The following is a 113006-nucleotide window of genomic DNA, read 5'->3' on the forward strand; positions in this document are numbered from 1 at the left end:
CTCGACTAGTCGGCGGCAGCGGCCGAGGTGAATAAGAGACAGCAGTAGGGGAGTAGGGGAGTAGGGGAGTATCAGGCCACTATCCACATTCACATTTCCATCCCCATTCGCTATTCACTGCCCACTGTCCCGTACTCCCCTATTTCCTTACTCCCCTACTCCCCTACTCCCCTAGGACGGCCATGATGCAACTCAGTCTCGACCAGGCAAAAGGACTGTGCCGGATGGCGGCACTTGGCGCCGGCGCCAATGAGGAAGCGGCGCAATCGCTCACTGCTTCGATCATATCAGCCGAGGCCGAAGGGCTTTCCTCGGTCGGTCTGTCGCATTTCATCGACTATCTCGAGGCGCTGGAAGCCGGACGCATCGACGGCAATGCCGACCCGGTGATCACCCGGCCGGCGCTGGCAGTCTATCTCTCCGATGCACGCGGCGGGCTGGCGCATACCGGCTTCGACCGCACCATCGACGACCTCGCCAAGGCGGCAAAGCTGTTCGGTGTCGCCATCTTCTCGCAGAAGAACGCCTATACATGCGGCGCGCTCGGCTATTTCACCGGAAGGCTGGCAGCACAAGGACTGGTGTCGTTTGCAGCCACCAACGGCCCGGCCGTGCTTGCCGGCTCGGGCTCGGTCAAGCCGGTCTACTGCACCAACCCGATGTCGTTTGCCGCGCCTGCCGCCGACGGGGCGCCGCTGGTCATCGACCAGTCGTCGAGCGCCACCGCTTTCGTCAACATCCGCAAAGCGGCCGAGGACGGCAAGACAATCCCGGAAGGCTGGGCGCTGGACGCCAGCGGCAACCCGACCACCGATCCCGCCGCCGCCATGAAGGGCGCAATGCTCGCCTTCGGCGGTCAGCGCGGCGCCAACATCGCGCTGATGGTCGAGGTGCTGGCGGCAGGCCTGTCGGGCGCCAACTGGTCGCTCGACGCGCCATGGTTCAGCGGCGGGCCGGACAGCCCCGGCACGGGACTGTTCGTGCTTGCTATCGAACCCAAGCTGCTCGATCCAGATTTCGAGCAACGAATGAAGGACCAGCTTGACCGGCTGCGGCGGCGCTTCGGCGTGCATGTGCCCGGTCGTGCCCGCGCAGAGGCCGCCGAGAAGGCGCAAGCGCGCGGCATTACCGCATCGAAGGCCGTGGTGCAGCGCATTTCCGAATTCGCTGCACGCTATTCTTCCTGAATATCTATTAAATATCAATTAGTTATCTGGAATTCGCCCGCCGCAGGCGCGGCGCAGTGCGATTTTCTTTGCGCGCCGCTGAACCTTTTCGCGCCTTGCTGCGACCCAGCTTTGTCCAGGGCAAGGCGAGCTTGCCCGATCCACACCGAGGGAAGCAGCAAACCGAAATCGAAAGCCTGCATCACGCGAAGGCCGGTCCTTCGCGCCTCGGAAAACTCAACCCAAATCAAAGGAAATTGCCATGACCAACACCAAGATCACCATGCTGACCGCCGTCCTTCTGCTCGGCTCGTTCATGGGCGCCACACAGGCAGCCACCCTGAAGGCCGCACCGGTCAAGCCGTCCAGCCCGGGTGTCATCGCTGCCCCGAGCGGCGGGGCCACCGAAGACCACTACTGCAAGAACGGCCATGCAAAATTCGCCAATTGCAGCGCTGATTTCGTCGCCGCCTGCAAGAAGGTTGGTGGCACCATGTCGGATGTTCAGGGCTGGGGTGGGCGTACTTGCTTCACGCCCTCCTGATACCGTCTCAGGTCAGGCCGCGCCGTCGGCCCCTGGCTTCGCATGGATGTCACCCGGAAAACCCCGCTTCGGCGGGGTTTTCTGCGTTTTGATCGCACGATGGTAAAACATTCTCGTTTTGGTCAACTTTTGTTTATTTGACTTCGACCAACCTGATCGGCCGTTTGCGCTGATTGAGCAAAACAGAGGAGCTACAATGTCGGCAAGCACGGACAATCCCCGCAACGCCCTTGTCATCCCGGTCCTTGGCAGGTTTTACGCGGCCCTGCACGATGGTGCCGAAACCGTTCTTCGCGTCGTCGCCGGCGGGTTTCTCGCCATCCACGGTTCGCAGAAGATCACCAATCCTTTCGGCGCTGCCGAGATGGTCGAGGGTCTCGGCTTCTATCCGGGCGCGTTGTGGTCGTTGCTTCTGGCCTGCACTGAATTCTTCGGCGGCATCTTCATCGCCATCGGGTTTTTGACGCGGCCGGCCGCCTTTGCCGGCCTGTTCGTGCTGCTGGTCACGGTCTGGTTCCACTGGGTCACCATGGGCCAAGGCTATTCGGGTGCGGAAAAGTCGCTGCTGTGGGCAGCGATCCTGCTCTTCTTCGTCATTCGCGGCGGCAACCGCCATTCGGTCGACGCCCGTATCGGCAAAGCGTTCTGACAGGCTGATAGCGACGACGCGTCGCCCTTTGCCTTTGGCACGAAACGGATTATGAAACGGCTTCAGCCAAGCCTGCGAGCGCCGGAGCCAGCCATGACCGAAATCCTGCAGACCCCAAAGCTCGTCGTCGTCTTTGGCGGGTCAGGCTTTGTCGGCCGCCATGTCGTGCGCGCGTTGGCCAAGCGCGGCTATCGCATCCGGGTCGCCTGCCGGCGGCCCGATCTCGCCGGCCATTTGCAGCCGCTCGGCAATGTCGGCCAGATCCAGCCGGTCCAGGCCAATGTGCGCGTGCGCTGGTCGGTAGACCGCGCCGTGCAAGGCGCCGACCATGTCGTCAATCTGGTCGCCATCCTGCATGAGAGCGGCCGGCAGAAATTCTCCGCCGTGCACGAGTTCGGCGCCCGCGCAGTGGCCGAGGCCGCGCGCTCGGTCGGCGCCGGCCTGACCCACATTTCTGCGCTTGGCGCCGATCTGGACTCCGAATCAGACTACGCGCGCACCAAGGCGCTTGGCGAAAAGGCTGTGCTGGAGACGATCAAGGACGCCGTGATCTTCCGGCCGTCGATCAATTTCGGACCCGAAGACGGCTTCTTCAACCGCTTCGCCAACATGGCGCGCTATTCGCCGGTGCTGCCGCTGATCGGCGGCGGCCAGACCAAGTTTCAGCCGGTCTATGTCGGCGACGTGGCCGAAGCGGTGGCGCGCTCGGTCGACGGCAAGGTGGATGGCGGCCAGATCTATGAACTCGGCGGACCGAAGGTGCTCACCTTCAAGCAGTGTATGGAAGAGCTGCTCGACGTGATCGAGCGCAAGCGGCTGCTGGTGCCGGTTCCGTGGTGGGTGGCCAACATCCAGGCCTCGATCCTCGGTCTCCTGCCCAACCCGCTGCTGACCAAGGACCAGGTGATGCAGCTGCGCGAGCACAACATCGTTTCGGACGCCGCCAACCAGACCAACAGGACGCTTGCGGGGCTAGGCATCCAGCCGCAGTCGATCGCGACGATCCTGCCCAGCTATCTCTGGCGCTACCGCGCCGCCGGCCAGTTCCAGCAACGCAAGCCCGCGGCCTAATTCGGCGCAACTGCCTGAAGGTGTCACGCCTAACGCGGCGTGACCTGCATCGGTAGACCGCCTTGCGGCTGCGTGGTCAGTTTCTGTACCGGCCAGGGTTTCGTTTCGGCGGTGGTGTCGAAGCGGAAGCGCGACAGCATGATCGCCAGCGCGATGATCGCCTCCTGCATGGCGAAGCTGGCGCCGATGCAGACGCGTGGGCCGGCGCCAAACGGCAGATACTGGAAGCGGTCGATCTTTTCGCGATTTCCCGGGTGGAAGCGCTCCGGCAGGAAGGCATCCGGCCGGTCCCACAGTTTCCTGTGGCGATGCACGACCCAAGGCATCACCAGCACCGCGGCGTGCTTGGGGATATGAAGATCCTTCCACATTTCCGGTTCGATCGGCTCGCGGTTGATCGACGGCGCCGGCGGATACAGCCTGAGCGCTTCGTCGAAAGCCGCGCGCGTGAACGGCATGGCATCGAGCCATTTCGTCGGATCGGGCTCGCGCGCCAGCACCTGGTCGATCTCCTGCTCGACCCGGTTGCGCTCCCACGGTGATTCAGCCAGGCAATAGAGCGTCCAGCCGAGCGCACGCGCCGTCGTCTCATGGCCGGCGCCGATGAAGGTGATGATATTGTCCTCGACCTCGGCCCGCGTCAGTCCGTCGGGTCCCTCGGCCTTGAGCAGCAGTGTCAGGAAATCCTGCGGCACGGCATCGGGATCGCGCTTGAATTTCGCTTCGCGCATCTTGACCGTGTCGGTGACGATCTTGCGGAAATAGGCCATGGTCTTGCGGCCACGGATGCGGGTCAGCCTCGGCAGCCAGTCGGGCGCACGCAACAGGTCGAGCGGATCGACGCGACCCATGGTCTCGAACAGGCGGTCGATCTCGTTGGCGAAACTGCCGGGCTCGCCTGATATCTCGCCGGAAAACAGCGTCTCGGCCAGGATGTCATAAGTGAGCAGCGTCATGTCATGGGCGATGTCAGACGTGCCGCCGTCTTCGTAACGGGTGACGAAGTCCTGCGTGCGCCTCAGCATCGGCTGGGCGAAGCCGAAGATGTGGCGCGGCGTGAACACCGGCGCCATCGCCTTGCGCGACCGCTTCCAGACCTCGCCCTCGGCGGTGAGCAGGCCGTCGCGCAGGATCGGCCGCAGGATCTTCTGGCGCACCGTCGCCATCTTGTAGTTCCTGGCGTTGTCGACCAGCACATGCCGGATCAGGGCGGGATCATTGGCGACGATCAGATGTCCGCCAACGCCGTTCGCCGAGATCCACGGCTCGTTGTAGGTATGCTCACCCCACAATTCGAGCGGGTTGCGGTAGACGATGCGGATCATCTCCAACGTCGAGGGCGGCGTCGTGCGCGGCTTCGGCGCCGGGGGAATGAAGGGGGCGGGCTGGATGTCCATGCTGTGCTCCGCTGATGACCCAATGTAGTGGGCCGCAAAGCAGGCGTCCATGTGACCGAACGGCAAGGCCCTACTCTCCGGAATGTGACCGGTTACCGCGAGGTGCCTTCTTGTTGCCCCGAGCGGCATGCCCTAGGTGGCAGTCACCAATGGATACCGCCACCGCAGGAGCCCAGCTTGAAGCACCAGTTGAACATCATCATCGGCAGCACGCGGCCAGGCCGCGCCGGACCGACTTTTGCCGAGTGGCTGGAGAGGTTCGCGCGCGAGCACGGGAAATTCGAGCCTGTACTGACCGACATCGATGCGTTCAAGCTTCCGGTGCTGGACGAACCGCACCATCCAAGGCTTGGCAACTACCAGAACGATCATACCAAAGCCTGGTCCAAGGCGATCGATGCCGCCGATGCCTTCGTCTTCGTGGCGCCGGAATACAATTATTTCGTGGCGCCGGCGATCGTCAACGCGATCGACTATCTCTCGCGCGAATGGAAGTACAAGGCAGCCGCCATTTTCAGCTATGGCGGCGTCTCCGGCGGCCTGCGCGCGGCGCAAGCGCTGAAGCCGCTGCTGACCTCGGTAGGCGTCATGCCGATCCCGGAAGGCGTCGCGCTGCCGATGTACCAGAAACTGCTCGACGAAAATGGCGCTTTCAACGCCAGCGAACAGGTGCAGGGCGGAGCCAAAACCATGCTCGACGAGCTGCTGCGCTGGAGCGAGGCTTTGAAGCCGATGCGGGCAGGCTGAAAACGCTGGTCTTCCGCAAAAAACCCCGGTTTGCTGCCATAGAGAGGTGGTCGTGCACAGGAACGAGCTGGGGGGCAGTTCGATTTGCGCTTGCTGTTTGCCTTGCTGCCTATGCTCACCACCGCCACCGCAGTGGTGGCGCCTGGCCCTGGTCATCGCCAACGACGACCACCGCCTGATCCGGCCGCCCGCCCGACATGACGCCGGGGCGCGACCGCAGCAGGCGGCTGGCGCCGAGATACAAGTTCATGATCAAGGTTTCTCAAGGACCGCTGGCCGAAGTGAAATGGGGGCCGGCGGAGGCCCGCCATTGGCAGCCGGCCATTCCCAGTGAAATGCCTGCAAACCTTGGAAAAACCGCCTTTTGCGCCTATATCTAGTCGATATCAGAGGCGCGATTCGGCGCGGATTTTTCGCGCTGTGCAGGCGGCATCCAGACAACAGGTTTTCATGAGCGATCAGATCGACAACAACAACGGCGCTGAAGCCGAATACGGCGCCGATTCCATCAAGGTTTTGAAGGGGTTGGACGCTGTCCGCAAACGCCCCGGAATGTATATCGGTGATACAGACGACGGCTCGGGCCTGCATCACATGGTCTATGAAGTGGTCGACAACGCCATCGACGAGGCGCTGGCCGGTCACGCCGACCTCGTCACCGTGACGCTCAACCCCGATGGTTCGGTCACTGTGATCGACAATGGCCGCGGAATTCCGACCGATATCCACACCGGAGAAGGCATTTCGGCGGCCGAAGTGATCATGACGCAGCTGCATGCCGGCGGCAAGTTCGACCAGAATTCCTACAAGGTCTCGGGCGGCCTGCATGGCGTCGGCGTCTCGGTGGTCAACGCGCTGTCGGCGTGGCTAAAGCTGAAGATCCGCCGCAACGGCCAGATCTTCGAGATGAGTTTCACGCATGGCAATGCCGACGCACCTCTGAAGGCGACCGGCACCTATGAGCAGGACAAGCAGCCGGGCACCTATGAGGGCCGCAGCGGCAGCCAGATCACCTTCTTCCCGTCGGCCGAGACCTTCACCATGGTCGAGTTCGACTTCGGCACGCTGGAACACCGGCTGCGCGAGCTTGCCTTCCTCAATTCCGGCGTGCGCATCATTTTGACCGATGCCCGTCACGCCGATGTCGTGCGCCATGAACTGCACTACGATGGAGGCCTCGAAGAATTCGTCAAATATCTCGATCGCGTCAAGAAACCGCTGATCGACAAGCCGATCGCCATCCGGGCGGAGCGCGACGGGATCACCGTCGAAGTGGCGATGTGGTGGAACGACAGCTACCACGAGAACGTGCTGGCCTTCACCAACAACATCCCGCAGCGCGATGGCGGCACGCATCTGGCCGGCTTCCGCGGCGCGCTGACGCGTCAGATCACCGGCTATGGCGAATCCTCTGGGCTGACCAAGAAGGAAAAGGTCTCGCTGATCGGCGACGATTGCCGCGAAGGTCTGACGGCGGTGCTGTCGGTCAAGGTTCCCGACCCGAAATTCTCCTCGCAGACCAAGGACAAGCTGGTCTCGTCGGAAGTCCGTCCTGTCGTCGAAGGCCTGGTCAACGAAGCGCTCGGCACCTGGCTGGAAGAGCATCCAAGCGAAGGCAAGGTGGTCGTCGACAAGGTGATCCAGGCGGCTGCGGCGCGCGAAGCGGCGCGCAAGGCGCGCGATATCACCCGCAAGAGTTCGCTCGGCGTCACTTCCCTGCCCGGCAAACTGGCCGACTGCCAGGAACGCGACCCGGCGAAATCCGAAATCTTCATCGTCGAGGGTGATTCCGCCGGCGGCTCCGCCAAGGGTGGGCGTTCGCGCCAGAACCAGGCGATCCTGCCGTTGCGCGGCAAGATCCTCAATGTCGAGCGGGCGCGCTTCGACCGCATGCTCGGCTCCGACATGATCGGCACGTTGATCACGGCGCTCGGCACCTCGATCGGCAAGGACGAGTTCAACGCCGACAAATTGCGCTACCACAAGATCATCCTGATGACCGACGCCGACGTCGACGGCGCCCATATCAGAACCTTGCTGCTTACCTTCTTCTTCCGGCAGATGCCGGAGTTGATCGAGCGCGGCCATCTCTACATCGCCCAGCCGCCGCTCTACAAGGTGACGCGCGGCAAGAGCTCGCAATACATCAAGGACGAGAGCGCGTTCGAGGAGTTCCTGATCGGCTCGGGACTGGAGGAAGCATCGCTTACGCTCGGCTCGGGCGAGGTTCGCATCGGGCAGGACCTGCGTGGCGCCATCGATGACGCGCTGGCGGTGCGCCAGCTGATCAACGGCCTGCACACGCGCTACAACAGAGGCGTCGTCGAGCAGGCGGCGATCGCCGGTGGGCTCAACCCGGACGTGTTCGCCGATCTCGGCCGCGCCAACGACATGGCGGAGCGGATTGCAAAACGCCTCGACATCATCGCCGAGGACACCGAGCGCGGCTGGACCGGCCGCATGTCGACCTCGAATGAAGGCGTTGGCGGCTATGTGTTCGAGCGCACGGTGCGCAGCGTCAAGGAATACGCGCATCTCGACCTGGCGCTGATCAATTCGGCCGACGCACGCCAGCTCGACCGTTACGCACAGCGCCTCAGCGAGGTCTACGGGTCGCCGCCGATGCTGCGCCGCAAGGATGTCTCCGAAACCATCTCGGGGCCGCTGGCGATGCTCAATGCGGTCTTTGCGACAGGCCGCAAGGGCCTGACGATGCAGCGCTACAAGGGTCTCGGCGAGATGAACGCCGAACAGCTGTGGGAAACCACGCTCGATCCGAACGTGCGCTCGCTGCTGCAGGTCAAGGTCAATGACGCGACCGATGCGGATTCGCTGTTTTCGCGGCTGATGGGCGACGAGGTCGAGCCCAGGCGCGAGTTCATCCAGGACAACGCGCTGTCGGTCGCCAATCTGGATATCTGATCTGGACGTTAAATCTGAATTGGCGCGCTGCGGCGCGCCAATTGTTCCACCGGCGGCAACAAAATCAATTTGCAACGCGCCGGAACGGAAGTCCCTGCGAGACATTGTGACAATATCGATCACAATTTCTAACAGGAGGCTTCCATGGGACGCGGCATTTTGCTCTGGTTGCTCGGCATACCGATCCCGATCATCATTCTGATCATGCTGTTCGTACGATAGGGGGCACTTATGCAGTCCACCCTATCGGCTGTCGACGTTTCCACTTCAACAGAATCCTCCTCCACCGCCGTCAGTTGGGGACCGATCATCGCCGGTGCCTTCGCGGCCTCGACGCTGACCTTCATCCTCATGCTGCTGGGCTCCGGGCTTGGATTGAGCATGGTGTCGCCCTGGTCGGGATCCGGCGCATCTGTCACCACTTTCGCGGCATCCACCGCCGTCTGGCTGATCATCGTGCAATGGCTGTCCTCGGGTGTCGGCGGCTACCTTGCCGGACGCCTGCGCACCAAATGGGTCGGCATCCACACGGACGAGGTGTATTTCCGTGATACCGCCCATGGCTTTCTTGCCTGGGCGTTGGCCACACTGCTCGTCGTCGGCGTGCTTGGCTCCGCGCTTTCCGCTGCCATAGGCTCGGGCGTGCAGGCGGTGTCCACCATCGCGTCTGGTGCGGCCATGGGCGCATCGGCGGGGGCTTCGGCCAATGCCGGCAGCGCGTCGGCCGACAATGCGACATCCTACCTGGTGGATTCACTGTTCCGTCCGGCCGATCCGGGCAAGCTCGCGGCCGCCAATCCGGACAGCGATGCGGCCGCGGTTGGGCAGGCTTCGCGCATCCTGATCGCCGGCGCCGCGGCAGGCGAGGTTTCCGCAGACGACAAAACCTATCTGTCGCAGCTGGTCGCCGTTCGCACGGGGCTTTCGGAAGCAGATGCCAGGACCCGGGTGGATGCCGTCCTCGCCAAGGCCCAGGACGCCAAGGTCAAGGCGCAGCAGGCCGCCGACACAGCCAGGAAGGCCAGCGCGACGTTTGCCTTGCTTGGTGCGCTCTCGCTGGCGATCGGCGCCTTTATCGCCAGTGCTGCCGCGGCCCTTGGCGGCAGGCAGCGCGACGATGAGGAAGCGGTTTTTATCACCAACCGTTGAACTGCACTTGCAACAAAGCCACTCTGGCCCGCCCGGAGCGGCTTTGCTTTGAAGTCGTCGAGCGGCGCTGCCTTGGCCCCGTTCGCTGAAATCCGTTCTTATTTTCGGGGAGGAATCGCCGGCACTTCGGCTTGGCTCGGCTCCAGTTTGCGACCGAGGTCGACAGCGTCGCGCAGCACGGCGAGATGCGAGCGCGGCTGATCGCCGGCGGCAACCTCGATACCGGTCGCCGCCAACGACCAGTACAGCGTGTGGGTGAAGACACGGCCGAGGGAACCGCGCAGCTCGACCTGGATGTTTTCTATGCCCGGGCCGAAATTCTCCGCCATCGGCCCGGAGATCGGGTCGCCCGTCAGCCAACCGTTGCCGCGGTCGAAGATATTGGTCCAGCGCGTCGCAGCAAACACCGCGCCATGATGCACCGCCCGCTGCGGCTTGCCGGAAGAACGGTTGCGCCCTTCCTGATAAAGCACGGTGCCACCGGCCGCCGCTCCCTCGGCAATCGGCGGACATGCCGAGAACAGGCGTTCGGCGATGCCGCGCCTGAATTCGGCGAGATTGTGCGTCACCAGAAATTCGCTGTGGGTCAGCGGGCTACCAAGCGTGACGAAATCGCTGATCTTCCAAGGCCGATGGTTGTCGTCCCTGGTGCGCAGTTGGCGACAGAGCTCCCACTGATCGCGCCGGAACCCGGCAAGGTCGTCAAGGCTGCCGGGCCATGCCGAGCCGTCGGCAACAAGCGTCGCCTTGTCGATGGCGTGGATAGCTTTCAGTTTCGCCTTGTCGCGGATGGCCTCGAGTTTTCGGGGCCTGAAATCGGACCACAAGATCTGCAACAGGTCATAGGCGATCATCGAGCCGAGGCTGTGCGAGACCAGCACGATGCGATCGTAGGTATCGTCCATCATCAGACGCTTCAGCAGCTTCAGGCCGCGGTCGCGGATCAGCGCCCGCTTCTCTACCGTGGCCGCTTCAGCGCGCACATAGGCCGCGACATCGCCGAAATAGGGAAGGCCAAAACGGTCCACCGACCAGATGACGAACGAGGCCAGGATGGTGACGAGGACGCCGACGGTCCACGAAATCTGCTGCTGCCAAACCGACGTCGCAAGCGCGAGCGTCGCGACCAGGACGATGATGACGGCAACCAGAGTGACCAGATAGAGCTTTCGGGCGTCCGGCGGTATGTCGGCGGGCTTGCGCCACAGCAGATTTGTCACCCAGGCGGCAAGCCGGCCTCGCGTCGTGCCCTGCGTGATGTCGGCCCAGTAAAGCTCGTAGAAGTCGGTGCGGCGGCCATCGACATCGTAGGGCGTGGTGATGCGGCGAAGTTCGTACGAATTGGTCCGGCTGTCGGGAGTGATCCAGCTCTGGTTGATCTTCGCGCCGGCGGGGTCGGCCGGATCGGCGACATGGGCATAAAACGGCGCGCGGTTGGGGTCATGGCTCCAGACAGCCTGGACAAAGCCTCGCAGCGTATCCATCGGCCGCTGTTCGCCCATGCCATGCACGATCACCACCGCCTGGCCAGGCTTGCGCGGCGCTTTCCCGGCGGGCGGCGATGCGATCGGGTCAGGCACCAACGTCTCCGTCGACGACAATCCCGCCGTCGAGGCGGGAATTCGTCATCGTAGCGCCGAAATCGCCGTCAAGCCAAGAAAGCCTGCCAAGAAAAAGCCCGGCGCGAAGCCGGGCTCTTCTTGGCGTGTCCCGGCGCTTATCCCGGATCAGTGATCCATGGCCTTGACGATCTCTTCGGTCATCTTCTTGGCGTCGCCGAGCAGCATCATGGTGCCGTCCTTGTAGAACAGCGTGTTGTCGATACCGGCATAGCCGGAACCGAGCGAGCGCTTGACGAACAGGCAGGTGCGCGCCTTGTCGACGTCGAGGATCGGCATGCCGTAGATGGGTGAGGACTTGTCGTCGCGCGCGGACGGGTTGGTGACGTCGTTGGCGCCGATGACATAGGCAACGTCGGCTTGCGCGAACTCCGAGTTGATGTCCTCAAGCTCGAACACCTCGTCGTAGGGCACATTGGCTTCGGCGAGCAGCACGTTCATGTGGCCGGGCATGCGGCCGGCGACCGGGTGGATGGCGTACTTCACGTCGACGCCATTGGCCTTGAGCTTGTCGGCCATTTCACGCAGCGCATGCTGCGCCTGGGCGACCGCCATGCCGTAGCCCGGCACGATGATGACTTTCTGGGCGTTCATCATGAGGTAGGCGGCATCGTCGGCAGAACCCTGCTTGACCGTGCGTTCGATGCCGTCATCGGCGGCCGCTGCCGTCTCCCCACCGAAGCCGCCGAGAATGACCGAGATGAAGCTTCGGTTCATGCCCTTGCACATGATGTAGGACAGGATCGCGCCGGATGAGCCGACCAGCGCGCCGGTGATGATCAGCGCCAGATTGCCGAGCGTGAAGCCCAGCGCCGCCGCCGCCCAGCCGGAATAGGAATTCAGCATCGAGACGACGACCGGCATGTCGGCGCCGCCGATCGGGATGATCAGCAGGATACCGAGCACCAGCGAGGCGGCAACGATCAGCCAGAAGACCAGCTTGGACTCGGTGGTGACCAGCAACACGATCAGCACGACGAGCGCGATGGCAAGTGCGGCGTTGATGAAGTGGCGTGCGCCGATCATGATCGGCTTGCCGGACATGCGGCCATCGAGCTTGAGGAAAGCGATGACCGAGCCGGTGAAGGTGATGGCGCCGATGGTGACGCCAAGGCTCATCTCGATCAGGGCCTGGGCATGAATGTCGCCATCCGTGCCGATGCCGAAGCTTTCCGGGGCATAGATCGCGGCAGCCGCCACCATGACGGCGGCGAGGCCGACCAGCGAGTGGAAGGCAGCGACCAGCTGCGGCATCGAGGTCATGGCGATGCGGCGCGCGGTAACGGCGCCGACGCCGCCGCCAATGGCAAGGCCGAGCACGATCAGGCCGAAGCGACCGGCGGACGGGGTCGCCAGAGCCAGTGTGGTGGCGATGGCAATACCCATGCCGATCATGCCGTAGAGATTGCCCTGCCGGCTGGTGGTCGGATGCGACAGGCCGCGCAGCGCCATGATGAACAGGACACCGGAGACGAGGTAGAGGAAGGACGCGAAGTTGGCGTTCATGGCGCTCTACTTGTCCTTCTTCTTGTACATGGCCAGCATGCGCTGGGTGACGAGGAAGCCGCCGAAGATGTTGACCGAAACCAGCATCAGCGCGACGAAGCCGAAGCCCGCGGCAATGCCGGAGGCGGCGATGCCGACGGCAAGCAGCGCGCCGACGACGATGACCGAGGAGATGGCATTGGTGACGGCCATCAGCGGCGTATGCAGTGCGGGGGTCACCGACCAGACGACGTAGTAGCCGACGAAGATCGCCAGGACGAAGATGGCGAAGCGGAAGACGAAGGGATCGATGGCGCCGCCGGAGAGCGCATGCGCGGCATCACCGGCCGCGTCAGTGCCGCCGGGCGCGGTCGCCAGATTGTGCACCGCCAGCCGGACGGCGGCGGAGGCCTGGTCGAGCTGGTCGAGGGCTTTCTGCAGGGTCTGGTCCATCACGCGATCCCTTTCGGCTTCGACGAGGGCGACTTGGGTGCGGCCGCCTTCTTGGGCGCGGCTTTCTTGGGCGAAGCATCGGCGACCATGGTCTTGGCCGGGATCGCGGCCGGCTCGACATATTGGCCCTTTGCCGGCTGCTGGTCGGCTTTCACGAAAGCCGGATGAACCACCTTGCCGCCATCGGTCAGCATCGTTGCCTTGACCAGATCGTCGTCGCGATTGATGGCAAGCGTCTTGGTCGTCTTGTCGACCAGCGTCTCGAGAAAGGCGAACAGGTTCCTGGCATAAAGCAGCGAGGCCGACGCCGCGATGCGGCCAGGCACATTGAGATGGCCGACAATCTTGACGTTGTTGGCGGTGGTGACCACCTTGCCGGCTTCGGCGCCCTCGACATTGCCGCCGCGCTCGACCGCGAGGTCGACGATCACCGAGCCCGGCTTCATCGAAGCGACCATCGCCGCCGAGACCAGCTTGGGCGCCGGCCGGCCGGGAATGAGCGCCGTGGTGATGACGATATCCTGCTTGGCGATGTGCTCTGATGTGAGTGCCGCCTGCTTGGCCTGATATTCCTTCGACATTTCCTTGGCGTAGCCGCCGGCCGTTTCGGCCGCCTTGAATTCCTCGTCCTCGACCGCGAGGAACTTGGCGCCGAGCGAGGCGACCTGTTCCTTGGCGGCGGGGCGAACGTCGGTGGCGGTGACAACCGCACCAAGCCGGCGCGCGGTGGCGATCGCCTGCAGGCCGGCGACGCCAACGCCCATGATGAAGACCTTCGCCGCCGGCACCGTGCCGGCCGCCGTCATCATCATCGGCAAGGCGCGGTCATATTCCGAAGCCCCGTCGATCACCGCCTGATAGCCGGCCAAATTGGCCTGCGAGGACAAAACGTCCATCGACTGCGCGCGGGTGATCCGGGGCATGAATTCCATCGAGAAAGCGGTGACGCCGGCCTTGGCAAGAGCTGCCACGGCGGCATCGTTGCCGTAGGGGTCCATGATGGCGATCACAGCCGCGCCGGGCTTGTAGCTCTTCAGCTCGGCATCACCAGGCCGGCGCACCTTCAGCACCACATCGGCCTTGGCGACATCGGAAGCCTTGCCGATAGCAGCGCCGGCACTCGCATAGTCGGCATCGATGATGCGCGATTTCAGACCGGCACCGGCCTCGACGACGACGTCGAAGCCCAACGCCGCCAGCCGTTTCACCGTATCGGGCGAAGCCGCGACGCGCGGCTCGTTGGCATCGAGCTCACGAGGGATGAAAACCGTCTGTCCCACCGCATGATCCTTTCGGCCGGAAGCTATTTCCCGCAAGACGCCGGCCGGCCTCGCGGCGGCGCCGTGGACAAGATGTCGGAAAAATCTATCGGAGGATAAAGGCGCCGACAGCCAGAATCAGCACGAACAGAATGGTCGCCGAGAAGAAGCCGCCCGCGAAGAAGCCGAAGGCCATCGCCAGGAGCAGGGCGCCACAAAACAGCGAGCCGTACTTGGCCAGCGCGAGGAAGCCCGCATAGGTGCGGTCATGCTCGGCATAGTCCATCTTCGCGCCCAGTTCGACAGGACCAGTCGGCGAGTGATCAGCCATAGGAATACCCCTTCGAAGACATCTTTCAGGCACATAGCGAAAAGCCGCGCCGAGAGCAATGGCGCTATTGCCGCACAACAACCGACAACTGCCTCAAAGAAAGATTGAAGCCAGCAGTCGACGCCGCGACGGAGTCCGATCGCTGGATTCTGATGCTTGATGCGGAACTCCGAAGGGCGGACGCTTGCGTGGCCTAAGCCGGCGCCTCAGCCGGCTAGATGCGGAAATAGCCCGAGCAACCCGACGACGATCAGATAGAGCGCGACGATGTAGTTCAACAGCCTTGGCATGGCCAGGATCAGCACGCCGGCGATCAGCGAGATGAGCGGGGTTAGCGCAAGTGTGGAAATGGTCATGGCGGGTTCCCTCAAAAACCTCAGATCGACCCGGAGCGCTGCTCGTGGCCTCACCCAGAACGCCGAAGTCGCCAAAAGGCTCCTGTCGGCCCTGCAAAATCGTGTGGATCCCTGCCGTATCAGGCGGCTTCGTGATAGTATTTTGCCGTCGGCAGGATGGTCAGCGGCGCGAGTTCCCCGACATGCGGCGTATCGAACAGCATGCGCTGCTCCATTGGCGTCGAGCGGAAGAACGGGAACCGTGAGAAGGACCGCTCGCGGATTGCGTTGACGTCGGCGCGGTAGAGCACGACCTTGTTGAAAACGCCCGGATAGGCGCGCGACTCGCTGATTTTCTCCGAGTAGTAGATGCGCTTGTAGAAGCCGGCGTGATCCTCGCGAATGGTCGACAGGCAGTAGGGCGCGTTGAAATGGAAGCACGCCATGCCGGCCAGCCGCAGCGTCAGGTAGGGAATCTGCGGGTAGACGCGCGACCATTCGGGATCGGACGCAAACCGGCTGGGACAGATGAAGCTCAGCCCGTCACGAAGCATCGGCATGACGATGTCGCCAAAGGCCTTGGTGGAAGGCGACATCGGCGTCGCCAAGGTGACGTGATGGATACGCAGCGTGCTGACGAGTTCCTGGTCGATATAGACCCCGAAGCGGTACACATTCGGTGCCTCGTCGAGCTCATCGTGAATGGTATGGTTTTCGTTGTCGGGCACCATATCGTTCGAGCGATATGACTTGTAGCGCAGGCGGTAGATGTCCTCGAGATCTTCGCCCTTGTCGCAGCGGCGGTACTCTGTCCGCTCAAGCATCGCCGAAACGTTGCGGGCGAAGCTGGACATGGTGTCGGCGGCGTCCTTGCCGTCCTCGCCCGTCACCGGACGAAGCGAACTCAACTGCACAATCATCAACTCAATCCCCGTACATTGCCGCCGCGATCCGACACTACGACAGGGTCTTGGGATGTAAAAGATGAAAACAGGAAGCAGCCCGTTTACCAGTCGTTAAGGTTAACGATTGCTAAAATAAAACTAAAATTGGTGGTTTTCTTCGTTTTCTGCGTCGCGACGGGGAAAGAGCGTGTCTCGAACATGACGGGAAGCGGCTGAAATTCTGGCATGGCCCGCGATGTGCAAAGAAACCTCGAATGCAGTGAATGCCTAAAGCCTGGGCGCCTGTTCAATCCTGATGGAAACAGGGATGGGCTCTCAGTGCCTGGGCACCATGCGCCAGGCGCCGCAAATCAGCGGCGTACCGCCTTTTTGGCGGTCCTGATATCCTTGGCGAAGGGCCATACCGTGTTCGACATCGTCTCGATGCCGGAAGCGCTGAGCGCCGAACCGAACAGGAACCCCTGGACAAGATCAGGCTTGACCTGCAGCGCCAGGATCTTGAGCTGCTCGAAGGTCTCGACCCCTTCGACGGTCACTGAAAGCCCCAGCGGCCGCGACAGGTTGACGATACCCTTGAGCAGCTCGAGCGAACGGGGATTCTGGGTGACGTCCATCAGGAAAGAGCGGTCGATCTTGATCTTGTCGAGCGGCAGCTTGTGCAGGTAGCTCAGGCTCGAATAGCCGGTGCCGAAATCGTCGAGCGCGATGCGCACGCCAAGCTGCTTCAGCTCCTCAATATACTGGCGCGTCAGCGACTTGTCGTCGAGCAGCGCCGTTTCGGTGACCTCGATCTCGAGCCTACTGGCGGCGAGGCCGGTGCCGGCCAACGCATCGCGAACCTTCTGGATGACATCGCGGCTGCGGAAATCCTTGGCCGAGAGATTGACCGAAACGCTGGTCTGGTCGGGCCATTTGGCGCATTCGGCGCAGGCTGCCTGCAGCACGAAGGTGCTGATCTCGGAAATGATGCCCATTTCCTCGGCAAGCGGAATGAAGATGCTGGGCGAGATTGGCCCGAGATCTGGATGATCCCACCGGCACAGCGCCTCGCAACTGGCGATACGCATGGTGCTCATCGCCACGATCGGCTGATAGACCACCCGCAGGCTCTTGCCCTCTACCGCGGTGCGCAGATCCGCCTTCATCAGCTGACGGTTGCGGAAGGCGGCATCCATCGAAGCTTCGAACAATCGCCAGCTGTTCTTGCCGAGTTCCTTGGCCTTGTAGAGCGCCAGGTCCGCCTTCACGATCATGGCGTCGACATCGGTATCCTTGACCCGTGACAGCACCGCGCCGCCGCTGGCCTGAATGCGCAGCCCGTGACCGGCGACGTCGACTTCCCCTTGCAGGCCGGCGAAAATCTCGTCGAGCTGGCTGGTCAGATGGCTCTCATCCTCGACGCGGTCGAAGAAGATCATGAACTCGTCGCCACCGAAACGGCTGACCGTGATATCTTGCTTGGCAATGGCGCCAAGCCGCTCGGCAACGGCATAGATCAAGCCGTCGCCGATCGGATGGCCAAGCGTGTCGTTGACGCTCTTGAAATCGTCGAGATCGAGCACCGCAAGGCCGCAGAGACGGTCGCGATCGCCGGACGCCATGGCCTCGCCCACCAATTCATGGAAATAGGCCCGGTTGGGCAGGCCGGTGAGATTGTCGTAGCGTGCCATGAAGCGGATCTTGTCTTCCGCCTCGACACGGGCGGTGACGTCCTCGAAGGTTATGACGCCCAGTTCCTGGCTGCCTTCGCGAGCCGAGAACTCGTAATGCTGGCCGTTGGCGAGGGAAACCAGCACCTTGCGGTCGCGACCCTCACGCAGCGCACGCGTCAGCTGCGCCTCGATGTAGCGGCAATCCTTGGGCGCCAGCATGCCGCCGGCGACACCGCGCATCAACAGACCGTGGATCGACCGTCCGAGCAGCGCGTCGGGCGACTTGAGCGACATCAGATGCGCGGCCTCGGCATTGGCCACCGCGACGCGGCCGTCCGGACCGAGCATGACAAGGCCGTGCGACATGGTGTTGAGCGCCCGGTTGAAGCGCTGGGCAATGCGGTTGGCCTTCTTCTCTTCCGAGACGGCCGCAAAAAGCACATCGCGTACGGTGTTGGCGAATTTCCGGATGGCGAACAGGAACGGCGCCGACAGGAGCCCGAGGAGGACATGGTAGATGTCGCCGCGCAGCAGGAAGCCAAGCGAGATCGGCCAGGTCAAGGCAATGGTCAGGATGGTGACCATGCGCGGCGAGCCGTAGTTGCGGCCGGCGATGGAGGTCGCCGTCGCGAGCGTCAGGCAAACGGAGGCGATTTCGGCGAAACCATCGCGCGCGAAATAGATGCCGAGCAGGCAGAAAGCGCCAAGCGTCAAGCCATGCAGGGAGCCATAGAGAATGTAGTCATTCTCACGCTTGTGCGCCTCTTCCCAGGTCGTCGGCGACGGCATGCTGTTGTATTTTCGAAAGTTTCTCATGCGGAACACACCGACGAGAACCATCGAGATCGCGACCAGCAAATACCGCGGATCGCCGCTCTTCCACCAGACCAGGCCGATCAGGAAAGTCTGCGCGAGAATGCCGATCGAAAGCGTCAGCCCGTCGCGAAACAGGGTTTCCACGAACGGAATATAGACGTCGACCGGGATCTCGTTCTTTTTTCGCAGATTCAACGCCTGAATCCCAACCCTGGGGAGCCAAGCAGTGCCACATCCGCCTTAAGAAAGATTTAGAGAGACCCTCGCGCTCCTGCCGTCAAGCCGGGTGACGCAGCGGAAAGCAAGGAAACTGTCGTTCAGGTAAACAAGGCGTATCGATCATTCGGCGGCCTGAAGTTCGGGCCGCGCCGGCGTACTCGACAGGCGTTCGAGCAGCCTTTGGCGCTCGCCGGCGGCCTTTTGCGCGCTGGCTTGACGGACGTGGCCATAGCCGCGGATGAGGGCAGGCACCGAGGCCAGCGCAACCGCCGCATCGACCCTGGCTGGGGCCAACGATCCGGCGATGAGCTCCAGATCCGCCTCGTACCGCGCCAGCAGCTGCCGCTCCATGCGCCGTTCGGCGGTGTAGCCGAACAGGTCGAAGGCAGTGCCGCGCAGGCCCTTCATCGCCGCCAGCACGCGAAAACCCTTCATCATCCACGGGCCGAAGCTCGATTTCCGCGGGCTTCCGTCATTGCCGCGACGGCCCATGATCGGCGGAGCGAGGTGGAATTCGAGCCTTTCGTAGCTCTGGAACTGCTTGCCCAGTTCGGCGGCGAAAGAGCCGTCCGTGTAAAGACGCGCCACCTCGTATTCGTCCTTGATCGCCATCAGCTTGAACAGGTTCCTGGCGGCAGCCTGCGACACCGCGGTCGAACCAGGCACGGCCTTCGCTTCGGCGGCGCGCAACGCGGCCAGTTTTCCGGCATAACGCCTGCCATAGGCGGCGTTCTGATAGGCGGTCAGGAAGGCGACGCGGCGGGCAATGATGTCGTCCAGCGTCTCGGCGGTATCCGTGGCCTGGCCTGCCTTTCCAGCCGCGGTCGGACCCGGCTGGGCAACCAGCCCGCGCACGAAATCCGGCTGATGGGCAGCGCGACGGCCCCAGCGGAAGGCGGCGATGTTCATCGCCACGGCTTCGCCATTGAGCTCGATCGCCTTCTCGACCGCCTCGGCCGACAGCGGCAGGCCGCTGTGCTGGAAGGCAAAGCCAAGCATGAACATGTTGGCGCCGAGCGAATTGCCGAAAAGTGCCGTGGCAGTGCGGGTGGCATCGAAGAAATGTGCCTTGTCGTCGCCCGCAGCCGCGCGGATCGCCTTTTTCAGCCGCTCTATCGGCAACGAAAAATCGGCCGAGCGGGCGAATTCGCCGGGCATGATCTCGGCGGTGTTGGCGACGAAGATGGTGTGGCCCTCGCGCACCGCGGTCAGCACCTTCTTGGCGCCCGACACGACGAGATCGCAGCCAAGCACGAGATCGGCCTTCCCCGCCGAAACGCGGATCGCATGGATGTCGTCGGGGGTACGAGCGATGCGGACATGGGTGAACACCGAGCCGCCCTTCTGGGCGAGGCCGGCCATGTCGATCATGCCGCAGCCCTTGTCCTCAAGATGCGCCGCCATGCCTAGCACCGCACCGACGGTGACGACGCCGGTGCCGCCGACACCGTCGATGATCGCCGCCCAGCCCTGCTCGCCAAGCGGGAATTGCGCCGGCACGGGCACGCCTTCCAGCGGATCGGCCTTGCCGGCCAGGCCCTCGGCCTTGCGGATCTTGGCGCCGTGCACGGTGACGAAGGAGGGGCAGAAGCCGTTGACGCAGGAGAAATCCTTGTTGCAGCTCGACTGGTCGATCTTGCGCTTGCGGCCGAATTCGGTCTCGACCGGCTGGATCGAGACGCAGTTCGACTGTACGCCGCAATCGCCGCAGCCTTCGCAGACCAGTTCGTTGATGAAGACGCGCTTGTCGGGATCGGGGAATGTGCCGCGCTTGCGGCGGCGGCGTTTTTCGGCGGCGCAGGTCTGGTCGTAGAGCAAGACCGAAACGCCCTTGACGTCGCGCAGCTCGCGCTGGACGAGATCGAGGTCGTCGCGGTGATGGATAGTGGCGCCGGCCGGGAATTCGGCTTTGCCAGCATATTTGTCCGGCTCATCCGTGACGATGGCAATGCGGTCGACACCCTCGGCCCGCACCTGCCTGGCAATCATATCGACGGTCAGGCCGCCTTCGTGCGGCTGGCCGCCGGTCATGGCGACCGCGTCGTTGTAGAGGATCTTGTAGGTGATGTTGGCATTGCTCGACAGCGCGAAGCGGATCGCCAGCGTACCGGAATGGTTGTAGGTGCCGTCGCCAAGATTCTGGAAGATGTGCTCGCGCTTGGAGAACGGCGCCTGGCCGACCCATTGCGCGCCCTCGCCGCCCATGGCCGTGAAGCCGACTGTGTTGCGGTCCATCCACAGCGCCATGAAGTGGCAGCCGATGCCGGCCGCGGCGATCGAGCCGTCCGGCACCTTGGTGGACGAATTGTGCGGGCAACCGGAACAGAAGAACGGCGTGCGCGAGCCGATGTCGGTGGCCTCGGTGAGCATTGCCTGGAACTGGCGCAGTTTTGCCACCCGCGCCGAAATCTCTTCGGACGGGCCGATGGTCCTGACGATCCTCTCGCCAAGCGCGATGGCGATCTCGTTGGGATCGAGCGCGCCTTTGGCCGGAAACAGCCAGTCGCCGCGCTCGTCCTTCTTGCCGATAATGACCGGTTGGGTGGCAGTGCCATAAAGGCTTTCGCGCAACTGTACCTCGATCAGCGAGCGCTTCTCCTCGACGACGACGACGGTGTCGAGGCCGCGGGCGAAACCGGCGATGTGATGCAGGTCGAGCGGCCAGGGGCAGCCGACCTTGAACAGCCGCACCCCGATGCGGTTGGCGGCCGCTTCGTCGATGCCGATATCCTCCAGCGCCTGGCGAACGTCGAGATAGCTCTTGCCGAGCGTGATGATGCCGATCTTCGGATTGCGGCCGCCCGAATAGACGATGCGGTTCAGCCCATTGGCAAGGATGAAGGCGGAGGCCGCGGCGCGCTTGTGTTCATGCAGCCGCTCCTCCTGGCCGAGCATGTCGATCTCGTGGCGGATGTTGAGACCGCCAGGCGGCATGTCGAACTCCGGCACGACGATGTTCAGCCGCTCGAGCGCGGCATCGACCGAGGCGGTCGATTCGATGTTGTCCTTGACGCATTTGATCGCCGCCCACGTGCCGGCAAAGCGCGACATGGCGAAGCCGTAGAGCCCGTAGTCGATGATCTCCTGGACACCGGCCGGGTTGAGGATCGGCACCATCGTGTCGACGAACAGGAATTCGGTGGCGTGCGCATTGGTCGAGGATTCGGCCATATGGTCGTCGCCCATCAGCGCAAGCACGCCGCCATGCTTCGACGATCCGGCGAGGTTGGCGTGGCGGAACACATCGCCTGAGCGGTCGACGCCCGGTCCCTTGCCGTACCAGACCGAAAAGACGCCGTCATGAGTGCCCTCGCCCAGCAGCTCCGTCTGCTGCGCCCCCCAACAGGCGGTGGCGGCAAGCTCCTCGTTGAGACCCGGCTGGAAGACGATGTCAGCCTGGGCGAGCTGTTTCTTCGCCTTCCACAGCTGCATGTCGAGGCCGCCGAGCGGCGAACCGCGATAGCCGGAGACGAAGCCGGCCGTGTTCAAGCCGGCGCGACGGTCGCGCTCGCGCTGCATCAAGAGCATGCGAATGACCGCCTGCGCGCCGGACAGGAAGATGCGCTCCTTTGCGAGATCGAACTTGTCGTCGAGCGCGACGTCGTGCAGCGTCATCAGGCATTTCCTCTGCGGAGGCCACGCGGGGCAGGCAGCCAACGTCGGGGTCGGATGACGCATCCTTTCTCCCCTTGCAAGGCAGGTCAAACAAAATCGCAGATGCCAGGCAACGCGCAACGAACAGTCCGCGGCCATCCTGAATCGGGTATGAAACCGATCCGCGGACATTGCCCGGCGCATGAACATTACAGCTGGGCGCGGGCGGCCGCGACGCGTCAGCCGCCTTTCGAGCAATCTGGCTTCGGCTCGCCCGGCAGCTTGCCGTCGGGATGGCCGACGAGATCGGGATTGGCGGTGTAGAGCTGGTCGATGACCAGCGGCCGGTCGGGCAGGATCGACTGGTCTTCCGTCGACATCAGCGTGGTGTCGATCTTCTGCAGGACCGCGCCGTCGGCGCCCTTGATGCTGATGGCAATCGCATAGGGCTTGTTCTTGACGACGCAGGTCAGTGCCGGGCTCTCCAGCGTCACCTTGTCGAGCTTCGGCCAGACCTTCTGCTCGACCACCAGAGGTGCGCCGCCAGCGGGATCCTGGAAGCTGGCGACCGCCACCTGGCCCTCTCCCATCGGCTTCAGCGGCCGCAGGGTCACCACATAAGTCGCCCTGGCGAGGCGGTAGTTGAAAACGAATATCTTGCCGGAAATCTCGAACAGCTTGCCTTCGGCGTCGCCGGTGTCGCGGCAGGCGCCGAGCGCAACGGCCACGATGAGCGCCGCGCCAACAAGGATCGGACGGGAAAGGCCGCTACGCATTCTTGACCTCATTTTCCGCCATGCGACGACGGCGATAGTGACGGCTTGCCTTCTGACGGTTGCCGCACACCGCCATGTCGCACCATAGGCGGCTGGAATTGCGGCTTCTGTCCACGAACAGCCAGGTGCAGTTGGGACAGATCCTGAGCCTTGCGACGGTATCGTCGCGCAGAAGCGATAGCGCCGAAACCGCCAGCGCCGCCTCGAAGGCGATCGGCGTCAGGGGATCACCGAACGGCCTTCCCGGCGCACCGATCTCGGTCCGGCTGCCGGCAAGACCCTCGGCGCAGGCGCTCAGGAATCCGGGCAGATCAGCGGTGGCGACCGCACCCTTCGATACCGCTCCACGAAACAGCCGGTCCGTCGCCTCGCGGATCGACAGCACGACGGGTGCGATCGCCACCGCTGAGGCTACCGCCAGCGGCCTTTCGCCAAGCTCGGCGGCGCGAAAGCGGCTCGCCGCGTCGGCGAAGCGGGCAATCTCGGCCGGATCTTCGAAGCGGTCGAACGTCCGCCCCGGATCGCCGCGCAGCACGACGGTGTTCGCCGTGTCGAGCGCAAGCAGGCCGCCGGTGAAGCGGTGCGGGGTCCATGATACCGTCATGGCGGAAATCTAACCGATAAATCGTATTTGACAAGTTAGATTCAGCGATGCAACCTCACTCCGGGATGCGGTGGTCTCCGCAGCCTTTTGAGCATGCTGTTGGCCAGGACCGCTTCGCACTTTTGGGCGGCATGCTTCGAGGTTTTGCATGCTCTATTTCTTCCAGCAGGTGCTGAACGGGCTGCATTCGGGCGCGCTGTATGCGTTGCTCGCCTTTGGCTATGTGCTGACCAACGGCATCCTGCACCGCACCAATCTCGCCTATGGCGCGTTGTTCGCCTTTTGCGGCCAGACCATGATCCTGACCGCGGCCTTCGGCTATCAGGTGCTGTGGCTGACGCTGCTGGCGGCGGTGGCGCTCGGCGTCGTCGCTGCGTTCCTCTATGCCGCGCTGATCAGCCACGTGCTGTCGCGCAGTGTCTTCGAACCGTTGGCCGACCGCACGCCCAATGCAATCGTGGTGACGACGCTCGGCATCCTGCTGCTGCTGTCCGAAGCGAGCCGCATCGCCGCCGACACGCATGATCTGTGGCTGCCGCCGATGCTGGCGGAGCCCATCGTTTTCGCGCAGGGCGCGACCTTCAAGGCAACGCTGACGCTCATCCAGCTTATCGACTGCGCCGTGGTGGTGGCGGCAATCGCGCTGGCAAGCTGGGCATTTGCCCGATCGAGCTTCGGACGGCGCTGGCGCGCCGTCTCCGACGACCCCAAGGCTGCCGCGATGTGCGGCGTCGACGTACGCGCGGTGTTCCGGCACGCGGTGCTGTTCGGCGGCTTCTGCGCCGCGCTGGCCGGTGTCATGGCCGGGCTCTATTACGGCAATGTCAGCTTCGGCTCGGGCCTCGTCTACGGACTGAAGATCCTGTTCGTGACGGCGGTCGGCGGCTATCTCTCACCACCGCGCGCGGCACTCGGCGCGGCGGCCTTCGGCATGGCCGAATCGCTGTGGGCCGGCTATTTCCCGGTCGAGTGGCGCGACGCGTGGATGTACCTGTTCCTGGTCACGACGCTGATCCTGATCGGCGCCGGCCGCGACACCGGCAAAATCGCCTGAAAACGTCAGACTTTGGTTGCATGACGCGAGGGCAGATCGCCGGTATTGGGCACTGTCTGCCATGCGATGATATTCGGTGCCTCTATCCTTGTTGACCCGTCAGTCCACGCGCGGCATACCGTTGGACCACGTGGCGTGACGGACAAAAAGGGGGAAGCCGGCACGCCTCCGGTACAAGGGAGGAATGCATGGCAGGGCTTCTCGCTCTATCCAGGACTATTGATCGCGCCAACGAGTTCATCGGCAAATGGATATCGTGGCTGATCCTGCTGGCGATCCTGGTGAGCGCTGCCAACGCCATTATCCGCAAGGTGTTCGACATATCCTCGAACGCTTGGCTCGAGCTGCAATGGTATCTGTTCGGCGCCGCCTTCATGCTGGCCGCCGCCTATACGCTGAAGCAGAACGAACATATCCGCATCGACGTCGTCTACGGCCTGTTTCCACGCCGCGTGCAGCACTGGATCGACCTTTTCGGGCATGTCTTTTTTCTGATGCCGTTCGTGACGCTGATGGTGATCTATTTCGTTCCTTATGTGTCGCTGTCGTTTCGCAGCGGCGAGATGTCCAACAATTCCGGCGGCCTGATCATCTGGCCCGCCAAGGCCATCCTGCTCGTCGGGTTTTTCCTGCTGGCGCTGCAGGGCATCTCCGAGATCATCAAGAAGATCGCCATCATGCGCGGAGACATGGACGACCCCAATCCCTTCATATCGGTGCATGAGCAGGCCGAACTCGAAGCCAAGGCGCTGGCCGACGAGGTGCGTTCGTGATGGAGTTCATCGCGCAGAACATGGCGCCGATCATGTTCGCTTCGCTGATCATCTTCCTGCTGATCGGCTACCCCGTCGCTTTTTCCTTGGCCGCCAACGGCTTGATGTTCTTCTTCATCGGCGTGCTGCTGTCTCCCTATTCCGGAGGATCGATCAACCTCGCCTGGCCGCTCCTGCACGCATTGCCGGATAATTTCTACGGCAGCCGGGTGATGTCGAACGACACGCTGCTGGCCATCCCGTTCTTCACCTTCATGGGCATCGTGCTCGAGCGATCGGGCATGGCCGAAGACCTGCTCGACACGATCGGCCAACTGTTCGGGCCAATCCGCGGCGGCCTCGCCTATGCGGTGATCTTCGTCGGCGCGCTTTTGGCGGCGACCACCGGCGTGGTGGCGGCTTCCGTCATCGCCATGGGCCTGATCTCGCTGCCGATCATGCTGCGCTATGGCTATGACCGCCGGCTCGCATCCGGTGTCATTGCCGCCTCCGGCACGCTTGCCCAGATCATCCCGCCGTCGCTGGTGCTGATCGTGCTTGCCGACCAGCTCGGCCGCTCGGTCGGCGATATGTACGCGGGCGCGTTGATCCCGGGCCTCGTGCTCACCGGCCTCTATATGTCCTATATCCTGATCATGTCGATCATCCGGCCGAACTCGATGCCGGCGCTGCCGCTCGAGGCCCGTACACTTGGCCATGGCGTGATGTCGCTGCTGGTGGCTTTGCTGGTCACATCGGCGGTTTCCTACGCGGCGTATCGTTATCTGGCGCCGGCGCATGGCGACAATGCCGACATTCTTGGCGCGACTGCCGGGGTGCTGTTCATCTACATCGTCGCCATTGCCGACAAGCGCCTGAACTTCAACATGATGTCCAGGCTCGCGCAGCAGGTGATCATCGTGCTGATCCCGCCACTGGCGCTGATCTTCCTGGTGCTGGGCACCATCTTCCTGGGCATCGCCACGCCGACCGAAGGCGGCGCCATGGGCTCGGTCGGCGCCTTGTTCATGGCGGCGGCCAAGGGGCGCTTGTCGCTTGACGTCGTTAAGCAGGCACTGGCCTCGACGACAAGGCTGTCGTCCTTCGTGCTGTTCATCCTGATCGGCGCACGGGTGTTCTCGCTGACCTTCTACGGCGTCAACGGCCACATCTGGGTCGAGCACCTTTTGACGTCGCTGCCGGGCGGCGAGGTCGGCTTCCTGATCGGCGTCAACATGCTCGTCTTCTTCCTCGCCTTCTTCCTCGACTTCTTCGAACTGGCGTTCATCATCGTACCGCTGCTGGCGCCCGCCGCCGACAAGCTCGGCATCGACCTGATCTGGTTCGGCGTGCTCCTGGGCGTCAACATGCAGACCAGCTTCATGCACCCGCCCTTCGGCTTCGCGCTGTTCTACCTGCGTTCGGTGGCCGCGCGCGTGCCCTATCTCGATCGTCTCACCGGCAAACAAATCGCGCCGGTGACCACCGGCCAGATCTATTGGGGCGCGGTGCCCTTTGTCTGCATCCAGGTGATCATGATCGGGCTGACCATCGCCTTCCCGCAAATGGTGATGCACTACAAGGGAACGACCGTCGATCCGGGCACCATCGACTACAAGGTACCGGAGGTGCCCGGCCTGTCGCCGCTGGGCACGCCGCCGGCGGATGGAGCGGCGCCCGCTGGTGGCGCCACGGCGCCGGCCGCCCCTGACCTTTCGCAACCGCCCAGTTTCGGCGATCCGACACCGGCAAAGCCGGCAGCGCCGCAGCCTGACCTGTCGCAACCGCCAAGCTTCAACTGAACCGGCATGGTCAAGACCATGAAAGCGGTGCGGCTGGAAGCAGTGGGCGACATCACGCTGCGCGACGTCGACATGCCTGACATCGGTGCGGATGAGCTACTGGTGCGCATCGAAGCCTGCGGCGTCTGCGGCACGGACCGGCATCTGTTTCACGGTGAATTTCCTTGCACGCCACCGGTGACGCCCGGCCATGAGTTTTCCGGCATCGTCGAGGCGATCGGAAAATCGGTCTCGGGTTTTGCCATCGGCGATCGTGTTACCGGCGACCCCAACATAGCCTGTGGGCGCTGCGCGCACTGTCACGCGGGACAAGTCAATCTCTGCACCAATCTGTGCGCGATCGGCATTCATCGCGACGGCGGCTTTGCCGACTATCTTGCCTTGCCGCAGAAACAGGCTTTCGTCCTGCCTGTAGGCCTGAACCCCCTGCACGGTGCCTTCTGCGAGCCGCTCGGCTGTTGCCTGCATGGCGTCGACCTGGCCGGTATCAAACCGGGCAGCTCGGTGGTCGTGCTTGGCGGCGGCGTGATCGGCCTGCTCACCGTGCAGCTGGCAAGACTGGCGGGAGCCACGACCATCATCCTGTCGACCAGGCAGGCTTCGCGGCGCGCCCTCGCCGAGGACCTCGGCGCGACAGCGACGATCGATCCGACAGCCACCGATGTCATCGATGCGATCGCCGGACCGGCTGGTCTGGCGCCAGGTGGCGTCGACGTCGTCTTCGAATGCGCCGGCGTGCGAGAGACCGTCGAGCAGTCCATGCGCCTGGCCCGAGCCGGCGGCACGGTCGTCATTGTCGGCGTGACGCCGCAAGGCATGAAAGCGGAATTCGAGCCGTTCGACCTGTTGTTCCGGGAACTGAAGGTGCTCGGTTCCTTCCTCAATCCCTACACCCATCGCCGCGCCGCCGAACTCATCGCTTCCGGTGCGGTCGAGATCGACAGGCTGATCTCCAGGCAGGTGTCGCTTGAAGAAGCGCCAGCGGTGATCGCCAATCCGCCGGCGCCCGGCGAGGTCAAGGTTCTGGTGGTGCCGCGCCGCGGCTGAACCGCCGGCTTCGCCTCCCGGCATATACAGAAAAGCTCCCTGAGCGGGGGTCCGCCCAGAGAGCTTTTGAGCAGAAGTCCGGCCGGCTACAGCTTGCCGTTGCGCTGCTGGACCATCATGAAGGTGTCGTAATTGTATTCGGCCACCTGTGCCCAGAGATAATGCTCCTTGCGGAAGCCCTTGATCGATTCCCAGATCTTCTTGAACGGGGCGTTGGAAGCTTCCATTTCGGTATAGACCTCGTTGGCCTTTTCGAAGCAGGCGGCCATGATCTCCTGGCTGAACGGGCGCAGTTTCGCGCCGCCGGCCACCAGCCGCTTCACCGCCGCAGGGTTCAGATAATCGTATTTCTGCAGCATGTTGGCGTCGGCCGCCTGCGCGGCAGTGTGCAGCAGCGACTTGTACGTTGGCGAAAGCTCTTCGTACTTCGCCTTGTTGAACATCAGGTGGACGGTCGGGCCGCCCTCCCACCAGCCGGGATAGTAATAATAGGGCGCCACCTTGTAGAAGCCGAGCTTCTCGTCGTCATAGGGACCGACCCATTCGGCCGCGTCGATGGTGCCTTTTTCCAACGCCGGATAGATGTCGCCACCGGCGATCTGCTGCGGCACGACGCCGAGTTTCTGCACCACCTTGCCGGCAAAACCGCCGATTCGCATCTTGAGGCCGGAAAGGTCGGCCACCGTGTTGATTTCCTTTCGGAACCAGCCACCCATCTGCACGCCGGTGTTGCCGCCCGGCAGGCCGAAAAGGCCCTGCGTGGCGAGAAACTCGTTGAACAGGTCGATGCCGCCGCCATGGTAATGCCAGGCATTCATGCCGCGTGCGTTGAGCGAAAAGGGAACCGCCGCACCGAGCGCCCATGTCGGGTCCTTGCCCCAGTAATAATATGCCACCGTATGGCAGGCCTCGACCGTGCCGGCCGTGGTGGCGTCGGCGGCCTGCAGGCCAGGCACCAGCTCACCGGCAGCAAAAACCTGGATCTGGAAATTGCCGTCGGTGGCTTCCGACAGCATCTTCGAGAACACCTCGGCGCCGCCATAGATGGTGTCGAGCGACTTCGGGAAGGACGACGCCAGCCGCCATGTCACCTTGGGATTGGACTGGGCGATTGCAGGCGCCGCCAGCGTGGCCGCCGCCGCCGCGGCACCGACGCCGGTGACTCCGGCCTTGCGAATGAATGAACGACGATCCATGAAGTTCCTCCCTTTTGGATCAACAGGCCGACGTCAGAAAATCCTCGGTTTCCGTGTCGGTTCGTTCGAGACAATACACAGGCAAGAAGTCGAGTCCAGCAGGCCGGCCCGATTTGACGGCGAAGCCCGGCTGCACTGCAACTATAGTCTAACAGGCCGTTTCGTGGCCCATGCGACACGCCGAAACTTGGCATGGAAAAATAACGTGGGATCGCCTATTTTGAAGGCAGGTATCCCTTGCCCCGATGGAACATAGAGCCAAAATGCATCAGCCGCTCGTCGCCATATCGACCGACGTCCGTCAGTTCGACAACTACACCTGGCACGCCGCCCCACAACAATATCTGGAAGCGGCGATCACCGGCGCCGGCGTGTTCCCGGTGCTGGTGCCATCGTTCGGCGACCGGCTCGATTTCGACGAACTCCTGTCGTCGGTCGACGGCGTCATGGTCACCGGCTCGAAATCCAATGTGCATCCCTCGCTCTATGGCGGCGACGCCAGTGAAGCCAATGGCCCCTATGATCCGGCGCGCGACGCCACGACGCTGCCGCTGATCCGCCGGGCGATCGAACGCGGCGTGCCGCTGCTCGCCATCTGCCGCGGCATCCAGGAACTGAACGTGGCGTTGGGCGGCACGCTCGGCACCGAGATCCAGGAGCGCGAGGGCTCGCTCGATCACCGCGCGCCGGTGAGCGACAAGCAGGACGAACGCTTCGCCATCCACCAGACCATTTCGATCAAACCTGACAGTTGCCTGGCCGGTGTGTTCGGTGCCGGCGACATCAAGGTCAATTCGTTGCACCGCCAGGCGATCGACCGGCTCGGCTCGAAGCTGCAGGTCGAGGCCGTCGCCACCGACGGTACGGTCGAGGCGGTTTCGGTGCGGGACGCCCGCGCCTTCGCCGTCGGCGTGCAATGGCACCCGGAATACTGGGTCAAGTCGGACAGCAATTCGGTGAAAATATTCCGTGCCTTCGGCGATGCGGTTCGGCTGCACGCCGCAACGAAGGCGGGCGCGCGGGCCGCAGCGGAATAATCAGTCGCCGGATTTTTTATCACGGGTGGCCGCCAGCGACAGCAGCGGCAGCGCCGGGGCATAGGATTCGTAGCCGTCGCCATCGGCAGCCGCGAAGGTGACGATTGGATCGGTGCCATTGGCGCTGAAGGCAACGGTGCCATCGTTTTGCTCGCGCCAGAACTTCGCCTGTTCTATGCCCGGCAAGAGCCGACGGCATTTGGGAGCAACGGTGAGCAACGACAAACCGTCCGAAATTTCGGCTCCGCGGCTGACTGCACAGACCGCCTCATCGCCATTGGCGACCAGCCTGTAGCTGTTGGACGGGGCGGCCTCGTTGGCTACGCTTTCCCGGCTGCCGCCATGAAACAGCTGAATGCCACCAAACAGCGCTGCGGCAGCGATCAATGCGGAAAGTGCTTTCATCATTCTTCATCCACGTACACGGACAGGTTGAACAATGATTCCAAAGGGTTAAGCTGACGTTAATAAATGTGGCAGCCACCGATCAGTTTCTAGCCTTCACATGCGCCGTCTCGGGCACCGGCGTCAGCGGCTGGCGCTCGGTGAACCAGGACACCAGATTGTCGACGCATAGATCCGCCATGGCGCGGCGTGTATGGTCCGAGGCCGAGCCGACATGCGGCAGCAGCGAGGTGTTGGGCGCGTCGAGCAGCGCCTTGGGCACGTTCGGTTCGTCGGCAAAGACATCGAGGCCGGCAGCGGCGATGGTGCCGTTGGCAAGGGCTGCCGCAAGCGCTGCCTCATCGACCGTGCTGCCACGGCCGATGTTGACGAAGACGCCGTTGGCGCCAAGCGCCGACAGTATCTCGGCATTGACCGCCTTCTCCGTCGAGGCGCCGCCCGGCGCGACCGAAATCAGCGTATCCACGGCTTCGGCAAGCCCTTTCAGGGTCGCATGATAGTGGTAGGAAAGACCTTCGACATGGCGCCGGTTGTGGTAGGCGACCGGCAAGCCAAAGGCCTCCAGACGCCGGGCAATGGCCTGCCCGATGCGGCCCATGCCGAAAATACCCACACTGCGCCCGCGCAAGGTCAGCCGGCTCAGCGGATAGTTGCCCTTGCGCACCCAGCTGCCGTCGCGCAGCCAGGTCTCGGCGCGCGGCAGGTCGCGGATGGTGTTGATCAACAGCCCGATCGTGGTGTCGGCGACCTCCTCGGTCAACACGTCGGGCGTGTTGGTGACCATGATGTTTTTCGCCGCCGCATGACCGACATCGACCGAATCATAGCCGACGCCGAAGGAAGCGATGAGTTCGAGGTTGGGCAATGCATCCATCATCGCCGCGTTGATGCCGGCGAACGAAGCGATGCCGCGCACATCACTGCGCATCTCGTCGGTGACGAGCGCGGGATCGGCGCGTTCAATCCTGACACGCCTGAAAGTATGATCTATGCGATCGACCGCATGATCATTGAAATCACCCGGCACCAGGATGGCGACGGTCTGCAACTGTTCGGACTTGGTCATGCACGCTCCACCGGCTTGCCGGTCGACTGACGCACATGCAGTTCCGGCTTGATCAATTCCTGCGAGGGTCGCACCGTCTGCCCGTTGAGCTTGTCGAGCAGCGCGCTGGCGGCGCGGCGGCCAACCTCGCGCTGGCCGTTCCAGACTGTGGTCAGCGCCGGCGTCGCGATCGCCGCCTCTTCGAGGTCGTCATAGCCGGTGACCGAGATGTCGACGCCCGGCACCAGGCCGGCGCGGGCAATGCCGTTCATCAGGCCGATGGCGACGAGGTCGTTCCAGCAGCAGGCTGCCGTCGGTCTGTCCTTCAGCGCCAGGAACTGCCCGGCGGCCTCGAAGCCGGCCTGCTTGGTGCGCGGCCCGGCGATGCGCCAGGACGGCCTGACTTCCAGCCCGGCCGCCTCCATCGCGTTGACATAGCCTTGGTAGCGGTCACGGCCGGTCGAGGTCTGGTCGGTGCCGCCGATCATGGCGATGCGCTTGTGGCCGAGCGAGATCAGGTGGTTGGTGGCGAGGCCTGTTCCATAAGAGTCGTCGCCGCGAAAGACCGGCACGTCGGCACCCTCGACGGTGCGCGCGATCAGCACAGCCGGCAGGCCGTTCTCCTCGGCCATCACGATGTCGGAAGCCGGCGTGCCGATCGCCGGCGACATGATGACGCCGTCGGCGCCGAGCTGCAAAAGCGTATCGATGAAGGTGCGCTGCTTTTCGAGCTGATCATAGTGGTTGGACAGGATGAAGGTTTGCCGGCTGCGGTCGAGCTCGCTTTCGATCGAGCGCAGGATCTCGGCGAAGAACGGGTTCATGATGTCGTGCACGACGACGCCGACAATGCCGGAACGCGAGGTGCGCAGGCTGGCGGCGCGTCGGTTGTAGATATAGCCGATGGCGCGGGCATGTTCCTTGATGCGGTCACGGGTGGTCCCGGCAACAAGAGGGCTGTCGCGCAGCGCCAGCGAGACCGTGGCCGTGGACACGCCGAGCGCATCCGCGATCGTCGAAAGCTTGATTTTTTGTGCCAGCGACGTGTGCTCCCCGGACCTGACTTTCCAGACCTAAACTGTTTAAAGGCGGCGTTATGCCACCGATCGGGGGCAAATCAAAGTTTTTTTGCCAACGCCTCGGCCTCGACGTCCGAGGCCGCGCGGCTCCGCAGCCGAAGCCTATGCTCGCGATGGACGATGTAGAGGCCGCTGGCGACGATGATGGCGGCGCCGACCAGCGTCCAGCGGTCGGGAAACTGCTTGAAGACGATCCATCCGGAAATGATCATCCACACCATCTGCGAATAGGGATAGGGCGCCAAAGCCGTGGTCGTCGCCAGCCGGTAGGCCTGGACGAGCAGCCAGTGACCGACGCCGCCGAACACGCCGAGCATCAGCAGCACGAACCAGTGCCAGCCGTCATGCGGCAGGGAAAACGAAAACGGCAGCAGGGGCAACAGCAGCAGCGCCGGCGCCAGCGCCGAAAACAGGATGAGGCTCTCCGATGTCTCGGTCGCCGACATGCGGCGCGTCATGATGACGTAGAAGCAGTTCGACAGCATCGAGCCGAGCGCGAAGAGATGTCCGATGCCGAACACGCCGACGCCCGGTCGGGTGATGATGAGGACGCCGGCAAAGGCCGCCAGGATGGCCAGCCAGCGCCGCCAGCCCGCCCACTCGCCAAGCAGCGGACCGGCCAGCGCCGTGATCACCATCGGCCCAAAGAAATAGATCGAGGTTGTCTCGGCCAGTTGCAGGGATTTGAGCGCCAGGACATTGAATATGGTCGATCCGAACAGGAAAGCCCCGCGCAGGATATGCGCAGGCAGGTTGACCGGGCGAAACCGCATGGGTTGGCGCCAGCCGCGCAACAGGGTGCCGACCAGGATGACATGCACGGCAAAGCGCACCCAGGCAACGACCAGCACGGAAATGCCGGCGAGGACGAGGTATTTGCTTGATGTGTCGAGGAAGGTGAAGCAGACGTAAGTGGAAAGCATGCACAGGATCGCCACCGGGGGCGTCGCGCTTTCTACATGTCTTTGGGGAGCACTCACTTGCAGGCCGGGTGGGAGCTGGGCTGGACCCACCTTTGCGGGAATTGCCGGCTCCCGGCAAGCCAATTGTCGGCTGTCGCCACGCCAAAGCCGGCTGGCACAACAAGTGTCGGCGGCAGGCTTAGTCGATGCCTCTGAAGCTACGGGTGCATACGGGCGCCCTTGGTGATCTTGTCGACCAGCTTCTTGTCGGCGCGAAGCGCGATCCCGACCGCCTTGGCGTCTTCAGGCGCAAATTCGGCGAAGACGGTGCGGTTGGCCGCGTCAAAGCCGGTCGAAAACATCTCCTCGACATAGAGCGAGGTGGTCACGCCGCGCTCCAATGTGCGCCGGTGGATCGTGCCCAGCGTGGCCTGGTCGGCGGACAAAACGATGACCGGCTGGATCGACAGCGGGTTATAGAGATTGCCGGCGCGGTCGCGATAGGGTTCACCGATGATATCGGAAAACTGCGCGACGATGCCGCTGGTCAGGAAGGCGGTGACGTTGAGTTTCTGCCAGACCGCCAGATCTTCCCTGAGCACGATTGCAAATTTCGTATCGAACATGAGACATTGGCCATTCGGTTTGTGCCCCAATGCGAGGCTTACGGAGACGATGTCGCACGATCTAGACAGCCAGGCCTTCGAGGGTCTTGGACGTTTGTGCATCGATGCGGCGGAAAACCGTATTATCTCCGGTCCCGATCCCGCAGGCATGGAGCGGATCGAGGCACGCTTCCATGGCAGCGCGTTCGACCTGCATCGCCACGACACCTATGCGATCGGGGTAACGCTGCACGGTGTGCAGACGTTTCGCTATCTTGGTGCTGCGCGTCACAGCCTTCCAGGCCAGATCATCGTGCTACACCCCGACGAACTGCATGACGGCGGCGCCGGCACCGAGGACGACCTGCGCTACCGAATGCTCTATTTGGAGCCGTCGCTGATGCTCGACTGCCTTGGCGGCGTTTCGCTGCCTTTTGTGAGGGATGGCGTGGTGACGGACGCGGCCTTTTGCGCAACGCTGCTTTCGGCGCTGGGGCCGCTGGAGCAGGAACTCGACGACCTGTTCGTCGACGACTTCCTGGTCCAACTGATGCAAAGCCTGACCCGGCATGGCGGCCAGCCGGCAAAGCCGATGACACGGACGGCGTGGCGGGCGGCTGCACTGGCGCGCGACTATCTCACGGAAAACCTGACCCGGCCGGTGCGCTCCGGCGAACTGGAAGCGATAACCGGGCTCGACCGCTATGCCTTGTCACGGCATTTCCGCGCGGCGTTCTCGACCAGTCCGCATCGCTTCCTGGTGATGCGCCGGCTTCAGCGTGCGCGGCGGATGATCGCCGCCGGCGAACCGTTGGCGCAGATCGCGGTCGAAGCCGGCTTCAGCGACCAGAGCCATTTCATCAGGCAGTTCAAGAAGGCGTTCGGCATGACACCGGGACGCTGGTCATCGCTGATCCAGGGCTCTGCCGCGGCGGCTTGATCGCCTGCCGCGACAATCCGCCGGTCAGTCGTCCGACTCGGCGTCGTCGTCGATGAGCACCAGTTCCTCGTTCGAGAGGTTGGCCTCGATGCGGGCAAGCAGTTTGAACAGCGACTTCTGGTCCTTCTTGTCGAGGCCCTTCAGCGCCTGCTTTTCGGTCTTCTTCACCGATTTCTCGATGGCGTGGATGATGTCGCGGCCTGTATCGGTGAGAAAGATGTGGGCCTGGCGGGCATCGGCTTCAGAAGCGCGCTTCTCCAGGAAACCCTGGGCCTGCAGCCGGTTGATGGTCTTGGTGATCGTCGGCGGGCGCACGCCGAGACGTCCGGCAAGATTGCCCGGCGTCTGGCCGTCCTCACGGTCGAGCGCCAGCATGATCTGGTCCTGGCCGGCATAGAACCCGTGCGCCAGAAGCCGGGCAGCCAGCGCCGTCCTTGCCAGCCTTGCCGCGGAATGCAGCCGGCTCATTGTCGCAGTCTTGTCCGCCTTGGCCATGGTCTTCCCTCTTCGGCCGTACCGGTGCGGGCAGCATAGAGGCAGCCGGCCGGTTGGCAATCGACGATCAAAAAGATTCCGGCGCTTCAAACAGCTTTGCCGGCAAGCATTGTGGTGTCCGCCGTGGCTAATGCCAGATGTTTATTTCAGTTAGATGACAAACGAATTCCCAGCCGGAGTTTTCGTCGCGAGCAGGGTGGTGGTGGTGGAGTGACCGCCGCTCAGCCGGACTTCACCGCCACGATCATCAGCGCCTGATAGGCATCCTCCAACTCGCGCAGCGCAGCCTGCGATTGCGATCCGGCCCGCCTGGCGATGCCGTCATCGGCATTTGAAGTGTCGCGCTTGCCGGGCCGGTCATTGTAGGGCGCGGCAGAGGTGAAGATCTGCTCGCTGAGGCTGTCGGGGAAAAACAACTGGCCGGTCATCACCGACCTGTCGTCAGGGAAGACCTTGAAATGGATGTGGGTGGTGCGGCCGCGATACCAGCCAGGATAGATCGTGGCGAAGGAGACGATGCCGCTTGCATCGGTTTTCTGCCAACCACGCAGGAAGGTCTGGCCCGATGTGTCGACGTCGCGGCCGTCACCCTGTCCGGGATAGCCGGAATAGGCGCCCTGCGCGTCGCAATGCCAGATATCGACGCGGGCGCCGGCAAGTGGGCGGCAGTCCACGTCGACAACCTGCAGCCGGACGTCAAGGGCAATACCTTTCTTGCCTTCGGTGACATCGGCACGTTCGAGTTTCGGGTCGAAATAGAACGGTCCCTCGGTCACTTCAGGCGTAATGGTGCAGACACCGGCGCCGTTTTCGAACAAGGCCAGTCCGGCATAGGGTGAAGCCTGGGCAGCCGAAGATTGAGCGGCCATTGCCGAGGCCGGCAGGAAGGCACCACCTCCGGCGGTGACCGCGATCAACCCGAGCGCCTGGCGCCGGCTCAATGAGAAGGAGGATGGCTTGCCGGACATATCTTGCCTCTCAAATTGATCTTCCGCATCCCGAGCTAGGCAATCACAGCGGCTTTCGCCAGCCAAAATCCGGTATTGTAGCAAGCCGGTTTGGCCCATCGGTTTGCCCCGTGCAAAAGCCCGGCACACATCCTATATGGAACCGACAATCCCTTTTGAGGGCCGGATCTTTCGCGGCCCAGCACTTTCGAGGCAAGCCATGAGCGACGCACAGACGCAAATCCCCGTAACCGTTCTCACCGGCTATCTCGGCGCCGGCAAGACGACGCTGCTCAACCGCATCCTGTCGGAAAACCACGGCAAGCGCTACGCCGTCATCGTCAACGAGTTCGGTGAAATCGGCATCGACAACGATCTGATCGTGGAATCCGACGAGGAAATCTACGAGATGAACAATGGCTGCATCTGCTGCACGGTGCGCGGCGACCTGATCCGTGTCGTCGAGGGCCTGATGCGCCGCCCCGGCCGCTTCGACGCCATCGTCGTCGAGACCACCGGGCTCGCCGATCCGGTGCCGGTGGCGCAGACCTTCTTCATGGACGACGATGTGCGCTCCAAGACCAGGCTTGACGCGGTGGTGGCGCTGGTCGACGCCAAGCACCTGCCGTTGCGGCTCAAGGATTCCAGGGAAGCCGAGGACCAGATCGCCTTCGCCGACGTCGTCGTGCTCAACAAGACCGACCTCGTCACGTCAGAAGAACTCGCCAAGGTCGAGGCAACGATCCGCGCCATCAATCCGGCGGCAAAGATCCATCGTGCTACCCGCGCCGGCGTCGACCTGACCGAAGTACTCGACCGCGGCGCTTTCGACCTGTCCCGGGCACTGGAAAACGATCCGCACTTCCTCGAGGCACATGACGATGACGATCACGATCATCATGACCATGACCATGACCACGACCACGACCACCACCACCATGATCATGACGGGCACCACCATCATGCGCATGCTTCGGACATTCATGACGTGACGGTGCAATCGGTGTCGCTGCGCGGCGGCGAGATGGATCCGAAGAAATTCTTCCCCTGGATCGAGAAGATCACCCAGATGGAAGGCCCCAACATCCTGCGGCTGAAAGGCATCATCGCGCTCAAGGGCGACGACGAGCGCTATGTCATCCAGGGCGTGCACATGATCATCGAAGGCGACCACCAGCGCGCCTGGAAAGTCGGCGAAAAGCACGAGAGCCGGCTGGTGTTCATCGGCAGGGAACTCGACGCCGAGCGGCTGAAGAAGAGTTTTGACGCCTGCCAGGCGGCTTGATTTCCAAGCCTTATGACGCTAGCGCTGCCCCTTCTGTCCTTCTCCCCTTGTGGGAGAAGGTGGCCGTGCGAAGCTCGGTCGGATGAGGGGTGCTTCAGCTGGGCACCGACGGCGATCCGTCCAACACCCCTCAACCGTCTCGGCGCTGCGCGCCGATCCACCTTCTCCCACAAGGGGAGAAGGTTGGCGCCACACCTGGCCGCGCTGGCGACTTCCCGGGGATGGCAACAAACTTCATTGGAATGGTTCCCTGATGCCCACAGTCGCCCCCCTAGACCTCGAAGGCCATTGCATCGCCGCCGTCTTTCTCGGCGACGTGCCGCATTTCGCGATGGCCGACGGCGCCATCCATCGGCTCGACCATGGCCACAAGACGGTTCAGGCCAATGACGGGCTGCTCGCCGCCTTCCATGATGCGGCCAATGACCGGCTGATCACCGGCGGCGAGGACGGCAAGGTGTTTGCCGTGAAAACGGGCGGCGAGGCCACGGAATTGGCAAGCGCGGCCAGGAAGTGGATCACCAGCGTTGCCGCCGGGCCGCAAGGCGCCATCGCCTATGCCTCAGGCAAGACTGCCTTCGTGCGCTTCGCCGACGGCAAGACCAGGGAATTCGTCCATCCGCGTTCGGTGGAGGGGCTGGCCTTCTCGCCCAAGGGCATGCGCTTCGGCGTCGCCCGCTACAATGGCGCGACGCTGCATTTCCCGGCCGCCGAGGGCAAGCCGGTGGAACTCGAATGGGCCGGCGCCCATACCGGTATCACCTTCTCGCCGGATGGCGCCTTCCTCGTCACCACCATGCAAGAAAACGCATTGCACGGGTGGAAGCTCGCCGACGGCAAGCACATGCGCATGACCGGCTATCCCGGCAAGGTCAAAAGCCTGTCGTGGAGCGTGAAGGGCAAGTGGCTGGCGAGTTCCGGCGCGCCGGCGGCGATCGTCTGGCCGTTTTCCGGCAAGGACGGGCCGATGGGCAAGGCACCGCTGGAACTCGGCACGCGCGGCAACGCCATGGTGACGGCTGTCGCCTGTCACCCGAGCCAGGATGTCGTCGCCGTCGGCTATGATGACGGCATGGTGATGGCGGTGCGTTTTGCCGACGCCAAGGAAGTGCTGTTGCGGCGACCGGGCAAGGGCGCCATCACCTCGATGATGTGGGACAAGGAAGAACGCCGCGTCGCCTTTGGCAGCGCGGCAGGCGACTGCGGCGTCATCGACATCACGGCCTGACCCCGCTCACTCCGCTCCGCACGACACTTTGCCGCTGATTTCAACCGGTTTGCCGTCCTGGTCCGTATCCGCCGCGGCGTCGTAGATGGAGAGCGTATAGCTCCCGTCGTAGACGCCTTCGTCGCTGGTCCTGGTCAGGATCGTCAGTTCGACCGAGTTGATCTTTTGCGCGGCCTCGTGCTCACGATAGATGTTCAGCCGCAATTCCTTGCCGTCGAGCCAGTACTGCGTCAGGTTGGAATCCTCAAACACGGTCTTGCGCAGGCTGTCGCTGGCAGGCCGGCTCAGAATTTCGAGGTTGCCGCGAAAATTGAAGGTCGGCCCGCCCATGCCTCTGGTGACGCCGGCCTCGACCTCGAATGTCGCCGCCGCGTCGTCGGTGGAGCACCAGATGCCGCCCGAGGCGAAGGCCGCGCTCGCCGACGACAGGTGCATCGCCACACAGATGACCGTCCTCATTACCCCTCCCCCCTCAATTCCCGCTCATATTGGCGCCGACTTCGGCAGCACGGTCAAGCGCCGCCGCCAAAGGCTGAGCCAACGCAGGACAGATGCGCGGCCAATTGCGGATGCAGACACGGATTGGCTAAGAGGAATCGACCAGAGGGGTTTTCATGCACAGCGATATGTCCAAGACGTCCATCGGCGGCATCGGCCGCGACCGCATTGCCGATCTGCGCGAGACCGAGGGGGCAGCCTTCCGCAAGGCGCGGCCGCAATCTCAGGCGAAGGTCGGCAACGGCCTGCCCGGCTTCTTCGGCGGCGTGCCGATGCACTGGATGAACGACTGGCCGACGCCGTTCCCGATCCTGGTCGACAGCGCCAAGGGCGCCACGATCACCGACATCGACGGAAACAAGCTCGACGATTTCTGCCTTGGCGACACCGGCTCGATGTTCGGCCATTCGCCGCCGCCGGTGGCGCGCGCCATCCGCCGCCAGGCCGGACGTGGCCTGACCTATATGCTGCCTTCGGAAGATGCGCTGGCCATCGGGCCGCTGCTGCAGCAGCGCTTCGGCCTGCCATTCTGGCAGATCGCGACGACGGCAACCGACGCAAACCGTTTTGCATTGCGCGTCGCCCGCGCCGTCACCGGCCGGGAGAAGATCCTTGTCTTCAACGGCTGCTACCATGGCTCGGTCGACGAGACGATGGTGCGGCTGATCGACGGCAAGCCCGTCAACCGGCCGGGATTGGCGGGCGAGTTCCGCGACCTGACCCGTACGGCCAAGGTCATCGAGTTCAACGATATCTCAGCACTCGAAGCCGCGCTTGGGGATAAGGACGTCGCCTGCGTCATCGCCGAACCGGTGCTGACCAACTCCTGCATGGTGCTTGCCGATCCGGGCTACCATGACGCCCTGCGCAAACTGACACGCCAAGCCGGCACACTGCTTCTGATCGACGAGACGCACACGATCTCGACCGGCCCCGGCGGCTACACGAGGAAATATGGTCTAGACCCGGACTTCTTCGTCCTGGGCAAGCCGATCGCCGGCGGCGTGCCGGCCAGTGTCTGGGGCATGAGCGACGACGTCGCCTCGCGCTACGCGGACTACAACAGGACCAAGGAGCCGGGCTATTCCGGCATGGGCACGACGCTCTCGGCCAACCCGCTGCAGTTCGCAGCGATGCGCGCCGCGCTTGAAGAGGTGATGACGCCGGAAAATTATGACCGCATGGATCACCTGGCGCGGCGGCTCGATGCCGGGTTGACCGGCGTGATCGATCGCTATCGCCTGCCCTGGCATGTTTCCCGTGTCGGCGCCCGCGTCGAGTTCATCTGCGCGCCCGGTCCGCTGCGCAATGGCGCCGAGGCGGAAGTGGCGCATGCGCCGGAACTGGAGGCCGCCATCCATGTCGCGCTGGTCAATCGCGGCGTGCTGATCGCACCCTTCCACAACATGATGCTGATCTCGCCGGCGACCACTGCGACCCAGGTCAACCGGCTGATCACCGCCTTCGGCGCGGTTGCGGCAAAGCTTGCGGCATGAGACAAGCGGCGATGGACCATCCCAATGCCATAATGACCTCACCTTCGGGCTCGACATCCGCCGAGGCGCAAGCCTTTCTCGACGCCCATCCCGAGATCGAAGCCTTCGATATCGTGCTGACCGACGCCAATGGCGTCGGCCGCGGCAAGATCGTGCGCCGGCATGAGCTGAAGAGCATCTTCGAGGGCGGCCGCCATATGCCGATCTCGATCCTGGGCCTCGACATCACCGGCGAGGATGTGCACGAGACCGGGTTGATTTGGACGACCGGCGACGGCGATCTCAGGGCATGGCCGATCCCCGGTACGCTGGTGCCGCTCTACGGCACGAGCCCGCCGCGTGGCCAGCTGCTGATGGCGATGTACATGCTCGACGGCCGGCCGATGTCGTCGGATCCGCGGCTGGCGTTGGCTCGGCAAGTCGACATCCTGGCGGCCAAGGGCCTCTATCCGGCCGGCGCCTTCGAACTTGAATTCTTCCTGCTGGCCAATGAGCGCGATGCCGACGGCAAGGTGCAGCCGGCGCGCGCCGTGCTCGACGGCCGCGTCTCGGGCAAGACGGAAGTCTATTCCGTCGACCATCTGCACGGCATGGAGCCGCTGTTCTCCGACATCTATGCCGCAGCCAAGGCGCAAGGCATTCCGGCCGAGACGGTCATTTCCGAATATGCGCCCGGCCAGTACGAATTGACGCTGAACTACCGTAAGGATGTGATGCGGGCGGCCGACGACCTGGTCATGCTTAAGCGGCTGGTGCGGGCGCAGGCGCGCCGCCACGGCGTCACCGCCTGCTTCATGGCCAAGCCGATCGAGAAATACGCCGGCTCGGGCATGCATTTCCATGTTTCGCTGCAGGACAGAGCCGGCCGAAACGTCTTTGCCGAAGCCGGCGGCGAGAGCTGGTCGCTGCCGCTGCTGCAAGGGCTCGGCGGCCTCATCCAGACCATGGCGGAATCGATGCTGGTGTTTGCGCCGCACGCCAATTCCTGGCGGCGCTTCGTCTCGCAATCCTATGCGCCGGTGGCGCCGACATGGGGCGTCAACAACCGATCGGTGGCGCTGCGTGTGCCGGCCGGCGACGCCAAGAACCGGCGCATCGAGCACCGGCCGTCGGGCGTCGACGCCAACCCCTATCTGATCGCCGCAACCGTGCTCGCCGGCATCATCAAGGGCATGGATGAAGGGCTCGATCCGGGGCCCGAAACGACCGGCAACGGCTATGAGGCAGCGGTCACGCGCACAACCATGCCTGTCGACTGGCGCGCCGCGATCGAATCGGCCCGGGCGTCCAGCTTCCTGAAGAACGCGCTCGGCGAGGACCTGCACCGGACCTTCGTGGCGATCAAACAGTCCGAATACCTGCGCGTGGCACGCACGGTCAGCGAACTGGATTACCACCTCTATCTGCACGAAGTCTGAGGGCCGGGCGGGCGATCACTTTTTCGCCGTTTCCATCAAATGAGGTGGCATAAGGGCGGATAAGAACATATCATGAACGGATGAGCGCACTCACCGTCCGTGAAAAACTGGCTGTCCTCTCCGATGCCGCCAAATACGATGCGTCCTGCGCCTCATCGGGTGCGGCGAAAAAGGACTCGCTGGAATCAGGCGGCATCGGCTCCACCGAGGGCATGGGCATCTGCCATTCCTACGCGCCGGACGGCCGCTGCATTTCGCTGCTGAAAATCCTGCTGACCAATTTCTGCATCTATGATTGCAGCTACTGCATCAACCGTTCGTCTTCCAACGTGCGGCGAGCCCGCTTTGGCATCGACGAGGTGGTGAAGCTGACCATGGATTTCTACCGGCGCAACTACATAGAAGGCCTGTTCCTGTCCTCGGGTGTCGTTCGCTCGCCGGACGAGACCATGGGGGAGATGGTCGAGGTGGCGCGCCGGCTACGCCTGGAGGAGAAATTCTCCGGTTACATCCATTTGAAGACCATCCCGGAAAGCTCGGCCGAACTGGTCGAGCAGGCCGGTCTCTATGCCGACCGGCTGTCGATCAATGTCGAACTGCCGACCGACGAGGGTGTGAAGCGGCTGGCGCCCGAGAAGAAGCCGGAGACAATCCGGCTTTCCATGGCCAGGCTGCGCCAGAAGATGGAGGAGAAGGCCGAGCCGACTTTGAAGACCAAAAAGCGCGAACGCTTTGCGCCGGGCGGCCAGTCGACGCAGATGATCATCGGCGCCGACAAGACATCCGACGACGGCATATTGCACACGAGCGCCCGGCTCTATGGCAGCTACCATCTGCGGCGGATCTATTACTCGGCCTTCAGTCCGATTCCGGATTCGTCGTCGTCGCTGCCCCTGCAGAAGCCGCCGCTGATGCGTGAGCACCGGCTTTATCAGGCCGACTGGCTGATGCGGTTTTACGGCTTTTCGCAACCGGAAATCCTCGCCGGCAGCAGCGACGGCATGCTCGATCTCGCCATCGACCCGAAGCTGGGCTGGGCACTGCGCAACCGGGGGCAGTTTCCCGTCGACATCAATCGCGCCGACCGCGAAGCGCTGCTGCGGGTGCCGGGTCTCGGCACCAAGGTGGTGGCGAAGATTTTGGAGACGCGCCGGCACCGGCGCATGCGGCTCGAGGATGTCGGACGGATCTGCCAGTCGATCGCCAAGCTCAGGCCCTTCATCATCGCCGAAGGCTGGTCACCTGGCGCGCTGACCGACAAGGCCGGCCTGCGCGAAAAGATTGCCTCCTCCTGCGAACAGTTGTCGTTGTTCTGATCATGCGGCCGGCGGAACTCGATCTCGCCAGATACAGAATTCGGCTCGACAGCGAGACGGATTTTGCGGGCTGGCGTGACGCGGCACGGCGGCTGGCCTTGAATGAGGTCAGGCCCGAGGACGTCGACTGGCATGTCGCGCCGGGCTCTGATCAGGCACAATTGCCTGAAGTGCCTGCGGGCGCGCAACTCGTCGTGCCGCGCGACTTCCTCGGGCATGCCGAAACGGCGTTCTGCCATTCCGATCCCGGCCGGTTTGCCTTTCTCTACCGAATGCTGTGGCGATTGCGCGACGAGGCTAAACTGCTGGAAATCGCGTCGGATTCCGACACCAGGCGGCTCGAGGCCATGGAGAAGGCGGTGCGGCGCGACAGCCACAAGATGCACGCCTTCGTACGTTTCCGGAAAATCGGCGACGGTGCCGATGAGCGCTATGTCGCCTGGTTCGAGCCGGATCATTTCATCGTCGAGCGCAACGCCGATTTCTTCGTCAGACGTTTCACCGGCATGCGCTGGACGATCCTGACCCCTTATGCCTCTGCCGACTGGGATGGCGAAAGGCTGGCGATCGGGCCGGGCGCGGCCAAGGGCGATGCGCCTGATCAGGACGATACCGAGGCGCTCTGGCGCACCTATTTCGAGAACATCTTCAACCCGGCGCGATTGAAGGTGAAAGCCATGCAGAAGGAGATGCCGAAGAAATATTGGCGGAACCTTCCCGAGGCCTCGCTCATTCCAGACATGATCGCAGGAGCGGACAAGGCCGCCAAGGACATGATTGCGAAGATGCCGACAACACCCGCGCCGCACCACGCAAAGGTGCAGGCACGGCATTGGCCGAAGCAGCCCGTCGAAGCACCGGAAGATGATGCAAGCACGATTCCGGAATTGCGCGAGGCAGCGAAAGGCTGCCGCCGCTGCCCGCTGTGGCGCGACGCGACGCAGACCGTCTTCGGTGAAGGCCCTGACAATGCCAAGGTGATCTTCGTCGGCGAACAGCCGGGGGATCAGGAGGACCTCGCCGGCAAACCTTTCGTGGGTCCGGCCGGCAAGGTGTTCGATGCGATCCTGGACGATGCCGGTGTCGACCGGCAAAAGGTCTATGTCACCAACGCGGTCAAGCACTTCAAGTTCGAGCCGCGCGGCAAGCGCCGCATCCACTCCAAACCGAATTCCGGTGAGATTCAGGCCTGCCGCTGGTGGATCGACCAAGAATTCGAGCTGGTCAAGCCGAACCTCGCCGTGGCACTCGGCGCGACAGCGGCGATGTCGCTGCTCGGCAAGGCGATTCCGGTGACAAAGATGCGCGGACAAGTGATCGAGCGCGAGGACGGATTGCGCGTGTTCATCACCATCCATCCCTCCTTCATCCTGCGCATCCGCGAACCCGCGGACAAGGAGGCTGAACGCGAACGGTTCCTGCAGGACATGAAGCTGGTGAAGCGGCTGATGGCCGCCTGATTGTCTGTTTTGCGCGATTCCGGACGGAAAACCGCTTCACGGTTTTCCTGGAATTGCTGCGGCTATCTGATCAGAATTGCCCTGAGATCGTTGACATTCGTACCGGTCGGGCCGGGTACGAAGAGATCGTCAACCGCGTTGAAGGCCGTCCAGGCATTGTTGCCGGCAAGCATAGCCTTGGCGTCCACCCCGGCAGCGCGCATGCGCGACACGGTCGAAGCATCGGCAAAGGCACCGGCATTGTCTTCCGAACCGTCGATGCCGTCAGTATCGGCGGCCAGCGCATTGATACCGTCGACGCCATTGATGCCGATGGCGAAGGCGAGCAGGAATTCCGAATTGCGGCCGCCCTTGCCTTTTGCGCGCAGCGTCACGGTTGTCTCGCCGCCCGACAGGATCAGCACCGGCTTCGAGAAAGGCCTGTTGCGCGTCGCCACTTCACGCGCGATCGCGGCGTGGACACCGCCAACCTCGCGCGCTTCGCCTTCGATGGCATCGGAGAGGATAACCGCCTCGACGCCTTGCCGTTTCGCTTCCGCAGCGGCGGCTTCCAGCGATACCCCGGCCGAAGCGATCAGATGCACCTCGTTGCGCAAAAAGCGCTCGTCATCCGGGCTTGGCGCATCGGCGGCCGGCGAATTGATATGCGCCATCACCGAGGCCGGCAGTTTCATGCCATAGGCCGATATCGAGGCCAGCGCGTCGGCGCGGCTGCCTGTATCCGGTACGGTTGGGCCGGAGGCGACCATTGCCGGATTATCGCCGGGAATATCGGAGACGATCAGCGACACCACCCTGGCCGGCCATGCGGCCGCCGCCAGCCTGCCGCCCTTGATGGTGGAAAGTTGCTTGCGGATAGTGTTCATCGCCGCGATCGGCGCACCCGAGGCGAGCAGCGCCTCATTGACGGCGATCTCGTCGGGCAGCGTCAAGCTGCCGGCCGGCGACGGCAACAGCGCCGAGCCGCCGCCGGAAATCAGCGCCACCACCAGATCGTCCGCCGTCAGCCCTTGCACCTTCGCCAGCAGCCGGCGCGAGGCTTCAAGGCCGGCAGCGTCCGGCACCGGGTGCGCCGCCTCGATGATCTCGATGCGCTCGCAGGTCGCGCCATAGCCATAGCGGGTGACGACCAGCCCTTCGATGGGGGCGTCCCACACTTTCTCGAAGGCTGCCGCCATTTGCGCCGAGCCTTTGCCCGCGCCGATGACGATGGTACGGCCCTTGGGCTTGGCCGGCAGATGATCCCTGATGGTTCGTTCCGGATCGGCGGCGGCGACGGCGGCGTTGAAGATGGAGACGAGGAACAATTTGGGGTCGAGCACGGTCATTCGGCTTCCCGAGGCAATGCCAAGCCGCGCTTGTCGACGCCCAAATGATCGCACAGCGCATCGACGACGACGCCGTGATCCTCGCGCTCCGGCAGTCCGGAAACGGCGATGACGCCAATGACGCCGGTGCCCTTGGCGGCCACCGGAAAGCCACCGCCGGCCAGCACGTAGTCGGCAATATCCAGCCCTTCACCAATCTTGAAGGTGCGGTCGGGGCGCTGCTGTTCCAACACCATGCGATAGGTGCTTCTCAGGAACCGTTTGACCACATTGATCTTGCGCCGCGCCCAGTCGGGATTGGAAGCGTTCGAGCCCGGCAGCGCGGCGTAGAACAGCGGCCGGTCCCACAGCCTGATGTCGACTATGATGGGTAGATCTTCGGCGATTGCACGATCGCGAATGGCGGAGCCGATTTTGAAAGCGACGGCCTCGTCGAAGGTCGCGAAGACAAGGGTCTCTTCCTGTCTCTTGATCAGAGCGATGTCGTCAGCAACGGCCATTTTCTTTCTCCGAAATCGTCACACGTCGTGTGTACGACAAGCTCCGCTCGGTCAAGCTTCCGTGGCGTGGCCACCTTCTCCCGAGGGGAGAAGAGACGAGCACGGGCCTCGGCTTCCTCCTCTCCCCTCGGGGAGAGGCCGGATTGCCCCGAATTGCCTTCGCAATTCGGTTGGCAATCCGGGTGAGGGGGTCTTACCCCGCGCTCATGTCAGCCTTGGCTGGCCGCCCCGCCACATAAACTTCGCGGACGGAGCGGTCGTCGCCCAGCGTCTGCAGGAGAAACAGTTCCTGCGCCAGCGTCTCGACCGTCTCCATCCTGAGCCGCATTCCCGGCGTTGCCCTGGCGTCCAGCACGACGATGTCGGCGTCGCTGCCTTCGTCCAGCGTGCCTATCTTTTCCACCACCGACAGCGCCTCGGCATTGCCGCGCGTCGTCTGCCAGAAGGACTGGAACGGGTTGAGCTTTTCGCCATTCAGCGCGATCACCTTGTAGCCTTCGTCCATGGTGCGCAGCATGGAGTAGTTGGTGCCGCCGCCGACATCGGTGGCGGCGGCGATGCGGATCGGCTTGTCGCGTCGGCGAAAGCGCTGATAATCGAAGAGGCCGGAGCCGAGGAAAAGGTTCGAGGTCGGGCAGAACACCGCCACCGAGCCCGAGTCCGAAAGCGCATCCGCTTCGCGCTCCGTCAAATGGATGCAGTGGCCGAACAGGCTCTTTTTGCCTAACAGCCCGTAATGCTCGTAGACGTCGGTGTAGTCGCGCGCCCACGGGTAGAGTTCCTGCGTGAAAGCGATCTCGGCGTGGTTTTCCGACAGATGCGTCTGCATGTGCAGGCCGGGATGTTCGCGGCACAACACGCCCGCCATCTCCATCTGCTCCGGCGACGAGGTGATGGCGAAGCGCGGCGTGATGGCGTAGTGCTGGCGGCCCTTGCCGTGCCACTCCTTGATCAGCGCCTTTGTGTCGTCATAGCCGGATTGCGGGGTGTCGAGCACGCCGTCGGGCGCATTGCGATCCATCATCACCTTGCCGGCGATGTTGAGCATGTTGCGGTCATGCGATTCTGCGAAGAAGGCTTCGGCCGAGGCCTTGTGCACCGAGCAGTAGGCGGCGACCGTCGTGGTGCCGTGGCGCACCATTTCGTCGAGGAACAGCCGCGCGATGCGGCGGCCGTGCTGGGCGTTGGCGAACTTCGTTTCTTCCGGAAAAGTGTAGGTGTTGAGCCAGTCGAGCAGTTCGGCGCCGTAGGAGGCGATGATCTGCATCTGCGGAAAATGCGCATGGGCATCTATGAAGCCGGGCAGCAGCAGATGCGGCCGGTGGTCAATCCTTTTCACCGTTTCGTCGGCTTGCTTTTCAACATCGGCATAACTACCCGCGGCGACGATCCTGCCGTCACGGATCAGCAGTCCGCCATCCTCCTCGTAGCGCCAGGCGGAATGGTCTTCGAGAGTTTGCGGCCAGCGCACAAAGGACAGCGTGCGGCCGCGCAGAAGTGTCGAATTCATGCTATTTCCCTGCGCCTTCGAACCAGGCCACCAGCAGCGCCCGTTCCTTGTCGGTGATCTGAGAGACGTTGGCGGGCGGCATGGCGTGGCTGCGGCCGGCCTGCAGATAGATTTCGCGGGCGTGGTTGGCGATATCCGCATCGGTGTCGAGCATCACGCCCTTGGGCGCATGATAGATGCCCTCATAGACCGGCTCCGCCGCGTGGCACATTGAACAGCGGCCGAGCACGGTGTCGCGCACCGCCGGGAAATGCGCTGAAGCGACATAGATTTGCGCCGACGCGGATTCCTTGGGTTCGCCGGTCAGCACCTTCGGCGCGGTCGACAGCCAAATGATGACGATGAACAGGACGAGTGCCGCCATCCAGGTCCAGGTCGGATTGCCCTTGCGCGCATGGACCGAGTTGAAATAGTGCCGGATCAGCACGCCGATGATGAACACCAGCGAGGCGATGACCCAGTTGAACTCAGTGCCGAACGCCAGCGGATAGTGGTTCGACAGCATCAGGAACAGGACCGGCAGCGTCAGGTAATTGTTATGGAGCGAGCGCTGCTTGGCGATCTTGCCGTATTTCGGGTCGGGCTTGCGGCCGGCTATGAGGTCGGCGACGACGATCTTCTGGTTGGGGATGATGACCATGAAGACATTGGCCGACATGATCGTGGCGGTGATGGCGCCCAGATGCAGGAAGGCGGCACGGCCGGTGAATAGGTGGGTCAGTCCCCAGGCGATGAACACCAGCACGCAATAGAGCACCAGCATCAGGCCGGTGTCGCTTTTGCCCAGCGGCGAGCGGCACAGCAGATCGTAGACCACCCAGCCGACGCCGATCGTTGCCAGCGACAGCAGGATACCGACCGGCACCGACATCGGCAGCACGTTCGGATCGATCAGGAACAGATCGGCCCCGGCATAATAGACGACGCACAGCATGGCGAAGCCGGACAGCCAGGTGGCGTAGGATTCCCATTTGAACCAGGTCAAGTGTTCCGGCATTTCGGCCGGCGCCACCAGATATTTCTGGATGTGATAAAAGCCGCCGCCATGCACCTGCCATTCCTCGCCGAAGGCGCCGACGGGCATGCCGGGACGCTGGCGCAGGCCGAGATCAAGCGCGACGAAATAGAACGACGAGCCGATCCAGGCGATGCCGGTGACGACATGCAGCCAGCGCACGGCAAAACTCAGCCAATCCCAGAAAATCGCGAAATCCATCATTGAAATCGTCCCTGCCGATTGGGTGACTTTACGGGCTGGAGCGCAAACGGAAAGAGGCGAGGCGCACGAGGACTTTCAAAAAAAAATGGAAAATACTAGGTTGATCCTGCAAACCGGCGAAGGTGCTCCGCATGGCCTATCTCGACAACATCGCCGTCTTCGTTCGCGTCGTTGAACTCGGCAATCTGTCGGCGGCCGGGCGCGACATGCGCATTTCGCCGGCGGTCGCTTCCAACCGCATCAAGGAACTGGAGAAGCACCTTGGCGTGCGGCTGTTCAACCGCACCACACGGCAATTGATGCCGACCGAGCATGGCACGGTTTTTTACGGGGGCGCCAAGCAGGTGCTGGAGGCAATCACCGAGGCGGAAGCGGCGGTCTCTGCCCTTTCCGGCCAGCCGCGCGGCACCATCCGCGTCACGGCACCGCTCGGCCTCGGCCGCCGGCTGGTCGCTTCGGGCATCCCCGATTTCCACGACAAATACCCTGATATCGAGGTGCGGCTCAGGCTCTCGGACCACAATGTCGACATCATGAAGGAAGGCATCGACGTCGCCTTCCGGCTCGGCATCATCGAGGATTCCAGCCTCAGGATGCGCGGCATCATGGAATGCGAGCGCGTGCTGGTGGCGGCGCCGAAATATCTCGAAGCGCGCGGCGAACCGATTGAGCCGCAGGAACTGATCGGCAAGAAGCACGACTGCCTGATGCTGCGTTATTCGGGCGCGCGCGAATATGTGTGGACGCTGCAGACCCCCACCGGCCCGCAGAAATTCGAGGTACACGGGCCCTACGACACCGACGATGGCGACGTGCTCACCGGCTGGGCGCTTTCAGGCCGCGGCATCATCAACAAGCCGCGCTTCGAGGTCGAGCCATTCATCCGCGACCGGCGGCTGAAGGTGATCCTGCCCAGCACGCCACCGACACCGGTGCAGTTCGCCGCCGTCTATCCGCACAAGAAGCTGCAGGACCCAAAAGTGCGGCTGCTGCTCGACTTCATGGCCGAGCGCTGCCAGCGGCTGATCAACGATCTTCTTGCTGGCAAGTAAAGGCTGGCCGGCAAATAGGGACTGGCCGGTAGGTGAGCGGCGGTTTGGCCCAGCGCCGGCGGTTGCCATCCCAGGATGTGGCGAACATAGTTCGGGTGGCATTTCATCTCATAGGGAACCCTCGATGGACAACGGCGCCACAATGCATCTTGCCGTTTCGCTCGCCGATCCATCACTCGAGACTGGGTTGGAATTCAGCCGCCTGGCTGGTTTCGTGCAAAAGGCTGAAGCAGCCGGGCTGGACATGGTGCTGCTTGCCGATGCCGCGCCAGCGTCCGAAAGCGAAGCCGCGAACAAACGGATGCCCTTCGAAGCGACGACCTTGCTGGCCGCTCTGGCGACTGTCACAAGCAGGATCGGCTTGGTTGCCGCTGCCTCGACAATTGCCCACCAACCCTACAATCTGGCACGCCGTTTCGCTTCGCTCGACGTTATCAGCCACGGCCGCAGTGGCTGGAACGCAACCATGACGCAAGCGCCACGGGAAGCAGCCAATTTCAGCCGGCCCGAAGGATTTTCGCCTAACGATTTCCGCCGTCGCAGTGAGGAATATATCGGCATCGTGCAAGGTCTGTGGCAGGGCTGGGATGCGGACGCGCTGCTGTTCGACCAGCGCGGCGGCCGCTTCCACGACCCCGAAAAGATGCACCTGCTGGAGCACAAGGGCGAATTCTTTTCCGTGCGCGGACCGCTGAACGTCGCCCGGTCGCCGCAGGATACGCCAGTGCTCGTCTTGTCGGGCCTGCAGGAATCCGACTTCGATATTGCCACTCGCACCGCCGATGTCATCCTGCTGGACGGCGGACTGGTGGAGGGCGCGACCGAACGCTATGACGATATCAGGCGCCGTGTCACGGCGTGCGGACGCGATCCGGATGCTGTGAAAGTGCTGACGAACGTCGCGCTTATCGCCGATAGTAAGCCGGCTGCCGTCGCCGAGAGGCTGGAAAAGGAATTCCGGGCGAGAGGCTGCGACGGGTTCAACATCCTGATGCCGGCACAGCTTTCTGCGCTCGACGATTTCGTCGATCTGGTCTTGCCGGCGCTGCGGCGGCGTGGCTTGTTTCGAGAGAACTATCGCGGCACGATGTTGCGCTCGCATCTCGGGCTTGCCGGCGGAGGTGACCGATGACCGCTCGCCAGATGAAGCTCGGCGCCTTTCTGTGGGCGACAGGTCATCACATCGCCGCCTGGCGCCACCCCAAGGCGCACGTCACCGCCGGCATAGACATCGATCATTACATCCAGCTGGCGCGCACGGCGGAGGCGGCGAAGTTCGACATGGTGTTCTGCGAGGACGCCGCCGGCCTGCGTGAAGCCAATATCGGCATTGCCAGCCAGACGTCGCGCTCGATCGGTTTCGAGCCGATCAGCCTGCTCTCGGCGCTCGCCGTCCAGACCAGCCGCATCGGCCTCGTCTCGACAGCGTCGACAAGCTACAACGAGCCCTATGGGCTGGCACGAACCTTCCTGTCGATCGACCATCTGAGCGGCGGCCGGGCCGGCTGGAATCTGGTCACCTCGGCCAGCCCCATCGAAGCAGCCAATTTCGGCGCGACGGGCCTCAAGCCCCATGCCGACCGCTACGAACGGGCGCGCGAGTTCGCTGAGGTGGTGACCGGCCTGTGGCACGGCAAGGCTTCCGGCCATAACGGCCAGAGCTTTTCGGTTCGCGATCCGCTCGACCTGCCGCGCTCGCCGCAGGGCGCGCCGGTGATGGTTCAGGCCGGCGCCTCGGATGTCGGCCGCGACCTTGCCGCCCGCACCGCCGATGTGGTGTTCACGGCGGCGCAGACCTTCGAGGAAGCCAAGGCCTTCTATGACGATCTCAAAGGACGTCTGCCGGCCTACGGGCGCGAGCCGGACGACATCAAGATCATGCCGGGCGTCGCACCGGTGGTGGCGGAGACCGAAGCGGAGGCCCGTGAAAAATACGAGGAATTGCAGGAGCTGATCCCCGACGATGTCGGCGTGGCGCTGCTGTCCAGCTATCTCAGCATCTCCGATCTGTGGCGCTATCCGATCGATGGGCCACTGCCGGAACTGCCGGAGAGCGAGGGGATGAAGAGCAGGCAAGCGCTGGTGATCGAGCAATCGCGCCGCGACGGCCTCTCCATCCGCCAGCTCGCCCGGCATTTTGCCGGCGCGCGGGGCCATTGGCGCATCGTCGGCACAGCGGCCCAAGTCGCCGACGAACTGCAGACGCGGTTCGAGGGTGGCGCGGCCGACGGTTTCAACGTCATGCCCTCATATTTCCCCGGGGAACTCGATGCCTTTGCCACGCTCGTCGTGCCGGAGTTGCAGCGGCGCGGACTGTTCCGGACGGAATACCAGGGCCGCACGCTGCGCGACCATCTGGGTTTGAAACGGCCGGTTTAGCTGCGGCGCAGCTTAGCCTGCCATCACCCTGCCATGCGGAATTTGATGGTCGGCATTAAAGGCTGCGTTGTGATTGACCAGCGCCGTCATGATCTCGGCCGCAGCCAGCGCCGCGATGACCTGAGGGCGCTTGTCCTTGACGGTGTCGCCGCCAATTGGCGAGACGAGGCGGGCAAACTCGGCTTGGCTGCCGTCCGCCGATTTCAGGAACCAAGTCCTAAACGTCGCTTTCTTGGTCTTCGAGCCGATCATGCCGACATAGGCGGTGTCACCGCGTTTCAGCGCTTCCGCGACGATCAGGAAATCCAGCGCATGATCGTGGGTAAGGATGGCGAAGGCGGCGCCGGCGGGGGCATTCCGCACCATCGCTTCCGGCATAGCTGTCAGCCGTGTCTCGATGGTTTCGGGCATGCCTTCCAGTGCTTCGGCCCGCGTCTCGATGACGATGCCGTGCACGGGAAGAAGTGCGATCGCCGATGCCAGCGCCTGGCCGACATGGCCGCCACCGAAGATGTAGACGTACGGCAGGTGCGCCTCCTCGGCTTCCGCGGCCGCAACCAGGTCGCCGGCAAGCGCAGCATCGACGAGCCGGATCAAGACTTCGACGCGCCCGCCGCAGCATTGGCCGATCTCGGGACCCAGCGGGACGTCTAGGATAGCGCAGACTTCGTCAACCTCGATGCGGACTTCTTTGCCCAACATCTGCCTGGCCTTGTCGATTGCCATATATTCGAGCTGACCGCCGCCGATGGTGCCAAAGATCGCCGTCTGCGAGACGAGCATGAAGGCGCCCTTCTCGCGTGGCGTCGAGCCTTTTGTTCCGGCCACTTCGACCAGGGCAACCCGACCGGCGCTGGCGAGAAAGGCTTTCAGGCTTTGCACTTTCGAGTTCATGGTTCACGTTCCCGAATGGGAAATATAGGTTTTTTCGGCCCGGATTGCACGCATTGCCGACCCTGGGGCCGGATTCAGGCGCCGGCCTCCTTCTTCAGCCGCTCGATCACCATCAGAACCCGCTCCGGGGTCGCCGGAGCATCGAGGCGCGGGCAGATCCTGTTGTCGGCGACACTGGCCACCGCGTCCGATAGCGCATGCAGCACCGACATGCCGAGCGGGAACGGCGGCTCGCCGACCGCCTTGGAGCGGTGGATGGTCGGCTCGCCGGCTTCCGGCCAGTCGGCCAAGGTGACGTTGAAGATCTTCGGCCGGTCGGAGGCGAGCGGGATCTTGTAGGTCGACGGTGCATGCGTGCGCAGCCGGCCCTTGGCGTCCCACCACAGTTCTTCCGTCGTCAGCCAGCCCATGCCCTGGATGAAGCCGCCTTCGATCTGGCCGATATCGATCGCCCGGTTCAGCGAGCGGCCACAGTCATGGAGAATATCGGTACGCTCGACCATGTATTCGCCGGTCAGCGTGTCGACCGAGACTTCCGAGCACGAGGCGCCATAGGCGAAATAATAGAAGGGGCGGCCCTCGCCCTTGTCGCGGTTCCAGTGGATTTTCGGCGTCTTGTAGAAACCAGCCGCCGACAGCTGGATGCGGGCCATATAGGCCTGCTTGACGAGGTCGGCGAAGGCGATTTCCTGGTTGCCGATACGCACACGGTTGGGCAGGAACAGCACCTGATCACGCGGCACCTGATATTTTTCGGCGGCGAAATCGGTCAGCCGATCCTTGATCTGGCGCGCGCCATTCTGCGCCGCCATGCCGTTGAGGTCGGAGCCGGACGACGCTGCCGTAGCCGAAGTGTTCGGCACCTTGCCGGTCGTTGTCGCGGTGATCTTCACCTGGTCGAGATCGATCTGGAACTCTTCCGCCACCACCTGCGCCACCTTGACGTAGAGGCCCTGCCCCATCTCGGTTCCGCCATGGTTCAGATGCACCGAACCGTCGGTGTAGACATGCACCAGCGCGCCGGCTTGATTGTAATGCGTGGCGGTGAACGAGATGCCGAATTTGACCGGCGTCAGAGCGAGGCCCCGCTTGATGAAACGGCTGTTGGCATTGAAGGCCGATATTTCACGCCGCCGCCGCGCATAGCTCGCGCTTTGCTCCAGCTCGGCGACGATGCGCTGGATGATGTTATCCTCGACCGTCTGGTGGTAGGGCGTGATGTTGCGGCCCTCCTCGCTACTGGTGCCGTAGAAATTCTTCTTGCGGATTTCGAGCGGATCCTTGCCAACTGCAAAGGCCACCTCGTCGATGACGCGCTCGGCGCCGACCATGCCTTGCGGGCCGCCGAACCCCCGAAAGGCGGTGTTCGACACGGTGTTGGTGTAGAGCGGCGCCGACTGCGCATGCACCGCCGGCCAGAAATAAGTGTTGTCGCAGTGGAACAGCGCGCGATCGGTTACCGGGCCGGAAAGGTCCGACGAAAAACCGCAGCGCGCCGCGAAAATGAAATCGACGCCGAGGATGTTGCCCTCGTCATCGAAGCCGACCTCATAATCGACGAGGAAATCATGACGCTTGCCGGTGGCGATCATGTCGTCGTCGCGGTCGGGCCGGATCTTCACGGCGCGATGGTGTTTCTTCGCGGCGATCGCGGCCAATGCGGCAAACTGATTTCCCTGCGTTTCCTTGCCGCCGAAGCCGCCTCCCATGCGGCGGATTTCCACCGTGACGGCATTGCTCGGCACGCCGAGCGCATGGCTGACCATGTGCTGGACTTCGCTTGGATGCTGGGTCGAGGAATAGATGGTGACGTCCTGATCCTCGCCAGGAACGGCCATGGCGATATGGCCTTCGAGGTAGAAGTGTTCCTGGCCGCCAATGCGCATTTTTCCCTTTAGCCGGCGCGGCGCCTGACGGATCGCCGTAGCGGCATCGCCGCGCTTCAGGGTGAGAGGCGGCGTGACGAGCTTGTCCTTCTTCGGATCGAGCGCGCCGATGTCGGTGACGAAAGGCAATTCCTTGTATTCGACCTTTGCCAATCTTGTGGCGCGGCGCGCCTGCTCGCGAGTTTGCGCAATAACGCAGAAGATAGGCTGGCCGTAGAATTGCACCTTGCCGTCGGCAAGCACCGGCTCGTCGTGGCGGCCGGTCGGCGAAATGTCGTTTTCGCCCGGCACGTCACTGGCCGTCAGCACGTCGACAACGCCGGGCGCCGTGCGTACCGCCGAGAGATCCATGCTGGTAATCGTGGCATGCGTGGCACTGGAAAGCCCTAGGCAGCCATGCAGCGTGCCTGATGGTTCCGGCATGTCGTCGATGTAGACGGCGGTGCCGCTGACATGTTTGTGCGCGGAATCGTGGCGCTGATCGGTGGCGACGCCGCCAGCGATCTTTTCAGCCTTGAGGTTGGGGGCAGCGTGCTTGTTCATCATGCCGCCTCGTGCCTTGAAACCTGGACCGGCTCTCTGGTGCCGCTGCTCTCGGCAAAAAAGCGCAGCAGCAGGTTTTTCGCTGCCAGGGCGCGATATTCGGCCGAGGCCCGCATGTCGGTCAGCGGGGTGAAATCCCTGGCATATTCGGCCATCGCCGCTTCAACCGTCTGTTCGGTCCATGGCTTGCCGAACAGCGCTTTTTCGACGGAAGACGCCCGCTTCGGCGTCGCCGCCATGCCGCCATAGGCGATGCGCACCTCCGCCACCGTGCCGTCCTTGGCCAGATTCAGGAAAAACGCGCCAAGGGCCGCGGTAATGTCCTCGTCGCGACGCTTGGTGATCTTGTAGACGGCAAACTTCGTTTCCTTGGCCGGCACCGGCACATGCACGGCCTCGACGAATTCACCCGGCTGCCGATCCTGTTTGCCGTAGGCGATGAAGAAGGTTTCCAACGGGATCGTCCGCTGCTTCTTGCCCTTGCGCAAGGTGAGACTTGCGCCAAGCGCGATCAATGGCGGTGGCGTATCTCCGATCGGCGAGCCGTTGGCGATGTTGCCGCCGATGGTGCCCATGTTGCGCACCTGTTCGCCGCCGATGCGATCGAACAATGGCCCCAACGCCGGGATGCGCTTCGCCAATGTCGCGAAGGCGTCAGTGTAGGTGACGCCGGCGCCGATCGAAATGACGCCCTTGTCTTCCGAGATGGTGCAAAGCCCGTCGAGATCGCCGATGAAAATGGCCGGTGAAATATCGCGCATGTGCTTGGTCACCCACAGGCCGACATCGGTCGAGCCGGCCACGATGGTAGCGCCGGGTTCCTTGTCCAGCACGGCGGCGAAATCGTCGACATCGGCCGGCACGACCAGCCGCGCCTTGCCGGTTCCGATCTCGACCCGGGCGCCGTCACGCATGGCCTCGAGCCTCGCGGTGATCGCCTTGCGTTCCGTGGCCAGCGGGTCCTTTGCCGCCTTGCCGTAGCTGGAGATGGCCTGCGCGGCGCGCATGATCGCCTCGTAGCCGGTGCAGCGGCAGAGATTGCCTTGCAAAGCCTTTTCGACATCCGCGTTCGAGGGATCAGGCGACTTCATCCACAAGCCATAGAGCGACATGACGAAGCCGGGCGTGCAGAAGCCGCATTGCGAGCCGTGGAAATCGACCATCGCCTGCTGCACCGGATGCAACTGGCCGGGTGAACCGCGCAGATGCTCGACCGTCACGACATGGGTGCCGTCGAGCGAGCCGAGGAAGCGGATGCAGGCATTGACGCTTTCATAGACCAAGCCGCCCTCCGACAGCTTGCCGACCAGCACGGTGCAGGCACCGCAGTCTCCCTCGGCACACCCTTCCTTGGTGCCGCGCAGCGAACGGTCGAGCCGCAGCCAGTCGAGCAAGGTCGCGTCGGGTGCCACCGACGAAAGCGCCACATCCCTGCCATTGAGAATGAAGCGGATTTCGTTGCGGATGCTAATTTTGGTCATACCTCAGCTCCCCCTGTAGGTCGAGTAACCGTAGGGCGAGACCAGCAGTGGCACATGATAATGCACAGGCTCGGCCATGCCGAAGCGGATCGGTATCACATCGAGAAAGGCCGGTTTCGGCAGGCTCAACCCCTGCTGGCGCAAATAGTCGCCGGCGGCGAAGACCAGTTCGTATTCGCCGGTGCGGAATTCCGCGCCGGCGAGCAGCGGCTTGTCGCAACGGCCGTCGGCATTGGTGAGAACGGTCTTCAGATGTGTCCGCGCCTTGCCCTCGAGATGATAGAGCGCGATCGACAGTCCCGCCGCCGGCTTGCCGGTCGCCGTGTCGAGGACATGGGTCGTCAGACGCCCGCCGTCGGCTTTCGACGTTTCTGCCATTGGCCGCCTCCCATTTCCGGTACGAGCGAATTGGCCCGGTACGGTCAAGTATCAACAGTGAATTGTGCGCCAATTAAAGGCGATGCATAAGTCCCGGTCGAGCGGAGTGCGACAAAAACACTTTCAAAAATTTTCGGGGGAATGCGAGAAGCACCCTTTCGATATTCTGATCATACTTCGGGCCGTGCCCGGCGGGAGGGACGATGCGTTACAGCAGAGACATGCGTGGCTACGGAGCCAATCCGCCGGACCCGAAATGGCCTGGCGGTGCACATGTCGCCGTGCAGTTCGTCGTCAATTACGAGGAAGGTGGCGAAAACTGCGTGTTGCATGGCGACAAGGCGTCCGAAGCCTTCCTGTCGGAAATCGTCGGCGCGGCACCCTGGGTGGGTCAACGCCACTGGAACATGGAATCCATCTACGAATACGGAGCCCGCGCCGGCTTCTGGCGGCTGCTCCGGCTGTTCACCGAGTCGCAAGTGCCGATCACCTGCTACGGCGTCGCCACAGCGCTCGCCCGTTCGCCGGATCAGGTAGCGGCCATGCAGGACGCCGGCTGGGAGATCGCTTCGCACGGCTTAAGATGGATCGACTACCGCGACCACAGCGCCGAGGATGAGCGCCGCGACCTCAAGGCGGCGATCAAGCTGCACTACGAAGTGACCGGCGCGCGCCCGACCGGCTGGTATACGGGTCGCACATCGATCAACACGGTGCGGATTGTGGCGGAAGAAGGCGGCTTCGACTATGTGTCGGACACCTATGACGACGAGCTGCCGTACTGGTTCGAGCATGAGGGCGGCGCGCAGCTCATCATCCCCTATACGCTCGACGCCAACGACATGCGGTTCGCCACGCCGCAAGGTTTTAACTCGGGCGACCAGTTCTTTGCCTATTTGAAGGACAGCTTCGATACGCTCTATGCCGAGGGCAAGGCCGGCCGGCCACGCATGATGAACATCGGCCTGCACTGCCGCCTCGTCGGGCGGCCGGGCCGGGTGGCGGCGCTGAAGCGCTTCGTCGACTATGTGAAGTCGCACGACAAGGTCTGGCTGGCGAGGCGCATCGACATCGCCAAGCACTGGCAAGAGGTCAATCCTTATCAACCGGCGGCACTCCGTCCATCGAAGATGGAATTCGAGACCTTCGTCCACACTTTCGGCGGCGTGTTCGAGCATTCGCCCTGGATCGCCGAACGCGCCTACGAACTGGAACTAGGCCCGGCGCATGACACTTCGGGCGGCCTGCACAATGCGCTTTGCCGTATCTTCCGCTCCGCCAGCGAAACCGAACGGCTTTCGGTGCTCAACGCCCATCCCGACCTTGCCGGCAAGCTGGCCAAGGCCAAACGGCTGACGGCGGAATCGACCAGGGAACAGGCCTCGGCCGGCCTCGACGCGCTGACCGACAAGGAGCGCGAACTGTTTTCCAAGCTCAACGCCGCCTACGTCACCACCTTCGGCTTCCCTTTCATCATCGCGGTGAAGGGCAAGACGAAGGAGGAAATCCTGGCGGAGTTCGAGGCGCGCATCGGCAACAGCCGCGGCGTCGAATTCGAGACCGCCTGCAAACAGGTCGAGCGCATCGCGCTGCTCCGCCTCAAGGACATGCTTCCGCAATAGGTTTGAAACCATGGATACGATCAGGATGCCCGAGCGAACCTATTACGCGCCACATGGCGGCCATTCCGGCCAGAACGAGCTTCTGACCGGCCGCGCCGTCTTCACCGAGGCCTATGCCGTCATTCCCCGGGGTGTGATGCAGGACATCGTGACCAGTGCGTTGCCGTTCTGGGACGAAACCCGCGTCTGGATCTTGTCGCGACCGCTATCGGGTTTTGCCGAGACGTTCTCGCAATACATTGTCGAGGTCGCGCCCGGCGGCGGCAGCGATCGGCCGGAACCCGATGCCGGCGCCGAAGGCGCTCTGTTCGTGGTCGAAGGCGAACTGACGGTTCTGCTTGCCGGCAAGACGCATGTGTTGCGGCCCGGCGGCTTTGCTTTCCTGCCGCCGGCCAGCGGCTGGACGGTTCGCAACGAAAGCAGGGCCGCCGTGCGCTTCCACTGGATTCGCAAGGCTTACGAGGTGGTCGACGGTCTCGATGTGCCGGAAGCCTTCTTCACCAATGAGCAGGAGATCGCGCCAACGCCGATGCCCGGCACCGAAGGCCGCTGGGCGACGACGCGGTTCGTCGATCCGGCAGATTTGCGCCACGACATGCACATGACCATTGTCACGCTGGAACCCGGCGCGGTCATTCCCTTCGCCGAGACCCATGTCATGGAGCACGGTCTCTATGTGCTGGAGGGTAAGGCCGTCTACCGCCTCAACCAGGACTGGGTCGAGGTCGAGGCCGGCGACTATATGTGGCTGCGCGCCTTCTGCCCGCAGGCCTGCTATGCCGGTGGCCCGGGTAAATTCCGCTATCTGCTCTACAAGGACGTCAACCGGCACGCCAAGCTCGGCGGCGCCGGCATCGCAAGGCGCGCGCTGTGACCCGTATCGTCGCGCGGCCGCTGACCCGCGAGGGCTTTGCCCCCTTCGGCGATGTCATCGACATGGGCGGCGACAACCACTACCCGATCAATGGCGGCAGGGCCGAGCGCTATCATGATCTGGCTACCGCCGAAGCAACCGGTCCGAACGCCCGCGTGCTGATCTCGATGGTGCGCGGCACGCCCTACGAATTGCCCCTGAAATTGAGCATGGTCGAGCGCCATCCCTTCGGCAGCCAGGCCTTCATCCCGCTCTCGCCGCGCCCCTTCCTGGTCGTCGTCTGCCATGACGGGGAGCAGGGGCCGGGCGAGCCGCATGCCTTCATCACCGCACCCGGACAAGGCATCAATTACCGGCGCAATCTCTGGCATGGCGTGCTGACGCCGCTCGGCGAGGCTCAGGACTTCCTGATCGTCGACCGTGGCGGCGATGGCTCCAATCTCGAAGAGTTCCATTTCTCGCACGCCTACGAGATCCACTTGCCCAACGAGAGCCTCCTGTGACCGATATTTCACTGATCGACCGCCTGCTCGATGTGATCGAGCACGACATCGTGCCGAAGACGGCCGAGGGCGTTACCTATGGCAACAAGCTGTTCGGCGCGGCGATCCTGCGCAAGGACGACCGTTCGCTGGTGCTGGCTGAAACCAACAACGAGATGGAAAACCCGCTCTGGCATGGCGAGGTACACTGCCTGAAGCGTTTCTACGAAATGCCCAGGGCTGAGCGCGTCGATACGAAAGACGCCATCTTCATCGCCACGCACGAACCCTGCTCGCTGTGCCTGTCGGCGATCACCTGGACCGGCTTCGATAATTTCTACTATCTGTTCAGCCACGAGGATTCGCGCGACAGCTTCGCCATCCCGCACGACCTGAAGATCCTGAAAGAGGTCTTCACCCTCGATCCCGGCGGCTACAATGCCGAGAATGCCTACTGGAAGAGCTTTTCTATCCGCAGGCTGGTGCGAGCGTTGCCCGAGGCAGAGCGGCGACGGCTGGAGACCCGTATCGGCGCGATTTCGGCGCGCTACGATAAATTGTCCAACATCTATCAGGCGAACAAGGACGATAACGATATCCCGCTGAACTGACGCGGATTGACCAGCCGAATTCGTTGGCTGGCCCACGACGCGGCACGGCAGGTTCCATCATCTGGCGATCCTGGAGCATGCCATGAAAACCGTCACCGAATTTGCCCGCAAAATCGTCGAATTCCCGGATATGGGCATCGTCATGCCGGATGGCTGCCGCCTGTCGGCGCGGGTGTGGATGCCGGAGGATGCGGGCGACGATCCGGTGCCTGTCATCCTAGAGCATCTGCCCTACCGCAAGCGCGACGGCACCATCTTTCGCGATCAGCTGACGCATCCTTATTTCGCCGGCCACGGCTATGCTTCGATCCGCGTCGACATGCGCGGCAATGGCGATTCCGAAGGGCTGATGGACGACGAATATTCCGAGCAGGAATTGCAGGACGCCTGCGACGTCATCGCCTGGGCGGCAAGCCAGCCCTGGTGCAACGGCAATGTCGGCATGATGGGCATTTCCTGGGGCGGCTTCAACTGCCTGCAGGTGGCGGCCAAGCGGCCGCCGGCGCTGAAAGCGGTGATCAGCCTGTGCTCGACCGTCGACCGCTATGCCGACGACATCCACTACAAGGGCGGCTGCCTGCTGATCGAGAATTTCGGCTGGGCCTCGACCATGCTGTCCTACTCGTCGCGGCCGCCGGATCCGCTTTTGGCCGGCGACAACCGGTGGCGCGATCTGTGGCTGACCCGGCTGGAGAACCAATCCTTCCTGGCGCCGCTGTGGCTGAAACACCAGCACCGTGATGCCTACTGGAAGCGCGGCTCGATCTGCGAGGATTTTTCCGCCGTCAAAGCCGCCGTGCTGTCGATCGGCGGCTGGCATGACGGCTACCGCAACACCGTCTCGCATCTGGCGACCAACATCCAAGCCCCGGTCAAGGGCATCGTCGGGCCATGGATCCACAAATACCCGCACTACGCCGGGCCCAAGCCTGCCATCGGCTTCCTGCAGGAGGCCTTGCGCTGGTGGGACCGCTGGCTGAAGGGTGTCGACACCGGCGTCGAGGCGGACCCGGCCTACCGCGCCTATGTCATGGACAGCGTGCGTCCGGCGCGCTGGCACCCCGAGCGTCCCGGCCGTTGGGTGGCGGAGCAGGAATGGCCCTCGCCAACCATCAAGATGCAAACGGTTGATCTGATCCCCTCAACGGAAAAACCCGCCATCATCGCCTCTCCGCAAAGCTGCGGCCTGGCCGGCGGCGAGTATTTTCCCTTCACCTTCGGTCCCGAACTGCCCGGCGACCAGCGCCCCGACGATGCGCTGTCGGTGTGTCTCGACCAGCCGGAACTCAGCGAGCCGATCGACATCGTCGGAGCGCCGGAGGTCGAGCTGCGGCTGTCCTCTGATCGTCCGCAGGCCAACATCGCGGTCCGGCTTTGCGATGTGCATCCCGACGGCGCCTCGGAGTTGATCTCCTATGGCGTGCTCAATCTGACGCACCGCAATTCGCATGAATTCCCCGAGGCGCTGGTGCCGGGCGAAACCGTCTCGGTGCGCGTCGTGCTCGATCAATGCGCCTATCGTGTGCCGGCCGGCCGCCGGCTGCGTGTTGCCGTTTCGAACGCCTATTGGCCTGCCATCTGGCCGTCGCCGGAGCCGGTCCAGCTCACCTTGTCGACGGCGACGCTCAATTTGCCGCTGCGGCCGCTGGCGACAGGCGACGAAGTAACGTTCGCCGAGCCGGAAGGTGCCACCCCCTGGGCAACAGAGACGATCCGTGCCGCCAATTCAGAGCGCCATGTCGATCGTGATGAGAAGACCGGAATGGTGACGCTTTCCATTGTTGACGATTTCGGCGAGGTGCGTGATCTCGCCCATGGCCTCGCCAATGGCAGCATCGCCCGCGAGACCTGGACCATCCATCCCGACGATCCGCTGTCGGCCTCGGGGAAGACGCACTGGACGCAGACCCTGTCGCGAAACGGATGGTCAGTACGCACCGAAACGACAGCCGAAATGCGATCGGATGCGCAAAACTTCATCGTCAGCGCCAGAATCGAGGCCTATGAGGACGAAACCCTGGTCTTCGAGCGCAATTTCGAGGAGAAGGTGCCGCGCGCGCTTCTTTGAATGCCGATTTCATTGGTCCAATTGCGACGTACGATTTACGCCACGGCATGTCGCATTCGGTCTTGCTTACCGCTTTCCCTTGCGGTCATTATTCTCCTCACAAGAAACAAGAAAAACGACCGCAGAGTCGAACCAACAGAGTGAGGAACTCAAAATGTCGAACGAACTGGAATTTCTTAGCCGGCGTGTCGCGTCGGGCAAACTGAGCCGTCGTGATTTTCTCGGCCGGGCGGCGGCGCTCGGTATCTCCGCGCCCTTCGCCAACTCGCTGCTTTCAAGCGCTGCACGCGCGGCAGGCCCGGTCAAGGGCGGCACACTGAAGGCCGGACTTGTCGGCGGCGAATCCACCAACAGCCTTGATCCGGCACTGTTCATGACTCAGGTGCCGTTCGCCTTCGGCAAGATGTGGGGCGAATTGATTGTCGAGCTTTCGCCGGAAGGCAAGCTCGAGAACCGCATCGCCGAGGAGATCGGCTCGTCGGACGACGCCAAGGTGTGGACGCTGAAGATCCGCGACGGCGTCGAATTCCACAACGGCAAGACAGTGACCGCCGAGGACGTGGCCGCCACACTTGAGCGCCATTCCGACGAGAAGTCGAAATCCGGCGCGCTCGGCTACATGAAAGGTATCGAGACCATCAAGGCCAGCGGCAAGGAAGTCGTGCTGACGCTGAAGGAGGCCAATGCCGATCTGCCCTATTTGCTCAGCGACTATCACCTGATCGTCCAACCAAATGGCGGCAAGGACAAGGCTGACGCAGGCATCTCGGCCGGTCCTTACAAGGTCACGACCAATGAGCCCGGTGTGCGCCATGGCGGCGAGCGTTTCGCCAATTACTGGCAGGGCGACAAGATGGGCCATGCCGACCAGATCGAGATCATCGTCATCAACGATGCGACAGCGCGCACGGCCGCCCTGCAGGGCGGCCAGGTCAACGTGATCAACCGCGTCGAGCCGAAGATCGTCGACCTGATCAAGCGCCTGCCGGGCGTCACCATCCGCAACCACGCGGGTCCTGGCCACTACGTGTTCATCATGCATTGCAACACGGCGCCGTTCGACAACGCCGATTTGCGCATGGCACTGAAGCTGGCCATCGACCGCGAGGAAATGCTGGACAAGATCCTGCGCGGCTACGGTTCGCTCGGCAACGACTTCCCGATCAATGCGTCCTATCCGCTGTTTACCGAGATCGAGCAGCGCAAGTACGATCCCGACAAGGCCAAGTTCCACTTCAAGAAGTCCGGCCACGACGGCGCGGTCCTGCTGCGGACCTCGGACGTCGCTTTCCCGGGCGCCGTCGATGCATCGCAGTTGTTCCAGCAGAGCGCGGCCAAGGCCGGCATTCAGATCGAGCTGAAGCGTGAGCCCGGCGACGGCTATTGGAACGAGGTCTGGAACAAGCAGCCCTTCTGCGCGTCCTACTGGGGCGGCCGCTCGACCCAGGACCAGATGTACTCCACCGCTTATCTGTCGACCGCCGACTGGAACGACACGCGTTTCAAGCGTCCTGACTTCGATAAGATGGTGCTGGCGGCGCGCGCCGAGCTCGACGAGACCAAGCGCAAGCAGATGTATCATGACATGGCTGTCCTGGTACGAGACGAGGGCGGCCTGATCCTGCCGATGTTCAACCAGTTCATCGACGCTACCGGCGCCAAGGTCGGCGGCTGGGTCGACGATCCGCATCAGGAGCTGATGAACGGCTACGCGCTGGCGAAGTGCTGGCTCGAAGCCTGAGCTTGGCCTTGCGGATATGTCCTCACCCATCTTGAAACTGGTGGCCCAGCGCGTTGCGCTGGGCATTCTGCTCTTGTTGGCCGTTTCGGTCCTGATCTTCGCCGGCACCCAGATCCTGCCCGGCGACGTCGCGCAAGCCATTCTCGGACAGTCGGCGACGCCGGAGTCGCTTGCCAATCTGCGCGAGCAGCTCGGACTCAACCAGCCAGCCTATCTCAGGTATTTTCATTGGCTGGGCGGCGTGCTGACCGGCGATCTCGGCACGGCCATGTCGAGCGGGCAGGACATCGCCACGTCGATCAAGGGACGGCTGTGGAACACGCTGTTCCTCGCCTTCTGGGCGGCGATCGTCGCCGTGCCGCTGGCGATCATCCTCGGCCTGATCGCGGTGCGCTACCGCAATGGCTGGGTCGACAAGCTGATCTCCGGGCTGGCGCTGGCCTCGACCTCGTTTCCCGAATTCTTCATCGGCTATGTGCTGGTCTATTTCTTCGCCGTGAAATGGCAGATATTCCCCGGCATTTCGACCGTCTATGACGGCATGCCTTTTGGCGAACGGATGCAGGCGATCGCCTTGCCGGCGACGGCGCTGACGCTGGTCGTGCTCGCCCACATGATGCGCATGACACGCGCGGCGATCCTCAATGTCATGCAGTCGGCCTATGTCGAGACGGCGGAATTGAAGGGCCTGTCGGCCTTCAACGTCATCCGCAAGCACGCCTTCCCCAACGCCATCGCGCCGATCATCAATGTCGTCATGCTCAACCTCGCCTACTTGATCGTTGGCGTCGTCGTGGTCGAGGTGATCTTCGTCTATCCGGGCATGGGACAGTATCTGGTCGACCACGTCACCAAGCGAGACGTGCCGGTGGTGCAGGCGGTAGGCCTGATCTTCGCCGCCGTCTATATCAGCCTGAACATCATTGCGGACATAGCGGCGATCGTCGCCAATCCGCGTCTCAGACATCCGAAATAGGGGGCGGATATGCTCGATATCAAACGCATCCCCATCCCCGCGCTGATCGGCATCGTGCTGACGGCACTGTTCGTGCTTGCGGCGGTCTTCGCCCCCTGGATCGCGCCGCACGGCAATGGCGAAATCGTCGGCGATGTCTGGGAACCGATGTCGGCTGCCCATTTGCTGGGCACCGACAATCTCGGCCGAGACCTGCTGTCGCGCATGATCTACGGCGCCCGCATCACTTTGTTCATCGCGGTGCTGGCCACCGCGCTGTCGTTCTCGCTCGGCGCCATTCTCGGCTTCTCGGCGGCCGTCTTCGGCGGCTGGTTTGACACGCTGCTGTCCCGCCTCGTCGATCTCTTGATGTCGATCCCGACGCTGATCATGGGTCTCGTCGTGCTGTCGGTGCTGCCGACCAATCTGGTGACGCTGATCCTGGTGATGGGCATTCTGGATTCGACCCGCGTCTATCGCCTGTCGCGCGCGGTCGCCGTCGACATCAACGTCATGGACTATGTCGAAGCGGCGAAACTGCGCGGTGAAGGCAGCGGCTGGATCATCTTCCGCGAGATCCTCCCCAACGCATTGTCGCCGCTGGTTTCCGAACTCGGTCTGCGCTTCATCTACGCGGTGCTGTTCCTGTCGACGCTGTCGTTCCTCGGCCTTGGCGTGCAGCCACCGGACGCCGACTGGGGCGGCATGGTCAAGGAAAACAAAGACGGCATCGTGTTCGGCATCGCGGCCGCACTCATCCCAGCGGGGGCGATCGCGCTGCTGGCGATTTCCGTCAACCTGGTTGCCGACTGGGTGCTCAACCGGACGACAAGCCTCAAGGGAGGACGCGGGTGATGGCCGACACCAAAGCGAAGCTCGGGCAACCGAAGTCAGGCCTGCTGCTCGACATCCGCAATCTGCGCATCGAGGCTACCGTCTTCCCGCCCGGCGAACCGCCGAAGGACATCGTGCTGGTGCACGATGTCTCACTGACGCTCGAGAAGGGCAAGGTGCTCGGCCTGATCGGCGAATCCGGCGCCGGCAAGTCGACTATCGGCCTGTCGTCTATGGGCTACGGCCGCGGCGGCGTGCGCATCACAGGCGGCGAGGTGATCCTGAACGGCCGCGACATCCTCAAGGGCGGCAAGGACGGCTTCCGCAAATTACGCGGCCGCGAGGTCTGCTATGTCGCGCAGTCGGCGGCCGCGGCCTTCAACCCGGCGCACAGACTGATGGACCAGGTGGTGGAAGCCACCCTGCTGCACGGCACCGCGACACGCGCCGAGGCCGAGAAGCGCGCGGTTGCGCTGTTCAAGAAGCTCAGCCTGCCGAACCCTGAAACCATCGGCGAGCGTTTTCCGCACCAGGTTTCGGGCGGCCAGTTGCAGCGTGTGATGACGGCGATGGCCCTGTGCTCCGAGCCGGACCTGATCGTCTTTGACGAGCCGACAACGGCGCTCGACGTGACGACGCAGATCGACGTGCTGGCGGCGATCAAGGACGCCATCCGCGACACCCATGTCGCTGCGCTCTACATCACGCACGACCTTGCCGTCGTCGCCCAGGTCTCCGACGAGATCATGGTGCTGCGCCATGGAAGGCTGGTCGAATGGGGCGGCACAAGGCAGATCATCAAGGAGCCGCGCCAGGAATACACCAACGCGCTGGTCTCGGTGCATGAGATCGAACACCAGGAGCAGAAGCCCGGCACGTCGCCGTTCCTGTCGGTGAAGAACGTCACCGCCGCCTATGGCCGCAGCCATATCAAGGTGCTGAAGGACGTATCCGTCGACATCTATCCGGGCCAGACGCTGGCCGTGGTCGGCGAGTCCGGCTCCGGCAAGTCGACGCTGGCGCGCGCCATCACGGGACTTTTGCCACCCGAACAGGGCACCGTCACCTTCGACGGACGCCCGCTGGCCAACAGGCTGGCCGACCGGCCGAAGGAGGATCTGCGCCAGTTGCAGATGATCTACCAGATGGCCGATGTGGCGATGAACCCGCGTCAGACCGTCGGCACCATCATCGGCCGGCCGCTGGAGTTTTATTTCGGCATGCGCGGCCGTGAGCGCGACAGACGCGTTGCCGAACTGCTCGACAAGATCGAGATGGGCAAGGGATTTTCCGACCGCTACCCGGCCGAGCTTTCCGGCGGCCAGAAACAGCGTGTCTGCATCGCCCGGTCGCTTGCCGCCAAGCCGAAGCTGATCATCTGCGACGAGGTGACCTCGGCGCTCGATCCGCTGGTGGCACACGGCATCCTCGAGCTGCTGCTGGAGCTGCAGAAGGAAGAGAACGTCGCCTATCTGTTCATCACGCATGACCTTGCCACGGTGAAGTCGATCGCCGATTCAATCGCGGTTATGTATCGCGGCGAGGTGGTGCGTTACGGCCCCAAGGGCAAGGTGCTGAGCCCGCCCTTCGACGCCTACACCGACCTGCTGCTCTCCTCGGTTCCAGAGATGGAAATCGGCTGGCTGGAAAAGGCAATCAAGGGACGGCGCATGGCCAGCGCGGGGAACTAAAGCAATTCCGGGAAAACTGGGAACCAATACTGCCGGAAGAAAAAGGCAGGCGCTTCCCCTGGAAATTGTGTCAGACCAAGCTGCCACATAGGGGCGTCAGCGACCGTCATCCGGATGCAACACTAGAGCGCCACACGTCCTTCGGGACGAGCGCCGCTCGCACGACTTTTAAACAGGGGTAGGACATGAAAACTGAACTCGATTATCTCGCCGAAATCGCCGGTCACGGCCGGATATCGCGCCGTGCCTTTCTTGGGCGCGCCGCCGCGCTCGGCGTATCGGCGGCCATGATGCCGGCGCTGGCCGGCAAGGCATTTGCCCAGACGGCGGTGAAGGGCGGTATCATCAAGGCTGGCCTGCAGGGCGGGGAATCCACCAATAGCCTCGATCCGGCGCTGAATCTCAGCCAGGTAACCTTCAGCTTCGGCAAGCTTTGGGGCGAGTATCTTGTGCGCCTCACACCGGACAACAAGCTGGTCAACCTGATTGCCGAAGAGATTGGCGCCTCAGCCGACGCCAAGACATGGACGATCAAGATCCGCGATGGCATCGAGTTCCACAATGGCAAGACGGTCGGCGCGGAGGACGTTGCCGCCACCATCGAGCGCCATGCGGACGAGAAGTCCAAGTCCGGAGCACTCGGCATCCTCAAGAACATCAAGGGCGTCAAGGCGAGCGGCAAGGAAGTCATCGTCACGCTCGGCGACGCCGATGCCGACTTCCCTTATCTGATGGCCGACTACCATCTCGTCATCCAGCCGAATGGCGGCAAGGACGATCCGAATGCCGGCATCAGCGCCGGACCCTACAAGGTTAGCGTCAACCAGCCAGGCGTGCGCCATGGCGGCGAGCGTTTCGCCAATTACTGGCTTGGCGACAAGGCCGGCCACGCCGACCAGGTCGAGATCATCGTCATCAATGATGCGACCGCACGGCTTGCAGCCTTGCAAGGCGGCCAGGTGCACATGATCAACCGCGTCGAACCCAAGGTCGTCGATCTGGTCAAGCGCATCGCGGGCGTTTCCATCGAGAATGTCTCGGGCAAGGGCTACTATCCGTTCAACATGTTCTGCGACACCGCACCTTTCGACAGCAATGATCTGCGCATGGCGCTGAAGCTAGCCATGGACCGCGACGAGATGCTGGAAAAGATCCTGCGCGGCTATGGCTCGGTGGGTAACGACTTCCCGATCAACGAGGCCTATCCGCTGTTTTCCGCCGATATCGAACAGCGCAAGTTCGATCCGGACAAGGCGGCGGCAGCCTACAAGAAATCAGGCCACAGCGGCTCGATCGTGCTGCGCACCTCGGACGTCGCCTTCCCGGGCGCCGTCGATGCCGCACAGCTCTATCAGCAGTCCTGCGCCAAAGCCGGCATCAAGATCGAGATCAAGCGCGAACCCGGCGACGGCTACTGGTCGGAGGTCTGGAACAAGCAGCCCTTCTCGCTCTCCTACTGGGGCGGACGCGCCACGCAGGACCAGATGTATTCCACCGGCTATGTCTCGACCGCCGACTGGAACGACACGCGCTTCAAGCGGCCGGAATTCGACAAGATGCTGTTTACCGCGCGCGGCGAGCTCGACCAGGCCAAGCGCCAGGCGATCTACCACGATATGGCAGTGATGATGCGTGACGAAGGTGGGCTGATCGTGCCCTTCTTCAATCAGTTCATCGACGCGGCCGCCACCAACAAGATCGGCGGCTATGCCAAGAGCCCTATCGGCGAAATGATGGACGGCTACGCGCTTGCCGAGTGCTGGCTCAACGCTTGAGCAGACTCTGATCGTCCGATTTCATCTATCAGAACGCCGTGTGCCCGGGACGGCACACGGCGTTCCCGTTTCAACCGCCAACCGCATGGAGCAGCCCGTGGCGCTCAAATCCAAGCTTCTGCTGATCATCCTCGATGGCGTGCCTTACCGGAACTGGCGCCGGCTGATGGGCAATCTCGAAGGCTGGGTGCAATCGGGCGAGGCGCGCGTCTGGAAGATGCGCTCGGTGCTGCCGTCGACCTCGGCCTGCTGCTATGCCTCGATCCACACCGGGGTTTCGCCGCAGGTGCACGGGATTCTCTCCAATGAGAACCGTTTCCGCGTCGAGCAGCCCGATATCTTCTCCGAGGTCAGCAAGGCAGGCGGCAAGACGGGGGCGGTGACCCATTCCTACTGGTCGGAATTCTTCCGCGCCTACCCGTTCGACCTGGTCGAGGGCATGGAATTCGACGAGCCAGGCGGGCCGATCACGCATGGCCGCTTCCACACCATGACCGGTTACAATCTCCGCAACCAGATGACGCCGAGCGATGTCGACCTGTTCGCGACGCTGACCATGCTGACGAAACGCCATGGCATTGACTACGGCATCCTGCACACCTGCACGCTGGATTCGATGGGACACCGCTTCGGCCACGACTGCCACGAGATGGACCATGCCGTCTATGCGATGGACGGCATGCTGGCCGCCTTCCTGCCGCGCTGGATCGAAGCCGGCTATGAGGTGATCGTGACCGCCGATCACGGCCAGACCGATCGTGGCCATCACGGCGGCCATGACGACGAGATGCAGGATTTCGCGCTGTATTATTTTGGACAAGGCAAAGGGCCGGATGAGGACACACTACTCGACCAGCTGCAGCTGGCGCCGACGGTGCTGAGCCGACTGGGTGTTCCCGTGCCCGCGACGATGAAGGCGAAGTCTTTCTTGGAGTGAGAAGCGGTCCGCGAAGCTCTTCCCTTCTGCCCTTGTGGGAGAAGGAAGAGGCGCACCTCTGGCAACCTCCGCGCTCTTCGGTTAGCCTCCGCAAAATTCCTTGGCGGAGGATGAACCTTTTTGGGCCGATCAGCGACAGAGCAGACAGGAGCCAGGCGGCTCGACCGGCCATGACGGCAGCGACGGAGACCGATCGCGCGCTCGTCGACCGGGTCGCGAAGGGCGACCGAGCCGCCGTGCGGCTCCTGTTCATGCGTCACCACGCGCGGGTCTACCGCTTCGTGGCGCGCCAGACGGGATCGGAAATGATGGCCGACGATATCGCCAACGAAGTCTTCCTCGAGTTGTGGCGCCAGGCGCCCGGCTTCGAAGGGCGTTCCGAAGTCTCGACATGGCTGCTCGGCATTGCCCGTTTCAAGGCGCTGTCCTTTCTGCGCAAGAAGAAGGAAGACTGGATCGACGACGAGGCCGCCGCCGCGGTGCCCGACGGCGCCGACACGCCGGAAGTCGTCACCATGAAGGAAGACAAGGCGGCCGCCCTGCGGCGCTTCGTCGACGCCTTGCCGGAAGAGCATCGCGTCGTCATCGATCTTGCCTATTATCACGGGCAGTCGGTGAGCGAGATCAGCGAGGTGCTCGACATTCCGGTCGCCACCGTCAAGACCCGGATGTTCTACGCCCGCAAGAAACTCGGCGAGGCTCTCAAGGCCGCCGGTTACGACAGGGGGTGGCCATGAGCGCCGCTGAAAAGATGTCGCGCCGCGACGAAATGGAAACGCTGCTGCCGTTCTACCTGAACGGCTCGCTGGAAGGTTCCGACCTGGAAGCGGTCGAGGAATGGCTGGCCAGCGATCCGGCCGCACTTGCCGCCCTTGGCGAAGCTGAAGCCGAATTCTCCGGCGCCACGGCCGCCAACGAAGCAATCCGGCCGCCGGCCGATGCGCTCAGCCGCTTTGCCAAGGCACTCGACGCCGAGGCCGGGCCTGCGCGCAAGCCGGCAGGATCGTCCTGGCTGGCGCAGGCCTGGGGCCGCTTCATGGCGGTGCCGGTCGGCGTCGCCTGGGCGGCAGCCGCGGTTCTGCTGGCGCTGGTCATGGTGCAGTCGTTTGTCGAACCCGGCGGAAAGGGCAATGATTTCGAGATTGCCGGCGCGCAAGACGATCTGGCGAAAATGCCGTACGCCCTGGTCAAGTTCAAGCCGGATGCGAAGATGTCGGACATTTCCGCCTTCCTCGGCAGCAACGGGCTGAAGATCGTCGGCGGACCGACCGCCGACGGCGTGTTCCGGCTTGGCATCCCGGCTGCCAACGCAGCCGACTACACCAGGCAAATCGGCCTTGTTGCCGCCCAGGCTTTCACGGAGACTGTGATCGAGGGAAGGAAACCGGTTGATGGCGGCTGAGGCGGTCATTCGATTTGCGGCAATGCTTGCGGCGGCGATGACAATCGTCGCCGTGCCCGCGTCGGCGCAGACCAACGATCCCAATCCCGACCAGACGAAAATCGACTGCCGCGACGGGACCAATGCGGCAGGCGCCGACTGCGCCAAGGATGGCAGCGACACAGAGGGCGGATCGGATGCGGCGCAATCCGGCGCGGTGTTCCTGCCGGCCCTGATCGTCGACCTGTTTCCCAACCCGGCGGCGCCCCCGACCCCTGTGCCGACGCCACGGCCCGAACCGGCGACGCCGCCGGCCGATACTCAAGCCGGCCCCCCGCCCGGTGGCCCGATCGTCTCGCCGACCGATCTCATTGCCGTTCAGCCGCCGCGCGCGGTGGTTGGCGATTTCGTGCCCGACGAGGTGCTGGTGACCGTCGACGGCGATGCCGGCGCTGTCCAGCAGATCGCCGCCTCCTTCGGCCTGCAGGTGCGCTCGCAGCGCCAGTCGCGCCTGCTTGGCACCACACTGGTGCGCTTCGGCATTCCCGACGGCCGGCCCGTCGGCGTCGTGCTGGCGCAACTGGCCGCCGACGGCCGCACCCAGCGGCGCGAGCCCAATCACGTCTATTCGCTGCAGCAGGCCGCCGGCATCGTCAACTATGCGTTCGACCGCATTGCACTCGATTCCAAGCAGGCCAGCGGAGAAAACGTCCGCATCGCGGTGATCGACACCGGCATCGACGACACCAACCCGGCGCTCTCGGGCGTCATTGCCGGGCAGTTCGACGCCATGCCCGACGTGCCGATCGAAAAGCGCGATCACGGCACGTCGATCGACGGGCTGATCGCCGGCGTCGGCGCGCTGGAAGGCATGGCACCGGGCGCAAAAATCTATCACGCCCGCGCCTTCGAGGGCGGCAAGTCGACCATGGACGTCATCCTGTCGGCGCTCGACTGGGCGGCGGAACAGGACGTGCGCATCATCAATATGAGCTTTGTCGGGCCGAAGAACGATTTGCTCGGCGTCGCCTGCCGCAATGCCCGCGCGCTCGGCATGGTGCTGGTCGCCGCAGCCGGTAACAACGGGCCGAAGGCGCCCTATGGCTATCCGGCCGCCTTCGATGGTGTCATCGCGGTGACCGCCACCGATGCCAAGGACGGGCTGATGCCGCAGGCCAATCGCGGCGCCTATGTCTTCATCTCGGCACCCGGCGTCGAGATGGTGGCGCCGAGCGGCGCCGGCTCGGATGTGGTCACAGGCACCTCGTTTGCCGCGGCGATCGTGAGCGGCGCCATCGCCAATCTCATCCATGCCGCGCCCGATCGCTCGGCCGACGACATCGAAAAGGCGCTCGCGGCAACGGCCAGGGATCTCGGCCCCAAGGGACGCGACAATGATTTCGGCTACGGCCTGCTGGACATCAAGGCGGCGGCGGCAAAGGACTAGTCTGCGACAGTCCAAGCCGCGGCTTGCGGAGGACGCACCAGAAAATAGAACGCGACGATGTGCGTGATCATCAGCAGCGGCACGTAGATGATCGGGATCGCGTAGGTGGCGCCCAGTTCGCCCGCACGCTGGGGGAGGCCGACCTGGATGGCGTGGTAATAGTCTACGATCAGATCAACCGCCCCGACCAGATTGAAGGCGACGACGAGCGCCCAGAAGAGCCGAGGTATCCTTGCCGTGAGCAGCGCCAGCATGGCCAGCACTCCTGTTGCAAGGTCGCCGTAGGCAGCAAACACGGCAAAGCCGGCAGGCAAATCGGGGCTGACGACACCCGGAACGAGGAAGACCAGCCCGAAGAAGCGGAAGCTGTGCAGAGTGGCAACAGCGCGCTGCGCCGCGACCCGGTCCATCGACCTGAGCCACGGCAAACCGTATAAACCGAAGCAAAGCAGCCACGCGACATAGCCCAGAACAAGATGGATTTGGAACACGATCTCGGTTGACATCTGGCCTCCCTCGGCAACTGGTTCATGCGGCCTCGAACACTGCGGTCAGGATACCGAGCCGACCTTGCATAAGATTTCGTCCGAGGTTGGCCGCAAGCTCAGCGAAGTCCGGTCCCATCACCACGCCGAGATTGGGCGAAGGCGGCGGCCCCGACGCGCGCAACTGTGCGAACCACGCCTTGGCGGCGTCGGTGTCGTCTTGCCATGCCAGCATGCGGAAGCTGGCCGGTTCGATCGCCTCGCGCGTCGCACCGGCTGTTAGGAGAAAGCTCGTCGCCGGCGTTCTCGCCCAGGGAAGCGGATAGTGCGGCTCGCCTCCAGACAACACGACGTCGTATGTGGCAAACCTGCCGCCTGGCTTCAGCACGCGCCGAATCTCGCTGTAGAGCAGCGTCCGGTCAGAGATGTTCATCGCCACGTGCTGCAACAGCACCGCGTCGAAACGGCCATCGTCGAATGGGAGCTCCAATGCGCTGGCGGTCTGGAACGACAGCTGCCCGCTCTGTCCCGTGCGCTCGGTCAGATAGCGCGCGGCATCCACGAAAGGCTCGCTGAGATCCACGCCAGTAACCCGGCAGCCATAGGTCGCAGCCAGAAAGCGCGCCGGCCCACCGACGCCCGAGCCGACGTCCAGTATCGACATGCCGGCAGCGATCCCCGCCAATTGGGCAAGCTCGGCGGTGGCAGCTAGCCCACGGGTGTGAAACTGGTCGAGAACGCCCAATTGTTGGGGCGTGAGGAGCTGGTCCTCCGGGCCGAGGGCAGCCAACACCGTCTTCAGCCGCTCGGTCAGGCCCGTCGCGCGATAATGGTCGCGTACCCCTTCAAGTTCATCGGTCATCGCATGATGTCTCCTAGGTTCAGCTCATACCTAGGCCCACTTCCATAATTCGACTACCCGGCGTAATAACAACAACCTATGAAGCAGAACTACACAGTCCGACATGGTGCGCTGGAGGGCATCGAGGCGTTCCTGGCTGTCGCCAGGCACCGCAACTTCCGCCGCGCCGCAGCGCAACTCGGCGTGACACCGTCCGCCGTGAGCCAGGCGGTGCGCGCGCTGGAGGCACGCATGGGTGCGGCGCTGTTCGTCCGCACGACACGGAGCGTCGGCTTGACCGAGCCTGGCCAGCGGTTCCTCGATCGTGCGGGCCCTGCTTTCGAAGAACTCGTCGCGGCCGGCGAGGCCGTGCGTGACATCGGCCAACGGCCGACCGGTCTGCTGCGCCTGTCCGTGCCCCGCGCTGTCGTGCCGTTGATCCTGGAGCCGATGATCGCGTCGTTCTGCCGGGCTTACCCCGAGATCGAACTGGAGATCGCCGCGAGCGACGAGATGGTCGATCTCGCGGCCGGCGGGTTCGATGCCGGCATCCGTCTCGGCCAGTTCATTGCGGTCGACATGGTCGCGGTGCGGCTAACCCCATCGTTTTCGTTCGTGGTCGTCGGCAGCCCTGACTATCTCAAACGCCACGGCCGCCCCGAACGCGTCGACGATCTGCGCAACCACGCCTGCCTGCGCTTGCGCCGTTCGAATGGCGCCATAGCGCCCTGGGCTTTCGTCGACGGCAACGAGGCGATCGAGGCGATGCTCTCAGGCCCGCTGATAGCGCACGATTATCCGACATTGCTCGGGGCCGCGATGCGGGGCGTCGGGCTGGCGCAGACGCCTCGACCAATCGCTGAAGCTCCGATAGCCGAAGGTAAACTGGAACCGGTGCTGGACGGCATCGCCGCCACGACGCCGGGCGTCTTCCTGTATCATCCCGGCAAGCGCCAAGTCCTGCCGAAGCTGCGCGCCTTCATCGACCACCTCAAATCCGCGGCGTGAGATATCGGAATCCGGCCCCCTTGCGGTGGTCTCCCTACTGCCGGCGTCGGGCGAGATTGATGCGGCGTGAGTGTCGCGTCTCAACTCGATCCCGCAGAGCACATGGATTTGATCTCCAGCTACGCCGGCGCACCGGCGACTGACCCTCTCACCACCAGGTCGACCGGCCAGACCTCGCCTCGCGCGCCCTCCTCCAGTCCTGAAATCCGTGCCGCCAGCCGCTCGGCGACACGGGCGCCGGCGAGACGGATCGATGAACGCGTCGTCGACAGCGGCACCGAGAAATTCTCCGGTCTCAGCCAGGGGAAGACATCGTCATGGGCGATCAGCGAGACGTCGCCCGGAATGCTCAAGCCGAGGTCGCGCACCGCACGCACGACGCCCAGCGCCATGATCAGGCTGGAGCAGGCGATCGCCGTCGGCGCATCGTCCCCTTCCAGCAAACGCCTGGTGGCGCGATAGCCGTTCTCCTCGGTCATATCGACCGAGCAGACATGGCGTTCGCTCAATGTCAGTCCGCTCGCGGCGAGTGCCCGGCGCACGCCGCGTTCGCGATGGATGGCGAAGGTCTCGCGGTCGTCACCGTTGATCAGCGCCAGCCGCCGATGACCGAGCTGGATCAGCAGCCTGGCCGCTTCGTGGAAGGCGCCCTCATTGTCGATGTCGGTGAAGGCATAGTCGAAATCGAAGCCCTCACTGCGGCCATGGACGATGAAGGGAATGCCGAGCGTGTTGACCAGCGCCACGCGCCGGTCAGCGGGCCTTGGAGAGGAGATATAAACAGCGTCGACCTGCCGGTTGGCGACGATGCGCCGGTAGGTCGTCTCCTGGTCGTCGGCGTCGGCCGGCGACAGCACAAGGTCGAGCTCGTGCGAGCGAGCATAGTCGCCAAGGCCGGACAGGAACTCGACGAAATGCGGATCGATGTCGACGGACGCACCGGTCGGCAGGACATAGCCGATCATGCCGGTCTTGCCGGTCGCCAGCCGGCGCGCGCTCGGGTTGGGCCGATAGCCATGGCGCTTGGCGGCATCCATGACACGCCTGCGCGTCTCCTCGTTGACCTCGGGATAGCCGTTCAGCGCGCGGCTTACCGTGGTTTGCGAAAGTGCCAGCATGTGGGCGAGCTGCTTGAGGTTCACGAAAGTCTCCATTCCCTCAAAGCGCTTTTAAATTGAATCGACCCAAGTGCCATCGGGGCCGAGCCATACGAAGCCCAACCATAGACGCGGTTTGGGCATGTTTGAAACAAAAATTGCTGCTGCACTGCCATAATAGCGTGCTGCGACGCACTTTTAGGGCGCAAATGCGCGAACCTAAATCGATTGATTCGCCAGCCTCTTGACTTCCCCGCGATTCAATGGCGTGATCGAAAAAGCCAAAGCGCTTTGGAAGACTCTTCGAAAGGTTGCGGTTCCTTTCCGACTGAGTCACAGTCCTGCGGCGTCGGCGGGCGGAATGGAGGTTCCGTCCGGTGTGTGAGACCCACTGGGAGGAATACCGATGAAGAAAATGCTTTTGCTGGGTGCTGCGTTTGCCACGTTCGCCCTGAACGCGCCCGCGCAGGCCGAACTGAAGTTCAAGCCCGGCGAAGACAAGCGCTTCAACTGGGCGAACTACGAAGAGCTCAAGAAAGTCGACCTCAAGGGTGAGACGCTGTCGATCTTCGGACCGTGGCGCGGCGAGGACGAAGGCCTGGTGCGCGGCGTTCTCGACTATTTCTCGGAAGCCACCGGCGTCGAGATCAAATACTCCTCCTCGGAGAATTACGAGCAGCAGATCGTCATCGACACGCAGGCCGGCAGCCCGCCCAACATCGCCGTGCTGCCGCAGCCGGGCCTCATCCAGGACCTGGCGTCGAAGGGCCTTTTGACGCCGCTCGGTGACGACACCGCCAAATGGGTCAAGGACAATTACGGCGCCGGCCAGTCATGGGTCGATCTCGGCACCTTCAAGGACAAGGACGGCAAGCCGGGCTTCTTCGCCTTCCCTTACAAGGCCGACGTGAAGTCGCTGGTCTGGTACTCGCCGGATAATTTCGAGGAAGCCGGCTACAAGGTGCCGAAGACCCAGGAAGAACTCGCCGATCTCGAAAAGAAGATCATCGCCGATGGCGGCAAGCCGTGGTGCATCGGCCTCGGCTCCGGCGGTGCCACCGGCTGGCCGGCAACCGACTGGGTCGAAGACCTGATGCTGCGCACCCAGCCTCCGGAGGTCTACGACAAATGGGTGAAGAACGAGATCCCGTTCAACGATCCGGCGGTGGTCAGTGCCATCGACATTTTCGGCAAGATCGCGACCGACGACAAGATGGTCGACGGCGGCGCCAAGGCGGTTGCGGCGACCGACTTCCGCGACAGCCCGAAGGGCCTCTTTTCGGTGCCGCCGAAATGCTACCTGCACCACCAGGCATCGTTCATTCCGACCTTCTTCCCGGAAGGCACCAAGGTCGGCCAGGACGCGGACTTCTTCTACTTCCCGCCCTATGCCGCCAAGCCTGAACTGGGCACGCCCGTGCTCGGCGCCGGTACGCTGGCGATGATCACCAAGGACAGCAAGAGTGCGCGCGCGTTCATCGAATTCCTGAAGATGCCGCTCGCCCACGAGATCTGGATGGCCGAGGGCGGCTTCGTGACGCCGCTCAAGTCGGTCAACAAGGATGCCTATGCCAGCGACGCGCTGAAGAAGCAGGGCGAAATCCTCGCCAATGCCTCGACTTTCCGCTTCGACGGTTCCGACCTGATGCCGGGCAAGATCGGCGCCGGCGCCTTCTGGACCGGCATGATCGACCTGGTCGGCGGCAAGTCGGCGCAGGACGTCGCCACCGACATCCAGAAGAGCTGGGACGCCATCAAGTAGACGGCTGGCACGTAGACGACCAACCATTCTCGCACTGGATCCGGACCGTACCGGCCCGGATCCGACGGCGGCCCGTGCCGCAGCCTTTCGTCATGAGCGCATTGACATGAAGCGCGATCGGCAATGTGCGCAAGCCGCCGATGACGCGCTCCAAACAACTGAATCGGCGCCTGGTCCCCGTCACCAAGGTCATTCCTTGTCGGGTCATGCGCAGGGGGAGAGGGACCCATGGCGGCTCAGATTTTCTCGGCCATATTCGTCATCATCGTCGGCGTCGGCGGTTGCGTCGCCTATTTCTGGGGCGCCAACAAACTGGTCGACCTGATATTCCCATCACGCGGCGTCGCCGGTGCCGCGGCCATCGACAATCTACGCCGGCAAGGGTTGGTCCGCCCATGGCTGTTCGTCGGCCCGGCGATGATCATCCTCACCATCTACCTGATCTATCCGGTGGTCGAGACGCTGCGGCTGTCGTTCCTCGATCGCGGCGGCATCAATTTCGTCGGCCTGGCGAACTATGAATGGGCGTTCGGCGACCGCGAGTTCCGCAACTCGATCCTCAACAACATCGTCTGGCTGGCGGTGGTGCCGGCCGCCTGCACCTTCCTCGGGCTGATCATCGCCGTGCTTACGGACAAGATCTGGTGGGGCACGATCGCCAAGAGCCTGATCTTCCTGCCGCTGGCGATCTCCTTCGTCGGCGCCAGCGTGATCTGGAAATTCATCTACGAGTATCGCGGCGAGGGCCAGACGCAGATCGGCATCCTCAACGCCATCATCCAGCATTTCGGCGGCCAGCCGCAGGTCTGGATATCACTGCCGTTCTGGAACAATTTCTTCCTGATGATCATCCTGATCTGGATCCAGACCGGCTTTGCCATGGTCATCCTGTCTTCCGCCCTGCGCGGCATCCCCGAGGAAACGCTGGAAGCCGCCGTCATCGACGGCGCCAATCCGTTCCAGATCTTCTGGAAGATCATGGTGCCGCAGATCTGGGGCACCATCGCCGTGGTCTGGACCACGATCACCATTCTGGTGCTCAAAGTATTCGACATCGTGCTGACCATGACCAACGGCCAGTGGAACAGCCAGGTGCTGGCCAATCTGATGTTCGACTGGATGTTCCGCGGCGGCGGCGATTTCGGCCGCGGCGCCACCATCGCCATCATCATCATGATTGCGGTCATTCCGATCATGGTCTGGAACATCCGCCAGGCGAACAAAGAGACGGGAGGACATTGAGATGGCAGTCGCGACCGGAAATTCCTTCGCCAGCCGCTTTGGCGTCCACATCGCCGTGCTCATCTTCGTCGCCATCTGGACCATACCGACCCTCGGCATCCTGGTTTCATCGCTGCGCGACAAGAACCAGATCATCGCCTCGGGCTGGTGGAACTCGTTCGCCAGTTCCACCCAGACCGAAGCCGGCCGGCTGCCGCCCGCCTCGGCGCAAGTCGAGAAGGACGGCAAGTTCGTGCTCGAGGGCAATATCTTCGGCGACGGCGCCAAGCGCGACATCAGCGCCTTCGGGGTCAAATCGGCGGCACCGACGCAGTATCCCGCCGGCACCACAGCCGATCTCGGCGACGGCGTGACCTTGCAGCTCAATGCCGACGGCAGCTTCGTCATGCAGTCCCCGAAAGCGTTCGAAGGCGATCGCGGCCAGCGCGTCTATTATGCTTCGTCGGCGCCGCCGAAATTCACCACCGATAATTACAAAACCGTGCTGTTCTCCGAAGGCATCGGACGGTCTTTCATGAATTCCCTGACCGTCACCATTCCGGCGACCGTCATCCCGATCCTGATCGCCGCCTTTGCCGCTTATGCGCTGGCCTGGATGCGGTTTCCCGGCCGGGCGCTGCTGATCGCGGTCATCATCGGCTTGCTGGTGGTGCCGTTGCAGATGTCGCTGATCCCGCTGTTGAAACTCTACAACGGCGTCGGCGCTTTCTTCGGCATGCCGTCGAAGACCTATCTCGGCATCTGGCTGGCGCATACCGGCTTCGGCCTGCCCTTCGCCATCTACCTGCTGCGCAGCTACATTGCCGGCCTGCCGCGCGAAATCATGGAATCGGCGCGCATCGACGGCGCCAGCGATTTCGAGATCTTCGTCAAGATCGTCTTGCCGCTGTCGTTTCCGGTGCTGGCTTCGTTTGCCATCTTCCAGTTCCTGTGGGTATGGAACGATCTGCTGGTGGCGATGGTTTTCCTCGGCACAGAGGCAGACCAGATCGTGCTGACCGCCAAGCTCAACGCGCTGTTGGGCTCACGCGGCGGCGACTGGGAGATTCTGACGACATCGGCTTTCGTGACCATCATCGTGCCGCTGATCGTGTTCTTCTCGCTGCAGCGCTATTTTGTCCGCGGGCTGCTTGCCGGCTCGGTGAAAGGAGGCTGAGACGATGCAATCCGCTTTGAAGGCCAGCTCGAAGCCTGACCTCGCCATCGATCGCGACTGGTGGCGGGGCGCGGTGATCTACCAGATTTATCCGCGCAGCTACCAGGACTCGAACGGCGACGGCATCGGTGACCTTAAGGGCATCATCGGGCGGCTACCCTACATCGCGGCACTCGGTGCGGACGCCATCTGGATTTCGCCATTCTTCAAGTCGCCGATGAAGGATTTCGGCTATGACGTGTCGGATTACTGCGACGTCGATCCGATGTTCGGCACGCTGGCCGACTTCGACGCGCTGACCGCCGAGGCACACAGGCTGGGCTTGAAGGTGATGATCGACGAGGTGCTGTCGCACACCGCCGACAACCACCCGTGGTTCAAGGAAAGCCGGTCGAGCCGCAGCAACCCGAAGGCCGACTGGTACGTCTGGGCAGACGCCAGGCCGGACGGCACGCCGCCCAACAACTGGCTGTCGATCTTCGGCGGCTCGGCCTGGCAATGGGACACCAGCCGCCAGCAATATTACATGCACAATTTTCTGGCCGAGCAGCCCGACCTCAACTTCCACAACCACGAAGTCCAGGACGCGTTGCTCGACGTCACCCGCTTCTGGCTGGAGCGCGGCGTCGATGGTTTCCGGCTCGACACCATCAATTTCTACTTCCACAGCCAGGGCTTGGAAAACAACCCGCCGCTGCCGCCGGAAGAGCGCAACGACCAGACCGCGCCGGCGGTCAACCCCTACAACTACCAGGACCATCTCTACGACAAGAGCCGGCCCGAGAACCTCGGCTTCCTCGAACGGTTCCGTGCCCTGCTCGATGAATATCCGGCAACGGCAGCGGTCGGCGAGGTCGGCGATTCGCAGCGTGGGCTTGAAGTGGTGGCCGCCTACACCGCCGGCGGCAAGCGCGTGCACATGTGCTACTCCTTCGATTTCCTGGCGCCGGAAAAGATCAGCGCGGGCAAGGTCCGCTCGGTGCTGGAATCCTTCGGCAAGGTCGCCAGCGATGGCTGGTCGTGCTGGGCCTTCTCCAACCACGATGTAATGCGCCCGGCCTCGCGCTGGGCCGCCAATGAGCCCGACCCGACCGCCTACCTCAAGGTCATCTCGGCGCTGCTGATGTCCTTGCGCGGTTCGGTCTGCATCTATCAGGGTGAGGAACTTGGGCTCGGCGAGGCCGACCTTCGGTTCGAGGATTTGCAGGATCCCTACGGCATCCGCTTCTGGCCTGAATTCAAGGGCCGCGACGGCTGCCGCACACCGATGGTGTGGGACGGCGGCGCCAAGAATGGCGGCTTCTCCCAGGCAAAACCCTGGCTGCCGGTGCCGGCCAAGCATTTGGCGCAAGCGGTCAATGTCCAGCAGGGCGACGAGGCTTCGCTGCTCGAGCACTACCGGCGCTTTCTCAGCTTCCGGCGTGCCCATCCGGCGCTGGCCAAGGGCGACATCACCTTCATCGAAAGTGAGGGAGATACCGTGGCCTTCACGCGCCGCGCAGGCAACGAGCAGATCGTCTGCGTCTTCAATCTGGGAGCCGGGCGGGCCAAGGTTGACCTTGGCGGCCGATCGCTGCAACCTCTGCCCGGGCACGGATTTTCGGGGCAGGCGAGCAGCGGTTCCATCGAGCTTGGCGGCTACGGCGCCTGGTTCGGGCGTCTCGACTGAATTTCCAATCACTGGAGGAAACCAATGGCCGATGTCACGCTAAGACAAGTGAAGAAGTCCTACGGCAATCTGAACATTCTCCACGGCATCGACCTCGATATTAAGTCGGGCGAGTTCATCGTCTTCGTCGGCCCGTCGGGCTGCGGCAAGTCGACATTGCTGAGGTCGATCGCCGGGCTCGAGGAAATCACCTCCGGCGAACTCAGAATAGCCGGCGAAGTGGTGAACGACGTGCCGCCGTCGAAGCGGGGCATCGCCATGGTGTTCCAGTCCTACGCGCTGTACCCGCACATGACCGTCTACGACAACATGGCGTTCTCGATGAAGATCGGCAAAGAGAACAAGGCCGAGATCGACCGCCGCGTGCGCCAGGCCGCCGAGATCCTGCAGCTGACCAAATATCTCGACCGCCTGCCCAAGGCGATGTCGGGTGGCCAGCGCCAGCGCGTCGCCATCGGCCGCGCCATCGTGCGCAATCCGAAGGTGTTCCTGTTCGACGAGCCGCTTTCGAACCTCGACGCCGCGCTGCGCGTCGCCACCCGCATCGAGATCGCCAAGCTCAAGGAATCGATGCCCAACACGACCATGATCTACGTTACCCACGACCAGGTCGAGGCGATGACGCTGGCCGACCGCATCGTGGTGCTCAAGGACGGCCATATCGAGCAGGTCGGCACGCCGATGGACCTCTACAAGAAGCCCGGCAATCTGTTCGTTGCCCAGTTCATCGGCTCGCCGGCCATGAACATCCTGCCGGCGACCATCGAAAAGACCGGAAACCCGACCGTCGTCAGCCATGTCGGCGGACGCAAGGCGACCGTGCCGATTGCGACGCCGGCTTCGGCAAAGGGCGCCGCGGTGAGCTTTGGCGTGCGGCCGGAGGACCTGATCATCGCCAGCGGCGCGGACTATCTGTTCGAGGGGACGGTCGACTATGTCGAGCAACTCGGCGAGGTGCAGCTTGTCTATGTCGACATCGGCCGCGCCGATCTGCCGCTGGTGACCAAGCTGCCCGGCAATGTCGAGGTCAAGCGCGGCTCGACATTGCGGCTGAGCGCCAATGGCGAGGACCTGCATATCTTCGACGCGGATGGACGTTCTTTCGCGTTGCATGAAGTGGAAGCAAAGGCGGCTTAACCGCAATTACCGTGTCAGGCACAAAAAAGAGCGGCGGGCCGGGCCCGCCGCTCTTTGACTTGGAGATCGACTTCGGTTGTTAGTTGTTGCCGAAGAGGTTGCGGTCGGCACCTTGCGGAGCAGACTTCTGGGTGGTGTCACCCGACGAGTTCAGCAGCTTGTAGACCGGCGAGCCGGTGTTGCGTACCGAAGAGGTGCGCGTGCTGTCGACCGAAGTCGTGGCGGCAGGCTGATTGGCACCATTGGAGCCAAAGTTGTCGCTGCCGGCGAAGGCACTGCCGTTGATGGCCAGAACGGCGGCGGCAGCAATAAGGATCTTGTTCATTTTAGTCTCCTGAATTCTGGATTTCGCCAGGACGGCAGACACAGCTGCCGTCGGTTGCGAAATTGGTTGTTAGCGACCGAAGAGGTTACGGTCGCTGCCCTGAGCGGGCGTCTGGGCAGCCGGTTCCGAGGTCTTGGTGGAAGCCGTGTACGACTGGTCCACAGCGGCGGCAGGCTGGTTCGGGCCGTTCGAACCGTAGTTGTCGCTGCCCGCGAAAGCGCTGCCGGTGATGGCCAGAACGGCGGCGGCAGCAATGAGGATCTTGTTCATCTTGAATACTCCTGAATGTCTGAATTTCGCCAGGGCGGCGGGCGAGCCCGCCGTCGACCGGGAAACTGGGAATCGGCTGTTAGTTGTTGCCGAAGAGGTTGCGGTCAGCACCCTGGGCAGGCGCCTGAGCAGCCGGTTCCGACTTCTTGGTCGAAGCGGTGTACGAGCTGTCGACAGCAGTGGCTGCCGCGGCGTTGGAACCGTAGTGGTCGCTACCAGCGAAGGCGCTGCCGGAAATGGCCAGAAGGGCTGCGGCAGTGAGAATGATCTTTTTCATTTTTGGTACTCCAGTATCGTCTTTTTTCCGTCCGTCTAGCGGCGTGTCTTGGAAATGAAATCGCGTCGTTCGGACAGCCCCGATGTGGGAGGGCAAGGTCGTCTTTTCCAATCACGAAGTTGTTCCGTGTGGACCATGAATCCACACCTTGAAATTGTGCCAATGGAATCTAAGGATGCATTTTTCTTCTTCATATCAGTGCGTTAGCTGTAGCCACCTGATGGATCACCGACTGTTTCAGAGGCCCAGCGTTCACACCGTCCTGCACGCACCGTCAACAGAAACGAACCGTTCGGTTCGATTTTAGGGCGAGCTAATAGTCACTTTTCGAAACCATTAACCTTTTTTGACCCCCGCGAAGGGTCGGATTCGGGAAGATCGCAGCCGGCAAATGGCCGCCCGGGAGGTGGGATCTCGGCCCGCGACGATCTGCAGTAGCGTTTCGCATGCCGTGTCGCGCCGCATGGATACGATGTCGTTTTCATGCCGACGGCGCGCCCGCGATCGTGGTTAGATCATACCATCTCAGGTGCCGCTTCGTGACGACGAGGCGGAGAATTGGGAAGCCGGTCAGAATCCGGCGCTGCCCCCGCAACGGTGGTGGAGTTCAAGTCGCAACGGGAGACCACTGGGCAACCGCCTGGGAAGGTGTCGCGATGGTCCGCAAGGACAACTCCAGAGCCCGGAAACCAGCCCGAGATTTTTAGACTCGACTGATCGCGGTGGGCGGTCAAGAGGTGGATAGCGCATGTCCGGCACACAGCCGGCCTGCGTTTCAATCCTTCCTCCGTCACCACCAGTTCAGTCCTTAGGAACGAGGACAGGACATGGATATCCGCAACGACATGCTGAGGCTCCTGAAGGGGCGCCGGCAAGGCTTTTCGCTGGAGCAGCCCTTCTACACCGATCCGGACTACTTCAAGCTCGACATGGAGCTGATCTGGTATCGCGACTGGCTGTTCATCGGCCATGATTGCGAACTGCCGAAGCCGGGCAGCTACATCACCGTGCAGGTCGGCGATTATCCGGTCGTCCTTGTCCGCGACCAGCACGGCAAGATCAACGCCTTCCACAATTCCTGCCGCCATCGCGGCAGCCGCGTGTGCAACACGGAGAAGGGTACCGCGGCAAAGCTCGTCTGCCCGTATCATCAGTGGACCTACGAGCTGGACGGCCGCCTGCTGTTTGCCCGCCAGATGGCCGACGGTTTCGACAAGAGTGATTTCGGCCTGAAGCCGGTCGCCTGCGAGAGCGTCGGCGGCTACATCTTCATCTGCCTGGCCAAGGAACCGGCAGATTTCGCGCCGATGCGGGCGATGATCGAACCCTATCTTTTGCCGCACCGGCTGCGTGAAGCAAAGATCGCCTTCGAGAGCACGATCGTCGAGAAGGGCAACTGGAAGCTGGTCTGGGAAAACAACCGCGAGTGCTACCACTGCGCCGCCAATCATCCCGAGTTGTGCAAGACCTTCCCCGAGGCTCCAACCATAACCGGCGTCCATGGCGCCGACAGCGACCCTGAAATGGTCGCACACTGGGCCAGATGCGAGGCATCAGGCTTGCCGAGCAAATTCCGCATCGATCCGGCAGGGCAGTACCGCGCCACCCGCGCGCCGCTGCTGCGCGATGCCGTCAGCTACACCATGACGGGAAAACGGGCGGTCCAGAAGAACCTGTCCGACAGCGTTTCAACCGACCGCATCGGCTCCTTGCTGCTCTATCACTATCCGACGACCTGGAACCATATCCTCGGCGACCACGCCGTTACCTTCCGCGTGCTGCCGATCAGTGCCACGGAAACCGCGGTGACAACGAAATGGCTCGTCCACAAGGATGCGGTCGAAGGCGTCGACTACGACCTCGCTGAACTCACCCATGTCTGGACCGAGACCAACGACCAGGACCGCCGCATCGTCGAGGAAAACGCCTTCGGGATCCTGTCGCCGGCCTATGAACCAGGCCCCTATTCGGAGCTGCATGAGGGCGGCGTGATCCAGTTCGTCGAGTGGTACGCGTCGTTCATCGGGCCGCGCCTTGCCGAAGGCGGCCGGCCGGCCCTGCGCAGCGTCGCCTAGCCCAGGGGACAAGAGGATGAATGCGATGACGGACCTTGGCCTCTATCGCCATCTCGACCAGATGACGCCCTGGAACGACAGGCTGCAGGTGCTGGAAGTGATCGGCGTCAGCGACGAAGCGCCTGACGTGAAGACCTTCACCTTCCGCTCCGACAACCAGACCTGGTTCCGCTACAAACCGGGGCAGTTCGTGACTCTGGAACTGCCGACATCGGACGGGCCGCTGATGCGCACCTACACGCTGTCGTCCTCGCCGTCGCGGCCGTTCTCGATCGCGGTGACGGTCAAGGCGCAGGCGGGCAGCACCGGTACGCGCTGGATGTTCGACCATCTGACGCCCGGTTCGCACGTCAAGGCCTATGGGCCGACCGGCGACTTCTCGCTGCACAGCCACCCGGCCGCCAAATATCTGTTCATTTCGGCCGGTTCCGGCGTGACGCCGATGATGTCGATGCTGCGCTGGCTGAACGACTGCGCGCCATGGACCGATGTCGGCTTCGTCAACTGCGCGCGCCGCCCGGAAGAGATCATTTTCCGCAAGGAGCTCGAACTGCTCGGCAGCCGCATGCCTGGGCTGTCGCTCGGCTTCATGATCGAGGAGCGGTCGAGCCGCGAGGGCTGGTTCGGCCATATGGGCCGCATCGACGCGATCCGGCTGCCATTGCTGGCGCCCGATTTCCGCGAGCGCGAGATTTTCTGCTGCGGCCCCGATCCTTTTATGCGCGCCGTGCGCGGCATGCTGGACGCCGCCGGCTTCGACATGGCGAAATACCATCAGGAAAGCTTTGCCGCGCCTGCCGTGGAGGAGATCCCGGCGCCGTTCTCGCCGCCGGCGGAAGACGGCGCCGCTGCCACCGTGGAGGCCGTGACACCGATCCGGTTCTCGCATTCCGATGTCGATGCCGAATGCGTCGCCGGCCAGACCGTGCTGCAGACGGCACGCGCCTCGGGGGTGCGGATTCCCGCCGCCTGCGAGTTCGGCCTGTGCGGCACCTGCAAGGTGAGGAAGGTCGCGGGCGACGTCGAGATGAGCCACAATGGCGGCATCCTCGATCACGAAATCGAGGACGGCTTTATCCTCGCCTGTTGCTCGAAGCCGCTTTCGGCGCTTGAAATCGAGGCGTGACCGGCAGGCACGGTCAGAGACTGTCCATGCCCGCGCGGCCTGCAGCTGCGCTCGCCCGGGCCTACGCCATCTTGCCAAAAACCCTGCAAATGGTTAGACGCCTGCAACGGTGGGGTTGACCGTAGGGCCCGAAGATCATCTCCGCGGCCTGCTTCGGCGGGGAGCAAACATGCGACAATCCGGCGTATATGCCATTGCCAGCAAGGATATCGTCTTTGAATCCTTCGATGGCGAAGCCGTCGTTCTCGACCTGACCACCGGTAAATATTTCGGCTTCTCTGATTCAGGCAGCAGGCTTTGGGATGCACTGTCGTCCGGCGTGCCTGCCTCCGAACTGGTCGGCGCCGCGACCGGAATTGGCGCCCTCGATGCCGCCGCGATTGACGGCTTTGTTTCACAATTGCTCGAATTCGGTTTGCTGGCGGCCGTAATCGATGGCGTGGCAAGACCGGTTCCCAGTGAATTGCTGGCTCAGCTCGCCGCTGCCGGCGAGCCCCTCAAGGTCGACATCCATGACGACCTTGCCGACCTCATTGTCGTCGATCCCATCCACGAGGTCGAGGAGCCCCTCGGCTGGCCCGCGGTGAAGCAGGCCAACTGAGGCGCGCCAGGCTCTCGTTGCCGGACGGCTCCGGAACAGGCAGACCATGCCGAACGTCACTCTCGAAAACCTGACTGACTACGCACGTCATGTCCTGGCGCAAGCGCAGAGCAGCGCCGCGCATTATCCACTGACCTGCAAGGTGGGCCTGCCGCATCTGGAGTTGACCGCTCATGTGAGTGCCGGCGCGTTGGCCGATGCCTTCGCTCATGGCTTTGTCACGGCTCCGGACAACCGAGCGCCTGCCGACATCTGCCGCATCTTCGTCGCACATCCCGGCATTGACGGCATCGCGGCACCGGCCAGATGGGGCCAAGGACCCTTCACGCAGCATGGCTTCGCCACCAGGCTGGCGGAAGCCGGATTGCGCGGCAACCATTTCCACGACCTGGATTTCTGGCAGTTCTATGATCCGCAACGTCGCGTTGGCGTGCAATTGATGGCCTCGGCCGATGCCTTTCCACCCTGGGAGCCGGGAGCGCCGCTGCGCCCCTTCCTCCATTGGGAATATGCGGCACGTGGCATGCGGCTGGCCCATGCAGGGACGCTCGGCACCAAGGGCAGGGGCGTACTGCTGGCCGGCGCGGGCGGCGCCGGGAAATCCGGGACCGTCGCCGCCGGCCTCCTCCACGGGCTGGACAGCGTCGGCGACGATTATGTGCTGGTCGACCTCTCCAACGGCGTGACTGCCCGCCCGTTGTTTTCAACACTCAAGCAGGATCCCCAGGGATTCGCGCGACTTGGGCTGAAGCACCGGCTGAAGGCGCACGGTCCGCTCAACTGGCAAGGCAAGCATGCTTTTCACATTGACGACATCGCGCCTCGGCCGGTGCCCGAAACTCTGGACATCGTTGCGCTGGTGGTGCCACATATCGGCGGAGGCGGGGCAAGTTCGATCGTGCCGGTGTCGCGCAGGGATGCCATGATTGCCTTGGCGCCGTCCGGCATAGCGCAGATGCCAGGCGAGCGGGAGAGCGGCTTTCGCTTCTTCAGCGACCTGACCCGCCTGCTGCCGTGCTATCGTCTGTCGCTGGGGACGCAGCCACAGGAGATAGCCGGCACGATTGCGGACTTTCTTGTGCGGGGCGCTTCGTGAAACTGAGCGTGATAATGCCCGTCTACAACCGTGAGCGCTATGTCGTTTCGGCATTGCGCTCGCTGGTGCGGCAGCGGGACGCCGCCGATCTCGACATCATCATCATCGACGACGGTTCGACCGACGGCTCTGCTGAGGCCGTACGCTCGATGATGCGCGAAAACCCCTGCATCCGACTCTTCCAGCAATCGAACATGGGCGTGGCCAGGGCGCGCAACGCCGGGCTGCGGCAACTGCCGCCGGATGCGGAGTTCGTGTCATTCCTGGATTCTGACGACATCTCGCTGGCCGGACGGTTCAAGGCCGATCTCGCCCGCTTCGAGGCTACCTCCGGGCTTGAGCTAACCTATTCGCTGATGACGCTGGTCGACCGGATCGACGACGAGAAGCTCGAGCCGGAGGCGGACTGCTGTACCATGACGCTTCGCGGAATTTCGCTGAGCACCGCTCTCTTCAGTCGAACGCTTGTCGATCGCATCGGCCATTTCGACGAGGACTTTGAGCAGTCCGAGGACACGGATTATCTGTTGCGAGTCTTCGAAACCGGTCCGCGCTACGAATTGCCGAACACCGTCGCGATCTACTACCGACGCCACGCCGGAAATGTCACCAAGGAACATAGCGGCAGGGTCCGCAACCACTTGCGTGCAATCCACAAGTCGATGCGGCGGCGCAAGGCCGATCCGTCACGGCGAGAGGTCCAGGGTATCTTCGAATTGAAGAGTCCCGCCGATTGGCGGATGCCATGATGCTCGACACAATCGGCTCGGATCAGCCAAGCCCGCAACGCTGCTGGAGACGCCGATGAGGCTGAGCGTCATCATGCCGGTCTACAATCGCGAACAATTCGTTGGCCTGGCGCTGCGCTCGTTGCTCAGGCAGCGCGAAGACATCGATCTCGACATCATCGTCATCGACGACGGGTCGACCGATGGCTCGGCAGCCGTCATACGGTCGTTGATCGACGAGGCCCCGTGCATTCGTCTTTTCCAGCAGATCAATGGCGGGGTCACCAAGGCGCGCAATGCCGGGCTGAAGCAGCTGCTGCCGCAGACGCGTCTGGTGTCGTTTCTCGATTCGGACGACATCTCCCCGATAGGCCGCTTCAAGGCGGATCTCGCCTGCTTCGAAGAGGATCCTGGCCTCGACCTAACCTATTCGCGCATGACGCTGATAGACAAGATAGATGGCGAGACACTGGAACCGGCCGCCGACAGCCACTCCATCACCGTGCGAGGGATCCACCTGTCCGCCGGGATCTTCGCGCGAGACCTCATCGAGCGCACCGGTGGTTTCGACGAAGATTTCAAACAGGCCGAGGACACCGACTATCTGTTGCGTATCTTTGAGAGCCAGGCAAAATACGTTATGCCCGATACGGTGGCTCTCTATTACAGGCGTCATCCCGGCAACATGACCAAGGAAGCCGATGTGCCCTTTCGCGAGTTCATGCGCGCCATTCACAAGTCGATGAAGCGTCGCCGGGCCGACCCCAGCTTGCGCCGGGTGGAGGGGATTTTCGACTTCAAGGATCTCGCGCAGTGGCGGTTCCTTTGATGGCAGGCTACGGCGTCGTCATTCCGGCTTTCAACGCGGCCGCCACCATAGGCGCTGCCCTGAACTCCGTTCTGGCCCAGGCGGCAAAAGCGGAGGCCATCGTCGTGGTCGATGACGGTTCGACCGACGATACGGCCGCGGTGATCGATGCGATGAACCTGCCGGTGACGGTGCTGCGACAAGACAATGCCGGACCCGGCAGCGCAACGACCCGTGGCATTGCGGTACTCTCGACGCCGCTCATCGCGACGCTCGATGCCGACGATTTGTGGCTGCCGGACAAGATCGAACAGCAACTGGCCTATCTCGGCCGTCATCCCGGGACAGCGGGCGTCTTTACGCACTGGCGGACGTTTCGCGGCGACAGCCCCGATTTGCCCGATGCGGCCAGTGGAGCCGGCTGGTCGCGCACGACGATGATGATCCGCCAGGAGGTGGTGCAGAGCGTCGGTCCCATCATCGACCCACCAGGCGGTCGCGGCGAGATGATCGACTGGATCGCCCGGGTTCGTGAGGCAGGCTTTTTACTTGCCATGCTCGACGACGTGCTTGCATTGCGCCGCATCCGTCCGGGCAGCCTTTCCTACGGCCGCGATCCGGCACGCGACCGGGGCTATATCCAGGTCGCAAGGCTCGCCATGCAGCGGCGGGCCCAGAACAAGGCGGGCTCCAGTTGAACGCCAGGCCTGTTCGCCGCATCAGCCGCCGCTTCCCGGACTATGGCTGGTCGTGGCCCACCGGCCAGTTGGACCTGTTGCTGAAGGCGGCGCTGCTCTCCGATGAGGACGCAGCCGCTGCCTGTGCCGCGCGCTGGCTCGACGAGAACGACATCGACCTCGTCTCGTTTCGAGAACATCGTCTGCTCGCCGCCATCTCCGACAGGTTCGGCAGAAAACTGGCCGGGCATACCGCGCACCCGCGCCTCGTCGGCCTGCAGAAGATGCTGTGGACGAAGTCGCGCATGGCGATGCGCGAGGCCGAGCCGGCGCTGAAGGCGATGGCCGACGGCGGCGCCGACATCATGCTGATCAAGGGCGCCAGCCGCATTGCCTTGAACGCGTCGGCGCAGCGTGGTCGGGTGGCGCATGACATCGACATACTGGTGCGCCCGCGCGACATGGCTGCCGTCTTCGACATCTTGCGCGACCGCGACTGGCAGATCGCCTCGGGCGTCAGCGCGCAATATCTGCGAACCCGGTTGGCGTCGCTGCGGTCGATGAACTTCTTCAAGGGCCGTTTCGGCGACATCGACCTGCACCAGCTCGGCTATGATGGGTCGCAGACGAGCGCGGAAGACGACCTGGCGATCTGGCAACGGGCGGTCCCGGCACAATTCAGCGGCGTCGCGGTCTTCGTGCCGTCGCCGGCCGATCGCATGGCACTGGCCATCGCTCATGGCGGCCTCGACGCCCACACCCACAGCGACTGGCTTGTCGACTGCGCGGTCGCCATCCATGCCGAAGACGTCGATTGGGGGATGTTCCTCGACATCATCGGAAGACGCGGCCTGGCGGTTCCAGCGGCGGTGGCGTTATCCTATCTGGCGTTCGAGATCGGCATTCCGGTGCCGGAACGGACAATGGCCAGAATCTTCGAGATGGCCGACCGGGCTGGCCTGTCGCGTTGGTCGTCGGTTCTGCAAGCCAAGCCGCGCACGGATTTCGGCGGCCTGGTCTGGCTGTCGCGCGGCCTTGCCAAGCAGTTGCGCCTGAAGCGGAAGAAGGGCCGGTTGCAGCAGGAGCCGCCCGCCAAACCCTGGCGCGGGAGACCGGCCGCGGGCAAGCCGCAAGCCGCATCGGCGCCTCTGGTGTTTTCGCAGGCCATCGCCTGTCCGCAAACGACCGGCGACATGATGCTCGACATCACCGTCAGGATCGGCGTTCCGCCGGTCCGGCGCCGCATCGAAATGGAGATCAATGACGGTGGCGAGCATATCGCTCGCCTGCGTGCCGTGGCTATCAGCCGATCCGGCAGGGAACGCGTGCTGCATTTTCGCGGCAAGGTGACGCTCGACGGCGCGCGAGTTGCCTTGACGCTCGAGGCGCGACCATCGCGACAGTTTCGCGAGTGGAACGACGCGGCCACGGTGGCCGCCTATGGCGCCTTGCCTTTCCAGTTGCTGTCGGCGGGTTTCTTGCCGATCGGCTGAAGGCGAATCCGACGAACCTTTCTCGCAAGGCGGCGTCCGCTCAAACTCCGTAGCGTTCGGTGCGGATGATTTCGGCTGCAACGCCGGCATCGATCAGCGCCTGGGCTGCCGCGGAAACGAAGGCATTGGAGCCGCAGACGAAGGCGAGACCGGGCGGCTCGGGCAGCCGCGCCATGGCTTGCGCCATCATCGCGACGTCCACCCGCCGCGCATAGTCGGCCGGGCGGCGTGCGGCTTCGCGGGTCAGTGTCAGCACCAGCTCGAAGCCGTCCTGACGCTCGTCGAGGGCGATCAGCTCGTCACGAAAGATCACTTCGTCCCAGACCCGGACCGAAAAGACCAGGACGACGGGCACCGCTGAATTCCGTGCGGCGCGGTGGCGGATCATCGACATCAAGGGCACGACGCCCGAACCGCCGCCGACCATCACAAGCGGCCCACTCTCATCCTTCGGCCAGACGAAATGCCCGCCAAGCGGCCCGCGCAGTTCGATTTCGTCGCCAATTGCCGCGACTTCGTGGAAGAAGGGCGAAACCTCGCCATCGTCGAGTTGTTCGATCGCCAGTTCGATTGCGCCATTCGTTTCGGGCGCGGAGGCGATGGAATAGGAGCGGCGCGCCTGATAGCCGTCCGGCGCCGTCAGCCTGACGTCGACATGCTGCCCGGCGCGATAGGCGAAGGGCCGAGACGGCTGAAAAAAGAAGCTGGTGACACGCGGCGTGCGCTTTTCGATGCGGACGATGCCGGCTGTTTGCCAGGGCGACTGCACTGCCGCCGTATCGCTCACGGATCGTCCGTGTAGCGTTGCTCGCGCCATGGGTCGCCATAGATATGGTAGCCGCGCAATTCCCAGAAACCGGGCTCGTCGCGCGTGGTGAATTGCAGGCCGTTCAGCCATTTGGCCGACTTCCAGAAATAGAGATGCGGCACCAGCAGCCTTGCCGGGCCGCCATGATCCGGTGTGATCGGCTTGCCTTCGTAGAGCAGCGCGACCATGGCCTTGCCGGCGGTGAGATCCTTGACCGGCACATTGGTGGTGTAACCGTCGAACGCGTGCGCCAGCGTGAAGCCGGTCGGCGGCTCCACACCCGCGTCGGCAAGGATATCGTCGACCAGCACGCCCTGCCACGGCGTGTCGAACTTGGTCCATGCGGTCACGCAATGGATATCGCGCGTCATCTTGGTCAACGGCAGCGCGTTGAACTCGGCCCAATTCCATTTCTTGATCGGGCGTGGCCCATGTTTCAGCGTGAAAGACCAATCCTCGGTGCGCACGCGCGGCGTCGGACCGGCCGACAGCACCGGAAAACCCTGTTCAAGATGTTGGCCGGGCGGGATGCGGGCATCGTCATCGGTTGGCGGGCGCCGTCCTGAAGAGAAACCTCGGGTGACCATCGCGGCAATCTCCCTGCATCGGGCCGACATCAACCTGATGCAATGTTCTCGAAGATGTCGTGGCGGGCAACCAAAATCTTGACGGGCGGAGGCCGGAGGGGATCGTCGCCGACGAACCCTGCCGGTCCCGTTCACGTCAAGGCCATTACTCAGCCATTGGCAAAAGGCACCGCGATGTAGATCTGAGCGTCGCCACGCTCGACCAGCAACAGCACCGACTTGCGGCCAGACTTGCCGGCTTGCGCGATTGCCTGGGTTACTTGCCTGGCGTTCTTAACCGGCACCTGATTGACGGCAACGATGATGTCGCCGGCCTGTATTCCGGAAGCGGCGGCAGCTTTGTCGGGATTGACGCTGGCAACCACCGCGCCGTGCTGCTTGCCGGCTAGGTTCATCTGCTGGCGAATGTCGGGCGTTATGTCCATCAAGCCGAGCCCTATCGCCGGAGCGCGCCCGGCGCTGGGCGTGTCGGACCCGTCATCCAGCGACGCGGTCTTCGCATCGGCGCTGTTCTGGCCGACATCGACGGAAATCCGCATCGGCTTGCCTTTGCGCCAGACGTCGACCGTTTCCGTGGCGCCCGGCGCGACATCGGCGACCGCCCGCGACAGGTCCTTGGGGTCCTTCACGTCCTGCCCGGCAAAGCTGGTGATGACGTCGCCCGTCTCGATGCCGGCCTTGGCCGCCGGCGAGCCGTCATTGACCTCTGAAACCAACGCGCCGCCGGGATGGTCGAGCCCGATGGCGCTCGCGACATCCGGTGTCACCTCCTGGATCTGAACGCCGAGATAGCCGTACTGGATGGAGCCGCCCTTCATCAGCTTGGCCACCACCTTCTGGGCCTGGTCCGACGGAATGGCAAAGCCGACGCCGACGCTGCCGCCATTGGGCGAATAGATCGCCGTGTTGATGCCGACGACATTGCCCGCGACATCCACCAGCGGACCGCCGGAATTGCCGTGGTTGATCGGCGCGTCGATCTGGATGAAATCGTCGAACGGGCCGCTATGCAGGTCACGGCCGCGCGCCGAGACGATGCCTGCCGTGACGGTGGTGCCGATGCCGAACGGGTTGCCGAAGGCCAGCACCTGGTCGCCTGGCATAAGCTTGTCGGAATCGCCCCATTTGACGGTCGGCAGGGGTTTGTCCGACTTGATCTTCAGCACGGCGAGATCGTTCTTGGCATCGCGCCCGACAAGCTTGGCCGGAAGTTCGGTGCCGTCGTCGAGCGTCACCTTGATCGAAGAGGCCCCATCGATGACGTGATTGTTGGTGACGATGGTGCCGTCGGAGGCGACGATGAAGCCGGAACCCAGCGCCTCGGCGCGCTGCGGTTGCTGTTGCGGCGGCGTCTTGGGCGTCGGCATGCCCTGGTCACCGAAGAACTGGCGGAAATAGTCGTCGAAAGGCGAGCCGCCGTCGAAAGGAGAGGCATCGCTCATCGTTTCAGGCTGTGCCTTCATGACGGTGGTGACCGTCACCACCGCCGGCTTGTCGGCGGCCACGATGGGTGCGAACGAGCCATTGGGCGCAGTGATGCCGGCAACAGGTGTCTGGGTCGTCGGAACGGTGTTGCCCGCGCTTTGGGCGAAAGACATGACGAAGGGGGATATGATCAGCGCAGCGCCCAGCAAGGCCGCGACGCGATGCCTACGAAGGATATCTGACATGGTCGTTGTCCGGGCGAGAGTTGATCCAGCGCCGTGGCCTCCCATGCGGGAAATCGGTCATCGGCGTGTCGAGGTTGCAATTGCCCGTCTCGCCTACATGGCAGCCAACCGGATCGACGGCCTTGCATCTAGGGCGCGGATTGGCCCGATTTAGGGTTTTCGGGCGACCTTACGAAGATTTAATATCCGCACGGCGGCAGGGTCGCAAAGTCGTCGGGTCGCGCCTTGCTGCCTCGCTGGAGCCTCAGCCATCGGCGGTTCGTCCGAGATAGGCCGTAGCAATCTCGCGCATGCGCTTGCCGTCGAAGCTCGGTCCGTGTCCTCCATGACCGATACGGATCGGCAGGTCGAGCAGGCGCCGCATCGTACTGATATAGGCGGCCCGGTCGGAATCCGGCAGGTCGTCTATCAGCATGGCGTCGTAGATGGCATCGCCGCTGAAGAACAGTCCGTCGGCCTCGTCGAACAGCGCGATCGAATCCAGTGAATGGCCCGGCAAATGCAGCACGCGAAATTGCCGGTCGCCAAGATCGACGACATCGCCCTCGTCCAGGGTTCGCGTCAACGGCGCGGGCGGGATCCTGTAGTCGGCCGACTTCCATCCGGGCGCCGGCAGTTTCGAGACGGCACCCTCGAGGTCGTGGAACATGTAGGCGTAGGTCGCGGCCTCATCCATGGTCTCGAACCGAGCCGCGCTCATTCTTGGCCCGGCCCGCAACGGGAATTCATGCAGCGAGCCGACGTGGTCGAGATGGATGTGGGTGGCAACGACCAGCAACGGCTTGCCCTGCGGCGTCTCGATCTGCGGCGCCAGCGGACAGATGCCCATACCGGTGTCGACGAGCAGGTCGGCATCGCGACCGCGCAGATGCCAGATATTGGCCCGAACATAGGCATGCACGAAGGGCTCGGTCAGCATCGTCGTCTTGCCGTCGACCACGCTCCTGCTGAACCAGCTCGGCATCAAGTGTGAGTCCGGCATACGAAGTGAGCCCGGCATCAGGTGTGAGCCCGGCATCAGACGAAGGGCTTCCCGACCCTGTACTTTTCCGGCACCAGCCGCTTGAGATAGGCCATGCCGGCATCCGACAGCTGATTGACGTCGGGCTTCATGAAATCGTCCGGCATGTGGCGGGTCTTGCCGGCGACGTTCTTGAGCGGCACTTTCTTCAGCACCGTTCTGGTGCCGTCATATTGCAGCGCCACCGAGCCGCCGCCCTGTTCGGCGACGGTGACGGCGAAAGCGCCGGCATCGAAAGCCTCCTGCGCGTCGACCGCGCTGATAGCGCCGATATAGCCGCGCGGCATGTAGCCGAGCGCGTCGACGCGGGCACGTTTGCCCGGCAGGCCTTCCGCCAACGCGCGCTCGAGTGCGGCCGGCAGGTCGCTGCCCGACAGCTTGACGTTGCCATGCGCGTCGCGCTCAAGCTTGTCCGGCGGCACCAGGCTTTCGACCAATGCCTTGCCGTCGGCGGTGCTGACGCCTTCCGAAACGGCGACGATGCAGCGCTTGTGGCGATCGAGCGTGGCACGCACGTCGTCGATGAAGCCAGCGGCCGAGAACGGCCGCTCGGGCACGTAGACGAGATGAGGGCCGCTGTCGGGGTCGAGCTGCCAGGCAGCGGCAGCCGCGGTCAGGAAGCCCGCATGCCGGCCCATGACGATGCCGACATAGATGCCGGGCAGCGCGCGAAAATCGAGATCGACGGACAGGAAGGCGCCGGCGACGAACTCGGCCGCCGAAATGAAGCCCGGCGTGTGGTCGTTTTCCTCGAGATCATTGTCGATGGTTTTTGGCGCATGAACAAAGGCAATTGAGCCGCCGGCGGCGTCGGTCAGGATCTGCTGGGTACCCGACGTGTCGTTGCCGCCGATATATATGAAGGCGTCGGCGCCGGCCTTCTTCAGGCCGTTGAGGATGACATCGCAATAGGCGGCGTCGGGCTTGTCGCGCGTCGAGCCGAGGGCGGCGCTCGGCGTGCCGGCAATCAGCCGCAGGCGGTCTTCCGGAATGGCGGAAAGGTCGACATAATTGCCGTCACGGATGCCGCGCACGCCATGGATCGAGCCCAGCACCTTGGCACCGGGATGCCGCTTGCGGATCTCCAGCGTCGCCCCGACAACCGTCTGGTTGATGACGGCGGTTGGGCCGCCGCCCTGCGCGATGACAAACGTTCCAGCCATGCTTGATTTCTCCCGGCGCGATGGTTTTCAAGGCACCTTGGCCTGTCTTGCCGCATCGCGCAACGGGAGTTTCGAGCGGCACCAACACGCCGCATAAGCGTCAGACGACGACGACCGGATTTTTCTTGGAGACGCGGCTGTAGAGGTCGATGATGTCCTGGTTGATCAGGCGCACGCAGCCCGACGACATCGCTTGCCCGATGCTCCACCATTCGGGCGAGCCGTGGATGCGATAGCCGGTGTCCTTGCCGTCCTGGTAGATGTAGAGGGCACGCGCGCCGAGCGGATTGGTTAGGCCGCCGGGCTGTCCGGCCTGCCATTTCACCAGTTCAGGCTTGCGGGCGATCATCTCCGGCGGCGGCGTCCAGGTCGGCCATTCCCTGCCGTACTGGATGTTGGCGCGGCCGGACCAGCGGAAACCGTCCTTGCCGATCCCGACGCCATAACGGATGGCATCGCCACCCGGCTGGACGAGATAGAGCATGCGCTCCTTGAGATGGACGACGATGGTGCCGGGCGCCTCGCCTGTCGTGTCGACGACGATCTGGCGGCGGAATTCCGGCTTGACCTTCAGATATGGCACTTCCGGCACGTTGAAGCCGCCGTCGGTCAGCCCGGCATACATGACCCCGGGGCTGGTGACGTTCTTGTCGACGCTGATGCTTGGCCGGATCGGCCGCACGGAACCCGTGGTGACGTCGTCGAGCTCGAGCGCCGGCAGGCCGCCGCCCGAGGTCGAGCAACCGGCGGCGCTCAGCAGCGCAAGCGCTCCTGCCCCGGACAGGATGGCGCGGCGGGAAAGATGATGATCGGTTTCGATTGCGTCGCCATTTCGCGGCGGCGTCAGACCTTGCGGCAACTCACGCATATATCCAGACCCTACGCTGTCGGCGGGAAGCACGGTCCGGCCGGATAGCAGGCATTTTCCTCATTCATGGTTGATAAAGCGTGAAGACCTTGCACAGCCTGCATTTGCGCATGGCCTTGGCGATGTTCGACCTTCTTGCCTGAACTTGAACGAAGGCTGCTGCACAAAAAGACCTCGGTCGAGTCATATTCCCGGCGCCGGCGTCTCCTACTCCTCGAACCATCAGCGAGGGGCCTCCATGTGCAAGACCTTAAAAACCGACATCAAGCTTTTTGCCGCTGCCATTGTCGCGGCGGCAACCGTTCTCGGTGCCAATGTCAGCCTGGCCGATATAGTGAGCACGCTGAGCGGCGCGAACTGACACCGATCTGCCGCTGGCGCAGTTAGGGAAATCGCCTCTTTACATTCTCCCGGGCCTAAGGATTTATCCTCTTCTTTAAGCTCAAAGGAGACGAGCATGTCCTTCGAAAACTGGGCCGCCTTCGCTGCCGCATCGACGATCCTTCTCATCATTCCGGGTCCGACCATCCTGCTGGTCGTGTCCTATGCGCTGGGCCAGGGCTGGCGTACCGCTCTGCCGATGGCCGTCGGCGTGGCGTTGGGGGATTTCACTGCGATGACGTTGTCGATGCTGGGTATCGGCGCGCTGCTGGCGGCCTCGGCGACCGTCTTCACCATCCTGAAGCTGATCGGCGCCGGTTATCTGATCTATCTTGGCGTGAAACTGTTTCGCGCCGGCGGCGCGTTGAAGGCCGAACCGCGCACCGACGCGGTCTCCTCGGCCAAGATGATGGCGCACGCCTGGCTGGTCACCGCGCTCAACCCGAAAAGCATCACGTTCTTCGTTGCTTTCCTGCCGCAGTTCCTCGACCGGCACGCCGATTTCTGGACGCAGATGCTGATCTTCGAGACGACCTTCCTGGCGCTCGCCTTCGCCAATGCCTTCGGCTATGCGCTGATCGCGGCACGCGCACGCAACGTGGTGCGCAATCCCAAGGCGATCCGCATCTTCAACCGCACCGGCGGCACGCTGCTGGTCGGCGCCGGCATCGCCACGATGGCGATGCGTTCCAGCAATTAAGCTGTCTTTTTGATCATGATCCCGAAACTGGTTTTCGGGATCATGACCGGCCTTACCATTTGACGCTGAAGCCCAGATTGCCTTCGAGGATCCGACGCTTGTCGCCACCGAGATTGGTGGTGTAGTCGCCGGTGGCGAAGATGCTGACCTTGTCCGTCACCTTGGCAATCACGCCGCCGCCGAACTCGAACGAGGTCGATCTGCCCTCGGTCGAGATGTCGGTGGTGTCGAAATTGACATGGCTGGTGCCGCCGAAATCGTGCCAGATGTTGGCCTTGAGATACGGCTGCAGCGCCATGCCATTGATCGCTGTTTCGCCTTGCAGCCGTGCGCCGAGCCGGCCGGTCACGCTGCCGTCCGTATCGAAGGAAACCGAAGCAAAGCGGTCCGACGCATCGTCGAGCGACAATTGCTGCCAGACCAGTTGCGCCTGCGGTTCAAGCGTCCAGCCTTGCGCCAGCGCGATGGGATAGCCGCCTTCCAGCGAAGCGGTGACGCCGGTCCCGCCGACGTCGATGCCAATGTCGCGCGACGATGTTGCGTTGCCGCCGAAGAAGGTGGCCATGAGGACGCCGTCCAGGTACCAGCCACCCTGACCGATCCGGGTCCAGTAGCCGCCGACACTGGTGCCGTTGATATCCATGCTGCCGACGGACAGATTGTCCCTGCCCAGCGCCAGGCCGCGCACGTCGCCATTCATGCTGGCATAGGCGACGAACAGGCCAGCGCGATCGGTCTGGCCCGACGCGGTTTCGCGGCCGAACAGATCGAAGCCCGCCTGGAGGCCGAACAGGGTGCCGTCAAAGGACGGCGATACCGTTCCTGAATAGGCCATCTTGCTGTCCTGACCGAAGATGCGGCCCCAGACCGGCGACAGCTCGGTGTTCGACAACAGGCTCTGCTCGCCGCGCCGTTCGTGGAATGTGCCGAGCGTCGTCATCGCCAGATGTTCGGCGACCGGCGGCAAGGCCGAATAGACCGGAACCTCGATGCGATAGAGCAGGATTTCCTCGCCCGCCGCCGGTGTCGGCAGGTCGGGCACCTCAGTTGGCACCACCGGCGGTGGCGGGGGCGGATCCGCCACTGGTGCCGGTGGTGGTGCCGGTGGTGTCGCGGGCGGCGGATCGGTCGGCACGACCGGCGGCGCCGGATCAACCGGATCGGGATCGCCGGGGGTGGATTCCGGCGGAGGCGGCGGCGCAGGGTCGATGGGCGGCGGCGGCGGCGGTTCGGCCGCCGGCGGCTCAGGTGCCGGCGGCGGAGCAGGCTCCAGCGCCGGCGGGGCTGCGGCCGGCGGGGCCGGCGTGTTCAGCGTCGAGCGCAGGTACCAGTTCTCCTCGCTGCCGGCGCTGACGCCGCCCTTGAACAGATAATATTCAAAGGCCCCGGCGGCGACCGGGGCGTCGAGCGCGAATGTCGTGGCGCCCGAGGTGGCGCCGTTGATTGCCTGGATGACCATGATGCCGTCCTGCGTGGTCGCAGCCCCCGCGCCGCCGAGATTGACCACGGAGATGCCGGTCGAACCGGAAGCCGTTCCGCTCGACAGGACCAACTTGTCGGATGCGGAGGAATCGTCACCGAGCTCGGTCTGGATAAGCAGCAGGCCACCCAGGCCGACATAATTGCCCGAAATCGTCAGGCTGTCGGTGGCGCCGGTGCTGCCATTGGTCAGGTCGATGCGGCCGGCATTGGTGACCTGCGCCAGCTGGCCTGCCGTAAACGCCTGGATCGCCGCATTGAAGCCGCCGCCGTAGAGCGTGCTTGCGGCATCGACACTGAGCGAACCGGTGCCGGTGCCGCTGTCGCCGAGCACCAGATTGCTGTCCATCGTCAGCTGGGTGTCATTGGTGGCGTCGATGCTTTCCCAGTTCTGGAGCCGGCTGACGCCATCCAGTTTGACGTTGTCCAGGGTCAGCGCATCGGTGCCGGCACCACCTGATATGGCATCCGTGGCACCGAGATTGGCGTTGGTGAGGTTGCTGAGCCTGGCGGTGTCGTTATCGCCGCCGAGATCGACGGAACCATAGATGATGCCGCCACCGTTCCAGACGAAATTGTCGGCGCCAAAGCTCATCAGTATATCGCCACCGACCGTGCCGCCGGTGACCGTGACGCTGTCATTGCCGCCGCTGACGCTGATGTTGCCGCCGATGGTGCCGCCCGACAGGATGATCGTGTCCTTGTCGAAGCCAGTGACGAGGTTGCGGTCGATGGTGCCGCCTGACATGTTGAAATAGTTCTGATCGAGCTTCATGTTGACCCGGCCGATGCGGCCACCGGTCATCACGGCGTGGTCGCCATCGTCGAAGAAATCGACGATGCGTCCGCCGGTCATGGTGAAGGTGTCGAGGCCGTCGCCCTGGTTGAGCGAGCCGATCTGGCCGCCGCTCATGTTGAAGTCGTCGATGCCGGCGCCCTGCTGGACATTGCCGGCGACGGTGCCCGCGCCAATTTTGAAGAAATCAGTGCCGCCACCCTGATCGACGGTGCCGGTTATGGTGCCTGACTGCATGTCGATGCGGTCCGTGCCGACGCCAAAGGTCACATTGCCTGATATCTGCCCGGTGCCGCCGGCGGGAAAATTCAGCGTGTTGTCGCCGTCGAGATCGGTGAGGCTGCCGCCTGAGTCGCCGCTGTCACAGGTGTAGACGGTGTTTCCGGCGGATGGAGCCAGCACGCATGCGGCAAACGCGGCGGAGTTGGGCAGCAACGCAAAAGCTGTAGTTGAGAGGATGCTAATAAGCCACGGATGTAACGGATGCGGCTTTCGCCATTGCGAAGCAATTGTCACCTGCGCATCCGCCGAACGACTGTTCGGAAGCGAGTTCTTCACATGCCGCATCGCGTCCCCTCTCGATTCGCGATTTCCAGCCCCCGCCAGCCGCCGCAATGAAGACACAATTCATTCAATTTTACAAAGCCTAATCTGCCCCGCATGGTTGCTAAACTGCAAAGACTACTGAAAGGTCTGGCGTAGCGCACGGTTGGCGTGTCCGTGGCCTATGCTTTAGGATCGGTTTGGGCCGAAGGATCAAGGGCCTGTCACGGGTCGATAAAGGACATCGCATGGCAATCAGGGACGCATTCGGCCTGGCGCTTTCGGGCGCGACGGAGGCGGGATTCACGCCTTACAGCCAGGCAGTGCGTGAACTGCAGTGCTTCATCGGCGATCCCGTAGCTTCCGTCGACCGCGCCATCGCGGAAGATCCCGGCTTCGTCATGGCCCATGTCTTCAAGGGATATCTGTTCGGCCTCGCCACCGAGCGGGAGGCGACGGCCGTGGCCAAGGCTTGCCATGAGGCCGCACTGCCGCTTGCCGCGACCACGCGCGAGCGGGCGCATGTCTCGGCCCTTGGCCATCTCGCCAGCGGGCGCTGGCATGAGGCCAGCCGCGTTCTCGAGGACATCACCATCGAGACCCCGCGCGACGGGCTGGCGCTGCAGGTCGGCCACCAGATCGATTTCTTCACCGGCAATGCCCGCATGCTGCGCGACCGCATGGCTCGTGCCCTGCCTTCGTGGCAAAGCGGCATGCCCGGCTACCACGCCATGCTCGGCATGCAGGCTTTCGGGCTGGAGGAAATGGGTGACTATGTCAGGGCCGAGCAGCTTGGCCGCGAGGCAGTCGACATCGAGCCGCGCGACGGCTGGGCGCAGCACGCCGTCGCCCATGTCATGGAGATGCAAAGCCGGCAAAGGGATGGCATTGCCTGGATGCGCGCCAATCCGGAAGCGTGGACACGGGAGAGCTTCCTGCAGGTCCACAATTGGTGGCACCTGGCGCTGTTCCACTATGATCTCGGCGAGACCGACGCGGTGCTGGCCCTCTATGACGGCCCTATCTACAGCGTGCAATCGACGATGGCGCTCAACATGGTCGATGCCTCGGCAATCCTGTGGCGGCTCCACCTCGGCGGCGTCGATGTCGGCGACCGCTGGGCGGCGCTCGCCGCCAACTGGGGCAAGGCGGGAGCGGGCCTTTATGCCTTCAACGACGCCCACGCGATGATGGCCTTCGTGGGTGCCGGGTTAGATGCGCCGGCCCTCGCCTTGCTCGAGGCTCAGCGCGAGGCCATGCGTGGCAGCGACGACAATGCGGCTTTCACGCGGGATGTCGGCCATCCGCTGACGCTCGCCATCAAGGCATTCGGTGAGGGCAGCTACGCCGAGACCGCGCGCCTGATCCGGCCGATCCGGGCGATCGCACATCGTTTCGGTGGCAGCCACGCCCAGCGCGACGTCATCGACCTGACGCTGATCGAGGCGGCCTTGCGCGCCCGTGAGGGTGCGCTGGCCAGGGCGCTCACGGCGGAGCGTTCGATGGCGCGGCCCGACAGTCCGCTGTCAGCGCTGTTTGTGCGACGCGCCGCCGATTTGTCGGAGAATTGACCCGAAGCGGATCTTGTTTTAAAAACTGACCAAGCCAGATTTTTTCGAGACCCGAAAAAATTAACTGGCGTGGGAGGAAGACATGTATCTGGGCCTCGATCTCGGGACGTCGGGCGTCAAGGCGCTGCTGATCGATGCCGGGCAAACCGTCATCGGTTCCGGCCATGGTTCGCTTGATGTTTCACGGCCGCACCCCGGCTGGTCGGAACAGAATCCCGAGCACTGGATCCGGGCCTGCGAAGACGCAATCGCCGAGCTCAAATCCTCCCATCCGCATGAACTCGCGGCAGTCAAGGGCATTGGCCTGTCCGGCCAGATGCATGGCGCCACGCTGCTTGACGCCGCCGACAAGGTGCTGCGCCCCTGCATCCTGTGGAACGACACGCGCAGCCATGCCGAGGCCGCCGTCCTCGATGCCGATCCGCGTTTCCGCGCCCTGACCGGCAACATCGTCTTTCCCGGTTTCACCGCGCCGAAACTGGCCTGGGTGAAGAACAACGAGCCCGCTGTCTTCGCCAAGGTCGCAAAAGTGCTGCTGCCCAAGGATTTCCTGCGGCTCTGGCTTTCGGGCGAGCACATTTCGGAAATGTCGGATTCTGCCGGCACGTCCTGGCTCGATGTCGGCAAGCGGCGCTGGAGTGCGGATTTGCTCGCGGCGACATCGCTCGATGAAAAGCAGATGCCGTCGCTGGTCGAGGGTACGCAGAAGGCAGGCGCATTGCGCAGCGAATTGGCATCGAAGTGGGGCGTCCAGGCCGGCATTCCGATCGCCGGTGGCGCCGGCGACAACGCGGCCTCGGCCTGCGGCATGGGCACGGTTGGCGCCGGCCACGCTTTTGTTTCGCTCGGCACGTCGGGTGTGCTGTTTGCCGCCAACGCTTCCTACCTGCCCAACCCGGCTAGCGCGGTTCACACCTTCTGCCACGCGCTTCCGAACACCTGGCACCAGATGGGGGTCATCCTGTCGGCAACCGATTCGCTCAACTGGCTGTCGGAAATCACCGGGAAGAGCGCCGGCGAGTTGACCACTGAGCTCGGCGACACATTGAAGGCGCCGAGCGGCGTGTCCTTCCTGCCATACCTCTCGGGTGAGCGCACGCCCTACAATGATTCCGCCATTCGCGGCGCGTTCACCGGGCTGGCGCATCAATCGAGCCGTGCCGTGCTGACCCAGGCCGTGCTGGAGGGTGTAGCCTTTGCCTTCCGCGACAGCCTCGAAGCGCTGGCCACGGCCGGCACAGCCTTGACGCGGGTGACGGCGATCGGCGGCGGTTCGCGCTCACGCTACTGGTTGAAGGCGATTGCCACCGCGCTTCAACTGCCTGTCGACATTCCTGCCGACGGCGACTTCGGCGCCGCCTTTGGTGCCGCGCGGCTCGGCCTGATCGCGGCGACGGGTGCCGATCCGCTCGAAATCTGTACGGCCCCGAGGACGGACGCAACTATCGAACCGGATGCGGCGCTCGGCGGCGCCTATGCCGATGCCTATCAGCGCTACCGGGCGCTTTATCCGGCAATCAGGGTCGCCACGGCGTGAGCGATCTTTCGCCCACGCCGCGGCTGTCCGGCTCACTGCGCCGGCACCTTGTCGAGAAAACCGGTGACGCTCTTGAGGCGGCCGTTCTCGATGATTCCGATGTCGGTACCTTCGATCACCGAAGGCGTCCCCTCAGGTCCGAGATTCCACGAGAAGCGGATCTTGTCGGCAAAACCGTCCGGCGTACCCTTCAGCGAGAACCGGAAACCGGCAAAGCGCTGCTGCACGCCGTCGATCAGAGCCGCGACGCCTTCATGGCCATCACCCTGCATGAGCGTGTCGCGGTAGCTGACGTCTTCCGTGAAGGTCGCCTTGAGCAATTCGGCCCGGCGGCCGGCATCGCTTTCGTTCCAGGCGGTGATGTAGTTTTCAGCGATCTTGGTGAGGTCGGTCATGGTCTGTCTCCTTCGTTTGGTGGCTTTGACATGACCCTTTTCAACCAGCGCCGGCGTGAAACCAATTACGCCTGAGGTAATGGCGTCAGAACTTTGTGAGAGGACAGAAATCATGAGCAGTGGATTTTTCGGCGACATCCAGAAGATCAAATATGAAGGGCCGGATTCGACCAATCCGCTGGCCTATAGGTTCTACAATCCCGATGAGGTCGTCGCCGGCAAGCGGCTGGAAGATCATCTGCGCTTCGCCGTTGCCTACTGGCACTCCTTTGCCTGGCCGGGTGGCGATCCGTTCGGCGGCCAGACTTTCGACCGGCCGTGGTTTCCCAAGGCCGGCGGCGTCGACACGATGGAGCTGGCAAAACTGAAAGCAGACGTCGCCTTCGAGATGTTCTCGTTGCTCGGCGCGCCCTACTTCTGCTTCCACGACGCCGATGTACGGCCGGAAGGCAAGGATTTTTCCGAGAGTGCGGCGCGCCTCGATGAGATCGCCGACTACTTCGCGGGCAAGATGAAGCAGACCGGCGTCAAGCTGCTTTGGGGCACCGCCAATCTGTTCTCGAACCGCCGCTTCATGTCGGGCGCGGCCACCAATCCCGATCCGGATGTCTTTGCCTACGCGGCGGCGACGGTAAAAAGCTGTATCGACGTCACCAAGCGGCTGAAGGGCGAAAACTACGTGCTGTGGGGCGGGCGCGAAGGCTATGAGACCCTGCTCAACACCGACCTTGCGCGCGAGCAGGAACAGGCCGGCCGGTTCCTCAGCATGGTCGTCGACTACAAGCACAAGATCGGCTTCAAGGGCACGATCCTGATCGAGCCGAAGCCGCAGGAGCCGACCAAGCATCAGTACGATTACGATGTCGCCACGGTCTACGGCTTCCTCAAGCGCTTCGGGCTGGAGAAGGAGGTCAAGGTCAATATCGAGCAGGGCCACGCCATCCTGGCCGGCCATTCCTTCGAGCACGAACTGGCTCTGGCCAATGCGCTCGGCATTTTCGGTTCGATCGATATGAATCGCAACGACTACCAGTCGGGCTGGGACACCGACCAGTTCCCCAACAACGTGCCGGAAATGGCACTGGCCTACTACCAAGTCCTGCAGGCTGGCGGCTTCAAGACCGGCGGCACCAATTTCGACGCCAAGCTGCGCCGCCAGTCGCTCGATCCGCAGGACCTGCTGATCGGCCATATCGGCGGCATGGACTCTTGCGCTCGCGGCCTGAAAGCTGCGGCGCGCATGGTCGAGGACAAGGCACTGTCGGCGCCGCTGGCCGAACGCTATGCCGGCTGGAACACGGCCGAGGGCAAGGCGATGCTTGCCGGCAAGCGCACGCTTGAGGATATCGCCGAGCGTGTCGTCAAGAAGAAGATCGAGCCGCAGCCGAGGTCCGGCCGCCAGGAACTGCTGGAAAACATCGTCAACCGCTACGTGTAGGGCGAGCGCCGCTTCATCTTTGGACCGACATCCGGCGCCACTGGCTGAAAGCCGCCGCCATCGCCATCTGCTAGTCAGCCCACTTCGCGACAAGCTGCCGAGGATCGCACAGATCTTCGGCAGCCTGCGTGAGACCAGGACGCTACACGTGTCACCGAAAGAGGACCCGTGCGGCGGCATGTCGTCGTCCCAAATCGCTGTGCACTTTGGGCGACATGCATTGGCAGGAGACGGAAATGGCAGAGGATCGAATCATCGTGCGCCCTGCGCAGGCGAGCGATATTCCGGCGCTGAAGCAGGTGCTGCAGGAAACCTTCGAAGGCACCTGGCTGCCGAACATCACCGAAGCAGCCGCGCAACGCTATGTCGAGACGGATATTGGCGGGCGCTATGTCGACCAGAGCTGGCCTGAATTCGCCGTTGCCGAGATCGATGGCGAGGTCGCCGGCTTGATCCATTGGCGCGCGGATTTCATCGAGGCCCTGCACGTGATGGCATCCCGTCAAGGCCAAGGTGTCGGCCGCAAGCTGCTTTCCCATGCCGAACAGGCGGTCAGTGCGGCCGGATTGGCGCAGGCGCGGCTGGAGACCGACACGTTCAACCTGCCCGCACAAGCACTCTACAAAGCGGTCGGCTATATCGAGAAAAGCCGCTATCCCGATGACGAATGGGACAGTGGCTTCACCACGGTGCTGTTCGAAAAGCGGCTTTGAGCAATTCCAGGAAAAGTGGGTAACGGTTTCCCCGGGAAAAGCGTACAGCGCTTTGCCTTGGGAATTGCGCAATCCAACAATAGATTTCTCGTTGACCTGACCTGCCTGGGCGCAGGAACAGCTTTGCGCATGGCCCGGTCCAGCGACATGGTTTTGCCCTTCGACGCCCTTCAATGACCTCGCTCTTGCCTTCAAACTGCCGTCACGAATCTCGTATAAGAGTGGCTCGTGGCGGGAGAGGAAGAAGGAGGCGAACCGATATGCAGAACGAACGTGAAATCGACGCCCTGCTCTCACCTGGCGAGGCTGGATCGATCATCGACCGGCTGATGGCAATGCCGCATCCGAAGGACGGCACGCGCCGCTCGAACGAATGGGATCGCGCTGTGGCCAGCCGTTTCGAGACCCATCTTGCCAAGCAAATGCGCTCGCAGATCGACGGCGGCAGCGACCGTCAGAACGCTGCCTGATTCTATCATAGTCAGCCCCGGCGCAGCCTGACCGGCGCTTCGCCGAAAGCCCTTGAAAACGCTCTTGAAAACGCCGCGGCGGATGAGAATCCGGTCCGCCCGGCAATATCGGCCATGGCGATCCTTGTATCGACCACCAGCCGGCGCGCGGCGCCCAGGCGCAGCCTGAGATAATAGGCGCCCGGTGTCTCGCCGATCGATTTGCGAAAGATGCTCTCCAGCGTCCGTGCCGTCACGCCGGCGCGCTTGGCCACCGCTTCAATGGTCAGCGGCTGGTCGACATGCGCTTCCATCAGCCGGATCGCTTGCGCCAGCCGCGGATCGTAGCCATCGAGCCGGCCGAGCGAGACCAGCGGCTGTGCGTCGGTGGCGGCGCGCGCCTGGTCGTAGATGAAGACGCTGGCGACATCGAGCGCGACGGCCATGCCGAGCCTCGTGCGGATGAGATGCAGCATCAGGTCGAAGGTCGGCGACGCGCCGCCCGAGGTGAACACCGGCCCGTCGATAACATAGCGGTCAGGGCGGACATCGACGCCGGGGAATGCCGAGGAAAAATCCTCCATGTCCTCCCAGTGGGTGGTGGCGCTGCGTCCTTCCAGCAGGCCGGCGCGCGCCACCAGCCAGGTGCCGGCTTCGACACCGCCGCACGCGCGCGCCGTGCGTGCGGCCCGGCGCAGGCCGGATAACAGAGCCGATGTCGCATAGTTCTGGGTGCCGAAGCCGGCGACGACAACAAGAACGTCGGTCGACTCGCCCGCATCGAAGCGGCCGCCGACCGCCACCGGCAGGCCGCAAGTGGTGACTGGAGCCTCGCCGGTCACCGAGACCAGCTTGAAATCGAACAGGGTCTCGCCGGAGATGCGGTTGGCCGCGCGCAGTGGATCGACGGCGGATGCGACGCACATGATCGACGAACCGGAAAATACCAGCAGCGTCACCTTGAGCGGCGAGCGCTCGGCGCGAAAGATCGCTGGTTTTTCGCTTTTCGTCATGGAAGCTTCGTAAAACGCAAAACAGTTTCCGGCAAGTCGGGCATTGTTGAGGTCTATTTCTTTCGGAGGAGAGTTCCATGCCGCTTGCGATGAACCGTGAGGTCTTCATTACCTGTGCCGTGACCGGGTCCGGCGGGTCGCAGGACCGCAGCCCGCATGTGCCGCGCTCGCCCAAACAGATCGCGGATTCCGCCATCGATGCGGCCAAGGCGGGCGCCGCCATCGTGCATTGCCATGTGCGCGATCCCGAGACCGGTATGCCGAGGCGCGACGTGCATCTCTACCGCGAAGTGACCGAGCGCATCCGCGCGGCAGAAGTCGACGTCATCCTGAACCTGACCGCCGGCATGGGCGGCGACATGGTGTTCGGATCGCCGGAAGCGCCGCTGCCGCTCAACGAAAAAGGCACCGACATGGGCGGTGCCACCAACCGCATGGAACATGTGCGCCAATGCCTGCCGGAAATCTGCACACTCGACTGCGGCACCATGAATTTCGCCGAGGCCGACTATGTCATGACCAACACGCCCGGCATGCTGCGCGCCATGGGCGGCATGATGACGGCGCTCGGCGTCAAGCCGGAGATCGAGGCTTTCGACACCGGCCATCTGTGGTTCGCCAAGCAGTTGGTCGAGGAAAAGGTGCTCAACCCGGATGCGCTGGTGCAGCTTTGCATGGGCGTGCCGTGGGGTGCGCCTGACGACCTCAACACC

General features: G+C 63.3%; 103 protein-coding genes and 1 riboswitch (1 of these 104 running past the window's edge). Of the genes, 59 read left to right on the plus strand and 44 right to left on the minus strand.

Annotated features, from left to right (window positions below; genetic code table 11):
- Window positions 1–185: 185 nt before the first annotated feature.
- The 4 genes from AC0L2D_RS10740 to AC0L2D_RS10755 all read left to right on the plus strand — a co-directional run bounded on the left by AC0L2D_RS10740 (window position 186) and on the right by AC0L2D_RS10755 (window position 3430).
- Entirely contained in the window at window positions 186–1187 is a 1002-nt protein-coding gene (locus AC0L2D_RS10740; protein WP_024501902.1) for an Ldh family oxidoreductase, read from the plus strand.
- 241 nt (window positions 1188–1428) lie between these two features.
- A complete protein-coding gene (locus tag AC0L2D_RS10745) occupies window positions 1429–1710 on the plus strand; it encodes a hypothetical protein (RefSeq protein ID WP_013528193.1) in 282 nt (93 codons plus the stop codon).
- A 196-nt stretch (window positions 1711–1906) separates the two neighbouring features.
- Entirely contained in the window at window positions 1907–2359 is a 453-nt protein-coding gene (locus AC0L2D_RS10750; RefSeq protein ID WP_027164211.1) for a DoxX family protein, read from the plus strand.
- 93 nt (window positions 2360–2452) lie between these two features.
- Window positions 2453–3430, plus strand: coding sequence for a complex I NDUFA9 subunit family protein (locus AC0L2D_RS10755; protein ID WP_024501904.1), 978 nt, complete (start codon window positions 2453–2455; stop codon window positions 3428–3430).
- 29 nt (window positions 3431–3459) lie between these two features.
- Here AC0L2D_RS10755 and AC0L2D_RS10760 read toward each other — a convergent pair whose 3' ends face one another.
- A complete protein-coding gene (locus AC0L2D_RS10760) occupies window positions 3460–4827 on the minus strand; it encodes a cytochrome P450 (RefSeq protein ID WP_013528196.1) in 1368 nt (455 codons plus the stop codon).
- A 177-nt stretch (window positions 4828–5004) separates the two neighbouring features.
- Here AC0L2D_RS10760 and AC0L2D_RS10765 point away from each other — a divergent pair, with 177 nt between their 5' ends.
- The 4 genes from AC0L2D_RS10765 (at window position 5005) to AC0L2D_RS10780 (ending at window position 9645) form a co-directional block, all read left to right on the plus strand.
- Complete coding sequence (locus AC0L2D_RS10765) at window positions 5005–5574, plus strand: NADPH-dependent FMN reductase (RefSeq protein ID WP_473541015.1); 570 nt, start codon at window positions 5005–5007, stop codon at window positions 5572–5574.
- Between the two features lie 248 nt (window positions 5575–5822).
- Entirely contained in the window at window positions 5823–5954 is a 132-nt protein-coding gene (locus AC0L2D_RS10770) for a hypothetical protein (RefSeq protein ID WP_255337201.1), read from the plus strand.
- Window positions 5955–6024: 70 nt separating this feature from the next.
- Window positions 6025–8496: a DNA topoisomerase (ATP-hydrolyzing) subunit B gene (gyrB, locus tag AC0L2D_RS10775; protein ID WP_473541016.1), complete on the plus strand. Its 2472-nt coding sequence runs from the start codon at window positions 6025–6027 to the stop codon at window positions 8494–8496.
- A 231-nt stretch (window positions 8497–8727) separates the two neighbouring features.
- Window positions 8728–9645: a hypothetical protein gene (locus tag AC0L2D_RS10780; RefSeq protein ID WP_013528199.1), complete on the plus strand. Its 918-nt coding sequence runs from the start codon at window positions 8728–8730 to the stop codon at window positions 9643–9645.
- Between the two features lie 98 nt (window positions 9646–9743).
- Here AC0L2D_RS10780 and AC0L2D_RS10785 read toward each other — a convergent pair whose 3' ends face one another.
- The 11 genes from AC0L2D_RS10785 to AC0L2D_RS10835 form a co-directional block, all read right to left on the minus strand.
- Complete coding sequence (locus AC0L2D_RS10785; protein WP_473541017.1) at window positions 9744–11225, minus strand: hypothetical protein; 1482 nt, start codon at window positions 11223–11225, stop codon at window positions 9744–9746.
- 147 nt (window positions 11226–11372) lie between these two features.
- Window positions 11373–12770 carry an NAD(P)(+) transhydrogenase (Re/Si-specific) subunit beta gene (locus tag AC0L2D_RS10790; RefSeq protein WP_473541018.1) on the minus strand — a complete coding sequence of 466 codons (1398 nt, stop codon included), beginning with the start codon at window positions 12768–12770 and terminating at the stop codon, window positions 11373–11375.
- A 6-nt stretch (window positions 12771–12776) separates the two neighbouring features.
- On the minus strand, window positions 12777–13202 hold the full coding sequence (locus AC0L2D_RS10795; protein WP_032809881.1) for an NAD(P) transhydrogenase subunit alpha part 2: 426 nt from the start codon (window positions 13200–13202) through the stop codon (window positions 12777–12779).
- On the minus strand, window positions 13202–14482 hold the full coding sequence (locus tag AC0L2D_RS10800; protein WP_013528203.1) for a Re/Si-specific NAD(P)(+) transhydrogenase subunit alpha: 1281 nt from the start codon (window positions 14480–14482) through the stop codon (window positions 13202–13204). The genes AC0L2D_RS10795 and AC0L2D_RS10800 overlap by 1 nt, the downstream gene beginning before the upstream one ends.
- 85 nt (window positions 14483–14567) lie before the next feature.
- Complete coding sequence (locus AC0L2D_RS10805; RefSeq protein WP_013528204.1) at window positions 14568–14792, minus strand: aa3-type cytochrome c oxidase subunit IV; 225 nt, start codon at window positions 14790–14792, stop codon at window positions 14568–14570.
- Window positions 14793–14998: 206 nt separating this feature from the next.
- Window positions 14999–15148, minus strand: a complete 150-nt coding sequence (locus AC0L2D_RS10810; protein WP_064992908.1) for a DUF3096 domain-containing protein — start codon at window positions 15146–15148, stop codon at window positions 14999–15001.
- A 119-nt stretch (window positions 15149–15267) separates the two neighbouring features.
- Entirely contained in the window at window positions 15268–16047 is a 780-nt protein-coding gene (locus tag AC0L2D_RS10815; protein WP_013528206.1) for an N-acyl amino acid synthase FeeM domain-containing protein, read from the minus strand.
- A 335-nt stretch (window positions 16048–16382) separates the two neighbouring features.
- Window positions 16383–18695: a putative bifunctional diguanylate cyclase/phosphodiesterase gene (locus AC0L2D_RS10820; protein ID WP_473541019.1), complete on the minus strand. Its 2313-nt coding sequence runs from the start codon at window positions 18693–18695 to the stop codon at window positions 16383–16385.
- 144 nt (window positions 18696–18839) lie between these two features.
- Window positions 18840–22334 carry an indolepyruvate ferredoxin oxidoreductase family protein gene (locus AC0L2D_RS10825; RefSeq protein ID WP_473541020.1) on the minus strand — a complete coding sequence of 1165 codons (3495 nt, stop codon included), beginning with the start codon at window positions 22332–22334 and terminating at the stop codon, window positions 18840–18842.
- A 218-nt stretch (window positions 22335–22552) separates the two neighbouring features.
- The gene (locus tag AC0L2D_RS10830; RefSeq protein ID WP_473541022.1) at window positions 22553–23089 is read right to left on the minus strand and encodes a hypothetical protein; all 537 of its coding nucleotides are present in this window, start codon (window positions 23087–23089) and stop codon (window positions 22553–22555) included.
- The gene (locus AC0L2D_RS10835; protein ID WP_473541023.1) at window positions 23082–23693 is read right to left on the minus strand and encodes a CGNR zinc finger domain-containing protein; all 612 of its coding nucleotides are present in this window, start codon (window positions 23691–23693) and stop codon (window positions 23082–23084) included. The genes AC0L2D_RS10830 and AC0L2D_RS10835 overlap by 8 nt, the downstream gene beginning before the upstream one ends.
- 148 nt (window positions 23694–23841) lie before the next feature.
- On the opposite strand from AC0L2D_RS10835, the gene AC0L2D_RS10840 reads away from it, so the two are divergent.
- The 4 genes from AC0L2D_RS10840 (at window position 23842) to AC0L2D_RS10855 (ending at window position 28348) form a co-directional block, all read left to right on the plus strand.
- Window positions 23842–24747, plus strand: coding sequence for a branched-chain amino acid ABC transporter permease (locus AC0L2D_RS10840; protein ID WP_024501912.1), 906 nt, complete (start codon window positions 23842–23844; stop codon window positions 24745–24747).
- Between the two features lie 188 nt (window positions 24748–24935).
- Complete coding sequence (locus AC0L2D_RS10845) at window positions 24936–25520, plus strand: TRAP transporter small permease subunit (RefSeq protein ID WP_013528212.1); 585 nt, start codon at window positions 24936–24938, stop codon at window positions 25518–25520.
- Complete coding sequence (locus AC0L2D_RS10850) at window positions 25520–27301, plus strand: TRAP transporter large permease (RefSeq protein ID WP_013528213.1); 1782 nt, start codon at window positions 25520–25522, stop codon at window positions 27299–27301. The genes AC0L2D_RS10845 and AC0L2D_RS10850 overlap by 1 nt, the downstream gene beginning before the upstream one ends.
- Window positions 27302–27319: 18 nt before the next feature.
- Complete coding sequence (locus AC0L2D_RS10855) at window positions 27320–28348, plus strand: zinc-dependent alcohol dehydrogenase family protein (protein WP_473541231.1); 1029 nt, start codon at window positions 27320–27322, stop codon at window positions 28346–28348.
- An 86-nt stretch (window positions 28349–28434) separates the two neighbouring features.
- On the opposite strand, the gene AC0L2D_RS10860 is transcribed toward AC0L2D_RS10855, so the two are convergent.
- Complete coding sequence (locus AC0L2D_RS10860; RefSeq protein WP_013528215.1) at window positions 28435–29544, minus strand: TRAP transporter substrate-binding protein; 1110 nt, start codon at window positions 29542–29544, stop codon at window positions 28435–28437.
- A 263-nt stretch (window positions 29545–29807) separates the two neighbouring features.
- Here AC0L2D_RS10860 and AC0L2D_RS10865 point away from each other — a divergent pair, with 263 nt between their 5' ends.
- Window positions 29808–30581, plus strand: coding sequence for a gamma-glutamyl-gamma-aminobutyrate hydrolase family protein (locus AC0L2D_RS10865; RefSeq protein WP_473541025.1), 774 nt, complete (start codon window positions 29808–29810; stop codon window positions 30579–30581).
- Here AC0L2D_RS10865 and AC0L2D_RS10870 read toward each other — a convergent pair whose 3' ends face one another.
- The 5 genes from AC0L2D_RS10870 to AC0L2D_RS10890 all read right to left on the minus strand — a co-directional run bounded on the left by AC0L2D_RS10870 (window position 30582) and on the right by AC0L2D_RS10890 (window position 34638).
- The gene (locus tag AC0L2D_RS10870) at window positions 30582–30986 is read right to left on the minus strand and encodes a hypothetical protein (protein ID WP_024501916.1); all 405 of its coding nucleotides are present in this window, start codon (window positions 30984–30986) and stop codon (window positions 30582–30584) included. It abuts the gene before it with no gap.
- An 82-nt stretch (window positions 30987–31068) separates the two neighbouring features.
- Complete coding sequence (locus tag AC0L2D_RS10875; RefSeq protein ID WP_473541027.1) at window positions 31069–32052, minus strand: 2-hydroxyacid dehydrogenase; 984 nt, start codon at window positions 32050–32052, stop codon at window positions 31069–31071.
- Complete coding sequence (locus AC0L2D_RS10880) at window positions 32049–33071, minus strand: LacI family DNA-binding transcriptional regulator (protein ID WP_127259551.1); 1023 nt, start codon at window positions 33069–33071, stop codon at window positions 32049–32051. The genes AC0L2D_RS10875 and AC0L2D_RS10880 overlap by 4 nt, the downstream gene beginning before the upstream one ends.
- A 77-nt stretch (window positions 33072–33148) precedes the next feature.
- The gene (locus tag AC0L2D_RS10885) at window positions 33149–34033 is read right to left on the minus strand and encodes a DMT family transporter (RefSeq protein ID WP_063173523.1); all 885 of its coding nucleotides are present in this window, start codon (window positions 34031–34033) and stop codon (window positions 33149–33151) included.
- Between the two features lie 197 nt (window positions 34034–34230).
- Window positions 34231–34638 carry a DUF2000 family protein gene (locus tag AC0L2D_RS10890; protein ID WP_473541029.1) on the minus strand — a complete coding sequence of 136 codons (408 nt, stop codon included), beginning with the start codon at window positions 34636–34638 and terminating at the stop codon, window positions 34231–34233.
- Window positions 34639–34687: 49 nt separating this feature from the next.
- Here AC0L2D_RS10890 and AC0L2D_RS10895 point away from each other — a divergent pair, with 49 nt between their 5' ends.
- A complete protein-coding gene (locus tag AC0L2D_RS10895) occupies window positions 34688–35557 on the plus strand; it encodes an AraC family transcriptional regulator (protein ID WP_473541031.1) in 870 nt (289 codons plus the stop codon).
- Between the two features lie 24 nt (window positions 35558–35581).
- Here AC0L2D_RS10895 and AC0L2D_RS10900 read toward each other — a convergent pair whose 3' ends face one another.
- Both AC0L2D_RS10900 and AC0L2D_RS10905 read right to left on the minus strand, forming a co-directional pair.
- Complete coding sequence (locus AC0L2D_RS10900) at window positions 35582–36052, minus strand: MarR family winged helix-turn-helix transcriptional regulator (RefSeq protein ID WP_013528223.1); 471 nt, start codon at window positions 36050–36052, stop codon at window positions 35582–35584.
- Between the two features lie 221 nt (window positions 36053–36273).
- Window positions 36274–37020, minus strand: coding sequence for an intradiol ring-cleavage dioxygenase (locus AC0L2D_RS10905; RefSeq protein ID WP_473541032.1), 747 nt, complete (start codon window positions 37018–37020; stop codon window positions 36274–36276).
- A gap of 199 nt (window positions 37021–37219) precedes the next feature.
- Between AC0L2D_RS10905 and AC0L2D_RS10910 the strand changes: the two genes are divergently transcribed.
- Window positions 37220–38284, plus strand: coding sequence for a CobW family GTP-binding protein (locus tag AC0L2D_RS10910; RefSeq protein ID WP_473541033.1), 1065 nt, complete (start codon window positions 37220–37222; stop codon window positions 38282–38284).
- Window positions 38285–38537: 253 nt separating this feature from the next.
- Window positions 38538–39512 carry a WD40 repeat domain-containing protein gene (locus AC0L2D_RS10915; protein WP_027163812.1) on the plus strand — a complete coding sequence of 325 codons (975 nt, stop codon included), beginning with the start codon at window positions 38538–38540 and terminating at the stop codon, window positions 39510–39512.
- Window positions 39513–39518: 6 nt separating this feature from the next.
- On the opposite strand, the gene AC0L2D_RS10920 is transcribed toward AC0L2D_RS10915, so the two are convergent.
- A complete protein-coding gene (locus AC0L2D_RS10920; RefSeq protein ID WP_024501924.1) occupies window positions 39519–39971 on the minus strand; it encodes a hypothetical protein in 453 nt (150 codons plus the stop codon).
- A gap of 155 nt (window positions 39972–40126) precedes the next feature.
- Here AC0L2D_RS10920 and AC0L2D_RS10925 point away from each other — a divergent pair, with 155 nt between their 5' ends.
- From AC0L2D_RS10925 to AC0L2D_RS10940, 4 genes are all read left to right on the plus strand, one after another.
- Complete coding sequence (locus AC0L2D_RS10925) at window positions 40127–41506, plus strand: aspartate aminotransferase family protein (RefSeq protein WP_127369174.1); 1380 nt, start codon at window positions 40127–40129, stop codon at window positions 41504–41506.
- 32 nt (window positions 41507–41538) lie between these two features.
- A complete protein-coding gene (locus AC0L2D_RS10930) occupies window positions 41539–42924 on the plus strand; it encodes a glutamine synthetase family protein (RefSeq protein ID WP_063173522.1) in 1386 nt (461 codons plus the stop codon).
- Window positions 42925–43004: 80 nt separating this feature from the next.
- Window positions 43005–44240: a putative DNA modification/repair radical SAM protein gene (locus tag AC0L2D_RS10935; RefSeq protein ID WP_473541035.1), complete on the plus strand. Its 1236-nt coding sequence runs from the start codon at window positions 43005–43007 to the stop codon at window positions 44238–44240.
- Window positions 44241–44242: 2 nt separating this feature from the next.
- A complete protein-coding gene (locus AC0L2D_RS10940; RefSeq protein WP_473541037.1) occupies window positions 44243–45700 on the plus strand; it encodes a UdgX family uracil-DNA binding protein in 1458 nt (485 codons plus the stop codon).
- A 62-nt stretch (window positions 45701–45762) separates the two neighbouring features.
- On the opposite strand, the gene AC0L2D_RS10945 is transcribed toward AC0L2D_RS10940, so the two are convergent.
- From AC0L2D_RS10945 to AC0L2D_RS10960, 4 genes are all read right to left on the minus strand, one after another.
- The gene (locus tag AC0L2D_RS10945) at window positions 45763–47028 is read right to left on the minus strand and encodes a glycerate kinase type-2 family protein (protein WP_473541038.1); all 1266 of its coding nucleotides are present in this window, start codon (window positions 47026–47028) and stop codon (window positions 45763–45765) included.
- Complete coding sequence (locus AC0L2D_RS10950) at window positions 47025–47528, minus strand: heme-degrading domain-containing protein (RefSeq protein ID WP_337123087.1); 504 nt, start codon at window positions 47526–47528, stop codon at window positions 47025–47027. Before AC0L2D_RS10950 ends, AC0L2D_RS10945 begins: the two co-directional genes overlap by 4 nt.
- Window positions 47529–47721: 193 nt before the next feature.
- Window positions 47722–49038, minus strand: a complete 1317-nt coding sequence (gene guaD, locus AC0L2D_RS10955) for a guanine deaminase (protein ID WP_473541039.1) — start codon at window positions 49036–49038, stop codon at window positions 47722–47724.
- A gap of 1 nt (window position 49039) precedes the next feature.
- Window positions 49040–50257, minus strand: a complete 1218-nt coding sequence (locus AC0L2D_RS10960; protein WP_027163804.1) for a urate hydroxylase PuuD — start codon at window positions 50255–50257, stop codon at window positions 49040–49042.
- Window positions 50258–50388: 131 nt separating this feature from the next.
- On the opposite strand from AC0L2D_RS10960, the gene AC0L2D_RS10965 reads away from it, so the two are divergent.
- The 3 genes from AC0L2D_RS10965 to AC0L2D_RS10975 all read left to right on the plus strand — a co-directional run bounded on the left by AC0L2D_RS10965 (window position 50389) and on the right by AC0L2D_RS10975 (window position 53688).
- On the plus strand, window positions 50389–51309 hold the full coding sequence (locus AC0L2D_RS10965; protein WP_024501932.1) for a LysR family transcriptional regulator: 921 nt from the start codon (window positions 50389–50391) through the stop codon (window positions 51307–51309).
- Between the two features lie 124 nt (window positions 51310–51433).
- Window positions 51434–52441: an LLM class flavin-dependent oxidoreductase gene (locus AC0L2D_RS10970; protein WP_337123090.1), complete on the plus strand. Its 1008-nt coding sequence runs from the start codon at window positions 51434–51436 to the stop codon at window positions 52439–52441.
- Entirely contained in the window at window positions 52438–53688 is a 1251-nt protein-coding gene (locus tag AC0L2D_RS10975; protein ID WP_473541041.1) for an LLM class flavin-dependent oxidoreductase, read from the plus strand. The genes AC0L2D_RS10970 and AC0L2D_RS10975 overlap by 4 nt, the downstream gene beginning before the upstream one ends.
- A gap of 12 nt (window positions 53689–53700) precedes the next feature.
- Here AC0L2D_RS10975 and xdhC read toward each other — a convergent pair whose 3' ends face one another.
- From xdhC to uraH, 4 genes are all read right to left on the minus strand, one after another.
- Window positions 53701–54582 carry a xanthine dehydrogenase accessory protein XdhC gene (gene xdhC, locus AC0L2D_RS10980; RefSeq protein WP_127370839.1) on the minus strand — a complete coding sequence of 294 codons (882 nt, stop codon included), beginning with the start codon at window positions 54580–54582 and terminating at the stop codon, window positions 53701–53703.
- A gap of 74 nt (window positions 54583–54656) precedes the next feature.
- Window positions 54657–57011, minus strand: coding sequence for a xanthine dehydrogenase molybdopterin binding subunit (gene xdhB / locus AC0L2D_RS10985; protein WP_473541232.1), 2355 nt, complete (start codon window positions 57009–57011; stop codon window positions 54657–54659).
- Window positions 57011–58492: a xanthine dehydrogenase small subunit gene (gene xdhA, locus AC0L2D_RS10990; RefSeq protein ID WP_473541042.1), complete on the minus strand. Its 1482-nt coding sequence runs from the start codon at window positions 58490–58492 to the stop codon at window positions 57011–57013. The genes xdhB and xdhA overlap by 1 nt, the downstream gene beginning before the upstream one ends.
- A gap of 3 nt (window positions 58493–58495) precedes the next feature.
- Complete coding sequence (uraH, locus tag AC0L2D_RS10995) at window positions 58496–58870, minus strand: hydroxyisourate hydrolase (protein WP_013528242.1); 375 nt, start codon at window positions 58868–58870, stop codon at window positions 58496–58498.
- Between the two features lie 203 nt (window positions 58871–59073).
- On the opposite strand from uraH, the gene puuE reads away from it, so the two are divergent.
- The 14 genes from puuE to AC0L2D_RS11065 all read left to right on the plus strand — a co-directional run bounded on the left by puuE (window position 59074) and on the right by AC0L2D_RS11065 (window position 75288).
- Window positions 59074–60492, plus strand: a complete 1419-nt coding sequence (gene puuE, locus AC0L2D_RS11000) for an allantoinase PuuE (protein ID WP_473541043.1) — start codon at window positions 59074–59076, stop codon at window positions 60490–60492.
- Between the two features lie 10 nt (window positions 60493–60502).
- A complete protein-coding gene (locus AC0L2D_RS11005; RefSeq protein ID WP_024501939.1) occupies window positions 60503–61366 on the plus strand; it encodes a bifunctional allantoicase/(S)-ureidoglycine aminohydrolase in 864 nt (287 codons plus the stop codon).
- Window positions 61363–61869 (plus strand): ureidoglycolate lyase, encoded by a 507-nt coding sequence (locus tag AC0L2D_RS11010; RefSeq protein ID WP_013528245.1) that lies wholly within the window; start codon window positions 61363–61365, stop codon window positions 61867–61869. Before AC0L2D_RS11005 ends, AC0L2D_RS11010 begins: the two co-directional genes overlap by 4 nt.
- Window positions 61866–62459, plus strand: coding sequence for a nucleoside deaminase (locus AC0L2D_RS11015; RefSeq protein ID WP_473541045.1), 594 nt, complete (start codon window positions 61866–61868; stop codon window positions 62457–62459). Before AC0L2D_RS11010 ends, AC0L2D_RS11015 begins: the two co-directional genes overlap by 4 nt.
- Window positions 62460–62541: 82 nt before the next feature.
- Entirely contained in the window at window positions 62542–64527 is a 1986-nt protein-coding gene (locus AC0L2D_RS11020) for a CocE/NonD family hydrolase (protein ID WP_473541046.1), read from the plus strand.
- 154 nt (window positions 64528–64681) lie between these two features.
- The gene (locus tag AC0L2D_RS11025) at window positions 64682–66268 is read left to right on the plus strand and encodes an ABC transporter substrate-binding protein (RefSeq protein WP_013528248.1); all 1587 of its coding nucleotides are present in this window, start codon (window positions 64682–64684) and stop codon (window positions 66266–66268) included.
- A gap of 16 nt (window positions 66269–66284) precedes the next feature.
- On the plus strand, window positions 66285–67244 hold the full coding sequence (locus AC0L2D_RS11030) for an ABC transporter permease (protein ID WP_013528249.1): 960 nt from the start codon (window positions 66285–66287) through the stop codon (window positions 67242–67244).
- Between the two features lie 9 nt (window positions 67245–67253).
- Window positions 67254–68078 (plus strand): ABC transporter permease, encoded by an 825-nt coding sequence (locus AC0L2D_RS11035; protein ID WP_013528250.1) that lies wholly within the window; start codon window positions 67254–67256, stop codon window positions 68076–68078.
- The gene (locus AC0L2D_RS11040) at window positions 68078–69748 is read left to right on the plus strand and encodes an ABC transporter ATP-binding protein (protein WP_027163791.1); all 1671 of its coding nucleotides are present in this window, start codon (window positions 68078–68080) and stop codon (window positions 69746–69748) included. Before AC0L2D_RS11035 ends, AC0L2D_RS11040 begins: the two co-directional genes overlap by 1 nt.
- Before the next feature lie 185 nt (window positions 69749–69933).
- A complete protein-coding gene (locus AC0L2D_RS11045; RefSeq protein ID WP_473541047.1) occupies window positions 69934–71523 on the plus strand; it encodes an ABC transporter substrate-binding protein in 1590 nt (529 codons plus the stop codon).
- A 97-nt stretch (window positions 71524–71620) separates the two neighbouring features.
- Window positions 71621–72460, plus strand: a complete 840-nt coding sequence (locus AC0L2D_RS11050) for an alkaline phosphatase family protein (protein WP_473541048.1) — start codon at window positions 71621–71623, stop codon at window positions 72458–72460.
- 170 nt (window positions 72461–72630) lie between these two features.
- A complete protein-coding gene (locus AC0L2D_RS11055) occupies window positions 72631–73197 on the plus strand; it encodes a sigma-70 family RNA polymerase sigma factor (protein ID WP_027163789.1) in 567 nt (188 codons plus the stop codon).
- Complete coding sequence (locus AC0L2D_RS11060) at window positions 73194–73862, plus strand: anti-sigma factor (RefSeq protein WP_082826721.1); 669 nt, start codon at window positions 73194–73196, stop codon at window positions 73860–73862. The genes AC0L2D_RS11055 and AC0L2D_RS11060 overlap by 4 nt, the downstream gene beginning before the upstream one ends.
- Window positions 73852–75288 carry a S8 family serine peptidase gene (locus tag AC0L2D_RS11065; protein WP_224675059.1) on the plus strand — a complete coding sequence of 479 codons (1437 nt, stop codon included), beginning with the start codon at window positions 73852–73854 and terminating at the stop codon, window positions 75286–75288. The genes AC0L2D_RS11060 and AC0L2D_RS11065 overlap by 11 nt, the downstream gene beginning before the upstream one ends.
- Here the strand turns inward: AC0L2D_RS11065 and AC0L2D_RS11070 are convergent.
- On the minus strand, window positions 75285–75794 hold the full coding sequence (locus AC0L2D_RS11070) for a hypothetical protein (protein WP_064992883.1): 510 nt from the start codon (window positions 75792–75794) through the stop codon (window positions 75285–75287). The genes AC0L2D_RS11065 and AC0L2D_RS11070 overlap by 4 nt on opposite strands.
- A 22-nt stretch (window positions 75795–75816) precedes the next feature.
- Window positions 75817–76635 carry a class I SAM-dependent methyltransferase gene (locus tag AC0L2D_RS11075; protein WP_024501949.1) on the minus strand — a complete coding sequence of 273 codons (819 nt, stop codon included), beginning with the start codon at window positions 76633–76635 and terminating at the stop codon, window positions 75817–75819.
- 78 nt (window positions 76636–76713) lie between these two features.
- On the opposite strand from AC0L2D_RS11075, the gene AC0L2D_RS11080 reads away from it, so the two are divergent.
- Window positions 76714–77622 (plus strand): LysR family transcriptional regulator, encoded by a 909-nt coding sequence (locus AC0L2D_RS11080; RefSeq protein WP_063171028.1) that lies wholly within the window; start codon window positions 76714–76716, stop codon window positions 77620–77622.
- A gap of 119 nt (window positions 77623–77741) precedes the next feature.
- On the opposite strand, the gene AC0L2D_RS11085 is transcribed toward AC0L2D_RS11080, so the two are convergent.
- Entirely contained in the window at window positions 77742–78764 is a 1023-nt protein-coding gene (locus tag AC0L2D_RS11085; protein ID WP_064993030.1) for a LacI family DNA-binding transcriptional regulator, read from the minus strand.
- Between the two features lie 361 nt (window positions 78765–79125).
- Between AC0L2D_RS11085 and AC0L2D_RS11090 the strand changes: the two genes are divergently transcribed.
- From AC0L2D_RS11090 to AC0L2D_RS11110, 5 genes are all read left to right on the plus strand, one after another.
- Window positions 79126–80481, plus strand: coding sequence for an ABC transporter substrate-binding protein (locus tag AC0L2D_RS11090; protein ID WP_064992882.1), 1356 nt, complete (start codon window positions 79126–79128; stop codon window positions 80479–80481).
- Between the two features lie 228 nt (window positions 80482–80709).
- Window positions 80710–81723, plus strand: coding sequence for a carbohydrate ABC transporter permease (locus AC0L2D_RS11095; protein WP_024501951.1), 1014 nt, complete (start codon window positions 80710–80712; stop codon window positions 81721–81723).
- Between the two features lies 1 nt (window position 81724).
- Window positions 81725–82879 carry a carbohydrate ABC transporter permease gene (locus AC0L2D_RS11100; protein ID WP_063171027.1) on the plus strand — a complete coding sequence of 385 codons (1155 nt, stop codon included), beginning with the start codon at window positions 81725–81727 and terminating at the stop codon, window positions 82877–82879.
- Window positions 82880–82883: 4 nt separating this feature from the next.
- On the plus strand, window positions 82884–84548 hold the full coding sequence (gene bglA, locus AC0L2D_RS11105) for a beta-galactosidase BglA (protein WP_063169812.1): 1665 nt from the start codon (window positions 82884–82886) through the stop codon (window positions 84546–84548).
- A 24-nt stretch (window positions 84549–84572) separates the two neighbouring features.
- Window positions 84573–85685, plus strand: coding sequence for an ABC transporter ATP-binding protein (locus tag AC0L2D_RS11110; RefSeq protein ID WP_013528265.1), 1113 nt, complete (start codon window positions 84573–84575; stop codon window positions 85683–85685).
- Between the two features lie 79 nt (window positions 85686–85764).
- On the opposite strand, the gene AC0L2D_RS11115 is transcribed toward AC0L2D_RS11110, so the two are convergent.
- From AC0L2D_RS11115 to AC0L2D_RS11125, 3 genes are all read right to left on the minus strand, one after another.
- Entirely contained in the window at window positions 85765–86010 is a 246-nt protein-coding gene (locus AC0L2D_RS11115) for a DUF680 domain-containing protein (RefSeq protein ID WP_473541049.1), read from the minus strand.
- A 69-nt stretch (window positions 86011–86079) separates the two neighbouring features.
- A complete protein-coding gene (locus AC0L2D_RS11120; protein ID WP_013528267.1) occupies window positions 86080–86280 on the minus strand; it encodes a DUF680 domain-containing protein in 201 nt (66 codons plus the stop codon).
- A 79-nt stretch (window positions 86281–86359) separates the two neighbouring features.
- The gene (locus tag AC0L2D_RS11125; RefSeq protein WP_013528268.1) at window positions 86360–86557 is read right to left on the minus strand and encodes a DUF680 domain-containing protein; all 198 of its coding nucleotides are present in this window, start codon (window positions 86555–86557) and stop codon (window positions 86360–86362) included.
- Window positions 86558–87067: 510 nt separating this feature from the next.
- Window positions 87068–87269, plus strand: a riboswitch (cobalamin riboswitch).
- Between the two features lie 115 nt (window positions 87270–87384).
- On the opposite strand from AC0L2D_RS11125, the gene AC0L2D_RS11130 reads away from it, so the two are divergent.
- From AC0L2D_RS11130 to AC0L2D_RS11165, 8 genes are all read left to right on the plus strand, one after another.
- Window positions 87385–88632, plus strand: coding sequence for an aromatic ring-hydroxylating oxygenase subunit alpha (locus AC0L2D_RS11130; RefSeq protein WP_063169810.1), 1248 nt, complete (start codon window positions 87385–87387; stop codon window positions 88630–88632).
- Between the two features lie 25 nt (window positions 88633–88657).
- Window positions 88658–89758 (plus strand): FAD-binding oxidoreductase, encoded by a 1101-nt coding sequence (locus tag AC0L2D_RS11135; protein ID WP_013528270.1) that lies wholly within the window; start codon window positions 88658–88660, stop codon window positions 89756–89758.
- 169 nt (window positions 89759–89927) lie between these two features.
- Entirely contained in the window at window positions 89928–90359 is a 432-nt protein-coding gene (locus AC0L2D_RS11140; protein ID WP_473541052.1) for a PqqD family protein, read from the plus strand.
- 46 nt (window positions 90360–90405) lie between these two features.
- Window positions 90406–91455 carry a hypothetical protein gene (locus AC0L2D_RS11145; RefSeq protein WP_024501956.1) on the plus strand — a complete coding sequence of 350 codons (1050 nt, stop codon included), beginning with the start codon at window positions 90406–90408 and terminating at the stop codon, window positions 91453–91455.
- The gene (locus tag AC0L2D_RS11150; RefSeq protein ID WP_024501957.1) at window positions 91452–92204 is read left to right on the plus strand and encodes a glycosyltransferase family 2 protein; all 753 of its coding nucleotides are present in this window, start codon (window positions 91452–91454) and stop codon (window positions 92202–92204) included. The genes AC0L2D_RS11145 and AC0L2D_RS11150 overlap by 4 nt, the downstream gene beginning before the upstream one ends.
- A gap of 55 nt (window positions 92205–92259) precedes the next feature.
- Window positions 92260–93012, plus strand: coding sequence for a glycosyltransferase family 2 protein (locus AC0L2D_RS11155; RefSeq protein WP_024501958.1), 753 nt, complete (start codon window positions 92260–92262; stop codon window positions 93010–93012).
- Window positions 93012–93689 carry a glycosyltransferase family 2 protein gene (locus AC0L2D_RS11160; RefSeq protein WP_024501959.1) on the plus strand — a complete coding sequence of 226 codons (678 nt, stop codon included), beginning with the start codon at window positions 93012–93014 and terminating at the stop codon, window positions 93687–93689. Before AC0L2D_RS11155 ends, AC0L2D_RS11160 begins: the two co-directional genes overlap by 1 nt.
- On the plus strand, window positions 93686–95161 hold the full coding sequence (locus tag AC0L2D_RS11165; RefSeq protein ID WP_024501960.1) for a nucleotidyltransferase family protein: 1476 nt from the start codon (window positions 93686–93688) through the stop codon (window positions 95159–95161). The genes AC0L2D_RS11160 and AC0L2D_RS11165 overlap by 4 nt, the downstream gene beginning before the upstream one ends.
- A 40-nt stretch (window positions 95162–95201) precedes the next feature.
- Here the strand turns inward: AC0L2D_RS11165 and AC0L2D_RS11170 are convergent, their stop codons facing one another.
- The 6 genes from AC0L2D_RS11170 to AC0L2D_RS11195 form a co-directional block, all read right to left on the minus strand.
- On the minus strand, window positions 95202–95948 hold the full coding sequence (locus tag AC0L2D_RS11170; RefSeq protein WP_024501961.1) for an FAD-binding oxidoreductase: 747 nt from the start codon (window positions 95946–95948) through the stop codon (window positions 95202–95204).
- The gene (locus tag AC0L2D_RS11175) at window positions 95945–96556 is read right to left on the minus strand and encodes a sulfite oxidase-like oxidoreductase (protein ID WP_024501962.1); all 612 of its coding nucleotides are present in this window, start codon (window positions 96554–96556) and stop codon (window positions 95945–95947) included. The genes AC0L2D_RS11170 and AC0L2D_RS11175 overlap by 4 nt, the downstream gene beginning before the upstream one ends.
- A gap of 149 nt (window positions 96557–96705) precedes the next feature.
- The gene (locus AC0L2D_RS11180) at window positions 96706–98226 is read right to left on the minus strand and encodes a DegQ family serine endoprotease (protein ID WP_013528279.1); all 1521 of its coding nucleotides are present in this window, start codon (window positions 98224–98226) and stop codon (window positions 96706–96708) included.
- A gap of 244 nt (window positions 98227–98470) precedes the next feature.
- On the minus strand, window positions 98471–99190 hold the full coding sequence (locus AC0L2D_RS11185) for an MBL fold metallo-hydrolase (protein ID WP_473541053.1): 720 nt from the start codon (window positions 99188–99190) through the stop codon (window positions 98471–98473).
- Between the two features lie 53 nt (window positions 99191–99243).
- The gene (locus AC0L2D_RS11190) at window positions 99244–100410 is read right to left on the minus strand and encodes a diphosphate--fructose-6-phosphate 1-phosphotransferase (RefSeq protein WP_473541054.1); all 1167 of its coding nucleotides are present in this window, start codon (window positions 100408–100410) and stop codon (window positions 99244–99246) included.
- Window positions 100411–100510: 100 nt separating this feature from the next.
- Entirely contained in the window at window positions 100511–101278 is a 768-nt protein-coding gene (locus AC0L2D_RS11195; RefSeq protein ID WP_024501964.1) for a L,D-transpeptidase, read from the minus strand.
- A gap of 238 nt (window positions 101279–101516) precedes the next feature.
- Here AC0L2D_RS11195 and AC0L2D_RS11200 point away from each other — a divergent pair, with 238 nt between their 5' ends.
- Both AC0L2D_RS11200 and AC0L2D_RS11205 read left to right on the plus strand, forming a co-directional pair.
- A complete protein-coding gene (locus AC0L2D_RS11200; RefSeq protein ID WP_013528283.1) occupies window positions 101517–101639 on the plus strand; it encodes a hypothetical protein in 123 nt (40 codons plus the stop codon).
- Window positions 101640–101735: 96 nt separating this feature from the next.
- A complete protein-coding gene (locus AC0L2D_RS11205; protein WP_013528284.1) occupies window positions 101736–102359 on the plus strand; it encodes a LysE family translocator in 624 nt (207 codons plus the stop codon).
- A 52-nt stretch (window positions 102360–102411) separates the two neighbouring features.
- Here the strand turns inward: AC0L2D_RS11205 and AC0L2D_RS11210 are convergent, their stop codons facing one another.
- On the minus strand, window positions 102412–105201 hold the full coding sequence (locus AC0L2D_RS11210) for an autotransporter family protein (RefSeq protein WP_473541055.1): 2790 nt from the start codon (window positions 105199–105201) through the stop codon (window positions 102412–102414).
- 224 nt (window positions 105202–105425) lie between these two features.
- Between AC0L2D_RS11210 and AC0L2D_RS11215 the strand changes: the two genes are divergently transcribed.
- Entirely contained in the window at window positions 105426–106748 is a 1323-nt protein-coding gene (locus tag AC0L2D_RS11215) for a tetratricopeptide repeat protein (protein ID WP_473541056.1), read from the plus strand.
- An 82-nt stretch (window positions 106749–106830) separates the two neighbouring features.
- Window positions 106831–108285 (plus strand): xylulokinase, encoded by a 1455-nt coding sequence (gene xylB / locus AC0L2D_RS11220; RefSeq protein ID WP_027161005.1) that lies wholly within the window; start codon window positions 106831–106833, stop codon window positions 108283–108285.
- Between the two features lie 32 nt (window positions 108286–108317).
- On the opposite strand, the gene AC0L2D_RS11225 is transcribed toward xylB, so the two are convergent.
- Window positions 108318–108680: a nuclear transport factor 2 family protein gene (locus tag AC0L2D_RS11225; RefSeq protein WP_473541057.1), complete on the minus strand. Its 363-nt coding sequence runs from the start codon at window positions 108678–108680 to the stop codon at window positions 108318–108320.
- 112 nt (window positions 108681–108792) lie between these two features.
- Between AC0L2D_RS11225 and xylA the strand changes: the two genes are divergently transcribed.
- From xylA to AC0L2D_RS11240, 3 genes are all read left to right on the plus strand, one after another.
- Window positions 108793–110118: a xylose isomerase gene (xylA, locus tag AC0L2D_RS11230; RefSeq protein ID WP_027161006.1), complete on the plus strand. Its 1326-nt coding sequence runs from the start codon at window positions 108793–108795 to the stop codon at window positions 110116–110118.
- A gap of 236 nt (window positions 110119–110354) precedes the next feature.
- Complete coding sequence (locus AC0L2D_RS11235; RefSeq protein ID WP_013528290.1) at window positions 110355–110831, plus strand: GNAT family N-acetyltransferase; 477 nt, start codon at window positions 110355–110357, stop codon at window positions 110829–110831.
- 260 nt (window positions 110832–111091) lie between these two features.
- Window positions 111092–111301, plus strand: a complete 210-nt coding sequence (locus AC0L2D_RS11240; protein WP_013528291.1) for a hypothetical protein — start codon at window positions 111092–111094, stop codon at window positions 111299–111301.
- Window positions 111302–111312: 11 nt separating this feature from the next.
- Here the strand turns inward: AC0L2D_RS11240 and AC0L2D_RS11245 are convergent, their stop codons facing one another.
- Complete coding sequence (locus AC0L2D_RS11245) at window positions 111313–112293, minus strand: GlxA family transcriptional regulator (protein ID WP_473541058.1); 981 nt, start codon at window positions 112291–112293, stop codon at window positions 111313–111315.
- Between the two features lie 77 nt (window positions 112294–112370).
- Here AC0L2D_RS11245 and bcoG point away from each other — a divergent pair, with 77 nt between their 5' ends.
- Window positions 112371–113006: the 5' portion of a 3-dehydrocarnitine:acetyl-CoA trimethylamine transferase BcoG gene (bcoG, locus tag AC0L2D_RS11250; RefSeq protein WP_473541060.1), read on the plus strand. Its footprint extends 282 nt past the window's final position; the window shows 636 of its 918 coding nt (coding positions 1–636); the start codon lies at window positions 112371–112373; the stop codon falls past the right edge of the window.

The organism is Mesorhizobium sp. WSM4833, from assembly GCF_055811095.1.

What these genes read in the sequence shown, in the direction of transcription:
- AC0L2D_RS11200 (WP_013528283.1), top strand. Translation starts at nt 101,517, where the DNA reads ATGTGCAAGACCTTAAAAACCGACATCAAGCTTTTTGCCGCTGCCATT.
- AC0L2D_RS11100 (WP_063171027.1), top strand. Translation starts at nt 81,725, where the DNA reads ATGGCAGTCGCGACCGGAAATTCCTTCGCCAGCCGCTTTGGCGTCCAC.
- AC0L2D_RS11175 (WP_024501962.1), bottom strand. Translation starts at nt 96,556, where the DNA reads ATGGTCACCCGAGGTTTCTCTTCAGGACGGCGCCCGCCAACCGATGAC.
- AC0L2D_RS11075 (WP_024501949.1), bottom strand. Translation starts at nt 76,635, where the DNA reads ATGACCGATGAACTTGAAGGGGTACGCGACCATTATCGCGCGACGGGC.
- AC0L2D_RS10870 (WP_024501916.1), bottom strand. Translation starts at nt 30,986, where the DNA reads ATGAAAGCACTTTCCGCATTGATCGCTGCCGCAGCGCTGTTTGGTGGC.
- AC0L2D_RS10790 (WP_473541018.1), bottom strand. Translation starts at nt 12,770, where the DNA reads ATGAACGCCAACTTCGCGTCCTTCCTCTACCTCGTCTCCGGTGTCCTG.
- xdhB (WP_473541232.1), bottom strand. Translation starts at nt 57,011, where the DNA reads ATGAACAAGCACGCTGCCCCCAACCTCAAGGCTGAAAAGATCGCTGGC.
- AC0L2D_RS10905 (WP_473541032.1), bottom strand. Translation starts at nt 37,020, where the DNA reads ATGTCCGGCAAGCCATCCTCCTTCTCATTGAGCCGGCGCCAGGCGCTC.
- AC0L2D_RS11080 (WP_063171028.1), top strand. Translation starts at nt 76,714, where the DNA reads ATGAAGCAGAACTACACAGTCCGACATGGTGCGCTGGAGGGCATCGAG.
- AC0L2D_RS10770 (WP_255337201.1), top strand. Translation starts at nt 5,823, where the DNA reads ATGATCAAGGTTTCTCAAGGACCGCTGGCCGAAGTGAAATGGGGGCCG.
- AC0L2D_RS11110 (WP_013528265.1), top strand. Translation starts at nt 84,573, where the DNA reads ATGGCCGATGTCACGCTAAGACAAGTGAAGAAGTCCTACGGCAATCTG.
- AC0L2D_RS10975 (WP_473541041.1), top strand. Translation starts at nt 52,438, where the DNA reads ATGACCGCTCGCCAGATGAAGCTCGGCGCCTTTCTGTGGGCGACAGGT.
- AC0L2D_RS11070 (WP_064992883.1), bottom strand. Translation starts at nt 75,794, where the DNA reads ATGTCAACCGAGATCGTGTTCCAAATCCATCTTGTTCTGGGCTATGTC.
- AC0L2D_RS11005 (WP_024501939.1), top strand. Translation starts at nt 60,503, where the DNA reads ATGGATACGATCAGGATGCCCGAGCGAACCTATTACGCGCCACATGGC.
- AC0L2D_RS10805 (WP_013528204.1), bottom strand. Translation starts at nt 14,792, where the DNA reads ATGGCTGATCACTCGCCGACTGGTCCTGTCGAACTGGGCGCGAAGATG.
- AC0L2D_RS10915 (WP_027163812.1), top strand. Translation starts at nt 38,538, where the DNA reads ATGCCCACAGTCGCCCCCCTAGACCTCGAAGGCCATTGCATCGCCGCC.
- AC0L2D_RS10940 (WP_473541037.1), top strand. Translation starts at nt 44,243, where the DNA reads ATGCGGCCGGCGGAACTCGATCTCGCCAGATACAGAATTCGGCTCGAC.
- AC0L2D_RS11065 (WP_224675059.1), top strand. Translation starts at nt 73,852, where the DNA reads ATGGCGGCTGAGGCGGTCATTCGATTTGCGGCAATGCTTGCGGCGGCG.
- AC0L2D_RS11120 (WP_013528267.1), bottom strand. Translation starts at nt 86,280, where the DNA reads ATGAACAAGATCCTCATTGCTGCCGCCGCCGTTCTGGCCATCACCGGC.
- AC0L2D_RS10965 (WP_024501932.1), top strand. Translation starts at nt 50,389, where the DNA reads ATGGCCTATCTCGACAACATCGCCGTCTTCGTTCGCGTCGTTGAACTC.
- AC0L2D_RS11145 (WP_024501956.1), top strand. Translation starts at nt 90,406, where the DNA reads ATGCCGAACGTCACTCTCGAAAACCTGACTGACTACGCACGTCATGTC.
- xdhC (WP_127370839.1), bottom strand. Translation starts at nt 54,582, where the DNA reads ATGAACTCGAAAGTGCAAAGCCTGAAAGCCTTTCTCGCCAGCGCCGGT.
- AC0L2D_RS11140 (WP_473541052.1), top strand. Translation starts at nt 89,928, where the DNA reads ATGCGACAATCCGGCGTATATGCCATTGCCAGCAAGGATATCGTCTTT.
- bglA (WP_063169812.1), top strand. Translation starts at nt 82,884, where the DNA reads ATGCAATCCGCTTTGAAGGCCAGCTCGAAGCCTGACCTCGCCATCGAT.
- AC0L2D_RS11030 (WP_013528249.1), top strand. Translation starts at nt 66,285, where the DNA reads ATGTCCTCACCCATCTTGAAACTGGTGGCCCAGCGCGTTGCGCTGGGC.
- AC0L2D_RS10925 (WP_127369174.1), top strand. Translation starts at nt 40,127, where the DNA reads ATGCACAGCGATATGTCCAAGACGTCCATCGGCGGCATCGGCCGCGAC.
- AC0L2D_RS10865 (WP_473541025.1), top strand. Translation starts at nt 29,808, where the DNA reads ATGCATCAGCCGCTCGTCGCCATATCGACCGACGTCCGTCAGTTCGAC.
- AC0L2D_RS11185 (WP_473541053.1), bottom strand. Translation starts at nt 99,190, where the DNA reads ATGCCGAGCTGGTTCAGCAGGAGCGTGGTCGACGGCAAGACGACGATG.
- AC0L2D_RS10815 (WP_013528206.1), bottom strand. Translation starts at nt 16,047, where the DNA reads ATGATTGTGCAGTTGAGTTCGCTTCGTCCGGTGACGGGCGAGGACGGC.
- AC0L2D_RS11055 (WP_027163789.1), top strand. Translation starts at nt 72,631, where the DNA reads ATGACGGCAGCGACGGAGACCGATCGCGCGCTCGTCGACCGGGTCGCG.
- AC0L2D_RS10855 (WP_473541231.1), top strand. Translation starts at nt 27,320, where the DNA reads ATGAAAGCGGTGCGGCTGGAAGCAGTGGGCGACATCACGCTGCGCGAC.
- xylB (WP_027161005.1), top strand. Translation starts at nt 106,831, where the DNA reads ATGTATCTGGGCCTCGATCTCGGGACGTCGGGCGTCAAGGCGCTGCTG.
- guaD (WP_473541039.1), bottom strand. Translation starts at nt 49,038, where the DNA reads ATGAATTCGACACTTCTGCGCGGCCGCACGCTGTCCTTTGTGCGCTGG.
- AC0L2D_RS10740 (WP_024501902.1), top strand. Translation starts at nt 186, where the DNA reads ATGCAACTCAGTCTCGACCAGGCAAAAGGACTGTGCCGGATGGCGGCA.
- AC0L2D_RS11240 (WP_013528291.1), top strand. Translation starts at nt 111,092, where the DNA reads ATGCAGAACGAACGTGAAATCGACGCCCTGCTCTCACCTGGCGAGGCT.
- AC0L2D_RS10825 (WP_473541020.1), bottom strand. Translation starts at nt 22,334, where the DNA reads ATGACGCTGCACGACGTCGCGCTCGACGACAAGTTCGATCTCGCAAAG.
- AC0L2D_RS10755 (WP_024501904.1), top strand. Translation starts at nt 2,453, where the DNA reads ATGACCGAAATCCTGCAGACCCCAAAGCTCGTCGTCGTCTTTGGCGGG.
- AC0L2D_RS10795 (WP_032809881.1), bottom strand. Translation starts at nt 13,202, where the DNA reads ATGGACCAGACCCTGCAGAAAGCCCTCGACCAGCTCGACCAGGCCTCC.
- AC0L2D_RS11195 (WP_024501964.1), bottom strand. Translation starts at nt 101,278, where the DNA reads ATGCGTGAGTTGCCGCAAGGTCTGACGCCGCCGCGAAATGGCGACGCA.
- AC0L2D_RS11190 (WP_473541054.1), bottom strand. Translation starts at nt 100,410, where the DNA reads ATGGCTGGAACGTTTGTCATCGCGCAGGGCGGCGGCCCAACCGCCGTC.
- AC0L2D_RS11180 (WP_013528279.1), bottom strand. Translation starts at nt 98,226, where the DNA reads ATGTCAGATATCCTTCGTAGGCATCGCGTCGCGGCCTTGCTGGGCGCT.
- AC0L2D_RS10810 (WP_064992908.1), bottom strand. Translation starts at nt 15,148, where the DNA reads ATGACCATTTCCACACTTGCGCTAACCCCGCTCATCTCGCTGATCGCC.
- gyrB (WP_473541016.1), top strand. Translation starts at nt 6,025, where the DNA reads ATGAGCGATCAGATCGACAACAACAACGGCGCTGAAGCCGAATACGGC.
- AC0L2D_RS11135 (WP_013528270.1), top strand. Translation starts at nt 88,658, where the DNA reads ATGACGGACCTTGGCCTCTATCGCCATCTCGACCAGATGACGCCCTGG.
- AC0L2D_RS11035 (WP_013528250.1), top strand. Translation starts at nt 67,254, where the DNA reads ATGCTCGATATCAAACGCATCCCCATCCCCGCGCTGATCGGCATCGTG.
- AC0L2D_RS10850 (WP_013528213.1), top strand. Translation starts at nt 25,520, where the DNA reads ATGGAGTTCATCGCGCAGAACATGGCGCCGATCATGTTCGCTTCGCTG.
- AC0L2D_RS10900 (WP_013528223.1), bottom strand. Translation starts at nt 36,052, where the DNA reads ATGGCCAAGGCGGACAAGACTGCGACAATGAGCCGGCTGCATTCCGCG.
- AC0L2D_RS11245 (WP_473541058.1), bottom strand. Translation starts at nt 112,293, where the DNA reads ATGACGAAAAGCGAAAAACCAGCGATCTTTCGCGCCGAGCGCTCGCCG.
- AC0L2D_RS11125 (WP_013528268.1), bottom strand. Translation starts at nt 86,557, where the DNA reads ATGAAAAAGATCATTCTCACTGCCGCAGCCCTTCTGGCCATTTCCGGC.
- AC0L2D_RS10970 (WP_337123090.1), top strand. Translation starts at nt 51,434, where the DNA reads ATGGACAACGGCGCCACAATGCATCTTGCCGTTTCGCTCGCCGATCCA.
- AC0L2D_RS11210 (WP_473541055.1), bottom strand. Translation starts at nt 105,201, where the DNA reads ATGCGGCATGTGAAGAACTCGCTTCCGAACAGTCGTTCGGCGGATGCG.
- AC0L2D_RS11235 (WP_013528290.1), top strand. Translation starts at nt 110,355, where the DNA reads ATGGCAGAGGATCGAATCATCGTGCGCCCTGCGCAGGCGAGCGATATT.
- uraH (WP_013528242.1), bottom strand. Translation starts at nt 58,870, where the DNA reads ATGGCAGAAACGTCGAAAGCCGACGGCGGGCGTCTGACGACCCATGTC.
- AC0L2D_RS10960 (WP_027163804.1), bottom strand. Translation starts at nt 50,257, where the DNA reads ATGATGGATTTCGCGATTTTCTGGGATTGGCTGAGTTTTGCCGTGCGC.
- AC0L2D_RS11040 (WP_027163791.1), top strand. Translation starts at nt 68,078, where the DNA reads ATGGCCGACACCAAAGCGAAGCTCGGGCAACCGAAGTCAGGCCTGCTG.
- AC0L2D_RS10830 (WP_473541022.1), bottom strand. Translation starts at nt 23,089, where the DNA reads ATGCGTAGCGGCCTTTCCCGTCCGATCCTTGTTGGCGCGGCGCTCATC.
- AC0L2D_RS10945 (WP_473541038.1), bottom strand. Translation starts at nt 47,028, where the DNA reads ATGACCGTGCTCGACCCCAAATTGTTCCTCGTCTCCATCTTCAACGCC.
- puuE (WP_473541043.1), top strand. Translation starts at nt 59,074, where the DNA reads ATGCGTTACAGCAGAGACATGCGTGGCTACGGAGCCAATCCGCCGGAC.
- AC0L2D_RS10885 (WP_063173523.1), bottom strand. Translation starts at nt 34,033, where the DNA reads ATGCTTTCCACTTACGTCTGCTTCACCTTCCTCGACACATCAAGCAAA.
- AC0L2D_RS11090 (WP_064992882.1), top strand. Translation starts at nt 79,126, where the DNA reads ATGAAGAAAATGCTTTTGCTGGGTGCTGCGTTTGCCACGTTCGCCCTG.
- AC0L2D_RS10860 (WP_013528215.1), bottom strand. Translation starts at nt 29,544, where the DNA reads ATGGATCGTCGTTCATTCATTCGCAAGGCCGGAGTCACCGGCGTCGGT.
- AC0L2D_RS10930 (WP_063173522.1), top strand. Translation starts at nt 41,539, where the DNA reads ATGACCTCACCTTCGGGCTCGACATCCGCCGAGGCGCAAGCCTTTCTC.
- AC0L2D_RS10745 (WP_013528193.1), top strand. Translation starts at nt 1,429, where the DNA reads ATGACCAACACCAAGATCACCATGCTGACCGCCGTCCTTCTGCTCGGC.
- AC0L2D_RS11045 (WP_473541047.1), top strand. Translation starts at nt 69,934, where the DNA reads ATGAAAACTGAACTCGATTATCTCGCCGAAATCGCCGGTCACGGCCGG.
- AC0L2D_RS11020 (WP_473541046.1), top strand. Translation starts at nt 62,542, where the DNA reads ATGAAAACCGTCACCGAATTTGCCCGCAAAATCGTCGAATTCCCGGAT.
- AC0L2D_RS11095 (WP_024501951.1), top strand. Translation starts at nt 80,710, where the DNA reads ATGGCGGCTCAGATTTTCTCGGCCATATTCGTCATCATCGTCGGCGTC.
- xylA (WP_027161006.1), top strand. Translation starts at nt 108,793, where the DNA reads ATGAGCAGTGGATTTTTCGGCGACATCCAGAAGATCAAATATGAAGGG.
- AC0L2D_RS10845 (WP_013528212.1), top strand. Translation starts at nt 24,936, where the DNA reads ATGGCAGGGCTTCTCGCTCTATCCAGGACTATTGATCGCGCCAACGAG.
- xdhA (WP_473541042.1), bottom strand. Translation starts at nt 58,492, where the DNA reads ATGACCAAAATTAGCATCCGCAACGAAATCCGCTTCATTCTCAATGGC.
- AC0L2D_RS10890 (WP_473541029.1), bottom strand. Translation starts at nt 34,638, where the DNA reads ATGTTCGATACGAAATTTGCAATCGTGCTCAGGGAAGATCTGGCGGTC.
- AC0L2D_RS10935 (WP_473541035.1), top strand. Translation starts at nt 43,005, where the DNA reads ATGAGCGCACTCACCGTCCGTGAAAAACTGGCTGTCCTCTCCGATGCC.
- AC0L2D_RS10920 (WP_024501924.1), bottom strand. Translation starts at nt 39,971, where the DNA reads ATGAGGACGGTCATCTGTGTGGCGATGCACCTGTCGTCGGCGAGCGCG.
- AC0L2D_RS10840 (WP_024501912.1), top strand. Translation starts at nt 23,842, where the DNA reads ATGCTCTATTTCTTCCAGCAGGTGCTGAACGGGCTGCATTCGGGCGCG.
- AC0L2D_RS10780 (WP_013528199.1), top strand. Translation starts at nt 8,728, where the DNA reads ATGCAGTCCACCCTATCGGCTGTCGACGTTTCCACTTCAACAGAATCC.
- AC0L2D_RS11025 (WP_013528248.1), top strand. Translation starts at nt 64,682, where the DNA reads ATGTCGAACGAACTGGAATTTCTTAGCCGGCGTGTCGCGTCGGGCAAA.
- AC0L2D_RS11155 (WP_024501958.1), top strand. Translation starts at nt 92,260, where the DNA reads ATGAGGCTGAGCGTCATCATGCCGGTCTACAATCGCGAACAATTCGTT.
- AC0L2D_RS11205 (WP_013528284.1), top strand. Translation starts at nt 101,736, where the DNA reads ATGTCCTTCGAAAACTGGGCCGCCTTCGCTGCCGCATCGACGATCCTT.
- AC0L2D_RS11060 (WP_082826721.1), top strand. Translation starts at nt 73,194, where the DNA reads ATGAGCGCCGCTGAAAAGATGTCGCGCCGCGACGAAATGGAAACGCTG.
- AC0L2D_RS11130 (WP_063169810.1), top strand. Translation starts at nt 87,385, where the DNA reads ATGGATATCCGCAACGACATGCTGAGGCTCCTGAAGGGGCGCCGGCAA.
- AC0L2D_RS11115 (WP_473541049.1), bottom strand. Translation starts at nt 86,010, where the DNA reads ATGAACAAGATCCTTATTGCTGCCGCCGCCGTTCTGGCCATCAACGGC.
- AC0L2D_RS10760 (WP_013528196.1), bottom strand. Translation starts at nt 4,827, where the DNA reads ATGGACATCCAGCCCGCCCCCTTCATTCCCCCGGCGCCGAAGCCGCGC.
- AC0L2D_RS10750 (WP_027164211.1), top strand. Translation starts at nt 1,907, where the DNA reads ATGTCGGCAAGCACGGACAATCCCCGCAACGCCCTTGTCATCCCGGTC.
- AC0L2D_RS10895 (WP_473541031.1), top strand. Translation starts at nt 34,688, where the DNA reads ATGTCGCACGATCTAGACAGCCAGGCCTTCGAGGGTCTTGGACGTTTG.
- AC0L2D_RS10875 (WP_473541027.1), bottom strand. Translation starts at nt 32,052, where the DNA reads ATGACCAAGTCCGAACAGTTGCAGACCGTCGCCATCCTGGTGCCGGGT.
- AC0L2D_RS10835 (WP_473541023.1), bottom strand. Translation starts at nt 23,693, where the DNA reads ATGACGGTATCATGGACCCCGCACCGCTTCACCGGCGGCCTGCTTGCG.
- AC0L2D_RS11225 (WP_473541057.1), bottom strand. Translation starts at nt 108,680, where the DNA reads ATGACCGACCTCACCAAGATCGCTGAAAACTACATCACCGCCTGGAAC.
- AC0L2D_RS10910 (WP_473541033.1), top strand. Translation starts at nt 37,220, where the DNA reads ATGAGCGACGCACAGACGCAAATCCCCGTAACCGTTCTCACCGGCTAT.
- AC0L2D_RS11215 (WP_473541056.1), top strand. Translation starts at nt 105,426, where the DNA reads ATGGCAATCAGGGACGCATTCGGCCTGGCGCTTTCGGGCGCGACGGAG.
- AC0L2D_RS11160 (WP_024501959.1), top strand. Translation starts at nt 93,012, where the DNA reads ATGGCAGGCTACGGCGTCGTCATTCCGGCTTTCAACGCGGCCGCCACC.
- AC0L2D_RS10950 (WP_337123087.1), bottom strand. Translation starts at nt 47,528, where the DNA reads ATGGCCGTTGCTGACGACATCGCTCTGATCAAGAGACAGGAAGAGACC.